Below are 113988 nucleotides of genomic sequence, written 5' to 3' on the forward strand. Positions count from 1 at the left end.
ATCCGGCGCGCCTTCTTTGCCTACTTTCTTGGCAAGACAAGAAAGTAGGTCGCCGCGCCGCAGGCGTGGTGAAACTGCCTTTGACTTTAAGCTCTTGACGTTGAAGTTAAGCAGCTGCAGCTGGGACCATCAACCCACCCCCAACCTCAAATCACCAACTCAATAACAAACGGCCCCCGCCGAGCATTAGCCATACCAAACAACTCAGCAAACCGCTCCATATCCTCAGCCCGCGCAGCCTCCACCCCCATCCCATTGGCCAACTGCACCCAGTTGAGATCCGGATTGCCGATATCCAGCATATCAAGCGCAGTCTTGCCCGGATTGGCCCCAACGCCAGCCAGCTCACCCAGCAAAATCGCGTACTTGCGATTGGCCAGAATCACCACGGTAACGTCGAGCTTCTCGCGCGCCATCGTCCACAGCGATTGCAGCGTGTACATCCCCGAGCCATCAGCCTGCAACGCGACCACCCGGCGCCCCGGCGCGGCGACCGCGGCGCCAGTCGCCAGCGGCAACCCATCGCCGATAGCGCCACCAGTCAGTTGCAGCCAGTCATGCGGCGCGGCATGCACGGTCCCCGGATAAAACGCACGCCCAAAGCTCACGCTCTCTTCCACCACGATGGCCTGCTCCGGCAGCAGTGCGGTCAGCGTTTGCGCGACCGCCTCGGAGGTTACCGCGCCCTTGGCGATCCCACGCGGCGCGACCGAAGCCGGCACCGACACCGAGGGGGCGCCAAGCTCGTCGGCAAGACGCGCCAGGGCTTCGGCTAGATCTTGTTCCGGACGGGCCAGCACATGGATCTCAGCGTCTTCCGGATATGGGCGCGGCGACTTGCCCGGATAGGCGAAGAACGTCACCGGCGGCGGCGCGCCCACCAGGATGACGTTGCGGATGCCCGCCAGCTTGTCACGCGCCACGTCGCCGGAATAGGGCACCCGATCCACGTTGAAACGGCCACGGCCGCGCGACACGCGGGCGTTGGACATCGGCGTGATCAGGCGCGCATCGGTGGCAGCGGCGATGCGGTGCGCATCGGCCAGCGGCGCCTCGCGCAGCGCGGTGCCGGCCAGCACGATCAGCGTGGGCAGGCCCGAGCGCAGCAGGCGTGCAGCTTGCTGGACGGCGTCGGGCGAGACCTTGGGCACCGGCAGCGGCGCCAGCGGCACGCCTACCTTGCCGCCGGCATCCCAGCAGACATCCGAGGGCAGGATCAGGCTGGCGACCCCACCGGGGGCGGCGCACGCGGCCTGCACGGCCGTGGCGGCATCGGCGCCGACCGATGCGGCATCCGTGGCGGTGCGGGTCCAGACCGAGACGGGGCGCGCCCAGCCTTCGGTATCGGCCGTCAGCGGTGCGTCGAACGGACGGTGATAGGTAGCCTGGTCGCCCACGATATTGATCACCGGCGTCTGCGCGCGGCGCGCGTTATGCAGGTTGGCCAGGCCATTGGCCAGGCCCGGGCCGCAGTGCAGCAGCGTGGCTGCCGGCTTGTCAGCCATGCGCGCGTAGCCATCGGCCGCGCCGGTCACCACGCCCTCAAACAGGCCGAGCACGCAACGCATGCCGGGAATGCGGTCGAGCGCGGCCACGAAGTGCATCTCGCTGGTGCCGGGGTTGGCAAAGCAGGTGTCCACGCCGCAAGCCAGCAGCGTCTTGACCAGGCTCTCGGCGCCGTTCATCTCGCCCCGCCCGTTGTCTCCATGGCTGGCGGGGGTTCCTGGGTTGCGATCGGTATTCGGCATCTTGTTCTTTTCCATTTGGCGCGTTGGGGGATGAGTTCGGGGATGGGTTCGGGGATGGGTTCGGGGATGGGTTCGGGGATAGGCTAGTCAGGACTGCGTGAGCGGCGTGCCGGCGTGGCGCCCGCGCCGTGCGCGAGCAGGTCGAAATCCAGGCAGACGAACTCGCTCGGGAATTCGATGCGCGCGTAATAGACGATCACGCCGTCTACGCACGCATAGCGCCGCAACTCGGCCACCGGCGCGCCAACGGGCAAGGCCAGCCGGGCGGCCGATTCCGCGCCCGCCGCAATGATCGACAGGCGCTGCCTGGCAGCGGTGACCTTCAGCTGGGGGAAACGGTCGAGCACCGGCACCGAAGCCCCGTGGCGGAACGCTTCCGGCTCCCGGGCAAACACGCTGGCCTCGATAAAGACCTCGCCCAGCGCGAACGGGCGCAGCTCGATCGTGTGCAGACGGCGCAGGAAGTGATAGCCCGGCGCGCGCGCGGCGGCGCAAGGCATGCCCAGTTCGTCCGGCAAGGTGACGGTGCCGTCGGACTCGGACAGCGCCTCGGTGTCGAGCTGCTCGCCGACGGCCACCACCTGGTCCCAGCTCACCGGCAGCCTCATGGCGCGGCGCTCGCGGCAGCTTGCCTTGACGAACGTGCCGCGCCCGCGCTCGCGGATCAGCAGGCCTTCTTCGTCAAGCAGGGAGAGCGCGTGATGCATGGTCATGCGCGCCACGCCGAACTCGCGGCAAAGCTGCTCGAGCGACGGAATGCGCTCGCCTTGGCGCCACTCGCCACTCTCGATATGGCGGCGGAAGATCGTGGCGAGCTGGAGGTAGACCGGCTGGCGGCTGCGGGACAAGAGGTCGCTGGAAGCGGGCAAGGCGGTGAAAGCTGGATTCGACATCGATGGCGGAAGCAACGCAGCAACTGCGAAAGCCGGGGGCGCCAGCGTGTTATCGCCGGCTGGAAGTGGCTTACGGAAGTGGCTTACAGAAGTGGCCTACTTTAATAAGGTCTATAAACCTAGACTACCAGGGTTTACTGCAGCCCCGTCACTGGCGCAAAAAAAAAAGCGCAGGCCGAAGCCCGCGCTTTTCTTTGTGTGTCCGTCGCGGCTTGTCGCCGCCCTGCCTCACGCTGCAAGCGGCTCCGCGCTGCCCGGCGCAATGACCTGCGTCAGGGTGGGCGCCGGGGTGGTTGCCTGCGGCACGGCGGGCGCCGCGAACCAGCCGTGCACGGCCGCGTGGATGGCCTCTACCTGGGCCAGCTTGCGCCGGTACGCGGAGCGCTTCTTGGACGGCAGCGCCATCACATCGCGGCGCGGCTGGTTGACCGGCACCTCGACATTGCCGCAAGGCATTGGCTGGCCCGCGGACTCCATCCAGAAGCCCTCGTAGTCGCAGCGGATCTCGCGCGGGGTATGGCGTTGGCGGCCCACGTGATTTTTCTTGCTGACGCCTACGATGCGTTGCACCCCAAGTAAGGCGGCAAAGCCGAGCAGCGCTTCCATGACCGCGTCCTTGGGACGCAGGCCTTCGCATGCCTTGGTGGCTTCGCGGATCAGGTCGCGGCTGCTCTCGCCCATGGGGCCTTGCAGGCCCCCGACGAAGATCTCCGTGCCGCCCTTGCGTTGCGCCAAGTAGAAGCTGAGCTGGCTCAGGCACACGCCGCTGGCCGTGTCCAGCCAATAAAAGGCCAGTTCGCCTTCCTTGGGATTCGGCCCCGAATCCGCCAGGCGCAGCCTATAGCGGCCATCGCCCGTCGCCCATTCGAGCCCGCCGCCCACGTAGACGCGTTCGCTCAGCGCCAGCGGCACCAGCGTGCTCATCGCACGGTAGTGATCCAGCACCGTACGCATGCGCTCGCGAAAGCTCAGCCCAAATGCGCCAAGCGGGCGATACGGGCGTTCGAGCAGCGAAGGCTTGGCCATGGCCACGCACCGCATCAGCGCGCAGGAGTCGACCGCCTGCAACCAGCTGCGCACCGCGGCAAAGCGGAATGCGGACCGGCAGATCAGCTTGAAACGCTTGAAAACCCACTTCTTGCCGCCCGGCGGGTGGCAAAACGCCGACAACGCAGTGAGCGCCGCCAGATAGCGAAAATAGAAAAAAGGCCCGAGATCGTGAAAAAATCCCCTGGCATTCAGCCCCGACAGCCATTGAAGGCTCGAGATTGGTCCTTGCACCACTTGACGCTCCCCTGTTCCCAATGCAGCAAAGCCGGTATCCGGTCTTGTGGTGCTGCGCTTACGATTCAAAATCGCCGCGCCCGCCACGACGGCGACGGGGCAGGCGGCCAGGCGTAGCCTGGATCACGGGGCAAGGCTGGCAGCGTGGGGGGCCACCGGGCCAAGTGTTTCAGCCCCGTAATATTTCGTAACGAATAGTAATACGTCCGGTTGACAGGAAATGCAGTCATTTCCCTTGGACCGAAAAAAAATTTCGGCGGGGCGCCCGGGAACATCGATAGATCAGGTCGCTGCCTGGATCAAGCGCGCAGGACGCGCGCCTTGGCCCCGGCGATCCGGGATCAGCGCGGCGGCGCGCCTGCGAGTCGTGGCTCCGTCGCGAAGTACAGGCCCGCCATGGCCGGCAGGCCGAAGCCGATCCAGCTGGTGAGCGTCCAGCCGCCTTGGGCAAAGGCCCATGCCCCGACGGCCGATGCTACGGCGCCGCCGGTGAAGAAAATCGCCATGAAGAGCCCGTTCAGGCGGCTGCGATAGGCAGCGCCCAGCGCAAAGATGGCGCGCTGGCCGACGACCAGGCTGGCCGCCACGCCAAAATCCAGCACGATAGCGGCAATCGTCAGCGCCACCAGGGCCAAGGGCGAGCCGGGCGTGCCGGCCTGGCCCAGCACAAAGGCGCCGGCCGCGAGCAGCATGGCGAGCAGGGTCATGCCCCGGCCACGGCCGCGATCGGCCTGGCGCCCTGCGATGGGCGCGGCCACCGCTCCCGCCACGCCAGCCAGCGCGAACAGGGCGATGCCCTTCTGGCTCAGGCCGAACTCGGGGCCGGCGAGCCACAGGGGCACGGTAGTCCAGAACAGGCTGAACGCCCCAAACATGCATGCCTGGTAGGCCGCACGCCGGCGCAGTACGGGCTGCGAGCGCAGCAACTGCCACATGGACACCAGCAACACGCCATATCGCACCGCGGGCGCCGGGCGGCGATCCGGGAGCAGCCGCATGAGCACAGCGGCGAGCAAGGCCATGCCCACGGCCGAGCCCGCGAAGATGGCATGCCAGCCCCACAGGTCGGTGACCAGGCTGGCGGCCGGGCGGGCCAGCATGATGCCCAGCATCAGGCCACTCATGACATTGCCGACGACACGGCCGCGCGCGTGCTCAGGCGCCAGGTGCGCGGCAAACGGCACCAGGACCTGCGCCGCCACGGAGCTCAGCCCGATGCAGACGGCCGCCAGCAGAAACACCCCGGCATGGCCGGCCAGCGCCGCGCCGGCCAGTGCCAGGGCGCTCGCGGCCAGCAGGCTGCAGATCAGCCGGCGGTTCTCGATGATGTCGCCCAGCGGCACGATCAGCAGCAGGCCCGCGCCGTAACCGGCCTGGATCAGGGTCACGATCAGGCCCGCCGCCTGCGGCGACAGCCCCAGCGCGTGGCCAATCGGGCCGATCAACGGCTGCGCGTAATACAGGTTGGCCACGATCAGGCCGCAGGCGGTGGCCAGCAGCAGGGTCATCCAGCTTGCGCCGCCCACGGGGCTGGCTTGCGCTTGCGGCGCGCAGTGCGCTCTTGTCGTCATGGTTGCCTTCTACAGTGGAGCTCGGCTTACCCGCATGCCAGCCTACCCGGGGCTGGGGTTAACCAGAGGTCGAAGGCCGAGATCATGCCTCACTTAGCGCAAGCTTGCTGGCGGCGCGCTCAGGGCAGGTAGCCCAGCAAGCGCCACCAGAAGTAATCCAGCGGCAGCAGCACCAACAAGGTCAGCGCGGCCAGCGCCAGGCACATGCGGGTTCCGTCGCGCAGCCCCACGCCACCGAGCTGCATGGCGATCACGATGGGTGGCGACTGGTAAGGGAAGAACACCGTGGAGAACACGGGAACCTGCAGCATCAGCACGGCTTCCAGCGACAAACCCGTGGCCTGCGCCAGCTGTTTGGCCAGCGGTGTCAGCACGGCCGGCAATCCGGGCAGCGTCGTCATGAGCCCCAGGCTCGCCCCGACCGCGCCAAGCGCGGCCACATTGGCGGCGGTGTGCCCCGGCGAAAGGGGCAGCCAGCGCAGCAGTGCCGTGGTGATGGCGGTCCCCAGCCCGGTGGATTCCACCACGGCGCCCAGGCCGAGAAAGCCGGCCACATAGATCAGGGGCGTGAGATGCACCTGCTCAGCCAGCATGCGCGAGGAAACCAGGCCCACGCCCGGCAGCAGGCAGACGATGCATGCCGCCAGCGAGATCCAGGCCGGCGAGATGCCGTGCAGCGCGTCGGTGGCAAAACCGGCCACGGCCAGCACCAGGATCACCGCCAGCAACTTCTCCTGCCGGCTCGGCGCGCTCGCTTGCTCGCGCGGGAGTGCCGCGATCGGCCCGTGCTCGGGAAACAGCCGGCATACCAGCCAGACCAGCATCACGGTCTTGAGCAGGCCGAGGATGGGGAAATGCAGCAGGAGATAGCTGCCATAGCTCAGGTTGACGCCGTACAGGGAGCTAGCCGCGCCGAGCAACACGCTGTTGGGGATATTGGCTGGCAGGATGGTGGTGGGCGGCATGTAGCTGGCGGCGGCCACCGTCAGCACCATGCCGATGCGGCCGTTGGAGCCCGGCGCGAAACCTAGCCGGTCGGCCAGCGCCAGCACGATCGGCATCAGCAGCAGCACGCGCCCGGTGGTCGACGGCATCAGGAACGCCAGCCCCACGGCGCTCACCGCCACGGTGCCGATCACCTGGCGGTAGCTGCCCACCCGGCCACGGAAGATGATGGCCGCCAGGCGCTGCGCCAGCCCGGTCTGGCGCAAGGCCACGCCGGTTACCGCGCCGCCGAACATGAGCCACCACGCGGTAGAGGCAAAGCCCGAGAACACCACGGGGGCCGGCGCCACGTGCAGCACGACGGCGCACAGGAAGAACAGCAACGTCGTAGCCGGCTCGGGCAGCACGCCCAGCGCCCAGCAGCACACGGTGGACGCCACCAGCGCCCCCGCCAGCACCAGGCCGCCGGGTGCGCCGGTGGCGCGCCCCACCAGCCATACCGCCGCCACGCACAGGGCGATGACGATGGCGGCACGCGCGCTGTCCGACAGCTTGCCCGCGGGCGCGGGGCCTGCGGCGGGTGGCGCCTTGGAAGCGGCGGGATTGCCGGGAAGGCTGGCCGGGGGCGGCAAGCCGGGCTGACTGGTATTGCTCATGCGAGGGAACTCCGTGGTGCCATGCGATGAGCGCCATCGTAGGACGCGCCAATCTGGCCGGGTTACACTTCTCGGGCAATTTCTTACGAATGCCAGCCACACCCAAAAACCTGCGCCAAAGCCGCGCCGAGCCAGATGCCACGCACCACCTACCAGCCCGTCCCGCTGACCCAGCCCACCGCCGAGCAACCGGTCATCGTGCATCTGCGCCTGCCGCCGCCCAACGCCATCATTCGCCGCCACCGGCATGCTTGGGGGCAGATCTCGTGCCCCCTGCGCGGCAGCATGCGGGTGACCGCGGCAGGCACCACCTGGGTGGTGCCGACCATGCGCGCGGTGTGGATTCCGCCGGATGTGGAACACGAGGTGGTCACGCTGGGCGACGCGGCGCTGCACGCCTGCTATGTGCTGCCGCAAGCGGCACCGCTGTCGCTCACCGCCTGCGCGGTCGTGGAAGTGTCGGCGTTGATGCGCAACCTGATGGTGGCGCTGACCGACGCCGCCAGCCTGTCCGCGCCACGGCGCCAGCTAAGCGCGGCCCTGCTGCTCGAGGAGTTGCGCACCGCGCCCACGCTTTGGCCTGGGCTGGCCCTGCCCACCGACCGCCGCCTTAAAGCGTTGTGCGACGCCTTGATGGAGCAGCCAGGGTCGGCGCTGAGCCTGGCGCAATGGGCCGAGCTGACGGGCGCCAGTGAGCGCACCCTGGCGCGGCTGTTCCGCACCGAGCTGCGCACCAGCTTTGCCGCCTGGCGCCAGCAATTGCGGCTGGCGCACGCCGTGGACCTGATGAGCCGCGGCAAGCCGCTCGCGCACGTGGCGGCCGAAACCGGCTATGCCAATGCCGGCGCCTTCTCCACCATGTTCCGGCGCGCGCTGGGACAGGCGCCGCGCGATTTTCTGGCGGCGGAGTCCCGCAATCACGGGAGGGGACATTGAGCGCAAAGACCCATCTTGCCAAAGCCATCCACTGGCCCGCCGGCGCGCAGGTGCATCCTCGCGAGATGCTCGCGGCAGCCCTGGGCATGGGCATGCCGCTGCTGCTTGCCGGCGCCACGGGGCAGATCGCACTTGGCCAGGCCGCCGCGCTAGGCAGCCTGGCGATCGGCGCCGGGGCGGTCGCCGGTTCGGGCATCGACGCGCGCGACCAATCCCGCATCGGGCCGCTGGCGGCCCTGCTTGCACCGGTTGCGGCTGCCGCGGCCATCGCGGCCGCCCTGGCGGGCCACGGCGTCCTGACCGATGTCATCGTCCTCTTGCTGGCCGGTGCGGCGGCCTGCATCGGCGGCTACAGCCGCCCGCTCGCGATCGCGGCCACGCGCTTCATCCTGTTCCTGATCATTGCCACAGGTGCGGCAAGCGCTGCGCCGCATCGGGCAGGCTTTCTCCTGCTCACGCTGGCCGGCGCGCTCTGGACCTGTCTGCTGTGCCAGCTCCTCGCGCCAAGGGCCAAAGCGCTGCCGCAAGCGGGCACGCCCTTGCCGTTGCCCACCACCGCGCAGCGCCTGCGGCGATGGCGGCGCACGCTGTCGCAGCGGGCCGGGTGGCAGTACACGCTGCGGCTGGTGCTCGGCCTGGGCTGCGCCGGCATCCTGCGCTGGCTGTTCCCGAACCATCACTTCGAATGGATCACGCTGACCGTGGCAATCCTGCTCCAGCGGCAGCCAGAGGGCTTCGCCGTCAAGGCCACGCAGCGGGTGGCCGGCACCCTCGTCGGCGTGCTTGGCGCGAGCTTGCTGCTGGGCCACCAGCTCCCGTACTGGCTGGTGGCATTCAACGCAGGATGGCTGGCCGGCACCCGGCCACTGCTGCGCCTGCGCAACTACCTGGCCTACTCGGCGGTCATGACCCCGCTGATGGTGATGATCATGGGCGCCAGCCGGCCGGCCGACGGCGGCATGCTGATGGACCGCGCGGCGGCGACGGTGATCGGGGCCGTCATCGTGTTGCTGGTCGACGGGATTGCCTTGAAGGCAGCTGGCGGCGCGCTTGCCAACTAGTTAGGCGGCATATAATATGGCGCCACTATGCAAGCACTCGAACAGAAGTACCTCGCCCTGCTCAACGAAGCCGAACGACGCCAGCTGCCCGACCTGGACAGCATCCAGCTGTGCTTCCGGGCACTGTCGCTGGCGTCCGCGATCGACCGCGACTGCGGTGCGCTGCTGGCTCCGCATGGCCTGTCCGAAGGACGTTTCGTGCTGTTGTTCCTGCTGAACGCGGCCAAGGACGGGCTGGCGCCCAATACGCTCGCGGAGCAAGCCGGCGTCACGCGCGCCACCATCACCGGCCTGCTGGACGGGCTGGAGCGCGAGGCGCTGATCGAGCGCCATGCCGACACCACAGACCGGCGTGCCCTGACCATCCGGCTCACCCGCAAGGGCAAGCAGGTCGCCAAAGAGGTGTTTGACGAGCATGGCCGCTGGATCGCAAGCCTGTTCCGTGACTTATCCGCACAGGAGCGCGCCTTGCTCGACGGCCTGCTAAGCAAGGTTTCCGCGGGCATGGCCAAGCGCAATGGCGTGCCGGGGGATCCGGCATGAACCAGTCAGCGGCCCAGCCGGCAACACGCAAAGGCGCGAGCCGGGCGGCGGACATTCCCGCCGACATCCTCGCCGCGCTGGAGCGTGGCGAGCTGCAAAGCGCCACGCTCACCGAATGCCTGGCGTTGAACCAAGTCACGCTGCTGCGCGCCGTGTTTCCCAAACTCCCGCCAGCCGCCATGCAGCAAGCCGAAGCCGCCAGCCAGCTTGGCATCCTCAAGCGCATGGCCAGCATCGGCGCCATCCTCATCGAGCATCTTGGCGCCGCGGGCATCGCACGTTGCCAGGCGCATCCATCGGATACCGTGCGCGGCTGGGCCTGCTTCACGGCCGGCATGCGGCCGGGCCTGGACCTGAGCCAGCGCCTCGCGGCCATCCGGGCGCTGGCCGACGACCCGCATTTCGGCGTGCGCGAATGGGCCTGGATGGCAGTGCGGCCGCATCTCGCGGCGGACCTGGACACCTGCATCGCGCTGCTTGCCGCCTGGACGGCGTCGCCATCCGAGCGGCTGCGCCGCTTTGCCACCGAGGCACTGCGCCCGCGTGGAGTATGGTGCGCGCATATCGCCGCGCTGAAGAAGCAGCCCGCGCAAGCCCTGCCGCTGCTGGACGCGCTGAAGGCCGACCCCTCGCCCTATGTGCAGGACTCGGTGGCCAACTGGCTCAACGATGCGGCCAAGGACAGTCCCGACTGGGTGCGCAGCCTGTGCGAACGCTGGCAGCGAGGCGACCCGCCCGCCGCCACCCGCCGCATCTGCGCCCGTGCGCTGCGCAACCTCCGATGAAAAAAAGCCCGCCACCAAGGTGACGGGCTTTCGAGGCAGGCGACTACGGGAAGATCAGGCCGGCAGCGAATCCGACAAGCGGTTCTCCTTGCCATTGCCATTGCCGTTGCCGTTGCCGTTGCCGTTCTCTTCGTCCGGCCAGTTGCGGCCGACCATCCACTCATACAGCGTGGGCAGCACGATCAGCGTGAGCATGGTGGCGGTGATCAGGCCGCCGATGATAACGATGGCCAGCGGGCGCTGCGTCTCCGAGCCGATGGCGCGCGAGATGGCCATCGGGAACAGGCCCAGCATGGCCAGCAGCGCGGTCATCAGCACCGTGCGCAGGCGGTCCATCGAGCCGGTCAGCACGGCCTGGCGCACCGGCATGCCTTCGTCGCGCAGCTGGTTGAAGTAGGTCACCATCACCACGCCGTTGAGCACGGCCTGGCCGAACAGCGCGATAAAGCCGATCGCAGCCGACACCGACAGCGGAATGCCGGTGATGAACAGCGCGAACACGCCGCCGATCAGCGCGAACGGAATGTTCGAGATGATCAGGGTCGCGCTCTTGAACGACTTGAAGGCATTGAACAGCAGCAGGAAGATCACCAGCACCGACAGCGGCACCACGATCGACAGCCGCGCCATGGCGCGCTCCTGGTTCTCGAACTCGCCCGACCAGCTGATCTTGACGTCATCGGCCTTGACGTTCTTGGCGACCAGTTCCTGCATGTCCTTCACCACGCTGCCCATGTCGCGGTCATGGATGAAGATGCCGATGGACGTGGTGCGCTGGCCGTTCTCGCGGCTGATGTTCATCGCGCCGGAAGCCGCGCGGAAGTGCACCAGTTGCGACAGCGGCACCTGCGCGCCGTCCGCCGTTTGCAGGAAGATATTCGGCAGGTTTGGCAGCTGGCGCTCGTTAGGCTTGAGGCGCACCGCCACGCTGAAGTGCTTCTCGCCCTCCCACAGCTCGGTGGCTGCCTTGCCGGCAAGCGCGGTCTCCATCAGGTCCTGCACGTCTCCCACGTTGATGCCGTAGCGGGCGGCCTGGGCGCGGTCGAAGTCCAGCACGTACTGCGGCAGCTCGCCGTCGCGGTCGATAAAGGCGCGCATCACGCCCTGTACCGATTGCACGTTGGCGAGGATCTGGTCGGCCACGCGCTTGTTCTGCTGCAAGCTGTCGCTCTGCACCTTGATCACGATCTGGCCCTTGATCTGGGAGATGCTCTCAAGAATGTTGTCGCGCACCGGCTGCGAGAAATTCGGCTCGATGCCGGGTAGCTGGCGCAGGTTGGCGTTGATCTCGTTGATGATCTTGCGCTTGTCGTAGCCCGCGCGCCATTGCTTGTCGTTCTTCAGGTCGACCAGGATTTCGACGGTGTTGATCAGCTTTGGATCGGTGCCGTCGTCCGGGCGGCCCACCTTGGAGATGGTGGTATTGACCTCGGGCGTCTTGCGAATCACGCCACGCAGGCGGCGGGCCTGGTCGCGCGCTTCGTCGATGGACACCGACGCCGGCAGGTCGAAGCTGACCCACATCGAGCCTTCATCCAGCTCCGGCAGGAACTCGCTGCCGAGGAACTTGCCCACGCCAACCGTTGCCACCAGCAGGCCAACGGCGATGCCCACCACGGTACGCTTGTGGTCCAGCGCCCAGGCCAGCATCGGCTCGTAGAGGCGCTTGCTATGGCGCACCATGAAGTTGTCTTCATGCGCGATGTTCTTGGTCAGCAGCAGGTGGCACAGCAGCGGCACCAGCGTCAGCGAGATGATCAGCGAGCCGACCAGCGCACCCGTCACGGTGTAGGCCATGGGCGCGAAGATCTTGCCCTCGTGGCGCTGCAGCGTAAAGATCGGGATGTGCGCGGCGATGATGATGATCATCGAGAACACGGTCGGGCGGCCCACTTCGGTGGTGGCCTGCAGGATGGCGTGCATGCGCGCGCGGCTGTCCTTGATCTGGGCTTCCTTCAGCTCGCCCAGCCGCTTGAAGATGTTCTCCACCACGATCACCGCGCCGTCCACGATGATGCCGAAGTCCATCGCGCCCAGCGACAGCAGGTTGGCGGGAATGCCCACCCAGGTCAGGCCGATGAACGTGGACAGCAGCGCCAGCGGAATCACGATTGCCACGATGGCCGCGGCCCGCACATTGGCCAGGAACAGGTACAGTACGGCCATCACCAGCAGCGCGCCCTCGACCAGGTTGCCGAACACCGTGTGCAGGGTCTTGTCGATCAGCGTGGAGCGGTCGTAGTAGGGCACGATCTTCACGCCCTTGGGCAGGATCGAGTTGTCCAGCAGGTCGATCCTCTTCTTGAGCGCTTCGAGCACCAGCGAGGGGTTCTCGCCCTTGCGCATCACCACGATGCCCGAGACGATATCGTCCTCGTCGTCCTGGCCCATCAGGCCCTGGGGCGGCGCGGAACCGGTCCTGATCTCGGCGATGTCCTTGACCAGGATTGGCGTGCCATTGACTTCCGACACCACCACATCGGCGATATCGGCCGAGGTACGGAAGCTGCCCAGCGAGCGCAGCAGGAATTGCTGGCGCCCGTTGGCCACGGCGCCGCCGCCGGCGTTGGAGTTGGCGCGTTGCAGGGCGGTAAAGAGTTGCGAGAGCGAGATCTTGGCGTCGCGCATCTTCGCCAGGTTGGGGTTCACCTCGTACTGCTTGATGGTGCCGCCAATGGTGACAAGGTCGGCCACGCCCGGGACCTGGCGCAGGTTCTTCTCCACCACCCAGTCCTGCAGCGTGCGCAGTTCCTGCGCGCTGTAGCCCTTGCCGGTCAGGCGAAAGCGGAAGATCTCGCCGATGGCGGTGGACAGCGGCGCCAGCTCCGGCTGCACGCCGTCGGGCAGGTCCACCCCGCGCAGGCGCTCGATCACCTGCTGGCGGGCCACCACGTCGGTGGCCTTGTCATTGAAGGTGACCATCAGGAAGGACAGGCCGAACTGGGTGTGCGAGAACACCCGCACGGAGTTCGGCGTGCCGGCCAGCGCGGTTTCGATCGGGATCGTGACCTGGCGCTCGACTTCCTCGGCGGCGCGGCCCGGGTACAGCGTAATGACGTTGACCTGGATGTCGGAGACATCCGGGAAGGCTTCGATCGGCAGGTTCTTGAAGGCCGCAAGGCCACCCCCGATGAAGATGGCAAGGCCGAGCCAGACGAACAGCTTCTGGTGCAGGGCAAAATGGACGATGCGCGAAATCATGTGGCGGTCTTCCTCACTGCTTCGCGCTGGCGCTGCTGGCTTCGCTGGCGCGCGCCGCATTGACCGCGGTGGCGTCTCGCAGGATGTCCTGCAGGTACAGGTTGCCGTCGGTCACCACGACGTCGCCATCCTTGAGCCCTTCGACCGCCTCGGTCATGCCGGGCAACGACACGCCCAGCTTGATCTGCTTGCGCTCAAAGCGGTTCTGGGCCGTGCGCACAAACACAAAGTGGTGGTTCTCGGCCAGGAACACCGCCTTGGACGGCACCGCGATCCCCTGGAAGGAGGCGGCCTGCAGCTTGGCGGTGACGAACATCTCGGCCTTCAGGCGACGGTCCGGGTTGGGCACCGACAAGCGCACCTTGATGCTGCGCGCCGCAGGATCCACGTAATCGGCCACCTTGACCACCTTGCCGGCGAAGGTCTCGCCGGGATAGGCGGCCGACACCAGTTGCACGGTCACGCCGGGCTTGAACAGGGCGATATCGGCCTCGGCCGCGTCGACCTGCGCCCACAGTTCGCCGGGATCGGTCACCAGGAACAGCGGCGCGGTGGGCGGCTGGTCGGGGCGCAGTTCCATGCCGTTATTGATATTGCGCTCCACCACCAGGCCATCGATCGGCGTACGCAAGGCAAAGCGGTTGCTCGCGCCCTCGCCCTGCGCGCCGGCGCCGTACTGGCGCAAGGCAGCCTGGGTGCGCTGCAGGTCGGCATTGGCCCGGGCGGCATCGGCCTGGGTCTGCTCCAGGTCCTTTTGCGCCACGACGCCAGCACCGTACAACTCGCGCTGGCGGGCCAGCGCCTTGCCGGCATAGGCGGCGTCGGCCGCGGCCTTGCGGGCGTCGGCCTGGGCCACGCCGAAATCGGTCGAGGTCAGCATGGCCAGCGCCTGCCCCGCCTTGACGTTGGTCCCCGGCTGCACCAACACCTCGGTCACGCGCCCGGCAAACGGCGTCGTCACGCGCACGGTACGGTCTTCATTCCAGACCAGGCGGCCTGGCAGGCTCAGCATGCGCTCGCCGCCGCTCTTGACGGTCTCGCCCACGATGCCAGGCAGCGTCCTGACCGTGGCCGGAAACTCAACGGTGTTACCGCTGACCTTGGGTTCGTCGCTGGGGGGCGGGGCTTCCTTCTTGCCGCAGGCGGCGAGCGCCAGCGCGACCAGCGAAAACGCGACCAGCCGGGCGGCGACGCCATGGCGGGCCGCGGCACGTACGGGGGACATCGAAGCAGGCTTAGCAGTCATCGGGACGGACATCGGAGCAGACACGGAATTAAGGACGCGGTACATCGGGGCGAGCCTGGGAATTGGGTGAGGACTGCAGGGCGGCGCGGTAAGCCGACAGGGATTTGGCGAAATCGCCTTGCGCGTTGACAGCGTCCAGGCGCGTCTGGCGCAAGGCCCGGCGCGCATCGAGCAGGTCCAGCACGCTGCTGGCGCCCTTGGCATAGGCAAACTCGGCGCTGCCGGCGACGCTCTCGGCGGTCGGCACCACGCCTTCGACCATCTGCTTGAGCGACAGGCGCGCGGCTTCAAGCTGGTTGCGCGAGCGCTCCAGCTCGTTCTGCGCCTCGAGCAGCACGCGGTTGCGATCATCCAGCGCGGCGTAGTAATCCACCTCGGCGCGGCGGGCTTCGCCGCCAAAGCTGTGGCGCACGTAGAGCGGGATCGACACGAACACGCCGAAGCTGTTGCCGCTGCCGGTCTGGTTGGCGGCCGAGACAGGGTAGTGCTCCGCCTGCGCGCCCACGGTGACATCCGGAACGCGCCCCGCGCGGGCCAGGTCGCGCGCGCTGGCGGCCGCAGCCAGGCGGGCTTGCGCCGCCGCCACGTCCGCGCGGCGCTGCACGGTGTCGGCGTCGGGCTGGGGTACCGGCACGTCCAGGGCGGGCCAGTCGGGCGTCAGGCGATTGTCGGCCAGCGTGCCGGGCACGCCGATGGCTTGCGCCAGCGCGGCCTTGTCGCTGGCATGGTCGGCCATGGCGCTGCGCAGGTCGGCTTGCGCGCGCAGCACATCGAGCTGCAGCTTGGCCACATCGGCGCGCGACACATCGCCAGCCTTCAGGCGAGCCTCGTTGGCCTGCTGGGTGCGACCGTAGAGCGCCAGCGTCTCGTTGAGCACGGCAACCCGCTCCTGACTCACGAGTGCCTCATAGAACGCCTGGTCCACCAGGCTCGCCTGCTGGGTGATCACCGCCTGCAGCACTTCGCCGGCGGCGCGGCTGGAGGCTTGCGCGGTATCCACCCGCAAGCCTGCCTTGTTGGCGGTCTCGATCACCTGGTCCACACGCAGGGTGGAATCCACCGTCTTGCTGCGCGGGCCGCCCGAGTTGAAGCCGGCATGCGGGTTGATATTGGCCACGCCCAGGCTGAGCACGGGGTTGGGCCGTTGCGACGCAATCTGGATATCGGCCTGGCTGGCCTCCACATTGCGCCGCGCCGCGATGATGTCACGGTTGCAGCGCACGGCATCGACGCGCACCTGGGCGAGGGTCAGGGTAGCCTTGGACGGCGGCGCCACACAGGGGCCATCCATCGGCAAGGGTGCGCTTTGCGGCACATTCGAGCCGGCCGCGGCAGCGCCCGCAACGGCGCCGAGAAGGCTTAGCAGCAGGAAACGAGGAATGGAAAAAGACACGATCAATCTGGCTCGGTTCGACTTAAGTGTGCGGTAAACGACCATACCCGCCCATCGGTGCACCGAGTTAGCGAATATTCACGCATCTCCGTGGAACCCGACGTGTTCTTGCCGGTATCCGGCAACGGCGAACGATCTCCCGAGCGCATTCAAACCGAACTGCATTACAAACGCCTTTCACACTGCCAACAAATGTGGGAAATACCCCTCGAACACCCCAGTTTCGAGGGAAAACCCTGACAAATACGCTGCTTTCATGACAAAACGAAGTGGCCAGCAGGCGGGTCGCCAAAGCCGCGTATCATTACGCGCTTCGCGCCTTTTGCCCCCTCCGGAACGCCGGCCCGGGGCGTTATCACTCACCTCGCAGTGCACGTTGTTGCCACGCCATCGCCACGCTGTTGCCGTTAGAGCCGCCTCCCGTATTCCATGCTTGACCATTCCCTGCTGCCGTCCTTGCTGTCCGCCCTGTTGATCTTTGGCCTGGGCAGCGCGCTGGGCGCCGTGGGCGGGCTGTTCGGCATCGGCGGCGGGCTGATTGCCATTCCCGCGCTGGGCCTGCTCTATGGCATGGACCAGCAACTGGCGCAGGGCACCGCGCTGGTGATGATTGCGCCCAATGTGCTGATCGGCTTCTGGCAATACCGCCGGCGCGCCGACATCGCGCTGCGCACGGCGGTCGTGCTCGGGCTGTCAGCGGTGCTGGCGACTTATGCCTCGGCACGCCTCGCCACCGCCATCGACGCCGTGTTGCTGCGCCGCATCTTTGCCTGCTTCATGATCGGCCTGGCGCTCTATTTCCTCTGGCGGCTGCTGCCAGGGCGCGCCGCCACGGCGCAGCAGGCGCGCCTGTCATCGCGCTGGATTCCGGCGCTGGGCGTGGTCGGCGGCGCGTTCTCGGGCTTTTTCAGCGTAGGCGGCGGCGTGGTGGCGGCGCCGGCCTTGGTCGGGCTGTTCGGGTTCCGGCAGGCGGCTGCGCAAGGCCTGGCGCTGGCGCTGGTCACGCCCGGCGCGGTGGTGGCGCTGGCCACCTATGCCCATGCCGGCCATGTCGACTGGGCCAGCGGCATCCCGCTGTCACTCGGCGGCATGCTGACCATCTCGTGGGGCGTGGCGCTCGCCCACCGCATGCCGGAGCGGCGGCTGCGCGCCGCGTTTGCCCTGTGCCTGATCGCCACCGCGGGGATCATGCTGGCGCGCGGCTAACCTTGCAGGCCGCGGCGCCTGTGCCACTCGGCAAGTGACTCGGAGGGCCAGGTGCCGCAGTGCACATGGCCCCGCCCCTTGGGCACATCGACCCAGGGCGCGGCAAAATCCAGCGCGGCCTCCACCACCTCCGGCGGCTTGGGCAGCGGCGTATCGATCGCGGACGCCTGCGGATGCACCAACTCCGGCCAGCGCGGATCCCAGAGCCATAACGCGCTGCCGCATTTCAGGCAGAAATGCCGCTCCGCCGGCGAGCGGCCCGCGCGCTTGCCCGGCTCCCGCATCACCGCGTGATAGATGCCGACATGCCTTTTGCCGCGAACCTTCAGCGTGGCGGCGTCACCGCCGAGGTTGATGGCATAGCCACCGCCGCCTGCCGTCTTGCGGCAGATCGAGCAGTAGCAATGCATGAACGGATAAGGCGAGCCGGACTCCAGGCTGAAGCTGACCGCGCCGCAATGGCAGGAACCTTCGAGATGCATGGGATCTCCCTTGAGGACGGGACTCTAGTGTCCCGTTCCGCTGATTCGTTCGCAAAGTCTGTTGTGCTTGGAGAAGGAATTGTAGGTCGGCGTAAAGTGCATATGCCAGCGCGGACGGGCCGTGCGGGGTTGGGTATGTATGCACGTGTGCGATTTGTGTTGCTTGTAGCCCGCTGACGCGGGGGGCTCTCGTGGGCGGGATTTTCATGCTTCTAGCTGCTGGCGCGGCTGTGCGGTGTTGGCCGTTTTGGAACGTGTGAGATGTCACTTCTCTTTACTCGTAAAGAAAAGTAACACCTCCATGTGCGTAAACGGCCAACCCCGTACAGCCGCGCCAGCAGCTAGCAGCATAAAAACCCCACATCAAAACGCACCCCCCGCGTCAGCGCAGCCATCGTTGGCGCCTGTTATGCGCTAGCCGCTGGCTCCTCCCAATCAAAACGCCAGATCGCCAGCAGCGCGAACAGCGCGGCAAAGGCGAGCAACACACCGATCGGCGCCAGCGCGGCCTGCAGCGGCAGCCCGCGCCAGGTCATCGCGTCCAGCCCGTCCACGGCCCAGCGCGTGGGCAACGCCAGCGACACCGATTGCAGCCAGGACGGGAACAGGAAGGCCGGCACCCAGGCGCCGCCCAGCATCACCATCAGCAAGGTGGCGAAGATCGCCAGCCCGCGCGTGGCCGCCGGCGTGCGCCCGAGCGCTGCCACCAGCAGGCCGAAGCTGGCCGTGGTCAGGGCAAATGCCATCACCACCCCGGCAAAGCCGGCCACGCTGCCGTCGATGCGCACACCAAAGAACGCAATGGCGGCGCTGAAGATCAACGCCATCAGGATCACGGCCGTGAGCGCGCCGCTGACGATGCGGCTGCCCAGCAGCGCAGCACGCGACACCGGCGCGGCACGCAGGCGCTGCCACAGGCCAAGGCGGCGCATCAGCAGCAGCCCCACGCCAAACTCGATGCCCATGAAGAGGATGAACTGCACGCCCATGCCGGCGAAGGCATGCGCGTAGCTGTTGTAGGGACGGCCGCCCTGCGCGCTGGCCGGCTGCTCGCGCGCCTCGAACGGCAGCCCCATCCGCATGCTGGGCATGGCTGCCGCATCCGGCCCGCTCGCGGCGCGCGCCGCCTGCGCCCGCTGCACGCGCTCGATGCTATCGGCCATCGCCAGCACATCCTGGCGGTACGCGGCCGGGAGATCCGGATTCGCTGCCATTGCGCCACGCAGCGCGCCGAGCGGCCGGGCCGCATCCGGCCCGCCGCCCATGGCTGCCTGCGATACGCTTTCCATCACGTGCTGGGTCAGCACGCCACGCACCACTGCCAGCGCAAGCGCCTGCGAGGGGTCGTAGCGCAACGTCAGCACCGGCTTTGGCCGCGCGCCGAACAGCGCGCGCGGCGCCGCCTCGCCGAAGCCTCCCGGCAAGGTCACAGCCACCTGCACCTTGCCTTGCCGCACCGCATCGTCGGCGGCCTGGGCCGGCAGCTCGCGCAACTGCAATGCGGGATCCTGCCGCAGCGCCGCGATGATCTTCTGCGACAAGGGACTGTCATCGAGGTCGCTGAGCGCCACCGGGATGCGCGATGGCTTCTGCGTGGCGGGGTTGAACAGGTAGCCGAAGAACGCCGCGATGGCAATCGGCGCGGCCACGCCCATGACGAGCGCCCTGCGATCCGAGAAATACAGCCGCAAGTCCGCGCGAACCAGTGCGAACAAGGCACGCAGTGCATTCAACGCGCTCATGCTCCGTCCCTCAGTTGCCGCCCGGTCAGGGCCAGGAACACATCCTCCAGCGTGGCCCGGCCCGACGCCAGGTGATGCACCGCGTGGCCATGGGCAGCCAGCCAGGCCATCACCGCGGGCACGGCGCGCGCGAGATCGTCTACGCCAATGGTCAGCACGTCTGCGCTTTGCTGCGCGTGACGAACGTGGTGCGCGGCGCAGTCATGCGCCAGTTGCGCGGCATCGACCACGCCGTCGACCGTGACCTGCAGCGTCTCGGCCACCGGCAACCGGCCGTAGAGCCCGGCCAGCGTACCGCTGGCCACCACCTGCCCGTGGTCCATGATCACGATGCGGTCGCACAGGCGCTCGGCCTCTTCCATGTAGTGCGTGGTGTAGAGCAGCGCCTTGCCGCGCTCGCGCAGCGCTTCGAGGCTGTCGAAGATGGCGTTGCGGCTTTGCGGGTCGACCCCGGTGGTGGGTTCGTCGAAGATCAGGATGTCGGGATCGTGGACCAGCGCGCAGGCAATGTTCAGGCGGCGCTTCATGCCGCCGCTGAAATGCGCAGGCTTGTCCCGCGCGCGCTCGGACAAACCCACCAGCGCAAGTGCCTGGGCCGTGCGCTCACGCAGCAAGGCACCCGACAAGCCATAGAGCGCGCCGAACAATTCCAGGTTGGCGCGCGCCGGCAGTTCCTCGTAGAGCGACAGCTCCTGGGGCACCAGCCCGATGCGGCGCTTGAGCAGGCCCACCGCGCGCGCGCCGGCATCCTGCAGCGCGCTGCCACCGATAAGGACGCGCCCGGCATCGGGGGCCACCAGGCCGCACAGCATCGCTACCGTGGTGCTCTTGCCGGCCCCGTTGGGCCCCAGCAGGCCCGTGATCTCGCCGCCAGCGACGGTGAAGGCAACGTCCTTCACCACCGCCCGCGTGCCATACGATTTGCCCAGGCCGATGGCTTCGAGCATGTGGCGCCCCCTCTCGTGAAGACACACGATTCTAGCCGAGGTGCCCGGCCAGGATGCCCCCCCTCGCGTCCTCCCGCGAGGGGGCTGGCTGGACAATCCCTGCCCGATATGGCATAAGGGTATGTGCTGCCTTAAAAAACGGCAGCACGCTTGCCAGGATTTTCCACCTTTCATTCGAGACCCCATGCTCCTCGCCTCGCACCGCAACGCAGTCCGCCGCCATGCCATGCATGCGGTGGCAACGCGTGCGTGCGCGGCCAAGGGCGGCGTGCGCTCGCTCCGCGCCACAACGGCCGCGGTCAACACCTATGGTTTCGCCGCCGTGCTTTTCCAGGCCGTGCGGGGAAACCAGGACACACCAGCCAGGTCCTGACTTTCCCCGCACGGCACTTTGCCTGAGGGCGCGCATCGCGCCCCTTGTCCAATGTGCAACCTGGGAGAAAAGCCATGTCTTCGTCTTCGATCTATCACAAGACCCTCTGTGCGATCGGCACCGTCGCCGTCGTCTACTTTCTCATCAATCTCTGATTGAGCACGGGGCCACGGCTTAGCCGTCGCCCCGTCATGGCCCTGCACGCCTTTTTCCTGCCGCGGCGCGTTCGCGGCATTCACTTCGCACGCCTTCATCGCCATGGAGCTCACCAAGAATTTTGTCAAAGCCAAGCGCCCCTGCGCCGATGGCTACCGCTGGTTCGTCCGCAATCGCCAGGGCGGCAGCGACTACCAGCACCTGCTCGACGCCCTCGTCGATGACGGCCGCGTTGACGACGCCTGCTGGCTGCTCACACAGTTCGGCCCCACCGATGCCGTACTCGCCGTGGACAGCATCGACGCCGATGCCGTGGTCTTTGCCGGCTCGCTGGTGGTGCGCGGCTGCATCGACGTCGGGACCACGCTGCGCGCCGGGGGCAGCATCCAGGCCGGCGGCGGCATACGCGCGGGCCGGGCCATCGTGGCCGGTGACAGTCTCGCGGCGGCCGGCGGCATCCATAGTGGCGGCGTGCTCGAAGCGGGCGGCGATATCAAGGCCGCATGGGGCATCGACGTGCAGGACGCGATCACCGGCGGCGGCAACCTCAAGGCCGGCTGGGATGTGCTGTGCGGCGGCAAGATCGCGCTCGCCGGCAGCGCGGTGGCCGGGCAGGACCTGATCGGGCAAGCGGCCATTCACTGCGGCAAGAGCATCCGCGCCGGCGGTGTCATCGATGCGCGCCACACCGTGCGCGCCGGCCACGGCATCGAGTGCGGCGCTTCCATTCGCTGCGGCATGCATCTGGAGGCCGGCTGGGGCATCAAGGCGCTCGAGGCCATCGTTGCCGAATGCGCCATCAAGGCGGGCGAAGGCTTGCAGGCGGGCGACGAGATCCGCGCGGGCATTGGCTATGGCGTGTACGCCGGCCTGGATGTCAGGGTCGATGCGTGGCCGGCTTGCGCGAAGGTGCTGGCGGTGCGCAAGCCCGAAGGCCTGGTGAGCGGGTGGTGGGAGGAACCTGCCATGTGCTGATATGCCACCGCACGCCTTGCCCTTGTTCCTTCACCGTTCTCGCGTTCTCATCATTCTCACCCTTCACTTGGGAGATAAGCAATGTTCTACAAAGTCTTGCTGGTCCTGGCCTTCTTCATGGTCGTGGTGTTTGCCCTGGCACGGGGCTTCCAGCACATGCCGGTCTAACCGCCGCGCCTCCAGGAGAAAGAACGACATGTCCATCATGGCGCCGGCCATGGCGCTTCCGTGGTTTGCGCGCAGGCTAGAGCTGCGCATCGATGTCAGCCACCGCCCCGCCGAGCTCGACCAGGAGTTCGGTTCCATCTACGGCCGCCTGCACCGGCCGGGCGACCGCCTCCACGGCATCCCGGCAATCGCCACCGACGCGCCGGAGCTGGTGATCCGCTACCGCGAGGCGGATGGCGAGTACTACGTCTATGTGGAGGACGTGGCGCGCAAGCGCCTGGCGGGCTACACGGTCTTCAACCGCTTGATCGAGGTGGGGCGGCGCGCCGACCTCTACCTGCGCGCGCCGCACTCCAAGTACGAGACGACCTACCAGCGCCGCGGGCTGGCCACTGCGATCTACCGCTGGGGCCTGGACGCCGGCCTGTGCCTGATAACGGGCGCGCGGCAGTCCGCCGGCGCCAATGCCTTGTGGCACTCGCTGTCGAAGGACCATGTGCTGGGTTATGTGGACCTGCGCTACAAGACGCTGACCTATCTCGGGCAGGAAGTCAGCCGCGAAGTGCATGACGACCTGCACACGCGCATGATCCTGCTGGGCAAAGGCTGGAGCATCGAGCGGCTGGCAGCCGTCACCGGCATGCTGTAGAGCCGCGCTGGCGCCGCTTGTCGGGTTGATGAAAACCGGAATCGCCCGGGCTAATTGTTTCGCGCCGAAACAACTAGCCCGGGCGAATCGCTGATTTTTACGAAGTCGCATCTCAAGTTACAAATATGTTGCAACTTAAGCACTTCTCGCCTCTCCAGATTTCCCCGGATGCGTCGTAATCTTCAAACGTGCCAACCGGCGCTGCAACCCAATAGGAAATCATGTCCGAACGCCTCATCATGCTTGACGTCCCCGGTGTCCTCTATTCGAGCCGCTCCGAGGCTCGGCTGGGCGGAATCCCCGATACCGGCACCTTGCGCGACGTCCGCTTCTTCGATCCCGTCGCGCTCGGATTCGTGCGGCGCCTGTTCGGCCTGGCCGGTGCGCGCGTGGTGGTATCCGAGGCATGGCGCCGCGGCGTGCCCGCCGCCATCCTGCAGCAGCTCGACCTGCAGGTGGAAGGCATGACCCCCGACATACCCGGCGGCCACGCAGCCCGTATCGCGGCCTATTTTGCGCACCGCCCGGCACCGCAGGCCTTTGCCATCCTGACCTGCGACACGGCATCGATGCAAGACCCGCAATACGCGCACCTGCTGCCGCACGTGGTCAGTGTGAATCCGGCCGAGGGCCTGACGCCCGCCAACTTCAAGCAAGCGCTGGATATGCTTGGCGTGGCGTGCCCGTCTACCCTGTGCCTCGACACGCAGCCCGACGCGCGCGTGGAAGCCCGGCTGGAGCGGCTGCGCCGCCTGGCCAAGGAAGCGCCCGCGCGTTTCGAGGTGGGCACCGTTGCCGCGCCCTTGCTGCAAGCCGTGCCAACGCTTGCGCTGCCGGCGCGGCGCACGGAAAAGCTGCTCGCACACGCCTGATACGCTGCACGCCGATGCAAGCCGGCCCCGGCCGCGGCGCGCCTCTTCGGCGCGTAGCGACCGGGGCCGGCTTGGCTATCAGGCGACCGGGCTACCCCGGGCTGTCCGCCTTCTGGCTGAACACCAGCACCAACCCAAGCACGATCGCCACCATGCCTGCCAAGCTCAGCGCGGCAAGGCGATTGCCCAGGAAGAGGTAATCCATCAGCGCGGTCACGGCCGGCACCAGGTAGAACAGGCTGGTGACGTTGACCAGGTTGCCCGCCTGGATCAGCCGGTAGAGCAGCAACGTGGCGCCCACCGAAATCACCAGCGCGAGCCAACCAAGCGACAGCGCGAAGCCCGCCGAGGGCACCACCGCCATCGGCTGGAACGGCACGAACAACAGGCACAGCGCCAGGCCCGCGCCGTATTGCAAGGGCATCACGTCGAGCGGTGCTTGCCGGATGCGCTTTTGCAGGATGGCGCCGATCGTCATGCACGCCAGCGCGCAGAGCGCAAAGCCCATGCCCGGCAGCGAGATCCGCGCCACCGCTATCCCCTGGTAGACCACCAGCACCAGCCCACCCAACGCCACCGCCAGGCCTGCCAGCCGGCGCGAGGAAAAGCGCCGCTCCACCAGCAGCAAGGTCAGGATCGGCTGCACGCCCAGCAGCGTGGCCAGCACGCCCGGCGTCATGCCGCGCGCCAGCGCCAGCAGGTAAAAGATCGAATACGCGCCGGTCAGCAGCAGCCCGGAGCAGACCACCTGCACGCGCGTGCCTGGCTGCGGCAACCAGCGCCGCCGCCAGGCCGCGAGCACCAGCAGCACGGCCAGCGCCAGCGCAAAGCGCGCGGCCAGCAAGGCAAAGGCAGAAGCGTATTCAAGCCCGAGGCGCGCAAAGATGGCGCCGCTGCTCCATAGCAGCACGAAGAGCGTTGTCGAGCCATGCGCGCTCAGTGCGTGTTTGTTCGAATCCATGGGTTTCACCTGTCACGGTAATCCGTAAAACTCCGGCGCGCCCCGGCACACTGACGCCGCGCGGACGCGAACGCGCCCTGGCGTCAGGCGGGAACCAGCCGAAGAAGGAAGAAGCCGAAAAAAGACGGGCTGACGATCAGCCCAGCACGGCTGGGGGCGGCGGCGCAAGGCCGGCCCGCGTGCGCGGCGCAGAAGTGACAGGTGGTGCGAGCGGTACGAACGGTACAAAGGCGGCGCACGGCCGCGCCGCGCCCGGACGGGTCGCGATGGCGGCAAAAGCGTTGTGCACAGCGTGATGCATGGGAATCCGCAAGTAGGCTGGGGCGGAGAAACAAACAAGCGCCCGGGTCCCGGAGGACCGCATAACGTTACACCACGTCAATTCGCATGGCAATGCTGTCCGGTCCGCGGGCGGTCTTGCAGGCCTAGGTGAGCGGCTCGCGATCCACCGCTAGCCGGCTAGCCACGGCAAACAGCCACATCGCCAGCAAGGCCAGCCCCCACAGCACCAGCACCCGGCCCGCCGCCAGTTGCTCGTCGACCAGGTAGGTGCTGCACAGTTGCGACTCCGCCTCCTGGTACAGCAACCCGGCGCTCAGCATCATCCAGGCGCCGTTGATGACAAAAAAGCCCTGCACCACGGGGCCGGCGGCCTGCCACGAGGCGCGCGCCAGCAGCCCCGCCAGCACCATGCTCGCCACCTTGGCCATGCCCATGGGGCTCGCCAGCGTGGCTGCGTCCAGCGCCACCGGCAGCATCCAGTAGCTGACGATGCACCACGCTGCCAGCAGGCCCGGCAGCCCCGCCGCGTTCCATGGCGCCAGCCAGGCCGCCAGCCGCGGCCCGGCACAGCGCGCCGCCCACCAGCCGGCAAGTGCCAGCAGCGGCAGTTCCAGGCCCATATGCCTGGCCATGGTCGCCTCCAGCCATGGGCGCAACAACGCGGCCACGGCCAGCATCAAGCCGGGCAAGCAGGCTTGCCAGCCAGGTGCAAGCAGCACCTTCACAGCCGGCTGCGCAGCACGTCGGCCAGCGCCAGGTCCGGCCGCTCCACGTCATAGGCGGCAGCCAGCCGGCCTTGCGCGTTGACCAGGAACAGCGCGGCATTATGCGAGTAGCCGCCCAGCCCATCGGGCAGCACGACGATGCCGAAGGCGTCGAGCAGGCCGCGCAAGCGCGCGGGCTCGGCCACCGTGGCGAAGGTCCAGATGGCAGGATCGGCGCGCAGCGTGCGTGCATAGGCCCGCAGCACGGCAGGCGTATCGCGTGCCGGGTCGAAGGAGAGCGTCAGCAGGCGCACGCGGTCCTGCAGGCCGCGCTCGCGCAATTGCTGCTGCAGCCAGGCCTGCCCCGACGCGCTGGTGCGGCAGATTGCCAGGCATCGGGTATAGACGAAAGTCACCAGCGTGACGGGCCTGTCGCGCTTGCCAGCGCCCTCGCCCTGCGGCATGGGGCCGCCAAAAGCGAGCTGCCGGCCCGCCTGGTCGAACAAGGCCAGCGCCGGCAGCACGCGCGGGGCGCGCGCCAGGTCCAGGCGCCGGGCGCCATCGGCGCTGACCGTGCGCAAGCCGCGCGTCGTGGCGAACACCGCCGCACCGGCCAACACCAGCACGAGCGCAACCATCGCCAGCGTCTTGCTCCACGCACGCGTCATGGCTTGGGGACACCTCCCGTGGCCATGAATGCCTGCAGCGCGTCGCCGCCGTGCCAGGGCGTCTTTTGCGCGACGGAAGCCGCGCGCGCCGCCGCGATCTGCGCGGCCTCGACCGGCGCAGCGCCATTGCCCCACTGGCTGCGGATATGCGTGGCCAGCGCCGCGATCTCCTGGTCGGAAAACTGCTCGCCAAAGGCCGGCATGGCGCCGTTGTAGGTGGTGCCGAGCACCTCCAGCGGGCCAGTCATGCCGTGCAGCAGGATCTGCGCGAGGCGGTCCGGGTCGTCGTTGACCCAGGGGGAGCCTGCCAGCGGCGGGAACACGGCGGGAATGCCTTGCCCGCTGGCCTGGTGGCAAGCCTGGCAATTGGCGGCGAACAATAGCTTGCCGTCGGCGACGCGGCCCTGCCCGGCCGGCGCTGCCAGCGCGGCCAGGTCGCGCCGGTCGCCCAGCGCGGCGCTGCCGTCGGCGCGCTCGATCAGGATGTAGCTGATGGCCCAGACCAGCAGGCCGCACACCAGCGCCAGCACGATCTTGGGCACCGGGTTGTGCTGCTCAACGGGATCGGCGTTCTCTGTCTTATGGGCTTGCGAGGGCTTCATCGTGGCTGGCTTGCGCGCCGGGCGCGCGTGGCGCCGGCGGGCTGGAGGTGGATTGAGAAGAAGCGACCGCACCGAACGGGTTGGACGGCGCGCTCGAAACGGATGCCAGCGTGGCGCGCTGCGGCGGCTGGCTGGTTGCGCCCGCCGCTGCGGCCTGCTCCACCACCGGGTAGGTGTGGCGCAGGCCAATCAGGTAGGCGACCAGGTCCAGCGCCTGGGGCGTGGCCACCACCACCTTGCCCGGCGGCACCGTGCCGCCGGGCAGCGCGACCACCTTGTCGCTCTTGCCAACGGCGCCTTCCGGCTTGAGCTCGAACAGGAACGGATAGCCCGGCATGATGCTGTCCGCCACGTAGGCGCGCGGCTGGTAGAGATGGCCCAGGTGCCAGTCGGCGCTCGGCTGGCGCACGCCGATATTGAACAGGTCGGGGCCGGTGCGCATGGTGCCAAGCAAAGGCGGGCTGTCATAGTGATAGTCCGCCGCCACGGACGGGCGCCCCCAGCCACGCGCGCCGTCGGCGCGGCCCGCGCCGGTGGAGCTGGGCTGCTGCGTATGGCAGGCGATGCAGCCGTTGGCGAGATACACCTCGCGCCCGCGCAGCTGCTCGCTGGTGTAGGGAGCGAGCGCCGCCGGCGCGGGCACATCCTTGAGCTGCAGGAAGGGCACCACGATCATGGCCGAGGTGGCGAGCGAGAGCGTGACCATGGCCCCGCCCACAAGTTTGAGTTCGTTTTCCATGTTCAGGCAGCCGCTTGGGAAACCATGCGATCGGTCTGCGCCAGCGCCGAAGGACGCAAGACCATCAAGGCAAAGTGAAAGGCAAAGACCAGATGGCCGAGCGTCATCAGCGCGCCGCCCAGCGAGCGCCCCTGCAGCCAAGGCAGCGTGACCGTCACCGATTCCATGAAGGGACGTGCCGGGTCCAGCAGCGCCAGGCCCTGCAGCACGCCGCCGATGCTCAGCGTGATGAGGTAGGTGGAGAAGCCCGCCACCACCAGCCAGAAATGCAGCGAGATCAGCGCGGGCCGGGGCCACGGCGCGTCGACGATGCGCGGCAGCGCGAAGTAGATGCCGCCGAAGATCACCATCGACACGAAGCCGTACATGCCCAGGTGCGCGTGCGCCACCGTGAAATGCGTGAAGTGCGTCACCGCGTTGAGCGAGCGCAGCGCCTCGAACGAGCCCTGCACCGACGCCAGCGTGTACATGATGGCGCCGAACACGATGAAGCGCAGCGTGGCCGAGTGGCGCAGCGCGCCAAAATTGCCCTTGAGCGTCAGGTGCTGGTTCACCGAGAACGCGGTCACCGGGATGATCATCATCACGCTCTGCACGATCGACAGCGTGATCAGCCACGGCGGAATCGGGCCGCCGATCAGGTGGTGCGCGCCGACCTGGCCATAGAAGAACGCCAGCGTCCAGAAGCCCAGCAGCGACAGGTTATACGAGCGCACCGGCCGCCCGATCACCTTGGGCAGGAAGTAATAGACCGAGGCGAGCGACAGCGGCGTATAGAACAGGCCCAGCACGTTGTGCCCGAACCACCAGTTCATGGTGGCCTGCTCCACGCCGAAATGCACGCCCGGGATCTTGGCCACCACGTACAGCACCGGGAACCAGAACAGGGCCGCGCCGATGTACCAGACCGACACGTACAGATGATGCACACGGCGCTTTTGCAGCATGAACGCCAGCGGCAGGCCGATCATCATCCCGCCCAGCGCGAACAGCAGGCCCACCTGCCAGGGAATCTCCAGCCACTCCAGGCCGGCGTTGATGCCCACGGCAATGCTGCCGAGCCCCGCCACCAGCCCCGCATTCCAGACCAGCGCGCCGATCATGGCAAAGCGCCCGCCCAGCAGCGGCGTGCGCAGCAGGCGGGGCAGCATCCACAGCGTCAGCCCGAGCAGCCCCATCGGCGCCCAGCCGTACGCCACCGCGTTCAGGTGCAGCGTGCGCAAGCGGCCGAAGGAAAGCCACGCCTGCCCGGTCAGCAGGTCGGGCATATGCAGCTTGAGCGAACTAAGCAGGCCGGCGGCGGACGCCACCACCAGCCAGACCACGGCACAACTCAGCATCAGCAGGGCCGGCAGGGCGCTGGAGCGATCGGCCTCATGCCGCGCCGCCAGCTCCGCCTCGAGATCGGCGCGCGCGGCGGCGGTCGCGGCAGGCGCCTCCCGGCTGGACGCGGCGCCCACCCAGAGCGCCTGGCGCTGCGCCGCATCGCTCGACGGCTCCTCGGGCTGGCCGACCTCGCCGGGCGCAAAGATGGTGCGCGCACCGGCGGCTTCGAGATCGAACAAACCCTTGCGCAACGACCAGATGAAAGCAAACAGGCCACCAACCGACAGCAGGAAGGTAGCTAACAACAGACTCGTGGGATCCATGGATTTCCTTGCACTTCCCATGACGGCGCCGTGGCGGCCGCGGCTTAGAGGCCATTTCAAAACGATTCTGGCGTCGTTGCGCGGCCTTGCCGTACCGCTTGTACTGCCTGCGGCCGCGCGCCTAGCCAGAACCGCTTCGCTTCATTTTGAAACAGCCTCTTAAGGACAGCACTGAATGCTAAGGAGACAAGGCCGGCCCGAACAGGATCAGATCGGATCGATACAACCGGATCAGAGGGATTCCGGCGTGACATGTTGCCGCAGCAAATCTGCCACATTGGAATATCCCCATGCGCTGTGTCGTGCATCGCGCCGATACGATACAGTTGCCGGAAATCGGACATACGCCAAACAGTGGATCGCCAATGCCGCCCAGCAAGCCAGACACCCCCCAGCTAAAAGACGGGGAAGCCACGCCCGGCACGCTCTACGAAACGCTGGCCGACGATATCGCGCACTCGATCCAGGCCGGCACGCTGCGGCCCGGCGACCGCCTGCCCTCCGTGCGCCAGGCCAGCGCCAGCCGCGGGCTCAGCCCCTCCACGGTGTTCCAGGCTTACTACCTGCTGGAAGCGCGCGGGCTGATCATCGCGCGCCAGCGCTCGGGCTACTTCGTGGCCAGCACCAGCCGCGTGCTGCCGCCCGAGCCCGAGGCCGCGTCGCAACCGGCGGACGAATCCACCACGCTGAATGTCAGCGAACTGGTCTTCGACGTGCTGGCGTCGGCCAAGCAGCGGGAGCTGGTGCCACTCGGCTCCGCGTTTCCCAGTCCGCTGCTGTTTCCGCTACCGCGCCTCGCCAAGTCCATGGCGGCAGTCGTCCAGCAACTGGACCCTTGGAGCTCGGTGGACGACATGACGCCGGGCAACGCCGGCCTGCGCCGCCAGATTGCCCTGCGCTACCTGATCGACGGGCTTACCGTGCACACCGACGAGATCGTCATCACCAACGGCGCGCTGGAGGCGCTGAACCTGTGCCTGGCGGCCGTCACGCGCCCGGGTGACGCGGTCATCATCGAGTCGCCCACCTTCTACGGCGCGCTGCAGGCGCTGGAGCGCCACGGGCTGCGCGCCATCGAGGTGCCCACGCATCCGCGCGAAGGCATCGAGCTCGACGCCCTCGCCCGCGCGCTGGAACGCCACCGCCCGAGCGCGTGCTGGCTGATGACCAATTTCCAGAACCCGCTGGGCAGCCTGATGCCCGACGACAAGAAGCGCGAACTGGTGCGGTTGCTGGCGCGCTTCGAAGTGCCGCTGATCGAGGACGACGTCTACGGCGAGCTGTACTTCGGCAACAAGCGCCCCACCCCGGCCAAGGCGTTCGACACGCAGGGGCTGGTGATGCACTGCGGGTCCTTCTCCAAATGCCTGGCGCCGGGCTACCGGATCGGCTGGGCCGCGCCCGGACGCTTCGCGCGCGAAGTGGCGCGCGCCAAGCTCACCAGCACGCTGACAGTGGCGGCGCCAACGCAAGCCGCTATCCTTCACTACCTGGAGAAGGGCGGCTACGACCGGCACCTGCGGCAGTTGCGCCAGGCGCTGATGCAGCGGCAGGATGCCTTCGCGCAGGCCATCGCGCGGCACTTCCCGCCGGGCACGCGGGCCACGCGGCCGGCCGGCGGTTACTTCCTGTGGATCGAGATGCCGGCCGGCACCGACAGCCTTGCACTGCACCGCTATGCGCTCTCGCATGGCATCAGCATCGCGCCCGGCCCGATTTTTTCCGCGCATGGCGGCTTCCGGCATTGCTTGCGCATCAACTGCGGCCACGACTTCGACGACCGGACCGACGCCGCGCTCGCCACGCTAGGCCGGCTGGCCAGGCTGACTATGCAGTAAAGGCCGCGCCGCACCTGCCTTACAATGCGCGGCCCAATGGAGAACACAAAATGGAATCCCGCCTGACCGAACTAGAAATCAAGGTCGCCTTCCAGGACGACCTGCTCGACACGCTCAATCTCGCCGTGGCACGCCAGCAGCGGCAGATCGACCTGCTGCAGGAACAGCTCCAGGCGCTTTACCAGCAAATGCGCTCCAGCGGCACGGGCGGCGGCGAAAACGGCCCCCAGCACGAACTCCCGCCGCACTATTGATAGTGCGCATGGCCGGCGGCCAGACTGGACAATTGAACAAAGCCGGCGCAGGCGCGGTCAGAAGGGATAACGCGCAAGACGCCAACCTGGAGGCACCGCAGCATGCCGACGACGCAACGCCGCACCCGGCCCCGCAAATCCCTGACAACACGCAAAGCCGCCGCCGGCGCGCTTGCCATGCTGGTCGCCGCCAGCGCCTGGGCCGGCTATAACGTCTGGACCGGCGACTACACATTCTCCCGCCAGGAATTGCAGGACGCCGTCGACAAACGTTTCCCGGCAAGGCTGCGCTACGCCCAGGTGCTCGACGTCCAGCTGACGCATCCGCGCCTGCTGCTCGACGAAGCCAACAACCGCGTGACCACGCAGATGGATGCACAGGTCAGCAACACCTTGCTGCCCGCGCCACCGATCAACGGCACGCTTTCGCTGAGCAGCGGGCTCAGGTACGACCCGGCCAAACGCGCCGTGCTGCTCGACAATCCTTCCGTCGAACGCGTCCAGGTTGCCGGCATGCCGGCGCAATATGGCGAGCAACTGAACGCCATCGGCGCCGTCGTGGCGCAGCAACTGCTGCGCGATTACCCGCTCTACACGTTCAAGCCGGAAGAATTGCACGTTGCCGGCAAAGACGTCGAGCCGGGCGCCATTACCGTGCTGGCCGACGGCATCAAAGTCCAGGTCAATACGCGTTAAACGCAATACGTACCCCCTATTCGCATCCAATGGCGATGCCGTCGCCGTGCAAAACATGTTGTATCCGCGCACGCATTCATACCAGAAATTTGCGCAGTTAATTCACGCCGCGCGAGCAATGTCGCGCGACCGGTTATACTCCGCGCTCCACAACTAACGGGTAAATACAAATGGCCGTAGCAAAGAAAGTCGCAACCAGCGCAGCAGCAAAGACCAAGCCGGCAGCCGCCAAGAAGGCAGCAGTTCCCGCGAAGAAGGCCAGCGTGCTGGCTCGCGAACTGGCCGCTGCAAAGAAGGGCCTGCTGAAGCTGCGCGCTGATGCAAAGAAGGCGATCGAAACTGCTAAGCGCGAAATCAAGGTCGCAGCTGAAGCCGCCAAGAAGGCCGTGCTGGCTGAGAAGCAAGCCGCCAAGGAAAAGCTGGCTGCACAAAAGGCCAAGGCCAAGCCGGCTGCGAAGAAGCCGGTGGTGAAGGCTGCCGTGGCAAAGAAGGCTGCAAAGCCGGCCGCCGCCAAGAAGGCAGCAGCTCCCAAGGCAGCAGCACCGAAGGCAGCTGCTCCGAAGGCAGCAGCACCGAAGAAGGCCGTCGTGAAGGCAGCCCGCAAGCCGGCAGCGCCGAAGAAGGCCGTGGCCGTCAAGGTCGAGGCAGAAGCGCCTGTCGCCGCGAAGTAAATCGCGCAAGGGCCAGCGCGGCAGGTGGCCCGGACATGCGCGCGGTAATCCGCGCCGTGCTCCGGTCCCCGCCGCGCACCACTTTTGTGCGAACTGGCTGGCGCCCTGCAGGGCCAGCCGGACAGATCCAGACAATATCCCCGGTTATTCAAGACGCCCTGGCCGATCGGCATTTCCCGATTAGCGCCGCCCGGCTTCGCCTGTCATTTCCCACATTTTCCGCATTTCCACATTCCACGCATTGCCCGCCAGGACGTTCGCCGCGTCTTAAGCCAACGCTTAACGCTGCATGCGCAAAGACAATGCGGCGAAGACTTAGCCCCACTCCGCGCCAGCCCTCAATCGCGCTTTGTCGAATTTCGGCCACGCATTGCACGCGGCCCAATCCGCTTGCGTTCGGCGATGAAGTTCCTATTTTCGGAATACCAGGCTGAAATTATTGGCCGGCATCGGGATTGGCTCGTCCATGCGAAAGCCCTCGGCCTCGCCCAGCGCCGCCACATCTTCCATATTGCGCACGCCCCAATCGGCGTTCGCGCTGCGCAACTGCGCATCAAAGGCGGCATTGCTCGGCGCGGTATGTTCGCCGTTGCGCCGATACGGGCCATACAGGTAGAGCACGCCGCCGGCTGGCAGCAAACGCCCGGCCCCGGCGAACAGCGCCTCGGCCGCAGACCATGGCGCGATGTGGATCATGTTGATGCAGACCACCGCCTGCGCCGCCTCGATGCCCCAGGGCTGCTGGCGCACGTCCAGCACCAGCGGCGCGAGCACATTGGCCAGCCCGGCATGCTCGGCCCAGCCCGCGATCGACTCGCGCGCCGCAGCGTCGGGGTCGCTCGGCTGCCAGGTCAGCCCCGCCAGCGCGGCGGAGAAATATGCGGCGTGCTGACCGGTGCCACTGGCGATTTCCAGCACCAGGCCGCTCTGCGGCAAGACCCGCCGCAGCACGGCCAGGATGGCGTCGCGGTTGCGGTCGGTGGCCGGCGCCATGCGGCGCGCGTCGTGTTGGCCGTCTTGGTTCGGCATCTTTTTGCTCCTGTTGGGCTGTGGGTCTGGGCATGGGTCTGGGCCGCGGTGGCGCGTTGGCCCGGCGACCGCTCAATACCGCAAGCGTAGCAGGCATGACCGGTCCCGCGCCCATGTTGCCTCAGCCAATCCGCGCCGGTGGCCCGAAACGTTCCCGGTATTCGCCTGGGGTGACGCCGATGCGCTTGAGAAAGGCACGATGCAAAGCGTCCACACTACCAAAGCCCGCGCGCTCGGCGATACGCTCCAGCCGCCAATCCGAGCCCTCCAGCAGGGCTTTGGCACGCTCCACGCGCGCGCACTCGACGAAGCGGGCAGGCGGCTCGCCGGTCTCCCTGGCGAATGCACGCGCGAAGGTGCGCTCGCTCATGCCTGCGCGGGCGGCCAGCACCGGCCCTCTCAGGTCGCCCCTTGGGTCGTCGATAATGGCGGCCAGCAATGCGCGCAACCTGGGCGTGGCACTGCACTGCAGGCGCAGGCCGGTACTGAACTGCGACTGCCCGCCGGGGCGCCGCAGGAACAGCACCAGCTCGCGCGCGACCGCCAGCGCCACCTCGGGACCGCAATCGGCCTCGACCAGCGAGAGGCACAGGTCAATGCCGGTGGAAACGCCGGCCGATGTATAGAAGGGGGGATCGGCGACGAAGATCGCGTCCGGCTCCACCTGAATCGCGGGGCGCAATGTCTTCAGCAAGCCACAAGCGTTCCAGTGCGTGGTGGCACGGCGCCCGTCGAGCAAGCCGGCCGCGGCTAGAACAAACGCCCCCGTGCAAACGCTGGCGATTCGACGCGTACGCCGGGCGCGCGCCTGCAACCAGGCTAGCAGGTCCGGGTCTGAGGCGGCGCGGCGCAGGCTCTCCTCGCTGCCGCCACCGACCACCAGCGTGTCGATGCGCTCCGGCAAGTCGGCAAGCGCAACCGCGCCGGCCAGGCGCAGGCCGGCATGTGTCCCAAGCTCGCCACCGGCTTGCGTGGCGAGCCTGACCTCATAGGGCTTGCGGCGGCCCGCGGGGCTATGCAAGTTCGCCACCGCGAAGACCTCCATCGGCCCCACGACGTCGAGCGACTGCACGCCCTCGAAGCCGAGCACTACCACCTTTCGTGTTGTTTGCTGTAGATAAGCCATGGCAAAGAATGCGGCAATTCTGTCCTTTTTGCCAGTCCCGGCGGAGGGTAAATTCGATCCATGTGCATCTGGTACGAAACGCACCAACCGAGGACACCATGCAGTACGCCATCATGACCCGCCTTGCCGCGCTCGCGCTGTGCACTTGCTCGCTGTGCGGCTGCCTCAAGCCCGCCGCGCAAAACCCCGCTTCGACTGAACCCGAAGAAGCACGCCACGCCGCATCCGCGGCGTCTACCGGTGTGCCGGCGACGCTCACGCTGCCCGCGCCGAAGGCCGGCCACGCGCGACCGCTGGTAGCCATACTGGCCGACAACGCCGGCACCGAAGTCACCGATTTCGTGATTCCGGTTGGCGTGCTGCGAGAGGCAGGCGTGGCTGACGTGCATGCAGTATCGACCGGCCCCGGCACCGTCACCTTGATGCCGGCCCTGCGCGTGCGGGCCGACCTGACAGTGGCGGCCTTCGACGCCGCCTTTCCTGAAGGCGCCGATATCGTGATCGTGCCGGCGATGCATCATGAGGACACGCCGGCCACGCTAGCGTGGCTGCGCGCGCAGGCAGGACGGGGAGCGATCATCGTGGCGGTCTGCGAGGGCGCGCGCGTGGTCGCGAGCGCCGGACTGCTCGATGGCCGCTCGGCCACGACACATTGGTATGCGATGAGCCGTGTCGCCGCAAAATTTCCAGCCACCCACTGGGTGGGCAACAGGCGCTATCTGGCCGATGGCAACGTTGTCACCTCGAGCGGCGTGACTGCCTCGCTGCCGCTGTCGCTAGCGTTGGTCGAAGCGATTGCCGGCCAACAAGTGGCGGCGGCAACCGCAGCGCGCCTCGGCGTGACGGAGTGGAGCCCACGTCACGATTCGGCCCCCTTCAAGCTAGGCGCCGCGAGCATCGGCATCGCACTCTCGAACCGCCTCGCCTGGTGGCGGCACGAGGCCATCGGTATCACCGTGGCAGCGGGCTTTGACGAGATCGCGCTGGCGCTGCAGGCAGATGCCTGGTCACGGACCTATCGCTCCGCGGCGCTGACACTTGGCACGGCGGCAACGCTGCGCTCGCGCCACGGACTCTGGCTTGAGGCTGACACCATCACCACGCGCGCGGACGACAAGCCAACAACCAGCCGCCATGACTTGCCGCCATACGCTGGTTTGCCGGCGGCGGCGCTGGATGCTGCCTTGGCCGGAATCCAGGACCGCTACGGCCACGCCACCGCGCAATTCGTCGCCCTGCAACTGGAGTATCCCCGCCCGCGCTAGCCAGCTCCCGCGCGAATGAAAAAAAAGGGCCCCCGATGACAAAGTCATCGGGGGCCCAACAAAGCGCCGGGGTAACAGCTGTCCCGCGCTTACGCCTTAGTGGTCTTGACGCTCGTGGTATCGGCCGTCAGGTACCCGACGGCGGCGCCAAAGCGGTCCTTGTAGTTGGCGCGCACCAGCGGATCCAGCGTAGCCTGGACCTTGGCGTGCAGGCCGCTCCAGTCGCCCGCGTGCTGGAAGTTGTTCATGATGTACGTCCAGCCGTTGAGCTCGTCCACCGCATGCAGGCCGGTGGATTCCGCGCCAGCCGGGGTCGAGAGCACGCGCGACAGCCTCTTGGTGTCTACGTTGTAGGCCCACAGGAAGTTGTTGACGTGCTGGCCGCTGTCCTCGCCGATGAACAGGGTGCGCAGCTTTTCCGAGAATTTGAGGTTGTCCGGGTTGGCGATCTGGTCCGGATCGGCGGTGTTGCCGAGTGCGTCCGCGCTGATGTCCTTGCCCACGATCAGCGCCTTGGTATGCACCGGCACCCATTCGCTATTGATGGCGGCGCCGCCCAGATCCTTCTGGCCGCCGGCAAGATTGTGCTGCATCACGCCGCCGGCGTTGAGCGGCGCGGGGATCGTGATGTTGCTCTGTGCGTTCCAGCCCTTGGCGTTGTTGACGACCATCGAGTCGATCATGTTCTGCAGCGCGGAGTAGGCCACCTTGTCCTTGATATTGACGGTGGTGCCTTCCATCTTGGTGAAGCCCATGCTGCCGCCCTTGAGGTAGGCGTAGCGATGGGTTTCCAGGAAGGCCGCGGCCTTCTCCTTGCCCGGGTTGACCTTGATCCAGTTGGCGGTGCCGCCAACGAAGATCTTGGTGAAAGTGGGGTCCGAGGGGTCGACCGTGCGCACGTCCATGATGTCGGTGGGCAGGTTGGACTTGGCCATGGCCTCGACTTCGGCGCTGGTGGCGTGTCCCAGGTTGACCCACGTCAGGTCGGCACCGGGGGCGGCCGGGTCGATGGAGAAGCCCGCGCCCACCTTGGCCACGTACAGCGTGCCGGCGGACAGGTCCTTCTCCTTGTCGGCCACGAACATGAACAGGCCGCTGTTGGTGGCGTCGTCGCCCATCAGCACCGTGCGGTTGTCCGGCATCACATGCACCAGCTCGTGCGAGATGCGGCCCATGCAGAAGTGCTTCTTGATGCTGGCGGTGCCGTCGGCATTGACCGTGACTTCAGGCATGTGGCCATAGAAGTACGGGTTGGCCACGACGCTTGCGGTGCCGAGCAGGTTCTTGCTGAACGCCAGGAACTGCGCGTTGGTGCTGGCCGTGAAGGCGTCCGGCTCGTACTCCTCGCTCGACAGGTGGGTGTTCCACGGCGACAGGCTGGCGCCGCAGGTAATCCACAGGCCATTGACCGACGAAGTATCGACGTTGTGGTACTTGACCAGCGTCAGCTTGCCGGTGGCGGGGTCCTGGTCCAGCGTCAGCACGCCGATCGGGGACGGCAGGCGGCCGTAGGCGCTCGCGCCGGCCTGGTCACGCGTGGTGTACTCGAACTGGACCACGGCGAAGACCGTGTTGCCCTTCACGCCGGCCACCTTGGCGCCGTCGATCTTGAGCAGCGAGGTGCCGTCGGGCGAATCGGAGTAGAACTGGCGTTCCTTGCCGGCCACCGATTTGTCGATGATCGGCTGGTTGTTGATGTCGAAGTAGCCGCCGGCGAGGATGCTGCCGCCCTTGCCATCCGGGACCATGTCGCCGGTGATGAAGAAGGGCTGGTAGGCCAGCTTGTAGGTTTGGCTGCTGCCGTCGCTGAACGATACCTTCAGGCTGGAACCCACCGTGGTGGTAGCCATCGCGGCCGCGTTCGTCAGCGCGGGCGCGGCCATGCCGGTGAATTCGGCGGTCGTAAACGTAGCGCCGGCAGGCGTGACGGGCGTCGGCGCCGGAGCCGTTGCGGCTACTGCGTCGCCATCGCCACCGCAACCGACCAGAAAGGCGGTAGCGCCAAGGCCCAGCGGCAGCATGGGGGCGCCAGCCAGGAATTTAAGCGCCTTGCGGCGGGATGCGTCCGGTTTGTCGAGCATTCTTCTTTCCCGTTTCGTTATGTGAAGGATTAGGCGGCGCGCCATGCGCGCTGCCATGCAGCGCGCTCGTGGGGACAACCGCGCGGCGTTCAGGCCGATGCGTATCCTATGAATGATTTGTTACAGCTTGTTTAAACTGACTGAACTTGCAGACATCCAGGAGGCCTCTCGCACAATCCGGGCGGCCGGGCCGGCTGCGGTACACTGGCGCAGGCCCCAATCCGGTGCCCCGATTCCTTTAGCTTTCAGCCCGCCGGCGCCGCGCATCGCGCGCCGTGACGCGGCCCAACCCGTGCCGACCTACACCCTCGCTTCTCCCGTCCAGTCAGACCTGGAAATCCGCAAGAGCCGCTTCATCGGTTTTGCACTGCCCGTGCCCGACCGCGCCGCGGCCATGGCCGAAGTGGCGCGCCTGCGCGCCGACCACGCCACCGCCACCCATGTCTGCTGGGCGCTGCTCGCGGGGGGCCAGTCGGGCATGTCTGACGACGGCGAGCCATCCGGCACCGCCGGCCGGCCCATGCTGGAAGTGCTGCGCCACCATGAGCTGGAAGGCGTGCTGGCGGCCGTGGTGCGTTATTACGGCGGCGTCAAGCTGGGGGCGGGCGGGCTGGTACGCGCCTATACGGACGCGATTGCGGTGGCGCTCAAGGATGCGCAGCGCATCGAGCGCATCGCCTATGCGGAGCTGGTTGTGGAGGTGGACTACGCCGACGAAGCCCGCGTGCGCCGCTGGATCGAGCAGGAGAGCCACGAGCTGGCGCATGCCGAACACAGTGCTGCCGCCCGGCTGACCATTCGGCTGCCGGCCAGCCTGCTGGCACCGGCCCGGGCCGCGCTGCGCGACGCCACCCATGGCCGTGCGCGCTTTCCCGAAGCGGACGAGGGGCAAGCGCAGTCATGAGCCGCGACATCACCGCAGCCCCGGTGGTCCCGGCAGCGTTTGTCGCCCGCCTGGAGCCGCAGGGCAGCACCTTTCCCGCCCTGCCCACGCAGACGCTGCTCGAAGCCGCGTTGCAGGCCGGCCTGAAATTCCCCAGTTCCTGCCGCAACGGCACCTGCCGCACCTGCCTGTGCCGGCTGGCCGCCGGGCGGATCGGCTACCGCATCGAGTGGCCGGGCGTGAGCTACGACGAGCGCGACGAGGGGTTCATCCTGCCGTGCGTGGCGTACCCCGAGAGCGACGTGGTGATAGAAGCGCCGCAATTGCCCTAGCCAGGCACAGGCGTCAGGCGGCCACCTTGCGCACCCGCCTTGGCGCGGCACGCTGGCGCGCCGCCAGGCACTGCATGAAGAACTGCCACGCGATCCGCAGTGCATCCGGGCCGGACGGATCGGCAAAGGCCTGGCTGGACGGGCCGCCGCTCCACGCGTGCCCCAGCCCTTCGATGCGCACCAGCCGGATGTAGGGCTCGCCCTCGCTCGACCAGGGAAAGATGCTGTAGGCACGGCGCTGCCCACGCTGGACCCGGCGCGGCTTGGCCAGCACGGGCGGCTGCGGCAGCAGTTGCTGCCAGAGGGCAGCGCTGGCCAGCGCGTTATCGAAGTGCACCACATGATCGGCATCGCCGTGCAGCAGCAACAACGGCGGCGGGCGGCGCCCCGCTAGTTGAAACCGCGCCGCGTCCACATCCGGCTGGCCCTTGCCGTGCATCACGCGCGCCGCCTGCGCGGCGTTGGACGCGCTGAGCGGCACCGCCCCGGAATGCGAGCCGACCGCGACAAAACGGTCCGGGTAGCGCAGCCCCAGTATCACCGCCATGGCCCCGCCCGCCGACAAGCCGAGCGCGAAGACGCGTTCGCGCCGAACCGGCTGCTGCTGGCAGACATGCTCGACGATTGACATCAACAGGCTGGCCTCTGCCACCACGCGCGCCGCGGAGCGGAACCAGTTCCAGCAGCGCTGGGCGTTGGCCTGCGACGATTGCTCCGGCATCAGCACCACGCAGCCCGCGCTGCGCGCCAGCGTAGCCGCGCGGGTGCAAGCGGCAAAGCTGGCCGTGTCCTGGCCACAGCCGTGCAGCAACACCAGCAAGGGCGCGGGACGCGACGCGCTCACGCCCGGTGGGATAAACAGCCGGTAACGGCGCTGCACGAGCGGCCCCAGCCCCCAGCTGCCTTCCTCCCAGCGTCCGCCGCCACGGCTGACCGGCGTTGGCACCGGCGAGGCAACGCCGGTCAGCACGCGCTGCGCCGCCTTGCTCATCGCCTCGCCCTGCCTGACCGCTGAACGGATCGCGGACTTCGTGACCGTGCGCTGCGCACGCCGGACATTGCGGGTGGCGATCTTGCTCAGGGTATTCCAGAGCTTGGTGCCGCTGCGATTGCGTCGTGTCATCGGCGATATGCCATTGGCGGCATCTCCAGCGCGGGGTTGCGGGAATGCGCGGCCTGCGGTGCGCATCCGGCTTGGATGCGCGGTGTTTCGCCGCGGCGCAGCAGCCAGTATGCCGCGCGCAAGGACGTGCTGTCAGCCCGATTGCGTGCAAACCGCGCCACGTGGGCGCATTCCTACAGCACGACGCGGCACGCATCCGGCAGCGGCACCGGCGCGTCGCGCGCAACCCCGAGAGAATGCGCCTTCGCCTCCATCCCGATCAGAACAACCCGCGCAGCGCCAGCTCGGCCCCGAGCAGCAGCAGCCCGCAAAAAAACAGCTTGCGAAAACGCGCCGCGCTGATGCGATGGCGCAGCCACTGGCCGATGAACATGCCGGCCAGCGCCGGCACCAGCGCCAGCAGCGACGCCCCCAGCACCGGCGTGTGCAACAGCGCGCCATGCATCGCCAGGCTCACCGCGAGCGCGATGGTGGACACCGTGAACGACAAGCCAAGCGCCTGCACCAGCGTCTCGCGTTCCAGGCCCAGCCCCTGGATATACGGCACCGCCGGAATCACGAACACGCCCGTGACCGCCGTGATCGCACCGGTGACCACACCGATCAGCGGCGCCAGCCAGCCCTCGGCGGCCGGCGGCACCTTGGGGTGGAAAGCCACCAGCCCCAGCACCGCGTACAGCACCAGCGCCGCGCCCAGCCATGCGGTGGCATGCACCATCAGGCTGGGCGGCAGCAGCGCGGCGGCCAGCCACGTGCCCACGCAGATCGCGGCCAGCAAGGGCCACATCCGCCGCGCCAGCTCTCCAAGCCGCGGCCCGGTGTAGAGCTGAACGACGTTGGTTACCATGGAAGGCGCGACCAGCAGCGCGGCGGCCTGCGCAGGCGGCATCGCCAGGCCCAACAGCCCTACCGCCACGGTAGGCAGCCCAAGCCCCACCACGCCCTTGACCAGGCCGGCAAGCAAGAAGGTAAAGCCGATCAGCGTGGCCTGCCCATTCAGGAAAGTCGACTCCATGCCGCCCTCACCGGGCCGGCGACGCGGGCGCCGCAATGGGTGCGTGCACGGCGCGGCTGTCCGCCGGCGCCTCGTCGCGTTCTTTCAGGCCGTAGTCGCGCAGCACATGCGCCACGCGCAGCCGATAGCCCGCGAACACGCCGCCCCGCCCGGCCGACTGCGCCAGCCGGTGCTCCTCGGTATTGCGCCACGCCATGACCGCGGCCTCGTCGCGGAAGAAAGACAGCGACAGCAGCTTGCCCGGATTGGTCAGGCTCTGGAAGCGCTCCACCGAGATAAAGCCGTCGATGGCCTCCAGCGTGGGCCGCAGTTGCGCGGCGATCTGCATGTACGTGTCCTTGCGGCCCTCGGCCGGTTCGACTTCGAAGATGACTGCGATCATGGTGGGGTCCTATTGATTTGACTTGCTTCACAGAAAATGCGGAATGCGCGCGTTGACCGAGGGCCGATAGCGGAATGCGCGCGCCAGCGGCGCCGGATCCGCACCGCGCGCCAGCAGCGCGGCCACCACGGCCTGCGCCACCGTGGACGCCAGCGCGTCGCCGGGGCAGGCGTGGTGGCCGCGCCCGAAGGTCCAGGGCGCAGGCGTCGTCGCCTCACTCTGTTCGAGCGAGGCGGCCGCCAGCACGACCAGCACCGTATCGCCCGCCATCAGTTGCGCACCGCACAGGCGGACATCGGCGGCCAGGAAGCGCCGGGTGTTCTGCACCGGCGGATCCTCCCGCAGCACGCGTGCGGCCACGCAGTCCAACGCGGGCAGCTCTCGCCCATGGGACGTATCCCGGCCCAGGCGCAGCAGCATGTTGCCGACCAGGCCGGCGGTGGCCTCGCATGCCTGGATCAGCAGGCCGATCGCATTGGTTGCGATGATCTCCCGCGCCACGCCGGCGGCAAGCGCTTCCTGCACCAGTGCGTCCAGCGGCGGCGCGGATGACAGGCTCGTGCGCATCCAGGCCTGGAGCCATGTGGCGGCCTCGCTCCCCGCGGCAATCTCCTGCGCTGTCGCCAGCGGCGACATGGCCCGCGCGAAGGCTGCCACCTGGCCCGCTACGCCGGGCTTGCCGGCCACCGGCAGTCCAAGTGCATCAGCCACCGTCAGCACCGGCAAGGTGAACATCCAGTGGTTCACGGCGGCACCGGGCCGGACGGCGTCGAACGGCAGATCCCGCGCCAGCGCCAATACCCGCGCGCCCATGCCGGCAAACGCCAGGCACGCCATGCGTTTGCGCAGCACGCCCTTGAGTGGCGCATGCCAGTCCCCATCGTTCATGCGGATCAGCCCGCCGAACAGTGCGCCGGCCGGGCTGCCCGCGAGCGCCGGCGGCACGGCTTGCGCGGGCGGCCGCACGCGGCAAGCGGGATGGGTCAGCACGGCCTGCACCTCGGCGGCGCCGGCGGCAACCCATAGCCCGAGCGTTTCATCGCGATAGAACGGCCGCTGCGCGGCAAGGGTGCGGTAATACGGCGCCGGATCGGGGTGCGTCACGGCGCAAAGCGGGTCGGACGGCATCGGCATGGCGGTCGGCAAGGGCATGGGGAGGCGGATCGAGAGCACATAAGCAGTATGCCGTCGCGCGCCGCGCGACGTTTCATGACGATGTGAAATGTGGAATGCGGACAGGGGCAGCAAAGGCGGGGGATGTCACGTCCACCATGCCCGCCATGCGCCCGCGCCAAGCGGTACGGGCGTTTGACAATTCACCCCGTCATCGTAAACTGGTTGTCAATTACGAGGACCTTCATGCGAATTCAGAAGAGCGAACAATTGACCAGCATCGTCCTGTCGGTGTTTCAGCTCAACGGCAGGCTCCTGGCCTGGGGCGACAGCTTCGTGGCCCCACTGGGATTGACTAGCGCGCGCTGGCAAATGCTCGGCGCGCTTGCGCTTGCCGGCAAATCACTGACCGCGCCGCAGATCGCGGCCAAGATGGGCGTGACCCGGCAAGGCGCCCTGAAGCAGCTCAATCTGCTTGCCGATGAGGGCTTCATCGAAGCGCGTCCCAACCCCCTGCACAAGCGCTCGCCACTATACGTGCTCACCGAGCGCGGCCAACGCACCTACCGCACGGTGGACCAGCAGTGGCGGGAGCACGCGGCCAAGCTTGCCACCGCGTTCAGCGCGGCCGATCTGGAGGCCGCCGCCAGGGTGGTCGAGGGGCTTGCTGCGATGCATGCCGAGGTCGACGCCGAAGTGGACGCCGGCGCATAGCGCACACGCGCCTGGGAAAGCACGATCATAGGGGGGCGACAGCAGCAGGCGCCTGGCATGCTGGTGGCGTCGCGCCTCCTTGCATTCTTCTGCCGAACCCTGTATTGACAACTAGTTTCCACTTATGGAAACTAGTTGTCAATATTTGAAAGCAGAAGGAGGAGATCCATGAAACCGATCGTGCATGGCATCGCCGGCAGCGTGGCAATGCTGACCGTAGCCACCTTCTGGATGTCGACGGTCATCTCCGAGGCGTTCTTCGACCACGCTGCCGTGGCGCTGGTCAAGCAATGTGTGGTGTACGGGCTGGTGCTGCTGATTACGGCCATGGCCGCCACCGGCGCGTCCGGCTTTGCCCTCTCCCGGCACAGGCGGGGCCGCATCGTGCACGGCAAGAAGAAACGCATGCCCCTGATCGCCGCGAACGGCCTGCTGATCCTGTTGCCCTGCGCGCTCTTCCTGAGCGCCAAGGCGCAGGCCGGCGAGTTCGACACGTTGTTCTACGTCGTCCAGGCCATCGAACTGGCAATGGGTGCCTTGCAACTGACCCTGCTTGGCATGAGCTTTCGTGACGGTATGCGGCTGGCGGGCAAGATGAAGCTGAAGGCGCAATGAACCTGCGTTAGCCGCGCCATCTCTCTTGCGTCCTTGCATGAAGACAGGCTAAGGCCTGAGGCCGCCGTTTAGCGAGGAATACCGGAGATCACCTTTCTTTCCACGCACGCGGCTGTGCGATGGCCATTGCGATTCAAAACCCTGGCACGGCCAAAGGCGTCGTCTTTCTGACCCTGGAAGATGAGACCGAACCCATTGATGTCATCGCTTGGCCATCGGTCCTTGAGAGGCAACGCCGTGAAGTACTGACCGCCACGCTCGTCGGCGCATATGGCAAATGGCAAATGGCAGTGTGACGGAGAGGTTCGACATCTCATTGCGCAGCACCTCGTCGACCTATCACCCATGCTGGGCAGTCTGGCTACATGAAGCCGGAATTTCTGCTGAGTTCCTAAGTCAAGGGCACAACGGAGCTATTGCGACCTATGCTCCCATAACTGGCGACACGCGCAGGCCGATGCCGTTCTATCGAATGCCGAGGATGAATGGCTAGAGTTTCGGTTGCAACGAAGGCGTCAAATTCCGTGTTAGTCGTGTCCATGGTATCCGTGGTGCCCGTGGCCCCAATACCCGTATCCACCATAGTACCCGCCATCGTATGGCACCACGACGCAACCACCGAGCAGTGTGGATGCGACAATTAGTAATGCGAGAAAGGCTTTCATGACGCTTCCCTCATCTTGAACAAGCGCGGAGAGGCCAGGCTGGGCCTTCCAGCAAACTGGCGCTCTCCAAAAAGCTCCTGCACTCGAGCTTCGTCGCGCTGGCCTTTGCCTTGGCGACGTACCCCCGTCCGCTCGATGGGAGCAGCTTACTGCTTCTTCGTCTTGTCTACGTTGGCGCTGGTTGCAGCCTTCGCTGCGTCGGCCTGCGCCTCCGGCTTCGGAATATCTACCTTGGCCTTCGCCTTGTCGACATCATTCTTTACTTCAACCTTCGCCTTGCCACCCTCGGTATTGGCGGCCCCCATCTTGCTCGCCTTGTGGTGGCTGCCCTTGGCGGCGGACTTATTGGCGTCAGCTTTTACATCAGCCTTCTCCTTGCCGGCGCTGGCCTGGGCCTTTGCTACATCGCCCTGCGCGCTGACACCCTTCTTGTCCTTGTCGGCATTTGCCTGCGTGGCGCTCTTTTCCTTGACGACCTTTACCTGGTCTTTCATCGCCCTTGCTTGCGGCTGAGTCGCGGAAGCTGGCACACCAGCCTGAGCGAAAACGGTACCGACGAGGGCTGCAGAGGCGAGAGCAGCGAACAGCTTCTTCATGACGTGAACTCCTGAGGATTCTTGAGCGGCTCGGCAATGCGCCGTGCTTACCGGTAGAAACGGTACTGTCCCGACCCGAGTTGACTCAAAACTCGTGACAATCCGTAAGTTCTGAAACAGGTAAGCCGAAGTCGCGAGCGTGGACGGAAGCGCCTCCACAGCCCAATGGGCACTACAGCCTGTTCGAGAATCACGTTGACCGGAAGCCAGTGCTGAGAGGTAGCCGCTACGCTCCGGCACCTGTCTGCGCCCCATCGTTGGGCGTCATAGTCCCCCCGTTCCTGCGTTGGTTGCATACCCCGGCGAACGGTGGGGTGAGTTCGGCGAGAACACGATTGTCATCAGCAGGTAGCCGGAGCTTGCGTGGAAAAAACCGCACCGCGAGTAGCCTCACAATCGCTTACAAGTCGATTGCATGTTCGATGCTAGGTTTAGCACCATGACTGTCGACGGTGGCGCATGACCATCGCGCTGTTAGCGCCGTTAGCGCTGTTAGGTGACAAAGAAAACAAACATATGCCTTTAGTAATACGCGAGCGTACCGCAGGCTTCTCCTAGCCTAAGGAAACGCAAATTGGAGTCACTTCATCATGTTGACCGACGTTCACCTACGCTCGGCCTCTCACTCGGACTTGCAGCAAATCGTTGCATTGCTTGAGCGCTGCAGGCTACCTGCCGCAGATGTTGTCGAAATTATCGAGAACTTCCACGTCGCCCTGTGTGATGGCCGCGTCGTTGGCTGCGCAGCGACAGAGCCCCATGGACAGGCCATCCTCTTCCGCTCCGTAGCAGTTGAACCCGCATATCGCGAAAGAGGCATCGCCAGCCGATTGGTTGAGGCGCTCTTGATACGTGCACGCGGCAATGAAGTACGAGACGCCTATCTCCTCTCCACTGCGGCCCCAGCCTATTTCGCGCGTTGGGGATTCTCCCTTATCCCTGCCGAAGAAGCGCCACCGGAAGTCACGGCCTCAAGAGCATTTCGACGTGCTATTCAAACGTCCGCACTCTGCATGCGGTGCGAATTGCGCTAGCGCGGAGACGGCCAGATTGGCGGCCCCGTTACCTCATCCTGCACGATGGCGGCGTGTGTAGCTGCGGCCTCATCGACTTCCGGCACCCCCGCCTTGTTACAGGTCGTAACCCCTGTATTAGTTCACAAGTACCCTCGCGCCCAGTGGCGGTATAGAGTGCCGGTAGAAACGTAAGGAGCATTATCATGCAAAAGGCCTTGGCGATCTGCTTGCTGGCTGCAGGTGCCGCCCTTACCTCCGGCGTCGCTGAGGCGCGTGTGGATGTGGGCATTGGGATTGGCCTTCCCGGGCCAGCGTACGTGGTTCCACCGCCTCCCGTTTATTACCCGCCGCCTCCCGTCTACTATGAGCCGGCCCCCGTTTATGTCGAACCGCAGCCGATTATTGTTGCACCCGGCTATTACGGCGATTGGCGCGCTCGTGCGTGGCAAGAGCGGCAGTGGCGAGAAAGGCGTTGGCGCGAGCGTGAGTGGCGCATTCACCATCGGGAGTGGCGTCGCTGGCATGATGGGGAGGAGGATTGAGCCACGCCCAAATGCTCGCCTCGAAAGAGCGAGTTAGCAATCGTCATCCAAGGGACGAGGTTGCATCCGTAGAATGGCGACCGCGAAAAGCCAGGAGAAATCGGGAATGAAGCGCCGTGCAATCGGTAGGGCCATTGTCGGTACGCTGTTCGTCGTCGTCTCGTCGGCCTTTGCCGCAGCGAATGTCGACATTGGCGTTGACGTTCCTGGTGTTGCACATGCGGAACCCACCCCAGTTTATGTTGCGCCCCGGCCTGTCTATGTTGTTGTTCCAAGCTCGCGATACTCACCCTATAGGGGTGAAAGCGAACAACGGGAGGAATACTGGAGTGAACGGAGGTGGCGCGAACAGGAAGAGCATAGCGACCAAGGCCATCGCAGCCGTGAGGAACGCAGCCAACACGAAAACGAAAGCTGACACTGCTCACCAGACCGAAAAAAGCCCGCGGGGTATTAGCCAGGCAGGCATAAGAGGTAGTCTATTTATTTCTTGAAGGACGAACTTGTGCCCGAGATGAACTTGTTGCACTTCTTGTGAATCGAGTTGATTTCCGCCTTTGTGCTCTGGTTCAGCACGACGGCCTTCAAATCCGCTTCCGTTCTGCCGCCGCTAATTTCGTGTTGCGGTCTGGTTCTCGCCCTTCTTGGCTAGCGTCGCACTGTCCACTACCGCCTTCGCCCCCTCGGACTGACACGCTCAAACACAACGGGCTCCATTCCCGTCAAATCTTGGTACAGCTTGAGGCTGACCGAAAGCCGCGTTACATTGCGACTACGCGGTTGCGGCCTCCAGCCTTCGCGCGATAGAGACGCTCGTCAGCGGCGCGCAGAATCGCGTCGATTGTGCTACCGTCGCGCCCGAACTGGGAAACACCGATGCTGACAGTGAGCGTGACCCCGACCTTGCGCCCAATCGCGCTTTCGAACACGGCGCATTCTATGGCTGACCTAATGCGCTCGCCAATCGAACAAGCGAACCCCAGGGCAACTTGAGGTAGCAACACCATGAATTCCTCTCCGCCCACACGGGCTACGCCGTCATACGGCTGGATTGCATCGAGGCATTGCTGCACGAACCCCTGCAGGACTTTGTCGCCGACCTGATGTCCATAGTAGTCGTTTATCTGCTTGAAATTATCCAGGTCGAGCGCGAGGAGAGAAAACGGTGCCCCCTCTCGCTTGGCACGCGCAATTTCGGCGTCGACACGCTCGATGAACGAGCGGCGGTTCGCCGCTCCGGTGAGTGGCAATAAGGTAAGCTGGGAGCAGTGCAAAGCCGACAACCAAAAAATGTGAATACGCTTTGGTCACGAGATGGATTGCTGGCGCCGGCTCTTCAATGATTGTGCTTGCGCTCATGTGCTTTCTCCCGGTTGCCTCTCTGGAATCACGTACTTTTGCTGGTACCGCTTCCTCCCAGGGGCCCTCGGTGTCTCTTCTACGTCCAGCCTGGTCTCCTTTTGCTCCGCATCCAAGAATTCTGCAATTCGCTACCTTCTATCCGGCTTCGTCTCAACCGGGGGCTCTAGTATGCAGGCTGGCAATGCTGGTGAGGCAGGCACGATGTAGGTGCGAGAAAGAACCCCATCGGCCGGGAGTGAGGGGAGGTCCCCAATCGCAAAGATAGTCCAGCGATTGGCTCTCACGGCTTCCTTGTTTGCAGTGCTGATTGAAACTCCATCGAACTCTATGGCAGAGTGCGCCGCCGGGTCGGCCCTCGTCGTTGCCGTAACATTTCTGCCATCTTTTGAATTTCGAGTGGGTGGCGTGAGACATCAAGGGCGCGCGCGAGCTCGGCGGAGCTAACCCTATATAGCGACCCTAGGCGAGCGGTCGTGGAGTCGTCGTGACCGTCACAAAATGGAACGAATAAAGCACTTTGTCTTCGATGGAACCTGTACAAAAGACATTCCGGAAGTTCTTTGATGTTTCTGCAAGCGCTTTAATGTCGCTGGAAGGGTTTTAATGTCTTGCAAGCACATTGAAGTCCAAGGTCCACCCGTCGCCCACCGACAGTCTATACTGCATTCGTTGCTTCACTGCGGAATGAACTATGGAATACGCTCCCAGCATCAGCCAGATGGCCGGCCTGCTTGCCGACCCGGGACGCGCCGCCATGTTGTGGGCGCTGATGGACGGCAGCGCCCGCCCGGCCGGCGAGCTTGCGGTCATCGCCGGCTTGTCGGCATCGTCCACCAGCGGCCACCTGGCGCGGCTCAGTGAAGGCGGCCTGCTCGCCGTGCAGACGCGCGGGCGCAATCGGTACTACCGGCTCGCCACGCCGGAGATCGGCGTCGCCATCGAGGCGCTCGCCAGTGCGTCGCTGGCCAGCCAGCCGCCGCGCGTGCGCGCGGTGCCCGCGTCGCGTACCGCGCCGGCAGCCTTGCGCCAGGCGCGCACCTGCTATGACCACCTGGCGGGCGAGCTTGCGGTTTCCCTGTTCGAACGCATGTCGCATGCCAACTGGATCGTGGTGGACGGCACGTCAGTGGACCTCACCGACAGCGGCAGTGCGGGCATGATGCAGCTTGGCGTGGATCTGGATCTGGCGCGCCGCAAGCGGCGGCAGTTTGCCTGCACCTGCCCCGACTGGAGCGAGCGCAAGCCGCACCTTGGCGGCGCGCTTGGCGCGGCGCTGCTCGATAACATGATGGCCAACAGCTGGATCGAGCCCACGACCACATCGCGCGCGCTGCGTGTGACGCCGCGCGGGCAACGCGAGATCGTGCGCATTGCCGGCTGAGCACAGGCTCATCCGTGGACAACACCATTTCCATTTTCAATGCGCCAAGCCGGCGCCGCACCGATGGAGGGCTGATGCAATGAGCGACGAACTGAGTAACGAGGCGCGCGAGGCGCTCTGGCGCCTGATTGAGCTGATCGACTTCGACGACGCAGCCATGGTGGAGAAGCACCAGATGCTGTTCGACGAAGCCCTCGCCAACTCGGACGACGCGGATGTGGTCGAAGGCCAGGAGCTGCTCTGGATCCTGAAGGACGTGATCGACTGGGAAGCGGGCTTCTATGTGGACTGGAAAGACACCACGTCCTTCATCAGCTGCATGGACGAGCTGTGCGCCAGGGTCGATATCGAGCTGGACTGGGGCGTGGAGGATCCGCAGGACGAGGAGTTCCTGGAGAAAGCCAGCGTGCCGGATCTGATGGAACTGGCTCATGAGCAGTTGCGGCTGGCGGGCATCACGCTCTGGAACTGGAACACCGATGGCGATGCCTATGCGGGCTGGATCGCCCGCGGCGAGGATGATGAAGAAATGACCACCCTGGCCGAAACGCTGGGGCTGGAGATCAGGACCGGCGACCAGGCGTATTGAGGCTGCCGAGCTGGCCCGGGTCGCGCCGCGGCCTCAGCCAGTGATCCCCACGCCAACCGCGCCCTGCCGATCCGTGGCACCCAAGGTGCGCTCCAGCACATCGAGAAATGCCCTGACGCTGGCCGGCATCAGCTTGCGCGCGGGCATCAGCACAAACACCTTCAGCGGCGACGACGTATACGCCGGCAGCACCCGCACAAGGCGCCCCTGATCCAGCTCATCCTGCGCGTAGCGTGGCGAGAGCCGGGCCACGCCAAGGCCATCGGTGGCGGCTTTCAGGCGGATCTCCGCGCTCTGCGTGCGCATGCGCGGCTCCACCGCCATGCTGGCCACCTCCACGCCATCGCGCTGGAACTCCCAGCGCCGGTCCTCGGCGTCGCCCAGCATGGGCCAGCCGGCCAGCTCCTGTGGCGTGCGCGGCAAGCCTCGCACGCGGATCAGCGATGGCGCGGCAAAAAAGGCACGCTCGATGCGCACCACCCGCTTGCTGGCAAAAGAACTGTCGTGCAGGCCGGTAGTCGTCATCACAAAGGCCAGGTCGTATCCTTGCTCGACCAGGTCGGGCTGCTCCCAGCTCACGTCGACCTGCACGCGCAGCTCGGGATGCAGCCGCAGCAACTGCGTGAGGATGGGCGAGATGTGCAGGGAGCCGACCTCGTAGGGTGTGGAAATGCGCAGCGTTCCACTGACTTGCTCACTGACCGACACCGCCTCGGCGCTGATTTCGCGCAGCTCGTTAAAGAGGGGCGCGACCCGGTCGTAGAGTTGCTGGCCCCGCTCGGTCACCCGCACGCGGCGCGTGGTGCGCTCGAACAGGCGCACGCCCAGCTGCACTTCCAGCCGCGACACCGCCGCGCTGGCGGATGACTTCGGCACGTCGGCCAGATCCGCCCCCTTGGTGAAACTGGCGCCCTCCACCACCCGGCAGAAAATCTCCCAGTCCTTCCATTCGATCGTCTTCATTCGCCATCCCCGTGCCACGTGGCGCGCCTCGTGAGTCGTGCGCGTCAATGTTGCGGATTGTCCCATGCGGCGAACAATGACGCGCGGGCGACTAGCGGGCAGAGTTGCCTTCAATTCTTTCCTTGGCTATTTACATCGTAAATCTACACTGTAAATTATCGTTGCCGAAGCAGCATCGCAGCAGAAGGCGACATGCTTCAATCAGCACACACACTGATCGCCTCACCCCACCAGACATGGCAAGAAACCTCACCCAGGAAGAGATCGACGCGTTCAAGGCCCGCCTGTGCGCGGTAGCGGAGCGGCGCTTCGCCGAAGGCGGCGTAGCCAGCGTGAGCATGCGCCAGCTCGCCGAGGAACTGGGCTGCAGCCCGATGACGCCCTACCGTTACTTCAAGGACAAGGACGACATCCTGGCCACGGTGCGCACCGCCGCGTTCGACCGTTTCGCCGCCACCCTCGAAGCCGCCGGCGCCAGCGTTGCCGAGCCGCGCGAACGCGCGCGCGCGGTGGGCGAGGCCTATCTCGCCTTTGCCTTTGCCGAGCCCAATGCTTACCGGCTGATGTTCGACATGACCCAGCCGGACGACGACCGCTACCCCGACCTGGAGCGCGCCGGCTCGCGTGCGCGCCGCACCATGAGCGCGCATCTGGAGACCATGGCGCAGCGCGGCCTGATCCATGGCGACCCGCAGGTGCTGAGCTATGTGATCTGGGCCTCGATCCACGGGCTGGTGATGCTGCGCCTGGCCGGCAAGCTGCCCGGCGACCCCGATTTCCGCGTCATCCACGCCGAGATGTTGCGGCTGCTGGCTGCGGGCATGCGCGCGCCCATGCCCGAGGCCAGGTTCGATGCGGATCACGAAGCAGGTCACGAAGCCGATAACGAACCTGTTAACGAACCTGTTAACGAACCCGCCCCCCCAGCTACGCCAAAGCCAATCCGGCAGCAGCGCAAAAGGAGCTCCCAATGAGCCAGCCGTTCCCGTCCACGCCCTATCTCAGCGGCAACTTCGCCCCCATCCTGATGGAGTGCGATGCGCCCGACCTGCCGGTGCTTGGCGAGCTGCCGCGCGCGCTGCGCGGCACGCTCTACCGCAACGGGCCAAACCCGCAGTACGCCCCGCGCGATGCGCATTACCACTGGTTCATCGGCGACGGCATGGTGCACGCCTTCCACATTGAAGACGGCCGCGTGCGCTAGCGCAACCGCTGGGTACGCACCAACAAGTTCCAGCGCGAGCAGGCCGCGGGGCAGGCGCTGTTCGGCAGCTGGGGCAACCCGGCCACCACCGATCCGTCAGTGCTCGGGCAGAACGACGGCGTGGCCAACACTAATATCCTCAGCCACGCCGGCCGCCTGCTGGCGCTGGAAGAAGCCGACCTGCCGGTGGAGCTGGACGCCCAGACCCTGGCCACGCGCGGCGATGTCGACTACGGCGGCAAGCTCACCGGCGCGATGACTGCGCACCCCAAGGTGGACCCGGTGACCGGCGAGATGGTGTTCTTCGCGTACTCGGCCGATGGCCCCTTCACCCCCGGCATGCGCTACGGCGTAGTGGATCGCAACGGGCAGCTGCAGCGCCTCGAACACTTCGAAGCGCCGTTTCCCAGCATGGTCCACGATTTCATGGTCACGCAGAAGCATGTGCTGTTTCCCATCCTGCCGCTGGCCGGCAGCATGGAGCGCGCCATGCGCGGCGAGCCGGCCTACGCGTGGGAGCCGCAAAAGGGCTCGCACATCGGCATCATGCCGCGCAATGGCGGCACCGTGCAGATGCGCTGGTTCCGCGGCGAGGCCTGCTACGTGTTTCACGTGATGAATGCCTGGGACGCCGGCAACAAGGTCATCGCTGACGTGATGCAGTATGAATCCTCCCCCATCTTCAATCCCGACGGCAGCGGCAGCGGCGCTCGGCTGTGCCGCTGGACCTTCGACATGGCCGGCAAGTCAGACACGTTCACGCGCGAATACCTGGATGACACGGCGGGCGAGTTCCCGCGCTTCGACGAGCGCTTCTCCACGCTGCCTTATCACCATGGCTACTACGCGTTCCGCCAGTACGAGAGCAGCGAGCGTGGCAGCTACGACAGCCTGGCCCACCTGGACCTGCGCAGCGGCAAGCGCGCCACCTGCCAGTTGCCCGAGGGCGATGCCTTCTCCGAGCCGGTGTTTGTGCCGCGCGCAGCCGACAGCGCCGAAGGCGATGGCTGGCTGCTGGCCACCGTCTACCGGGGCGCGCAAGCGCGCAGCGACCTGGTCGTGCTGGATGCCGGCGCGGTTGCCGATGGGCCGGTTGCCACGGTACAGCTTTCGCACCGCGTGCCGTTCGGCTTTCATGGCAACTGGTGCGGCGCGGACTGATCCCGCAACAAGACACGCATCGACATCCACTGCCTGGCGGCCGGGCTTGGTCCGGGCCGCAACCAACCCAAGGAGAGCAGCATGGGAATACTGATTGGCTTTGCCCCGTTCGTCGCCTTTTTTATCGCCATGCGGTGCATCTCGCCGCTGGCCGGCCTGGCCGCGGCCTTCGTGGTCTCGCTGTTGCTGTGCCTGCGCATGTGGCGGCGCGGCGAATCGCTCAAGGTGCTGGAGCTGGGCAGCCTGGCCCTGTTCGCGCTGCTGTTGCTCTATACGGTCAGCGCCGCGCCGCAATGGACGGTGGCCACGGTGCGGCTCGCGGTGGATGCAGGCCTGCTGGCGATCGTGCTGGTCTCGCTGGCGATCGGACGCCCGTTCACGCTGCAATATGCCCGCGAACAGGTGCCCAAGGAATACTGGGAATCGCCGCGCTTCCTGGCGGTGAACCGACATATCACGCTGGCGTGGGCCGCCGCGCTGGCGGTGATGGTAGCCGCCGACGCGGCGGCGGAATATGTCAGCACCATCCCGTTGTGGGTCGACGTGGCGGCGACGGTGGCTGCGTTCGCCGGCGCCGTCATCTTCACGGTGCGCTACCCGGAAGCTGTGCGGCGGGCGGCCGAGGCAGCGGCGTCGGCCACGCCGGGCCGGCCGCTGGCATAGCCGGATAGCCACCCGGCCCCACAGGCTTCTGGTGCGTTTGTCCCCGATCTGTGGCGAATTTCCCGCACGGAGAGCGGGAGGAGCTTTTGCCATGAAGCCAAGCACCAGTGCCGGCCTGTTGCGAGCGCGCGCTGGCGTGGCGGGGAAAACGGCGGCCCAGGCCGCCGCCGGGCTTCAGTGCTCGAACAGGATCACGGAGCGCGCCAGTTCACCACGGCGCAGTTCGTCAAAAGCCTCGTTGATGTTCTCCAGCGGCATGCGGCGCGAGATCAGCTCGTCCAGCTTGAGCTTGCCCGACAGGTAGAAATCGACCAGCCGCGGCATGTCCACCGGGAAGCGGTTGGAGCCCATCATCGAGCCCTGGATGCGCTTCTCGGCCAGGAAGTCCGTGCCCTTGATCTCGATCTTCACGCCTGGCGCGATCATGCCGATCACCGTGGCGGTGCCGCCGCGACGCAGCATGGAGAAGGCTTGCTCGGCGGTCTGCTTCAGGCCGATGGCTTCGAACGCATGGTGCACGCCGCCACGGGTCAGCTCCCGCACGGCTTCCACCGCATCCACGTCAGCCGCGTTGATCACATCGGTCGCGCCGAATTGCCTGGCAAGCTCCAGCTTGCCAGGCACCCGGTCGATCGCGATGATGCGGCCCGCGCCGGCAATGGCCGCGCTGTTGATGGTGGCCAGCCCGATGCCGCCGCAGCCGATCACCGCCACGGTCTCGCCCGGGCTCACGCGCGCGGTGTGGATGACCGCGCCCATGCCGGTGGTCACCGCGCAGCCGATCAGCGCGGCGCGGTCCAGCGGCATATCGCGGCGGATGGCCACCAGCGCGTGCTCGTGGATCAGCATCTGCTCGGCAAAGGCCGACAGGTTCAGGAACTGGTTCATCGGCCCGCCCTTGCCCGCCAGCAGGCGCGGCTCCTCGCCCTCGCGGCGCTTGGTGTCCGGCTCCACGCACAGCGACAGGTGGCCGGTCAGGCAGTGCTCGCAATGGCCGCAATAGGCCGACAGGCAAGTGATCACGTGATCGCCGGGCTTGACCGTGCGCACTTCGGAACCCACCTGCTCGACCACGCCGGCCGCCTCGTGCCCAAGCACCACCGGCATCGGGAAGGGATAGGCGCCATCTAGAAAATGCAGGTCCGAGTGGCAAACGCCCACCGCCGCCGTGCGCAGCAGCACCTCGTGCGGGCCCGGCTTGCCAATGGCGACGTCTTCGATCACCAGCGGGGTCTTGGGTTGATGCAGGACAGCGGCTTTCATGGGTCTCCTCGTTGTTCGATCTTGTTCGGCACAATTCGCTAAGATTCCCGTCCCCGGCAACGGCGGCGGCACGGCTACCATACAACCGAAACGCCGTTCAGTGAAGCCATAAAACAGCGCCCGCCCCCGGCCTGCCGCCCGGCCACGCGCCCGAGGATCAGGAATGCGACGCCGCCTTGTCCTGTTGCGCGGGCGCCGGCTCCGCAGCAGCAGCAGCGGCCGGTTCCGCATTGCGCCGCTGGTGGTACTTGCGCAGGATCTGCTGCGCGATCGACAGGCGCGAGCCCACCGGCACCGGGAACCGCACCAGCGCATCGAGCCGGTCCGCCGCCATGGCTTCGAACATCACGCGCGGCTCGAACTGCGAGAGATCGAGAAAGCGCGAGCCGCCGTATTCCTCCAGGCTGTGCCGGGCCTCGGCCAGGAAGCCGGCGCACACCTCTTCCGTGATCGCGATCAGGTCGGCCTCGACGCGGTCCGGGTCGCTCTTCTCCGGCAACGGAATGCGCAGCGTGTCCAGGGTGTACTTGCCCGCCTGGGAGTGGTTGCGCACGGCGACTGTCAGCAACATGCTGTTGGGAATCTGCACCGTGGAACCAGTGAACTGGCGCGCCCCGGCAATTTCCACCAGCGTGGTGGTGAGCGCGTCCATGTCCACCACCTCGCCGGAATGCGGGCCAATCTCGACGATATCGCCAAGCTGGAAGGGGCGCGCCATCATGCGCAGGAAGGCGCCAAGGAAACACATCACCAGTTCCTTGCCGCCGATCACCAGGGCCACCGCGAAGGCGGTCAGCGAGATCGCCACGCTCTTGAGCTCGGACACCCAGATGCCCAGCAGCAGCAGGAACACCACCGCGGCAACCGCATTGCGCGAGGCCACGGTCCAGGTGCGATAGCTGCCGCGGTTGTCCTTGTCCCCCTGCTGGCGGGCCTGGAAAAAGCGGTTGATGAACTTCACTGCCAGCATGCCGGCCAGCACGATGCCGACGCTAAGCGCGATGTGTAGAAGATAGCTGTCGTTGAAGGGCAGGTTCATGAGGATCGGTCCGGATACCGCGAGGATGCAAACCCCAGATTCTAGCCATGCCGCACCGCAACCAGGGCAAAACCCGCCGCAGCCCCGCCCCGCGCCTTTCCCCAGGCGGCTTTTTCTCTTATGATGCCGCCCAATGTACCAGCCGGTAAATGTACTGCCGTGCATCCTGCCTTGTGCTGGCCGGGCCCGGTCGGATGCCGGCAGCGCCAGTCAATGCGGGCCACGCCGGCACATCCTGCTTCCGCGCTCCAATTCCTCTTATCCATGACCAGCCAGCAACCCGCACCCCACCCTCCACCACCCGCCCTGCGCCGCACCTTGCGCGCGCGCCATCTCACCATGATCGCCATCGGCGGCTCGATCGGCACCGGGCTGTTCGTGGCCTCCGGCGCCACCATCGCGCAGGCCGGCCCGGGCGGCGCGCTGGCGGCCTACATCCTGATCGGCGCCATGGTGTACTTCCTGATGACCAGCCTGGGCGAGCTGGCGGCGTACATGCCGGTGTCGGGATCGTTCGCCACCTACGGCGCGCTCTACGTGGAGGAAGGCTTCGGCTTCGCGCTGGGCTGGAACTACTGGTACAACTGGGCGGTGACCATCGCCGTGGAACTGGCTGCGGCGCAGCTGGTGATGCAGTACTGGTTTCCGGATACGCCCGGGCTGCTGTGGAGCGCCTTGTTCCTCACGCTGATGTTCCTGCTCAATGCCATCTCCGTGCGCGGCTTTGGCGAGGCCGAATACTGGTTCGCGCTGGTCAAGGTGGTGACGGTGATCGCGTTTATCGTCATCGGCGTGCTGATGATCTTCGGCATCCTGCGCGGCGATACGGGCGGCGTGCCGGCCGGGTTGGTGAACCTGACGGCAGGCGACGCGCCCTTCGTCGGCGGCCTGCCGGCGATGATCGGCGTGGCCATGATCGCGGGCTTTTCCTTCCAGGGCACCGAGCTGATCGGCGTGGCCGCCGGTGAATCGGCCGATCCCGCCAAGAACATCCCGCGCGCCGTGCGCCAGGTGTTCTGGCGCATCCTGCTGTTCTACGTGCTGGCGATCCTGATCATCGGCATCCTGATTCCCTACACCGATTCCAGCCTGCTCAAGAGCGATGTGGAAACGGTGGGCGTGAGCCCGTTCACGCTGGTGTTCCGCCATGCGGGACTGGCATTTGCCGCCGGAGTGATGAACGCGGTGATCCTGACCGCCGTGCTGTCGGCCGGCAACTCCGGCATGTACGCCTCCACCCGCATGCTCTACAACCTGGCGACCGAAGGCCGCGCCCCGCGCATCTTCGCACGCCTCACGCGCAACGGCGTGCCGCTGGCGGCACTGCTGGCCACCACCGCGGTGGGCGCGCTGTGCTTCCTGACCTCCATGTTCGAGAGCAAGTCCGTCTACCTGTGGCTGCTGAACCTGTCGGGCATGACCGGCTTCATCGCCTGGCTCGGCATCGCCATCAGCCATTACCGCTTCCGCCGCGGCTTTGTCGCGCAAGGGCTGGACCTTTCCCGCCTGCCATATCGCTCGCCTTTCTTCCCGTACGGCCCGATCTTTGCCTTTGCGCTGTGCCTGATCGTCACGCTGGGCCAGAACTACCAGGCCTTCATGGACGGCAAGATCGACTGGGTGGCAGTGACCGCCACCTATATCGGCATCCCGATCTTCCTCGCCATCTGGCTAGGCTACCGCCTCGTACGCAAGACGCGCTTCGTGCGCTACGCGGACATGCAATTTCCGCCGCTGCCGCCGGCCCGCGGCACGCAGGCAACCGGTTCCGTCTTTCCCGCCACGGCGACCGGCGAATAAAGAGCAGTAAGCAGTAAGCATCCTGAGAACACATAAGAAAACCAAAGCGCTGTACTACAGCCGCAGTACGACAACAACAAGGAGAGTTGACTTGAAACACGCGATCCACAAGAGCCTGCTGGCAGTGGCCGTCGGCTTCACGATGTCGGCCCACGCCGCGCCTACGCTGATCGAATCCGTGCAGGGCTACACCTTGAAGAACGACCAGGTCGCCAGCTTTTCCGGCCTGGTGTTCGACCAGGGCAAGGTGCTGGCCACCGGCGACGCCACCGCGCTGCGCGCGCAGTACCCCGATGCCAGGCGCATCGACGGCCAGGGCAAGACCCTGCTTCCGGGCCTGATCGACGCCCACGGCCACGTGTTCCGCCTGGGCTTCAAGACCACCGAGATCTCGCTGTCGGGCACCAAGGACCTGGCCGAAGCGCAGGGCATGATCCGCGCCTACGGCGACAAGAACCCGCAGCGCAAATGGCTGCTGGGCTACGGCTGGAACCAGGTCAACTGGAAGCTGGGCCGCTTCCCCACCGCCGCCGAGCTGGACGCCGCCGTATCGGACCGCCCGGTGCGCCTGGTGCGCGTGGACGGCCACGCCGCCTGGCTGAACACCAAGGCCATGCAAGCCGCCGGCATCACGCGCGACACCAAGGACCCGGCGGGCGGGCGCATCGAGCGCGACGCCAACGGCAACCCCACCGGCGTGCTGGTCGACAAGGCCATGGCGCTGGTCAACAACGTGATCCCGCCGTACTCGGACGACGACCGCCGCGCCGCGCTGGCCGCCGCGCTGGCGCACATGAACGCGCTCGGCCTGACCGCCGCGGGCGACGCCGGCGTGACCGCGCAGGAAGACCGCATCTACCGCGAGTTCGCCGACCAGGGCAAGCTGACCACGCGCATCTACGGCATGATCCGCGACACCGGCGACGACTTCAAGGCGCTCTGCGCCAAGGGCCCGCTCTCCGGCTACGGCAACGACCGCTACTACCTGCGCGCGGTCAAGCTGTACGGCGACGGCGCACTCGGCAGCCGTGGCGCGGCGCTGATGGCGCCGTACTCGGATGACCACGTGCACAGCGGCCTGCTGTTCATGAGCGACGCGGCCATGCAGGCGAGCGTCAAGATGGCGATCAAGGCCGGCTACCAGGTCAACGTGCACGCCATCGGCGACGCCACCAACCACCAGGTGCTGGACGCGATTGAGGTCGCCTACAAGGAAGTCGGCGGCCGCGAACTGCGCAACCGCATCGAGCACGCCCAGGTGGTTGCGCTGCCGGACATCCCGCGCTTCAAGCAGCTCGACCTGATCGCTTCGATGCAACCCACCCATGCCACCAGCGACATGAACATGGCTGAGGACCGCATCGGCAAGGAACGCATCAAGGGCGCCTACGCCTGGCAGACCATGCTCAAGCAAGGCACCGTGATTGCCGGCGGCTCGGACTTCCCGGTGGAATCCGCCAACCCCTTCTACGGCCTGCATGCGGCGGTCACGCGTACCGACCACGAAGGCCGCCCGATCAAGGGCTGGCATCCGGAGGAAGCCATGACCCTGACCCAGGCCTTCCGCGCCTTCACGCTGGACGCTGCTTACGCGGAGCACCAGGAGAAGACGCTGGGCTCGCTGGAGCCGGGCAAGTGGGCCGACTTCATCCTGATCGACCAGGACCTGTTCAAGGTGGCGCCGGCCGAGATCTGGAAGACCCGTGTGACGCAGACGTGGGTGGCAGGTGAGCGCGTGTACGCGGACGCAAGCGCACGTTGATGTTGATGTGCTGAATTGCCGAGTGCCATGGCGTGTATTCATCGCCGTGGCATGATCGAGAGGCCGGCCCTGCGCCGGCCTTTTTTCATGCGCGCTGCTTCTTCACAGTGCGTGTTGCAAACAGAAGACAGAAAACACCCATTGCCCGCCCCGCCGGGCGGCAAGCGATCAAGTGGCGATCAAGTGGCGAGCATGGCGCACAGGCCATCGCGCGATGAGAAGAAACAATGTCTGCAGAGGCCGCGGGGAATGCCTCACCCTCCGAAAATGTGCCCATGCGCATGTGAAAGCCAGGTCTCTGCCCGCGTGGGAAATGGGGGTATCGGATGCCATTGATTTCAACGGTGTGACATCCTGCTCTTACACATTCTTACAGCACTAGCGCCGCTTCTTGGCTAGCCTTCATTTACTCGCCACCGTGCAGCGAACCCGAGTCCTGCACATCCGCGAGTATCGTCGATGGCCCTCGGGCCATACGCATTCGCCCCGCTCCTGTGCTCAGCCGGAGCGCGGGCAGATCAACGGACCCGGCATGTCCTGGTCCACACACAGATGCGCAAGCGGCCCGGCTGGGCCGTGAAACAACGCATCGCGGAAGAAAAATTGGGGGACTTGCTTTACAGGGAACGTGCGTCTTGCCGACACGCCCGGTGCCAACGGCTTGCCGCTCGTTTTGCGAACCCGATCGCGCAAACTTGCCAGTGAGGATGCCATGAGCGACAAAATCGAACAAAGCCGTCCCCCGGCCACGCACCTGCCGGACTTGCGCACAGACCATCTGGCGCCTGCGAGAGGCAGCCGCGAGCTGAGCAAACGCCCCCTCTGGCATGTGGTGCCTCGCCTGACCAGTTACGGCGTAGCCGCCTTTATCGTCTGGGTGATCTTGGCCGTGATGTTCCCCCCCGTGTTTACGCGCTCGTCGGAACGCGCCGTGGTCGATGGACCGGTCAACCTGGTCACCACGCCGGTCGAAGGCGTGGTGGCAGGCCAGCGGATTTCGGTGGGCGCCTCATTTGCACCGGGAGACACGCTGATGAGCGTGCAGAACCAGAATATCGACCGCGCCTTGCTGGTGGAACTGACGGGCAAGAAGCTGGACAACCAGCAGCGCTACGATGCGGCCAAAGCCAAGCTCGAAGGCGATCAGGCCCGCCTCGATGCAACCGACCAGGAGACCAAGAAATACCAGGCAGCCGCACAAGCCGAGCACGCCGCCAAGATCCGCGGCATCCAGGCCCGCATGGCAATGGCCAAGGAACAGGTGGACCAGCAGGAAGACGTGGTGAACCGCAACCAGGCCATGCAATGGGCGGGCGCGGTCAGCGAGGCCTACACAAACGCCTCCCGATACCAGTTGTCGATCCTGTCGAACTCCAAGGAAGCGATCCGCGCCGAGCTCGACAACGCGCTTAGCAACAGCCAGGCAGCCAAGGGCAAGGTGTACCTCTCCAGCACCGATGGCGCGGTCTCCACGCTGGCGCAGCGGCACGACGAACTGAGCGCGGAGATCACCCAGCTCAAAGCGGAGCTGACCCAGCTTGAGCAGTATGGCAAGTCGGTTGACTCCCTGATCGCGCAGGAAGAGCAGCGCGTCCAACGCATGTCCAACCTGGATATCAAAGCCTACGATTCCGGCATGGTCCAGGACGTGCTGGCACCACCCGGCACGCGCGTCGCGGCCGGCGCGACTTTGCTGCGCAGTACCAATTGCGCGCAACCCCGGGTGGTGGCCGTGTTCCCCCGCAGCCTCAGCAACGACCTGTTGCCCGGCACCAAGGTGACGGTGCGCGTGGATGGCGTGGCCGCGCCGTTGGCCGGCAAGGTTGCTGAAATCCTGCCGCGCGCTCCAGATGGCGAGCAGGCGCGCTACTTCGTGCCGTTCCCGCCCATCGAGAAAAACGAGATCTACCTGATCGCCAAACTGGACAAGCGCTTGCCGGCGTTGCCCCAGCAGAGCGCCGGCGCGGCGGCGGATCGCTGTGCGCTGGGCCGCTGGGCCAAGGTCAGCCTCGACCAGCCCTGGTGGGGCCATATGCGCGCGCTGATCTGACGGCAGCGAATCCGACGCAAGGCAGGAGATCGCCATGAACCGGACCTTACCCACCTTATCCACTTTACTCACCTTACGCCGCCGAATGCTGCCGCCGCTGCTGGCCGGCATGACCGGCCTGGCCACGATCCTGGCGCCGCCCGCTGCCGCCCAGGCGCCCCCAGCGCAAGCGCGCGAGCAGTTGCTGGCAGGCGCCTGCCAGGCCATTGCCGCGCGGGTCGCGGCGGTGCCAGGCCAGGGCCCGGTGATGCTCGGCAGCTACGAGCCTGCGCCGGGGCAGGGTCCGCTCGCACCCGCCTTGCAGCAAGCGGCGTTCGTCTACGACAACGCGCTCGCCGGCATCGCGCTGGTGGCCTGCCGCCGCGTTGGCGATGCGCGCCGCATAGCGGACGCCATGGTTGCTGCCAGCGCGCGCGATCGTCACTACCACGATAACCGGCTGCGCAATGCCTACCGCGCCGGCGCCCTGCCGGCGGGCCCCGCGCCCCTGCCCGGCTGGTGGGACGCGCCGAGCCAGCGCTGGTTCGAGGACGCGTACCAGGCCGGCACAGCCACGGGCAATGTGGCGTGGGCCGCGCTGATGCTGCTGGCCGTCTACGACAGCACCCACGAACGCCGCTATCTCGACAGTGCCGCGGCGCTGATGGGCTGGGTCGACGCCACGCTCTTCGATGCCGGTCCCCCGGGCGGCTTCATCGGCGGCTACTTCGGCGAGGAACCCAGCCCCACCCGCCAGTCCTGGAAATCCACCGAGCACAACGTCGATGCCTATGCCGCGTTCAGCTGGCTGGCCCGCCTCAGCAACGATCCGCGCTGGCCGGTGGCGGCGCGGCGCGCGCGCGGCTTCGTCGAGGCGATGTGGCAGCCGCGCGAAGGCCGCTTCGTGATCGGCACGCGCGACGATGGCCGCTCGCTCAATAGCGGCCCCTCCGCTCTCGATGCGGTGTTATGGCCGCTGATCGCCGTGCCAGACGCGCCCGCGGACTGGCGCAGGGGCCTGGACTGGACCCGCGAGCGTCATGGCGTCAAGGGCGGCTACGGCTTCAACGGCAACCCCGACGGCGTCTGGACCGAAGGCACGGGGCAGGCCGCGCTGGTGCTGCGCGCCAGCAGCCGCGTGCAGGATGCCTCATCGCTCTGGCCACTGCTGCTGTCACAGCGCGCGCCCTCCGGCCTGCTTTACGCCACGCCGGAACAACGCATCCGCACCGGCCTCTCGATCGGGCCGACCTCCACCACGGAGGACTTCTACTACTACCACCTGCCCCACCTCGGCGCGACCGCATGGGCGGTGCTGGCCGCCGCAGGCTGGAACCCCTTCCGTCCTTCCGGATGTGTCGATGCCGCTTGCACCAGCGCCATTTCCGCCTCTCCGTCCAAGGAGTAACGATGTTTGCATTCTTCCTCGATGGCAGGGCGCTGCTCGTCATCAACGCCGCCACACTGCTGCTCGCCTGGCTTTGCATGCGGGCAGACCGCGCCCGGGACTCTGACCGTTGCGTGTTCGGTGCCATCACCGCGACCCTGCTGCTCGTCTACCTCGCCTGGCGCTGGACCCAGACGCTGCCCGAATGGCAAATGACCTTCCCGAGCCTGTGGGCACATGCCTTCTTCGGGTTCGAGATCATGACGATCGCGTACACCGTGATCTCCATCGTCACGCTGACGCGCGGCAGCAACCACGCGCCAGCGGCCGATGCAGGCGAGGCAGCGCTGCGGCGCAGCCGCTCGGTGCCCCGCGTCGATATCTTCATCGCAACCTACAACGAAGGACTGGAAATTCTGGAGAAGACCATTGTTGCCGCGCTGGCGATCGACTATCCGGATTTTCGCGTGTGGGTACTCGACGACACCCGGCGCGACTGGCTGAAGGCGTTCTGCGCGCAGGTCGGCGCCAACTACGTCACGCGTCCCGACAACACGCATGCCAAGGCGGGCAACCTCAACAATGGCCTGCAGCATAGCGCCCGTGCGGAGCATGGCGGCGGCGCACCCTACATCATGGTGCTCGACGCCGACTTCGCCCCGAACAAGAACATCCTCATGCGTACCATCGGCCTGTTCGCCGACCCCAAGGTCGGCGTAGTGCAGACGCCGCAGTTCTACTACAACGCGGACCCGATCCAGTACAACCTGCGCTCGACCGAATGCTGGGTCGACGAGCAGCGGGCCTTCTTCGATGTGATGCAGCCCGCCAAGGACGCCTGGGGCACCGCCTTTTGCATCGGTACGTCGTTCGTGGTCCGGCGCGAGGCACTAGGCTTGATCGGCGGCTTCCCGACCGGCACGGTCACGGAGGATATCCACCTGACGTATCGCCTGATGCCCCACGGCTATGTCACGCGCTGGCTCAACGAACGCTTGAGCGTGGGCCTGTCCGCCGAAGGCCTGCCCGAGTACATCAGCCAGCGCAGCCGGTGGGGACTGGGCACGATCCAGGTGGCGCTCACGGCCGACGGGCCGCTGCGCGGACGCGGCTACACGCTGGGCCAGCGCGTGCATTACGTGCACGGCCTGCTGCACTGGCTGAGCCGCCCTTTCACGCTCATGCTGCTGGCCGGGCCACTGTTGTATTGGTACTTCGACGTGCCGACGCTGTACGGCGAACCGATGCAGTTCCTTGCCTATGGCGTGCCGGCGCTGCTGCTTTACTGGGCCTACAGCATCTGGGTAACCGGCTCGCGCGCACTGCCCATCTTTACTGAAGTCACGCAGATCGTATCCGCGCTGGCGGTCAGCGCGACGCTGGTCAGCGCGTTCTTCAAGCCGTTCGGGCGTCCTTTCAAGGTCACCAACAAGGGGCTGGATCGCAGCAAGCTGGTGATCCACGGGAAGTTCGCCACGCTCTACGGCTGCCTGATCTTGCTCTCGGGCATGGGCCTGGCGCGCGCGGTGGCCGCCGACGCGGCAGCCTCGGGACTCGTCTTCAACATCGCGTGGACCGCCGTGTCGATTGTGCTCTACCTTACCTCGCTGCTGGTCTGCGTGGAACTGCCACGGCCGCGCAAGGAGGAACGCTTCCCCTACCGGGAGCGAGCCCTGCTGCGGATCAACGGCAAGGCAGCTTGCGGCGGGCACGAGTACACCGCCACTACCGTGAACCTGTCCTGCAATGGCGTCGCCATTACCAGCGCGATGGCGGCGGCGATTCCGGTCGGCGCCGAGGGCGCGGTCTGGATGGAGGCGACCGGCTGGGTGCCATGCCGGATCGCGCGCCGCCAGGGCAAGCTGCTTGGGCTCGCCCTGCATCTGGACATGGCGACGCGCCACCGTTTGATACGGTTGCTCTTCAGCGAGCCCACCCACAACGTCGCCAGCCAGGGCAATCCCCGGCTGGCCATTTCGCGGCTCGTGTGGCGCGCCTTTTCCGGATGAATCCCATGCACAAGACTCTCGCCCCTATGCTGCGCATTCTCGGCATGGCCCTGCCGCTTGCGCTGGCCGCATGCACCCTCGAGCCAACATACCAGCGCCCCGCGCAGCCAGTGCCAGAGGCCTGGCCCACCGGCCCGGCCTACGCTGCCGGCACGCCGGCAGCGGCCGAAACCAGCACAGCGGCGGCCGACCTGGGCTGGCAGGACTTTTTCGTCGATGCGCGCCTGCGGCGCCTGATCGAACTGGCGCTGGCCAACAACCGCGATCTGCGCGTGGCCACGCTCGCCATTGAACAGGCACGCGCCCAGTACCGTATCCAGCGCGCCGCGCAGTTCCCCGCGATCGGTGCCAGCGCGGGCGTGCTCAGCCAGCGCGTGCCCAGCGAACTGCGCGCGCCCGGGCAGCCGGCGGTCATCACGCAGTACAGCGCGGGCGTGGGATTCAACGCGTTCGAGCTGGACTTCTTCGGACGCGTGCGCAGCCTCAAGCACGAGGCACTCGAACAATATCTCGCCACGGAGGAAGCGCGCCGCAGCGCCCATATCAGCCTGGTCGCCGAAGTCGCCAGCGCCTACCTGACCTGGCGCGCCGACCAGGTGCTGCTGCAAATCTCGGAGGACACGCTGAAGAGCCAGCAAGCTGCCGCCGAGATGATCGGGCGCGGCAAGCGCGCGGGCGCCATGGCACAGCTGGACCTGCACCGCGCCGAGACCCAGGTGCAGACCGCGCGCGTGGGCGTGGAGCAATACACGCGGCAGGTCGCGCAGGACGAGAATGCCATCAGCCTGCTGATCGGCGGCCCGCTGCCGCAAGACCTGCCACCGCCCGAGCCCTTCGAGTCGACAAGCCTCGTTGCCGAGCTGCCTGCCGGCCTACCTTCGGCGTTGCTGCAGCAAAGGCCCGACATCATGGCCGCCGAGCACCGCCTGAAAGCCTCCAACGCCGACATCGGCGCCGCGCGGGCGGCCTTCTTCCCGACCATCTCGCTGACCGGCGCGGTTGGCTCGGCCAGCACCAATCTGGCAGGGCTGTTCTCCGCAGGCATGGGCGCGTGGACCTTCGCGCCGCAGATCACCCTGCCGATCTTCAATGCCGGCAACAACCAGGCCAGGCTCGATGCCTCCAAGGTGCAGAAGGACATCAATATTGCCGCCTACGAAAAGACTATCCAGACGGCCTTTCGCGAAGTGGCAGACGGCCTGGCCGCGCGCGGGACCTATGACCGGGAGGCCGCCGCGCAGGAAACCCTGGTCAAGGAAGCCAGCGAAACCCAGCGCCTGTCGGAGATGCGGTTCAAGAATGGCGTGGACGACTATTTTGCCGTCTTCGATGCCCAGCGCCAGCTCTATACCGCGCAGCAAACCCTGGCCACCATCCGGCTGGCCCGCCTGACCAGCCGTGTCGCACTGTACAAGGCGCTTGGCGGAGGATGGTCGGAGCACACGGCCGCCGTGGCGCAAAGCGCGGACGTAACACCGGCACGATGAAGCGCACCGCCGCTAGCGGGGCCCGATCGCTACATGCCGGCCCCGGGCCTTGGCCGGACAGGTGGAAGCGCATGCGCCTCGGGCAGGCCTCGCCGCGCGGAGACGGCGGCCTGCCGCTGCGTCATACGGCAGGCCAGCGCCGCCACGCTCTCGATCGCCAGGCAAATCAGGAAGTAGAGCAACGCGACGGCAAGGAACACCTGCGCCGCATAGCCCACGCTGCGCCCGTTGACCTGCGTTGCCGCGGTCGACAACTCCACCACGCCCACGATATAGGCCAGCGACGTATCCTTGGCCAGCGACACCCACACATTGCCCAGCGACGGCAGCATGGCGCGCAGCGTCTGCGGCAACACCACCTGCCAGAGTGCCTGCAACGGCGTCATGCCGAGCGCCAGCGCCGCATTGCGCTGGCCGCGCCCAATCGCGTCGAAGCCCGCCGCCATGACCTGCGCGATGTAGGCTGCGCCGATCAGCGCGAGCGCCAGCACCACGGTCTGCACCTCACCCACGTGAACGCCCGCCAGCATCGGCAACAGGAAGTAAGCCCAGAAGATCAGCATCAACACGGGAATCGCGCGCAGGCAGGCCAGCAACGCACGCACGGCACGCGCCAGCGGTGCCGGCGCCAGGTCAAGCAGCACGGCAACGCCAATGCCCAGCACGGTGGCACCCGCGCAGGCCAGCAGCGCCATCCACAAGGTCAGCGCGGCGCCCGCCAGGGGACCGTTGGGGAACGTGCCAGCCAACAGATAGGGCAACTGCTTGAGCACGACGGCCCAGCCGGAGAGATCGGCATCAGGCACGCGCTGCCTCCGTCCATCCCAGGCGGCGCAGCAGCACCGGCGCCGCCACCTGCAACAACAGGATCAGCGCGACGTAAAGCAGCGTGGCCAGGCCGAAGGCCTGGAAGGTCATCAGGCTGTCGGTTTCCACTTGCCGGGCGGTGTAGGACATCTCCGCAAAGCCGATCGCCATCGCCAGCGATGTGTTCTTGATGGTCTGGCAGAACTGCCCCACCATCGGCCGCGCGGCAACGCGCAGCGCCTGCGGCAGCACCACGCGCCAGAATGCGGCGGCGGGCGTAAAGCCCAGCGCCAGCGCCGCCGCGCCCTGGCCCGCCGGCACGTTGGCGAGGCCCGCCTCGAACTCGCGCGCATAAAATGCGCTGGCGTAAAGGCCGATGCCGGCCAGGCTCGCAAGCGCCTCCAGCGAAGGCGCGGGCACGTGCAAGCCGCCGATGCGCCATCCCTGCCAGTCATACAGCGCGCCGATGGCGCCCTCGCCCAGCAGCTGCGCCGCGCCGAAATACCAGAAGAACAACTGCACCAGCAACGGCGTGCGGCGCAGGAAACCAACGGCGCCGCGCGCCGCCAGGCGCAGCGGCATGATCGGGCTACGCGCGAGCACCAGCCAGCCGGCGGCAATCGCGCAGCCAAGCACAAACACCGTCACCGACAATGCCACGGTCAGGCCAAAGCCGGCGGCGATCCAGCCGACGTACTTTGCCGGCAGCGACTGCAGCAGGATCGCTGGTCCCTGCATGGCTAGCCCTTGCCGGGAAAGAAGAAAGCCATCCTCACTTCAGCGCGCTGCCAATCGTGAAATCCCGCGCCAGCGGCGCCGTGCTCTTCGGCCCGAACCACTTGTCGTAGATGCGCGCCGCCGTGCCGTTCTTCTCCAGCTCCGCCAGGATGCGATCGATCTCCGCGGTCAGCCGGTCCTCGCCCTTGGGAACACCCACGCCCATGTACTCACGCGTCAGCGTGAACGACGAAATCTCGAACTGATCCTTGTTGGGCAACGTCGCCAGCAACGCACCCAGCTTGGCGCCATCCTGCGCAAACGCCTGGATCGCGCCGCTGCGCAGCGCGGTCAGCGCCAGCGGGGAATCGTCATACGCAATCACGCGCGCGTCCGGATACTTCTGCCGCAGCGTGGTCTCCTGCGTGGTGCCCTTGTCCACGCCGAGGCGCCAGGCCTTCAGGTCGTCCGGCTGCTTAAGCGCGCCCTTCCTGGCGATGAACTGCAAGCCGCTGGCGAAGTACGGCGTGGAGAAGCCGATCTGCTGGCGGCGCTCATCGGTGATGGTGAAATTGGCGGCAACGATGTCTACCTTCTGCGATGCCAGCAGGGCGATGCGGTTAGCCGGGTTGGTCGCGCGGAACTCAGGCTTGACGCCCAGCCGCCTGGCAATCTCGGCCGCGTAGTCCACGTCGAGGCCAACAGGGGTGGTACTGCCGGCCTCGACAAAGCCGAACGGCGGGTTCGCGTCGAACACGCCCACGCGCAGCACGCCGGCCTTCTTGATGTCATCCAGGCGGTCCGCCATGGCGGGGCTCGAAGCGAGGACTGTTAGGCCGGTGAGCAGCGTCAGGGCAGCCTTGAACAGCGGCGAAGGGATACGCATGGGGAGTCTCGCTAAGGGTTGGATGGCGAGACGATAGCGGTGGGAACCCAGGCCGGGAACGAATGGTTTTGCAGATGGTTATGCCATCCCGGGGAGCCCCATCGGCAGGCCCCGACGGCCCACTTTCCACGCCCCTTCGAATTCCATGCAAAAATACCCCGATAACGCACCGCAACAAAGCCCCCTGCAATCGCCCCTACCAGCGACCACTACAGGAGAATGAACAACATGTACCGTGGAGAACGTTTCAACGGCTACAGCCATCTGGCGGGCGCCGTCCTGGCCGCGGCCGGCACAGCAGTCCTTATCACCAGCTCTGCCCTTTACCACGACGCCTGGAAGGTCGTCAGCTCCATCGTCTACGGCGCCACGCTGGTCTTCCTCTACACCATCTCCACGCTCTATCACAGCCTGCGCGGCCGCCCCAAGGACATCCTGCGGCGGCTCGATTACTGCGCCATCTACCTGCTGATCGCCGGCAGCTACACGCCCTTCGCGCTGGTCACGCTGCGCGGGCCCTGGGGCTGGACGCTGTTCGGGGTGAACTGGGGACTGGCGGTGATCGGCATCGCGCAGGAGCTGTTGATTGGCCACCGCACCCGCGTGTTCTCGCTGCTGATCTATGTACTGATGGGCTGGCTGGTGCTGTTTGCCTTTGGCCCGCTGGTGGCGGCGCTACCGGCTGCCGGCCTGTACTGGCTGGTGGCGGGCGGTGCGCTCTATACGGCCGGCATCGGGTTCTTCCTGTTCGACGAGAAGGTGCGGCACTTCCACGGCATCTGGCACCTGTTCGTGCTGGCCGGCAGCGCCTGCCAGTTTGTCAGCATTCTCTGGTACGTGGGCTAGCCCCTGGCGTCCTCGAGCGCCAGGCGCATCGGCACATAGGCGATGCCTTTCGTCTGTGCGCGAGGGCCGATGGCCTGGAAGCCGAAGCGCTCGTACACCACGGTTGCGAACGGGCTCGAATTGACGGTGAATTCACGCACCTCGCCGCTGGCGATCGCGGCCTGGCTGGCGGCTTGCCAGAGGGATCCGGCAACGCCGCTCCGATGCATCTGTGGAGCGACGAACAGGTGAAAGAGGTGGCTGACGTCCCGCATCGCAAGGATGCCGGCCAGCTGCTCGCCGCGGTAGGCAACCAGATAGTGGAAGCGCGGACTGGTGACATAACCGGCAATCGCATCCGGCGAGAGGCTGGCGAGAAAGTCCTCCGCGCCGGCCCCGGACGCCTCGATCGTGAAATAGTGCGCGACGCTCATGGCAAGCGCGCTGATGGCGGCAGCGTCTTCGGTGCCGGCTCGGCGAATGACCAACGTTTCCATGGTGGCTCGGGCTGATGATAGCCATCCAGTTTGTCATAGCGCGGGCCGGCGCGCCACATGCCTGCAGCCAGGCCCGAGCTGAACGAGCCCGTCGCGGGCTTACTGCGGCACCAGTTCCACCTTCTCCCGCGTCTCCTTCTCCACCGCCTTGCGCGTGTAGAGCAGCGGGAAGTAATCGCCCCTGGCCCACATCTGCGCCAGATCGCGATAGTGCGGGCTGGTGGGATTGCCGGATTGCCCGGGTGCGTTGACCACGCGCGAGGCATCCCAGTTGCCCACGTCCAGCACCATGCGGAACGACGCGCCCGCGGTGAGCTGGTAGTCGCTGTTGCGGTAGCTCGTGTTCATCGGCGTGAAGGAAGACCCGCCGATCGGCCCGGCGTTGACGTCGTAGCGCTGGCGCGCCGCGTTGTCCAGCAGCGGGTCGAGCGGATGATTGAACACCGCGGTGTGCAGCCTGCCCCATTGCCAGGCTTTGGGGTCCGGGCCGAGCTTGCGCTCCACCTCCGCCATGGCGCTCTTGAGCGAGGCCACGATGACTTCGTTGCGGCGCTCCACCGGCATCCACGGCTCGGGCTTTTCCAGCACCGCCAGCACGCGGCTGGCGTCGCCGTAGCCCGCAAGCTTGGCGCCTTCCGGCGACAGCGCCGCGCGCACCACCGCCGGGCGCAGGTACTTGCTGAACCAGACTTCGAACAACGCCGCCGGCGCGCTGTCGGCGCGCTCGTTGCCGTCCCAGCCGCGCAGCAGGTCGAGTCCCCGCCGCGCCTGGGCGTCCTCGGTGCGTACGTTGGCCAGCAACGCTACCGCGCGCAGCGCCGGCAGCGAGGTGGTGTCGTTCTGCCACGCCATGCTGTCCGCCACCGAGGAATGCGGGTTCGCCGCCACCAGGCTCTTGAGCCGCCGCGCGCGCGCCGTGTCGCTCCATTCGTAGCCCACGCCCATCTTGGCTGCAGGGTGGTTGGGCGGGATGTTGTTCTCGTTGGCGGTCACCACATAGCCGGCGGCCGGGTTGTAGGCCCACGGCAGCTCGTCCATGTTGCGGTAGCCCGCCCACTCGTAGCGGCCGTCGCCCGGCACTGGCGTGAGGCCATCCCAGTTGGGGCGGATGACGGTCAGGCCGCCGGGGATCCAGCCAATGTTGCCTTCGCGGTCGGCGTAGACCTGGTTCTCGCCCGGGGCGCCCCAGCGGTTCATCGCGGCGCGGAACTGGTCCCAGTTCTGGGAGCGCATGTAGTCCATGGAGCCGAAGTACGGCGCCATGCCCAGATCCAGCCAGGCCGCGCGCAGCGCGTAGGCGCGATTGCCCTTGGCATCGGTGACCAGCACCGGGCCGTGGCGGGTGAATTCCAGGCTGATCTTGCGCGGCGCGGCTTCGCCCTTGACAGCGATCTCCTCAGTCACGGTTTCCATCGGTTCCCAACGGCCGCGGTACTTGTATTCATGCGGCTGCGCCGGGTTGGTCTCGTAGACGTAGAGATCCTCCTGGTCCATATAGAAGCGGGTCAGTCCAAAACCAATGTTGTCGTTGTGCCCGATCGAGATCCCCGGCAGGAACGGCTCCCCGGCTCCGATCACCGACATCCCCGGCGCGTTCAGGTGGCTGATGTAGCGCAGGCTGGGCGCGCCGTGCGCGCGGTGCGGGTCATTGGCAAGGATGGGCCGGCCGGTGCTGGTGCGCGAGCCCGAGATCACCCAGTTGTTGGAGCCGAGGCTGCGCGCGGTGTCGCTGTTGGTGTCAAGCACCGCATACAACGCTTCGTGCGGGATGCCCTCCGCCTTGGCCGAAGCCCACCACTCTTTCGGAAAGCGCGGCGCGGCGGTGGCGAGTTCATAGGCGCGGCGCAGCTCCACGGTCGGCAGCGCGCAGGGGTCGAGGCCGTCCGGCAGCTTGGGCTGGATCGGCGGATCCAGCTCGCGCTGCACCCAGTCGGTGCGGGCGGCGTCGGGCTTGACCTGGCAGTAGACCTGCGCGCGATTGACCTCGCCCATGAAATTGAGCGTGAGCCCGTGATGGCGGATGCGCACGATATCTTCCGCACGCCAGCGCGCGGGCTTGTAGTTCAGCACGCGAAACTCCGGCGGCAGCAAGTCCGGCCTGCTCTCCGTCTGCGCCACATAGGCGTTCACGCCGGCCACGAACGCCTCCGCCACGCGCTTGGCATCCGAGCCATAGGCCAGCCACTCGCGGTACATGTCGCCGCGGAACAGCACGGCGCGCGCCATGCGGTCCCCTTCTACATAGGCCGGCCCAAAGTCCTTGGCCATCTCGCCCAGGCCACGCTTGCGCCACAAGTCGATCTGCCACAGGCGGTCGCGCGCGGCCATGAAGCCTTGTACATAGAAGGCGTCGTAGAGCGTGTTGGCGTAGATATGCGGCACGCCCCAGCGGTCGATCAGGATGCTGGCGGGCTTCTCCAGGCCCGCCACCTGGAAGCGTTCGTTGGCGGGGGCCGCGGCGGTTGCTGCGGTTGTGGCGGCCGGTGGCACGGCCTGGGCGGCGGCAGTGCTCAGGATGAGCAGCGCGGCAAGGCGGCGGGCTCGGCAAACCATGGTGTTTCCTTGGGGACGTGGGGATCGCATCAGGTAAAAATCGGGTGTCGCGAGCCGTGCTGGCGCGGCGAATCGCCGCCAAGGATAGCGGAAGTCGCGCGGGCGAGCCTAATCGGGCTGCCCATTTTTGCCGGATTGCAACCCGGCTCACGCTCCGGGAACCGCCGCGAACACCCAACTGGCGCGGCTTTCCATGAATTTCATCGGGCAAAACTTTGATGCAGTGCAGAATGACGGGGCACACGTGGAAGCCTATAACCCCAAAACCGGTTTCACTCTTCGAAACCGGCCGACTCCGGAGTGCGCTCGCGTGACGGTACCGACTACCTCCCTCCAGAAGGCCTGCAGGCTGCTGCGCGTGCTGTCGGACGCGCGCAATACGCGCCTGACCGACCTGGCCGTGGCGGCCGGCGTCGACAAGGCCTCGGCGCTGCGCCTGCTGGACACGCTGGCGGCCGAAGGCTTTATCGAGCGTGACCCCGACACCAAGGCGTTCACGCTGGGCCCCGAATGGCTGGCGCTGCGCGCGGCCAGCGTGCGCCGCATCGACCCGCGCGCCAGCGTGCGGCCGGCGCTGATCCGGCTTGCCCAAGCCTTCGAGGACACCACCATCCTGTCAGTGCCAAGCGGCTGGGAATCCGTCTGCCTGGAACTGCGCCCCGGCACTTTCCCGATCCGCGCCAACTACCTTGACGTGGGCAGCCGGCGCCCGCTTGGGGTCGGCGCGGGCAGCCTGGCGCTGCTGGCGGCACTGCCCGATGCGGAGGTGGAAGCCACCTTGCACGCCATCGCACCCGCGCTCAAGCGCTATCCGCGCATCAGCGCGGCGATGCTGCTGCGCGAGGTGGAGGCCACCCGCGCGCGCGGCTACGCGGTGCTGCTGGATGTGGTGGTGGAACGCATGGGCGGCATCGCCATCGCGCTGCCGGACCCGGATGGCTACCCGCTTGGCGCCATCAGCATTGCCGCGCTCAATGAGCGCATCAGTGAGCGCGAGCCGGCGCTCGCGCGCGCGCTGCGCCGCGAAGCCGAAACCGTTTGCGCTGCCTGGACACCGCCGGCGCCCAACTCGGCGGCGGCACGCCGGCGCAACGCCACCATGGCCAGCGCCACGCCAACGACCAAGACCCCGACTGCGCGCAAGACGCGGCGAACCATCACGACCGACCTGTAACCGGAGACAGACAGCATGCGCTGGAAGCAACGACCGCAAGGTTCCAACTGGGGCGACTTCGGCCCCGACGACCAGCTTGGCCGCGTCAACCTGATCGGCGCAGAGCAGGTGCGCAAGGGCGCGCGCGAGATACAGGCCGGGCTGTCGTTCTGCCTGTCGCTGCCGCTGGATTATCCCGGCGGCAACAAGCTCAACCCGCGCCGCCATCCGCCAGTGCTGCGCCCCACCTTCCGCGACGACATACCCTATGTGAACTTCCCGCTGGCCAAGGTCGACCCAAGCGCCACCGACGTGATCAGCGACGACCAGGTGCTGCTGTCGCTGCAGTACTCCACGCAGTGGGACTCGCTCGCCCACGTGGGCGCGCTGTTCGATGCGGATGGCGATGGCCGCCCGGAGCGGGTCTACTACAACGGCTACCGGGCCAACGAGCACATCGTGGGCCCGGTGGACTACGCGGAGGACGATCATTTTGCCGCGCACGCCTGCGGCCACGACCACAGCGAGGCGCGCGCGCTCGGCATCGAGAACTTCGCCGTCAAGGGCATGCAGGGGCGCGGCGTGCTGGTGGACCTGGCCAATGCGTTTGGCCAGGATTTGCGCAACGTGGGCTACGACGACCTGATGCACGTGCTGGAGGCCGACCGGGTGGAGGTGGAACCCGGCGACATGCTGTTGCTGCGCACGGGCTTTGCCGAAGTGGTGCTGTCGATGCAGCGCGAGCCGGATGAAGCCGTGCTGCATCACAGCTGTTGCGCGCTGGACGGCCGCGACGACCGCCTGCTGAACTGGATCACCGATGCGGGCATCGCCGCGCTGATCGCCGACAACTACGCGGTGGAGCGCTATCCGGCGCGGCCCGCGCCGGCCGACCAGCCGAATCATCCGCTGCTGCCGCTGCACCATCACTGCCTGTTCAAGCTCGGCCTGCCGCTGGGCGAACTCTGGTACCTGAAGGAGCTCGCGCAGTGGCTGCGCGCCAACCAGCGCTCGCGCTTCATGCTGACCGCGCCGCCGCTGCGGCTGCCGGGCGCGGTGGGCTCGCCCACCACGCCGATCGCTACCGTCTAGGCACCCACAAGAAAGCAAGTCAACAAGACCAAAGCTGGAGGAGACCACCATGAACCGAAACCAATCGCTGCTGCGCCGCCCGCTGGGCGCGCTCGCCATCGCCGCCGCGTTGCTGTGCGGCGCAGGACAGGCCAATGCGCAGCCGGCCAAGGCCGGCATTTCCGATGACGAGGTCAAGATCGGCCTGATCCTCGACATGAGCGGCCTGTACGCCGACGTGACCGGGCGCGGCAGCGCCACCGCCGCGCAGATGGCCATCGACGATTTTGGCGGCAAGGTGCTGGGCAAGAAGATCGAGCTGGTGGTGGCCGATCACCAGAACAAGGCCGACATCGCCGCCAGCAAGGCGCGCGAGTGGTTCGATACGGGCCACGTCGACGCCATCCTGGACGTGGCCGCCTCGGCACCGGCGCTGGCGGTGCTGGAGGTCGCCAAGCAGAAGAACAAGATCGTGGTGTTCTCCGGCCCCGGCACCGAGCGCATCACCAACGACCTGTGCACGCCGGTTTCGGTGCATTACGCCTATGACACCTACGCGCTGGCCAATTCCACAGCGCGCGCGGTAGTGCAGCGCGGCGGCAAGACATGGTTCTTCCTGACCGCCGACTACGCCTTCGGCCACACGCTGCAGGAGTCCGCCACCGCCGTGATCAACGAGACCGGCGGCAAGGTGCTCGGCGCGGCGCGCCATCCCATTGGCGCCAGCGATTTTGCTTCCTACCTGCTGCAGGCGCAGGCCAGCAAGGCGCAGGTGGTGGGCCTGGCCAATGCCGGCGGCGATGCCGTCAACGCCATCAAGGCGGCCAGCGAATTCGGCCTGACCAAAGGTGGCAACCAGCGCATGGCGGGGCTGCTGCTGTACATCAACGACATCCACGCCATCGGCCTGAAGACCGCATCCGGGCTGCTGCTGACCGAGGGCTTCTACTGGGACATGAACGACGCCACGCGCGCGTGGTCGCGCCGGTACTTCGAGAAGCTCAAGAAGATGCCGAACATGAGCCAGGCCGGCACCTATTCGTCGGTGATGCATTACCTCAAGGCGATCCAGGCCGCGGGCACCGACGAAACCGCTGCCGTCATGAAGCAGATGAAGGCGATGCCGATCAACGACTTCTTCGCCAAGAACGGCCGTATCCGCGAAGACGGCCGCATGATCCACGACATGTACCTGTTCGAGGTCAAGACGCCGGCGGAATCGAAGTACCCATGGGACTACTACAAGCTGCTGGCCACGGTGCCAGGCGACCAGGCCTTCATGCCGGTGGCCAAGTCGCAGTGCCCGCTGCTGAAACGGTGAAGCGGTGACGGTGAAGCGAGACGACATGCCACACGCAGCTTACCTGCGCGGCGCGGGCAATACGCGCTTTGGCCGCGTCGAGGGCAGCACGCCGCTGACGCTGATGGCGCAGGCCACCGACGCCGCGCTGGCCGACGCGGGCCTGGCCCGCGCCGACATCGACGGCGTGCTGTGCGGCTACGCCACCACGCTGCCGCACCTGATGCTGGCCACGCGCTTTTGCGAGTACGCCTCGCTCGATCCGGCCTACGCGCACGGCGTGGCCTCCGGCGGCGCCACCGGCGGCGTGATGGCCATGCTGGCGCGCGAGCTGGTGGGCGCAGGGCGCTGCCGCAACGTGCTGGTGGTAGCCGGCGAGAACCGCCTCTCCGGCCAGAGCCGTGACCAGTCCATCCAGACGCTGGCCCAGGTTGGCGAGCCGGACATGGAAGTGCCCAACGGCGCTTCCGTGCCGGCTTACTACGCGCTGCTGGCCTCGCGCTATCTGGCCGAGACCGGCATGCACGCCGACGCTCTCAGCGGCTTCGCGGTGCTGATGCGCGAGCACGCGGCGGGGCACCCCGATGCGCACCTGCGTGAGCCGCTCACGCTGGATGCGGCACGCGCCGCCAAGCCCATCGCCACGCCGCTGCGGCTGTCGGACTGCTGCCCGATCTCCGATGGCGCGGTGGCGCTGGTGGTGTCCGCCGAGCCGGGTGGCGGCACACCCGTGCGCATCACGGGCGCGGGGCAGGCACATCGCCACCAGCATCTGTGCGCGCTCGACAGCGTGCTGGCTACCGGCGCTGCAGACGCCGCGCGGCGCGCGCTCGCGCAAGCGGGCAACACGATCGGGCAGATCGACTACCTGGCGATCTACGACTCGTTCACGATCACGCTGGCCATGCTGCTGGAAGAGCTTGGCATAGCCCCGCGCGGCGGCTCGCCGCAGCGGCTTGCGGCAGGCGACTTTGCGCGCGACGGCGCGCTGCCGCTCAACACGCACGGCGGCCTGCTTGCCTTCGGGCACTCGGGCGTGGCCGGCGGGCTGATGCATCTGGCGGAAGCCACGCGGCAGCTTGCGGGCAAGGCTGGCGCGCGCCAGTTGCCGCCGCGCAAGCGCGCGCTGTTTCACGCGGATGGCGGGGTGCTGTCTTCGCATGTCAGCCTGGTGCTGGAGGCGGCATGAGAACGCTTGCAATACCCACCGCTTCGCCAAGGACATCGCCATGAGCAATGACCATCCCTATCAAGCCGGCCTCGACGCGGGCGTGGTGCGCTATCAGGCGTGCGAGGACTGCGCCGCGTGGCAACCGCTGCAGCGCCATGCATGCCGCGCTTGCGGCAGCACGCGGCTGGCGTGGCGCGACGCCACGGGCCGCGCTACCGTGCACAGCGTCACCGAAGTCGCGCGCGCGCCCACCGAGGATTTCCGCGCGCTGGCGCCTTACACGCTGGTGCTGGCCACGCTTGACGAAGGCCCGCGCGTGATGGGGCATGCCGAGCCCGGCGTGACGATCGGCGAGCGCGTGCGCGCGGGGTTCATGCGCCATGGCGAGCGCACGCTGCTGCGTTTCCAGCGCGAGTAAGCCGCATGGCCCGGCGTAGCACGACGCAGCACGACACAGCAACATACATCGACACCCTGGAGACCGACATGGTCCGAACCTTGCCGCTTCGGCGGCCCGCGCGCGCCTTGCTGGTGGGCGCGATGGCAATGACCGCCGTGCTGCTGGCCGCGCCCGGCGCACGCGCGCAGGACTGGCCAACGCGTCCGGTGCGGCTGGTTGTGCCTTACCCGCCCGGCGGCCCCACCGACATCGTGGCGCGCGTGGTCGGGCAGAAATTGTCGGAGCAGCTCAAGCAGCCCGTGGTGATCGAGAACCGGCCCGGCGCGGGCGGAAATATCGGTGCCGAGGCCACCGCGAAGGCCGCGCCGGATGGCTACACGCTGCTGGTGGCGACCACGGCGCACGCCATCAACATCGCGCTGTTCACCAAGCCCGGCTACAACACGCAGAAGGACTTCGCCCCGGTCTCGCTGCTGACGCGCGGCCCGCTGGTGCTGGTCACGGCGCCCGCCACACCGGCGGCCAATGTCGCGGAGCTGATCGCGCTGGCCAAGGCCAAGCCGGGACAAGTCAGCTTTGCCAGCTCCGGCAACGGCCAGTCCACGCACCTCGCCGCCGAACTGTTCAACAGCATGGCGGGCACGCACATGACCCACGTGCCGTACAAAGGCAGCGCGCCCGCGCTCACCGATGTGATGGGCGGGCAGGCCACAGTGATGTTCGACACCATGCTCTCCGCCATGCCCTTCGTGCGCGAGGGCCGGCTGCGCGCGCTGGCGATCACCGGCGCGGCCCGCTCGCCCGCCGCGCCCGATGTGCCCACCATGGCGCAGGCTGGCCTGCCCGGCTACGAAGCCACCGCGTGGAACGCTCTGCTCGCGCCGGCGGCGACACCACAGGCCGTGATCGCCACCTTGAGCAGCGCGCTGAAGACCGTGCTTGAACAGGAGGATGTACGCGCCAAGTTCGCTACGCAGGGCTTCGCCGCGGAATGGACGGCACCTGGCGCCACGGCGCAGTTCCTGACCCGGGAGATCGACAAATGGGGCAAGGTGGTCAAGGCCTCCGGCGCCACCATCGATTGAGCCATTCACGCTGTTCCCTGAAGCCGGACATGCCGGCCTTTGATTCCGGATCGCACTCATCATGAACCAGACCTTGCAAGCCTTGCTGGCGCCTCGCTCGATCGCGGTGATCGGCGCCTCCGACCATATCCACAAGATCGGTGGCCGGCCCATCTACTACATGCGCGAGCATGGCTACGCCGGCAAGCTCTTCCCGGTGAACCCGCAGCGCGACACCATCCAGGGCCTGCCCGCCTTTGCCTCGCTCGATGCGCTGCCCGAGGTGCCGGAGCTGGCCATCATCGTGGTGGGCGGCGACGCAGCCGTGTCGGCGGTGCGCGATTGCGCGCGGCTGGGTGTGGCGGCCGCGATCGTGATCGCCTCGGGCTTCGGTGAAGCCGGCGAGGAAGGCCGCAGCCAGCAGGACGAGATGGTGCGGATTGCCGCCGGCGCGGGGCTGCGCCTGGTTGGCCCGAACAGCCAGGGCCTGGCCAACTTCGGCACCGGCACCATTGCCAGCTTCTCCACCATGTTTATCGAAGTGCCGCCGCAGGATGGCCCGGTGGCGGTGGTGAGCCAGAGCGGCGGCGTCAGCGCCATGGTCTACGGCCTGCTGCGCGGCCAGGGCATCGGCGTGCGCCATATGCACGCCACCGGCAACGAAGCCGACATCACAGTGAGCGAGCTGGCGCTGGCCGTGGCGCACGATCCCGATGTGCAACTGATCCTGCTGTACCTGGAGAGCCTGACCGATCCGGCCATGCTTGCGCGAGCCGCCGCAGTGGCGCGCCGCCGTGGCGTGCCCATCGTTGCCGTCAAGGCGGGCCGCTCCAGCGCGGGCCAGCGCGCGGCAGCGTCGCACACCGGCGCCATTGCCAATGAAGACCGCGCGGTGGGTGCCTTCCTGGCGCGGCACGGCATCTGCCGCGTGGATGATGCGCACGCGCTGGCGCGCTGTGCACCGCTTTACCTGCGCGGCTGGCAGGCCAGCGGGCGGCAACTGGTGGTGGTGAGCAATTCCGGCGCGAGCTGCGTGATGGCGGCCGACGCGGCGGAGCCGCTCGGGCTTGCGCTGGCGCCGCTGTCGCAGGCCACGCAAGCGGCGCTGGCGCAGCGCCTGCCCGGATTCGCCTCAACCGCAAACCCGGTCGATGTCACCGCCGCGCTGCTGACCAACAGCGGGCTGTTTGGCGACGTGCTGCCGGTGGTGGCCGCCGACCCGGCCGCCGACCTGCTGCTGCTCGATATCCCGGTGGCGGGCATGGGCTACGACCTGCCGCGCTTTGCACGCGACGCCGCCAGCTTTGCAGACAGCGCCGGCAAGCCGATTGCCGTGGCGGCCTGGCAGGCGCCGGTGGCAGCTGCGTTCCGCGCGGCCAACGTGCCCACCTATGCCAGCGGCGCCGAGGCGCTGGCTGCGTTCGCGCAACTGGTCACGCACCAGCAGCAACTGCGCGATGTGGCCGCGCAAGACACGGCCGTCGCCGCGCATCGGCCCGCGGCAAGCGATGCAGCAGGCGCTGCGTCGAGCGCTACCGGCCACACGCTGAGCGAGGCGGCGAGCCTCGCCCGCCTGGCGTTGGCCGGCATCCCGGTGGTAGCGCACAAGCTGTGCCAGAGCGTGGATGAAGCGGTCGCGGCATGGCGCGAGTTGAAAGGGCCCGTCGCAGTCAAGGCCAGCTCGCCGCAAGTGCCGCACAAGAGCGAGCACGGCCTTGTCGCGTTGAACTGCAACGATGAACACGCCGTGGCGCAGGCCTTCCTCACGCAGACCGACATCCTGGACAAGCTCGGCGCGGCCTGCGAGGGCGTGGTGGTGGCGCGCATGGAACGCGGCCAGCGCGAATGCATGGTGGGCGCGCACTGGGACCCGGTGTTCGGGCCGGTGGTGCTGGTGGGAGACGGCGGCAAATATGTGGAGGTGCTGCGCGACACGGCCGTGCTGCTGGCGCCGTGCAGCGAGGCCGCGGTGGCGCGCGCCGTGGCCGGCCTGCGCATTGCGCCACTGCTGGCGGGCGTGCGCGGCGAGCCGGCTGTCGATGTGGCGGCGCTATGCCGGATCGCCGTGCGCGTGGGCCAGCTGATGCTTGACGCCAACGGTGCAATCCGCTCGATTGACCTCAACCCGGTGATGGTGAGTGCGGGCGGGGCGGTGGTGGTGGATGCGCTGATGGAGGTGGCAGGGGACGCTACGCCAGCCTGATCGCTTTCCAGCCAGGCTCAGTAGACATCGCGCCGATACCGGCCCTGCTCACCAAGGCGCAGCAGGGCTTCTTCGCCCAGCACCTCCGACAGCGCCGCGTTGACGCCACCGGCCATGCCTTTGAGGCTGCCGCAAACGTAGATGGCCGCGCCAGCTTCGATCCATTCTCGCAATGCGTCGGCCGATGCGCGCACGGCGTCCTGCACGTAATGGAGCGAGCCGCCATCGCGCGAGTAGACCAGGTCCAGCCGCTGCAGCACGCCATTGGCCTGCCATGCGGTGAGCTCAGAGTGGTGGAACGCGTCGTGCTCCGCGGTGCGCTCACCAAACAGCAGCCAGTTGCGATGATGCCCGGCCGCGGCGCGGGCTTTCAGGTGCGCGCGCAGGCCGGCCAGGCCGGTGCCGTTGCCGATCAGGATCAGCGGGCGATCATCCGCAGGCGGATGAAAGCCGCGATTGGTGCGGATGCGCAGGGCGATGCCCGCGCCTGGCTCCGCATGCGCGGTGAGCCAGCCGGATGCCAGGCCGAGCCGGCCATCGTCATGGCGCGTCTGGCGCACCAGCAAATCCAGTTGCCCGTCGCCCGGCAGCGAGGCAATCGAATACTCGCGGTGCGGCAACAGCGGCAGCGTATCCACCAGCCGTTGCGGCGTGACGCCGGCCAGTGCTGCCAGATGCGGATCGGGCAGGACGATGCGCGTGGCGAGCGCCTGCGCCAGCGTGGTGGATGCGCCATCGCAGCGCACAGCGGTGTCGCCGTCCAGCGAGAGCTTTGCCAGCACACGCGCCACCTCGGACGGCGCAAGACACGGGCCGATCTCGGCGATGTCGCCGGCCTGCCACGACAGCGAGCCTTCGGCAACGGCAGGCACCAGCGCAAGGTGGAAGGCCGGTGCGCCCGGGCTGCCGGGATTGAGCAGCCTGCGCTCGTGCAGGCGCCAGTCGGCGTAGCGGGGCTTTTCCCAATCAGCGATTTCGGCGCCGCCAGCGAGCGCGCTGAGATGGTTCTGCCAGTGGCGCAGGGCCCCGGCATCGCCGTTGTCCACTTCCACCATGTCGAAGAGCGCCTGCGCATGCTGGCGCTGCATCCATGCCGACAGCGCGTGGCCGAAGGCGCAGTAGTTCGCGTAGCTGCGGTCGCCAAGCGCGAGGATGCCGTAGCGCAGCGCGCGCAGGCCACCTGCGCCGGCGGCGGCCGTCAGGCGGCGTGCAAAGCCCGAGGCGCTGTCTGGCGCATCGCCCTCGCCCGTGGTACTGACCACGAACAGCGCCTGACGGCAATGGGCAAGACGCCCGGCCACCAGCTGGTCGAACGATAGCAACTGCGCGGGCACGCCGGCATCCTGCAGCGCCTGCGCGGTCTGCAGCGCAAGCTGCTCGGCAAAGCCGCTCTGGCTCGCGTAGGCCACGACCGTGGCGCCGTCCTTGGCTTCCGATAGCTGGCCGGCGCGCGGACGCCGCCGGCGATGCCGGCCGATCACGGCGGCACAGAACCCGGCATAGGCTATTACCACGCCGGCGGCCATGCCCGCGCGGCTGGGTGCGAGAAAGCCCAGAGCGGTGCCGGCCACGCCAGCCAGCGCGCCCAGCAGGATCACGGCGTCGATGACGCGGAAGCGCTTGCGGGAATTGCCGGCATGGCCTTCGTGGCCCTGCCGGCGCGAGCTAGCCGCGGCCGGCGGGTCCATAGGCAGGGAGGAGGCGGTATCAGGCGTGGTCATGACAGCATGGCCTCGAAGGCCGGCGACAAGCGTTCGTCGAAGCCGTCGCTGCGGCGGATCAGGAAGCGCGCGGCCAGCGCATGACGGCAGGCGAATACCATGCCCGCCTCGGGGCCCAGCACGGTCAGCGCGGTGGACAGCGCATCGGCCATCATGCATTGCGGGTGCAGCACCGTGACGGAGGCCAGCGCGTGGCTGGCCGGGTAGCCCGTGCGCGGGTCCAGCGTGTGCGCATAGCGGCGACCGCCACTATCGAAGTAACGCCGGTAGTCGCCCGAGGTGGCCACCGACAAGCCATGCAGCGCGACCAGCGTCTCGTGCCCCGCCGCGCCACCGCCCGGCGGCGTTTCCAGCGCGACCCACCACGGCATGCCGTCGGGCTTGACGCCATGGCCGCGCAGCTCGCCGCCGATTTCCACCAGGTGGTTGTCGATGCCCTGCCCGCTCAGGTAGCGCGACACCGCATCCACGCCAAAGCCCTTGGCGATGGCACAGAAATCCAGCCGGATGCCGCCGGGCTGCTGCACGCGGCTACCGGCCTCGTCGATGGCGATGCGCTGCCATGCGCATTGCGCGCGCGCCTGCTCCAGCGCCGCCAGCGCGGGCGCTTGGGCACGCTGCGGCGCCGGGCCGAAGCCCCACAGGTCGACCAGCGGCCCCGCGCTGGGGTCAAAGGCGCCGCCACTGTCGCGCGCCACTTGCAGCGCCGCCTTCAGCACGGTGAAGCAGTCGGCTGGCAGCACCTGCCAGCTGCCGGCCGCGGCGCGGTTGAAGCGGCTCACGTCCGAGGCTTCGTCCCAGTTGCTCATCTGCGCGACGACCTCGGCCAGCACGGCGCGGATGCCGGCGTCGAGCGTGTCTTGATCGACTGCCACGGGCGATGCGGCCCACGCCACCGACCATGTGGTGCCCATGGTCTCGCCTTGCCGCCAGCACAGGCGTGACGCCGCGGCAGGCACGGGCGGAACGGCACCAAGCGAAAGGGGAACCAGGACACGCTGCATATGAGACGGACGGGAGACGGACAGGAGACGGAAATGACGAAAACGCAAAAAGCCCGCTGGGGGCTTAGGGCTTGCGCAGGCGACGGGACTCACGCCCCCCGCCGCCTGCCGGCGTGGCATTGCGCTTACTGCGGCAGCACTTCCACCGTGGCCGCATAGCTGGCGCGGCGCGTCTTGGCTTCCTTGACGGCAACCTTGTCGTCGCGCACCTCGGCTTCCAGCCAGTACATGCCCGGGGCCGGCCACTTGACGCTGAACTTGCCGTCGACGTCGGTGGTGAACGCCATTTCCTGCAACTGGTCGCGATAGCGGATACCGCCCGGCACCACGGCTACCTTGACGTTGGCGGCGGGCTTGCCGTCCAGCAACAGGCGGAAGCTGGCGGCGTCGCCGGCGACCAGGTCGTTCGGGTGGGTCACGGGCGCCAGCTCCAGGCCCCGGCCAGTGGTCTGCAGCACCTTGGCGGTGGGCTTGCCCGCCGTCACGAAGGCTTCCAGGCGGCTGTCGGCCTGCGTCACCTGCAGGTCCTGCGCGCCGGCCGGCACCTCCTTGGCGAAGGCCTCGGGCGAACCGCGCCAGCGCTTGGCCTGGCCGTCCACCTTGTAGCTGGCAAACAGGCCGTGGTTGACCATGGCCACCTTGTAGGTGCCGGGCTGGGTCAGGTGAACGTCGAAGGTGCTGCGATAGCGGCCGGTGCTGGCGTTCTCGACCTTGGCCGCGGCGCCGTCCGGCGCGGTCACGGCGAGGTTATCGAGGCGCAGCGGCACGTGCTCGAAGTAGAACAGGTCGTTCGACACGGCGGCGTCGACGGTCACCCACGGGTCGCTGCCCGACAGCACGGTCGCCGACGGCAGCAGCCACTGGCGGTGTGCGTGGGCGGCCAGCGGCATCAGCGCGGCCAAGGCCAGCGCGGCGGCCTGGACGGACAGTTTGGTGGCGAAGGTCTTCATCGTCATGCTCCTATTCCTCTTGCTATTGAATGCAGGGCTGGTTGATCGGTTCGGGGCTCAGGGCTTCAGGGCTTCAGGTCGACCGAGACGCCGCCAAGCTCATGCTCACCCTTGGCCTTGGCCGAAGCGGCTGCCTTCGGCGGCCAGGCAAAGGGCACGCGCAGCAGTTCGCGGCCGCCGACCTCGCGGGCGGCCTCCACGACGAGCTGATACTCGCCGGCGGGCAGCTTGCCCAGCGGCGCCTTGGCATCCGTGAAAGTGAGCGTGTGCTCTCCGGCTGCGCGCGTGGCGCCGGAGATGCCGTCGGCGGGCATCTGCATGTCGCGCCCGGCCTTGCGCCACCACTGGCGCATGTCCTTGAGCCACTTGGTGCCTTCGCCGTCCTTGTGCTTGACGTCATACCAGACGGCCAGCGTGGCGGCCGGGCTCTGGTCGGCGCGCTCGATCCACATCGAGACATAGGGCCGGTGGTATTCCGCGACGTTCAGGCGCGGGATCTCTACCTTGACGTTCATTTCGGCCGCCACGGCCGGGCTGGCGAATGGAGCCGCGGCCAGGCCGGTAAGGGTGACGGTAAGCAATCGGCGCATAACGGGACCTCGTCTTTGAACGGTAAATGGGATCAGGTGATCGTTAGTAATCGCTAGTGATCGTTAGTGGATGAACAGCAGCGCCAGCAGCAGCGGCACCACCACGCCCAGCCCGACCAGCGGCCAGGTCGCCATGCGGCCTCCGGCGTGCAGCTTGAGCAGGAACAAGCCGGTCACGCTGAAGATCAGGCAGGCTGCGGCGAACACATCCAGGAACAGGCTCCATGCGCGGCCGGTGTTGCGGCCCTTGTGCAGGTCGTTCAGGTAGGAGATCCAGCCCCGCGTGGTCTTCTCGTACTGCACATCGCCGCTGTCCAGTGCCACGCTGACCCAGGCATCGCCACCCGGGCGCGGCAATGCGACATAGATCTCATCGGCCTGCCACTCGGCTTCACGGCCATGGGCGTTGATATCGAGTTCCTGCGACAGCCAGTTGGCCAGCGCCGCTGGCACCGGGCCCTTGTCTGCGTGCGTGGCCCGGCGCAAGGCCGCCGTGAGGCTGGCCGGCGCGCTCGCCGTGCGTGTGACCACTTGCGGGCGAGCCTCGATCTGGCCAGCGTGGTTGAGCGTGAAGCCGGTGACGGCAAATAGCAGCATGCCGATCAGGCACATTGCCGAACTGATCCAGTGCCACTGATGCAGGTGTTTGAGCCAGAATGCCCGGCGCTGCTGGCCTGCCGCTAGCGATGTTTCAGTCATATTTGTTGATCTTCCGGCGCCCGGCAACCTGCTTCTCCGGTGCCTCACTGGTCAGCTTGCCGCGTCCGCGCGAAGGTGCCGCGCCCCGTGCCAGGTGACGGCCCAGGCAAGTAAAGCGAAAGGATAATGGTTCTCATTTGAAATCGCAATGCTTGCGCTGGCGATCAGGCATTACGTTCCATTACACGCTCCACACTCGGAACGCCCCTTAAAGTGCAGCGTCATCCGCAGCCAAAAGATCATTTGTGCGGTTGCGTGCATGCCACTGCCAAATTCCCCTGCGAGCCTTGCTGCACCTGAGGAAATCCCCTAGCGAGCGGTCGTCAAGTTTGTCCTCCGGGCCGCCGTTATCGCCTCAGCAGTGCCGTAAATCCATAGCTAGAAAAAGGGGAGAGAGAATGCTGGAGCGCCTGAGCCTGAGGAAAAAATTGCTGTTGCCATTGCTGCTGAGCTGGGTCTGCCTGCTCGGGCTGACGCTATGGGACGCCTGGCAGATGCGCGAACTGCGCCTGGCGGAGAGAAAGCTCGACCTGGCGCACGTCACCGAAACCGCGCTGTCCATGGTCCAGTCGTACGAGGCACTGGGGCGCAGCGGCAAGATGCCGATGGAAGAGGCCAAGCAGCAGGCCCTGGAGCGCGTGCGCGCCATCCGCTTTGGCGAGGACGGCTACTTCACCCTGATGCATTCCAACGCGGTTGTGGTGATGCATCCGTTCAAACCGGAGATGAACGGCAAGAACATGGAAGACACCAAGGACCCGAAGGGCACTTATCTGTTCCGCGATATTGCCGCGATCGGCAAAGGCGCGGGACAGGGTTACGTGCAGTACCTGTGGGCCAAGCCTGGCGCCGAGGCGCCGCAGCCCAAGCTGAGCTACGTGGCGAACTTCAAGCCGTGGGACTGGAACTTCATCGCCGGGGTCTACCTGGACGATATCGACGCGGCGTTCCGCCAGGCGCTGCTCAAGTCGCTGGCCTTGCTGCTGGGCATCGGCACGGTGATGACTGTGGTGGTGCTGCGCATCGCCAACGGCCTGCATAAACAGCTGGGCGGAGAGCCGGCGCTGACTTCGCGCATCGCCGCGCGCATCGCCGAAGGCGACCTGGCCAGCGAAGTGCACACCGCGCCCGGTGACAACCACAGCGTGCTGTTCGCCATGCAGCAGATGCAAACCCGCCTGACCGGCGCCATCGGCAGCATCCGCGGCTCGGCGGATTCGATCGCCGGAGCGGCCAGGGAGATCGCCACCGGCAACGCCGACCTGTCGCGCCGCAGCGAAGAGCAAGCGGCGTCGCTGGAGCAAACGGCGGCCAGCATGGAGCAGCTCACCGGCACCGTGCGCCAGAGCGCCGACAACGCGCGCCAGGCCAGCCGCCTGGCCGAGGGCGCATCGGAGATCGCGGTGCGCGGCGGCGTCATCGTGGGCAAGGTGGTCAACACCATGGGCGAGATCAAGGCCGCCTCGGGCAAGGTGGTCGACATCATCGGCGTAATCGAAGGCATCGCCTTCCAGACCAATATCCTGGCGCTCAACGCGGCGGTGGAAGCCGCCCGCGCGGGCGACCAGGGCCGCGGCTTCGCGGTGGTGGCCGGCGAGGTACGCAGCCTGGCGCAGCGCAGCGCTACCGCCGCCAAGGAGATCAAGGCCTTGATCGGCAACTCCGCGCAGCGGGTGGATGATGGCTCGGCGCTGGTGGAAACCGCCGGGCAAGCGATGGACGAGATCGTGGAAGCGGTCAAGCGCGTGACCGACCTGATGGGCGAGATGCGCGCCGCCACCGAAGAGCAGACCGGCGGCATCGAGCAGGTCAACCAGGCCGTGACGCAGATGGACCAGATGGCGCAGCAGAACGCCGCGCTGGTGGAGCAGGCAGCCGCCGCGGCCGCCTCCCTCGAAGACCAGGCCGATGCGCTGCACCGCGCCGTTGGCACGTTCCGGCTGGCGGGCGCGTGAGATCCGCATAGGGCGGTAACCAGCGGCGCCCCGGGCTCGGCATGCCGGGCGCCGCCATCGCGCGCTTGACTGCGCGCTTCGCGTGCGCCGGGGACTTTCCCCGCTTGCCCGGCGCACGTTTTCTTTTTCCGCGCTCCTCCCTGCGTTTCCTCCCGCGCTTGCGCGCAACTGGTGGCCGCGCCATCCGCAAAGCCCTTCCGAAATAAGTTGAAAATTTTCCTTGTAATGAGATTAATTCCCATTTACTATTGCCTCACTGACTGACGCAGGCGAGCAAGGAAGCAAGACAAGCTTGGCCTGGCGCCAGGCACCAGAACACAGCAAGGCCAGCGGCAAGTCCGCGGCAACAAGAATTTTGAGATGTCGCAACGCGGCATCCATCACCGTCTTTTGTGGGGACCGCTCCGTACCGCGGAGCGTTTGGCAGTAGCCAGTCACCGGAGGATCGGGAAAGCAACCAGACCCCGCTTTCCCGATCGCCTCTTCGGCCGACAAGCCAAGCCATTTTTTTATTCCGCGAGCCGTGCGCCACGGCTCGCAGCAGCGGGCGGCCTTCCTTGCAGGACGCCGCCCGCTGCACGCCTACGGTTGGAATCGCGAACGTCCGCCCAATGCGCGTGATGGCGCAGCCGGCCCAGACACCTTCATTTCCGATTGATGCGCCCCGTGCGGGCGCTAAGCCGCAGCATGCTGATGCCTCCCAACAGTACCGAACCCATTGACCTCAAGCGTGCCGGACTCAAGGCAACGTCACCGCGCGTTCGCGTGCTGGAAGTTTTCCGTGCCAGCCCACGGCGCCACCTCAGCGCCGAAGACGTCTACCGCATCCTGCTGGCACAGGAAGTCGATGCCGGCTTGTCGACGATCTACCGCGTGCTCAGCCAGCTGGTGCAGGCCAACATCCTGCTGCGCCACAGCTTCGAAGCCGATCACGCAGTGTTCGAACTCAACGAAGGTGGCCACCACGACCACCTGATCTGCGTGGCCTGCGGCCGCGTGGAAGAATTCCGCGACGAAGCCATCGAAATCCGCCAGCGCGAAGTGGCAAGCGCCAATGCCTTCGTGCTGCGCGAGCACATGCTGGTGCTATACGGCCTTTGCCCTGGATGCCGAGCCGACAAATCCATCAACTGATACGGCCCTCGTTCCACCGCCCCCCATTGTCGGAACCACGGCCTCGCCCGTCCCCGCCCGTCGCGGGCACGGGTGCGCAACCGGAGTCCATCATGGATCGCCAGACCAAGCCCCTGACCGAACTCAAGCGCCTGCTGAACGATTGCCTGCATGCGCAACCCGGCTGCCAGGGCTGCCAGCTGCACGCCGTGTGCGTGCACCGGCCGGACCACACCGGGTGCAACTGGAGCGCGGAGGTCGATTTCCCCGGGACGAGCGACGAAGAAGCGATGCGGAGCTTGCCACTGGCACGCCGGGTAGTCGTGATGGTCAGGGAGCGCTTCAATGTGGAGCGGATGAACATGGGCGAACCGGGCTTGAGCCTGGCTTGAGCCCCCGGCACAGTTCACACAAGCAGGTGGCACTTGAGTGCAGGCACATGGGTGAGCGTTTTCCACCCTGCCAAATCCCCCCACCCCCTCCCCCTCCAGTTAAAATCCCCCGCTAGCCCCCGCGCGCAGCGCGGCCCCACTCAAACCCGCTCCGCGTCCAAATGCCCATCCCCTTCGCGCCCCGCCGCGCACTTCTGGCTCTAGCCCTCACCCTGGGCGCCACAGCCGCCTGGGCAGCGCCTGACGCGCCGGCCACCACCGCGCCCGCCAGTAACTGGAAGATCTCGGCCGGCCCGGGCGTGTACGCCGCGCCGGATTTCCCCGGCTCCCGCAGCACGCTTGTTTATCCGATCATCTACCAGGACATCGACTACGGCGGCCGCTTCTTCTCGCGCGGCTTCGACCTGCTAGGGGTCTACGCGGTCAACAACGATATCTGGCAGATCGGCGCCGACTTCCAGTTCGACCCGACCTGGCGCAAAAGCAAGAATGACAGCCGGCTCAGGGGCCTGGGCGACGTCAACATGACCATGCGGGCGCGCGCATTCGCGCAGGCGCAGGTGTCGTTCGTAACGTTCTCGGCGGATGTGGCGCAGGATATCGCTGGCCAGGGCCAGGGCTTGATTGCGAATGGCGATGTGCTGTTCAGCCTGCCAGCCGGTAAGTGGCTATTCACATTGGGGCCAGGGGTGACCTGGACCAACAGCAAGTACATGCAGACGTTCTTCGGCGTCACGGCGGAGCAAAGCGCGCGTTCCGGCCTGCAGACGCATGCCGTGGGTGCTGGCCTGCGCGAGTGGCATGCGAATGGCATCGTCACCTACGAGATCTCGCGCAACTGGTCCGCGCTGGCCTCCGTGACCTTTGCCCGGCTGCAGGGCGATGCGGCCAGCAGCCCGATCACCGAGCGGCGCCAGCAATGGACCACCATGGGGGCCGTGACCTACCGGTTCCGCTAAGCGCGGGGAGCACAGGTAGCGCGAGATGGGCTAGATGAGCGGGATGGCCGAGCCTTTCGCCGTCAGGGCCGGCCCGGCCCCGGCGCCACCACATTCGCGCTGGCAGCCGGGGCCGCGGGCCGCAGCACCAGCCAGACGGCCATCCCGATCAGCGCCCCGCCGGCGGCGTGTGCCCACGACAATTGCTCGCCAAGGAAGATGGCGCCCCAGACGATGCCGAACGGCGGGATCAGGAAGGTCACGGTCAGCGAGCGAACCGGGCCCAGGTCGGCAATCAGCCGGTAGTACAGGATGTACGCAATCGCCGTGCAAAGCATCCCCACCCCCAGCATCGCCATCCAAACGCCTGGGCCGGCGGCCGGCAGCGTGTTTTCGCGCATCAGTGCAACCGCGCTGAACGGCAGCAGGAACAGGGTGGCGCCAACCATGCTGCCCGTTGCCACCAGGCGCGCGTCCAGACCGCCCTGCGCGGTGATCCAGCGCCGCGCGAGGAAGCCCGCCAGACCGTAGCATGCGGTCGCCACCAGGCAGGCGGCGGCGCCGAGCAGCACCTGGGGCGAGAACGCTACCGGCCCGGTGCGGGTCAGCACCGCGACACCGGCAACGCCGAGGACGACGCCGCCGGCCTTGGCCAGCGTCAGGCGCTCGCTAAAGCACAGCGCGCCGATCAACACGCCCATCAGCGGCGTCATGGCGTTGAACACGGCGGAGTAGCCGGCCGGTAGCCACAGCGCGGCGAACGAGTACATGGCGAATGGGATGCCGGAGTTGATCACGCCCAGCACCATGACCTGCCGCCACTTGCCGCGCATGTTCCAGCGCACGCGCATCATCGCCAGGCAGGCCACGAGCGTCAGCGCCCCGATCAGTACCCGCAGAAAGGCGGCGGTCAGGGGACCAAGCACCGGCGCGCTGATCCGCAGGAACAGGAAACTGGCGCCCCAGATGGCGGCAAGGCTGAGCAGGCGGATCAGGTCGGTGGGTTTCATGGTGGGGAGAGAAAACGAGGATGGCGTGCCCGGATTAAACCCCGGTGCCAGTGTGGCCGCAAGCTGGTTTCGGACATCTCCCTGTCCCAGATTACCGCTTAAAAGTGCACTTTAATGCGCTTTTTGGAGGAATCGCCACACTGACACCCTACTGACGAGGGGGCAGTCACATGAGTTGCGTGACAAGTCGTGTTTAGTTATTTTAAAATCTGATCTGCGCCAGAGTTAATTGACCCCTCCGACGCATTCCCGACAAGCCGCCACTTACGTGGCGGCTTCTTTTTTTTGCGGCGCACGGTTCACAACTATAAATCAACGTCAACCGCAATGGGAGATGACGCGTTTGCAGCGTCATGAAACGACAGTTCCTTGGCTTGCTAGCCCGCATTTACGTCCTCCAATTTGCCGTCGAGGTGCCGGCCACCGTGGCCATGCTCGCCGAGATGCTGATGGAGTACGGGTTCCAGGTGGATATTGGCACCGTCCGTCCCTTGCTGCGCGCCTTGCAGATGGAAGGCTACATGGAAAGCGTCCTGCGTGACGGCATCGGGCGTGTCTACCTGATCACGGAACGTGGCCGGGAAGAGCTGCGCAGCAGCCGCAGCCATGTTGACGACTTGTATCGCCGGCTGCACTCGCGCAACGATCCCTCGGAAGCGTCCCACGGTTGATTGCCAGCACGGGCGGCCAGGCTTGGCCGCTTTTGCGCAGCGCCCCGGCGGCGCTCGCGCCGGGGCAGCGTGAGTCCACACTCACGCCCTCGCCTCTCCTCACAATCCCCCCGCACGCTGCCCACCAAAAACGTCCAAACGGGGTCGTTTTGCCGCAACTCGTCATGCGACGAATAACGTACCCGTTTCTGCGTGGACCACCATGCTTTGCATCAATGAAAGCGCCCGGGCAAGCCGTACGCGCTGGATTGCGCACCGCTTGCCCGGGCTTACCGGCTGACGCTGATCGCCAGGTTTTACTTCTTTGCTTCTTTACTGATTTACTTCTTCTCGGCCTTGCCTTCGTAGCGCTTGCTCCACTCGGCGAGAATGCGGTCCCGGTTGGCGCTGGCCCACGTGAAGTCATTCTTGATCAGGCGCTTCTCGTAGTCGGCCGGCAGCAGCGGATCCGGCTTGGCGATGCCCGGGATGGCCAGCACCGCGAAGTTCTTCTCGTACAGCGCCATGGCGTCGGACGAAGCGGAGAAGTCGGCCAGCTTGCGCGCCGCATCCAGGTTCTTGGTGCCCTTGATGATCGCGGTGGCCTCGATGTCCCAGCCCAGCCCTTCGGACGGCAGCACGATGTCGATCGGCGCGCCTTCCTTCTTGGACTTCATCGCACGGTATTCAAACGCGATGCCGATCGGGAACTCGCCTTGCGCCGCCATCTTGCAGGGCTTGGAGCCGGAGTGCGTATACAGGCCGATGTTCTTGTGCAGGGCGTCCATGTAGGACCAGCCCTTTTGCTCGCCCATCATCTGCAGCCAGGCGCTCACGTCCAGGTAGCCGGTGCCCGACGACGCAGGATGCGGCATGACGATCTTGCCCGCGTATACCGGCTTGGCCAGGTCGGCCCACGACGTGGGCTTGGGCAAGCCCTGCTTTTGCGCCTCGATGGTGTTAAAGCAGATTGCCGCGCCCCATACGTCCATGCCAACCCATGCCGGCGGATTGGCGGCGCTGCGGTATTGCGCGTCCACCGCCGCCAGGTTCTTCGGCGCGTACGGCTGCAGCATGCCTTCCTTGTCGAGGATGGCGAGGCTGGAACCGGCCAGGCCCCACACCGCGTCGGCGCGCGGCGCGGCCTTCTCGGCCAGCAGCTTGGCGGTCACGATGCCGGTGGAATCGCGCACCCACTTGATCTCGATGTCCGGGTTGGCCTTCTCGAACGCGGCCTTGTAGGCGGCGATCTGGTCAGCCTCCAGCGCGGTGTAAACCGTGAGCACGGTATTGGCATGGGCGGCGCCGGCCAGCAGCGCGAAGGCGGCCACGGCGGTGGCGGTGCGGAACAGGTGAGTCATGGTTTCTCCTTGGAAGGCATGTCGTGAAGTTCGGGTCGTGAAATGCGTATCGCGGCGCCGGCGCTGGTTAGCGACGGCAAATCAAGGCGCCGGCGCGCGCCAGGCTTGCGTGCGGCGCAGCCAGCCGCGCGCGGCGCCCATCAGCAGCAGGCAGGCCAGCGCCGAGGTCAGCAGGATCAGCGTGGACATGGCCGCGGCTGGCGCGGTGTCGCCGGCATCATCCATGTTCAGCACCGAGATCGCGGCCAGCACGGTATCGGGGCTATAGAGGAAGATCACCGCGGATACCGTGGTCATGGCCGAGACAAACAGGTAGCGGAAGATATCGATCAGCGCGGGCAGGCAGATCGGCACCGTCACCCGCCAGCAGGTGACCAGCGGCGCCACGCCCAGCGACAGCGCGGCGGCCTCGAACTCGGCATCGAGCTGGCGCAGCGCGGCGGCGGCGGTAAGGTGGCCGGTGGTGTAGAAGTGGGCCACGTTGCAGATCACCAGCAGCGTCATGGTGCCGTAGAGCCCGTGCAGCGGATTGGAGGGCGCGTTGAAGAAGAACACATAGCCCAGCCCGAGTACCAGCCCGGGCACCGCCATCGGCAACACAAAGCCGGCGCGCAGCACGCCATGCAACCACGCCGGCCCGCGCGTGCGCTCGGTCAGCCACGCGCCGAAGAAGATCGCCAGCGTGCCGGCCAGTGCGCTCAGCGCGGCCAGGCGCAAGCTGTTGCGGTAGGCCAGCCAGCCGCCGCCATCCATATTGTCGAAGTCGTAATGCGCCAGCGTGAGCTGCAGGTTGTACGGCCACAGCTTGACCAGCGAAGCGCCCACCGCCGCCGCCAGCATGATCAGCAAGGCGGCGCCGATCACCGTCACCACCAGCGTGCAACACGTGTCGCGCAGCCCGTCGCGGCCCGGCACATAGACCTGGGCACGGCTCGACATCTGCGCGCGTTGCCGGCGCTGCATGGCGATGTCCACGCCGAACGTCAGCAGCGCCGGCAACAGCAGCAGCATGCCGATCAGCGCGCCGCGCGCGAACTGCTGTTGCCCCACCACGGCCTTGTAGGCTTCCAGCGCCAGCACCGGATAGCCGCCGCCCACCACCTTGGGCACGCCGAAATCCGTCACCACCAGCGTAAACACCAGGCACGCCGCGCCAAACAGGCCGTGCCGCGCACCCGGAAGCGTCACCGTGAGGAAGGTGCGCCAGGCGGAGGCCCCCATGGCGCGCGCGGCCTCGTACAGGCGCGCGTCGGCCAGCGAGAGCGCGGCCATCAGCACCATCAGCGCATGGGGAAACGTATAGAAGGCCTCGCCCAGCACGATGCCCCAGAAACCATAGATGCCGCCTGCGCCGAATGCCCCCTTGAAGACGCCCTGGTTGCCGAACAGGTAAACCAGCGCGATGCCCGGCAGCAGCGAAGGGGCGAACAGCGGCAGCAGCGCAATGCCCCGCCAGAGCGGCTTGAACGCGATACGGGAGCGTTGCAGCGCGTAGGCAAAGCCAAAGGCCAGCGGCACCACCAGCGCGGCCACGGTCAGCGAGACGGCCACGCTGCGGCCCAGCAGCGGCAGGAAATTCGGGTTGGCGACCATCTCGGCCACGCGCGCAGGCAAGGCCCAGCGCCCGGCTTCATCGAACCATGCCTGGCCAAACAGCGCCAGCAGCGGCAGTACCAGCGCCACGGCCAGCCCGGCAAGCCAGAGCCACTTCATCGCAGCGGGCGCGGCATGCGCGATGCGGTCCGCCGCGCTGCCGGCGCCACGCCCGCGCCTGACAGTGGCATCGCGATCGGCCTTCGCCCCGGCCACGGGCAATGCGCGCGTCATGCGAACACCTGCAGCGCCTGGCTGGGCAGCGACACCCAGAACTTGTGGCTGCCCGGCGCCGGCAGCAGGTGGCGCTCCTCGCGCAGTACGTCGGCAAACAGCGTGTGGCCCGGCAGGCGGTCGGCCTCCAGCATCAGGCGATAGCGGCTGCCCAGATAGGTCTGGTCGACAATGCGCGCCAGCAGGCGGTTGGGCTCGCCTTCCACGGGGTGCAGCCGGATGGCTTCCGGGCGGCAGCACAGCCGGGCTGCGCCTTCGGCCACCTCGCCGGCGCGGGCCGGGGACACGGCCAGGTCGAGCTCGCCCACGCTGAAGGTATCGCGCCCGCTGAGCCGGCCATCCAGCCAGTTGGCCTGACCGATGAATTCGGCCACGAAGGCCGAGGCCGGGCGCTCGTAGATCTCGCCGGGCGTGCCGACCTGCGCGATGCGCCCGCCCTCCATCACGGCGATGCGGTCCGCCATCGCCATGGCTTCATCCTGGTCGTGCGTGACCATGACGGTAGTGACGTTCAAGCGCCGCTGCAACTGGCGCAACTCCAGCCTCAGATGCTCGCGCACCCTCGCATCGAGTGCCGACATCGGCTCATCGAGCAGCAGCAGCGACGGTGCCGGCGCCAGCGCGCGCGCCAGTGCCACGCGCTGCTGCTGGCCGCCCGAGAGCTGCCCGGGGAACTTGCGCTCGCTGCCCGCCAGGCCTACCAGCGACAGCATTTCCGCGACGCGGGCTTCGCGATGCGCACGTCCCATGCCCCGGCCCTGCAAGCCGTAGGCCACGTTCTGGGCCACCGGCAGATTGGGAAACAGCGCATAGGACTGGAACAGGATGCCGTAGTCGCGCGCCTGCGGTGGCAAGCCTGTCAGCTCGCGCCCGCCGGCGTGGATACGGCCCGTGTCCTCGCGCTCCAGCCCCGCGATGATGCGCAGCAAAGTGGTCTTGCCGCAACCCGAAGGGCCCAGCAGGCACAGCAGTTCCCCCTGCGCCACCGACAGCGAAACGCCGTCCAGCGCCTGGAACCCTCCCGCCCCTCCGAAACGCTTGCCTACCTGCTCGACCGCCAGGAACGCGCGGCCCGGCGCGGACTCACCTGCTTGCATGGACAACCCTCTGCGCTTTGATAACAGCGGGCAGCATAGGAGCGGCGCATGCCAGCCGTGTGGCAGTTGGGCAAAGAATCCCGATGCAGGTATCGGCGGATTTTGGGGATGCGGCTCAATCCGCGGCCGGCACCCGTTGCGCCCAGGCCTGCATGGTCGCTTCACCGCCTGCCGCGCAGATCTCCATCAGGCCGGCCAGCGGCACCGCCTGGCAGAACAGGTAGCCCTGCACGGCATCGCAGCCGTGTTCGCGCAGGAAGGCGAACTGCGCGGGCGACTCCACGCCTTCGGCCACCACCTGCAGGTGGAGCTGGTGGCCAAGGGTGATGATGGCGGCCGCCACGGCCTGGTGATGTTCATCGTGCGCGACGTCGTCGACGAAGGCTTTGTCGATCTTCAGCTTGTCGATCGGCAGCCGCGTCAGGTAGCTCAAGCCCGAATAGCCCGTGCCGAAATCGTCGATCGACAATCCCACGCCGAGCGCGCGCACGCGCTCGAAGGTGTCGATGGTCTTGCTCCCGCCCTCGATCAGGATGCCCTCCGTCACCTCGATGGTGAGGCTCGAAGCCGGCAGCCCGGCGGCCGCCAGGCATTGCGTGACCATAGCGGGAAACCCTTCCTGGCGCAGTTGCAGCGGCGAGATATTCACCGCCACATCCAGCTCCACGCCAAGCTCGCTGCGCAGGTGCTGGATCTCGCGGCAGGCCGTGGCCAGGATCCACTCGCCCAGCGGCATGATCAGGCCGCTTTGCTCGGCAATCGGGATGAACTCGGTTGGCGGGATCACGCCGCGCTCGGGCGTTTCCCATTGAATGAGCGCTTCCACGCCGGCAATGCGCAAGGTGGCCGTGTCGACGATGGGCTGGTAGCGCAGCTTGAACGCCTGCGTGGCCAGCGCGCGCCGCAGCAGCCCCTCGATGGTGAAACGCGCCATGGATGCCTCGGCCATCTCGCTGGAGAAGCGGCTGAGCTGCGCACCGCCGCGGCGCTTGGCCGCGTACATGGCGGCATCGGCGTTCCTGAGCAGGTCGGCCAGGTTGTCGCCGTCGTCGGGGCACAGCACCATGCCGATCGAGGGCGTCACGCGCAGGCGCTGGTTGCCTAGCTGCAGGTCTTCCGACAGGCGGGCCAGGATCTTGGCGGCGACCAGCTCGGCCTCGCTGTCCTGGCTCAACGGGTCGAGCACCACCACGAACTCGTCGCCGCCCATGCGGGCAACCAGGTCGGCGTGGCGCACCGCGGCCTTGAGGCGATCGGCCACGATACGCAGCACCTCATCGCCGATGTGGTGGCCGAGCGATTCGTTGATGCGCTTGAACTGGTCGAGATCGAGCAACAGCAGCGCGATGCGCTCGCCCTTGCGCAGCGCGCGCTGCAGCACCAGTTCCGTGCGCGCATGCAGTTGGGCGCGGTTGGGCAGGCCCGTAAGCGCGTCGTGATGCGCCAGGTGCCGGATGTATTCGTCCGCACGCTTGCGCTCCGTCAGGTCATGCGCGATGGCGAGATAGCCGCCGGCATCCAGGCCACCGTTGCCGGCCTCGCCAGCAAAGGCCGGGGCCGGCGGGTTCCCCGTGCCGCCGGGCAGGTGCGCCTCGGGCAGCGCGGTCAGCGTCAGTTGCACCGGCAGGCGCGAGCCGCCCTTGCGGACATAGGTCCACTCCTGTTCGTCGGTCAGCCCGTGCCGGGCCTTGCCGACCACGGCGGCCAGGCCCGGCGCCACCGGCTCGCCCAGCTCGTTGGTGAGCACGGCAGCGCGCGCCGCAACCTCCTTGGGATCGAGGAAGTCCAGATAGCGCATGCCTGCGGCCACCTCGCTGGCCTGGTACCACAGCATGCGCTGGCCGGCGCGGTTGATGCCGGTCACCGTGCCGTTGCGGTCGAAAGTGATGACGCACAGCGCGGTGTGATCGAGCACGCGCGCGCTGCGCTCTGCCGCATCGGCGGCCGCCAGTTCGGCGCGGCGGATGGCGCTCAGGTCGGTCACTACCCACAGCACCCGGCCGGGCCCGGCAGCAGGCACCGGCGCCACCGCCACGCGCACGGGGATGATGGTGCCGTCGGACCTGCGGGCGTGGCTCTCCAGCCGCCCCTCCAGCGCCGTCGCGGCCAGCGTGGCGGCATCGGGCAGCAAGGTAGCGATGATGGTGCCGGGGAACTGGTCCGGCGCCTTGCCGAACAGCCCTGTGGCCGCCGCGCTGGCGATCTGGACACGGCCGCCGGCATCGCATACCAGGAAGGCATCGCTGGCGCTGGCCAGGCCCGCGCGCTGCAGGGCGCCATCCGCCTGCCGGCCCTGGCGCGCCCGCGCCGCGAGCTGCCACGCCCTGCGCCGCTGGCGTGCCAGGCCAAACACAATCCAGGCTAGCAGCAGCGTGCCTGCCGTGCCGAGCGCCAGTACCAGCATGGAGCGTCGCGGGCGATGCGCCGATTCGAAGGCCGGCGTGGTGGTGGCGCGCAAGGTCCAGACCCTGCCGCCATAGGTCAGCTCGCGTTCGGCCTGCAGCAATGGCGCGAGGACCGGCGCGCCAGCCGGCAAGGGCTCGGCGTCACCGGCCAGGAGCGCGCCGGGCTTGGTGTCGCGTCCTTCATAAAGCAGCAGCGACAAGGTGCCGGCCGCGGGCAGGCTGACCCCGCGCAGCAGGTCTTCCAGGCGCAGCGAGGTATAGACATAGCCGGTCACGGCCAGCTGCCGCTGGGTAGGGGTGTTCAGCGGCAGGCCACTGCCGTACACCGGCAGGTACAGCACCGCGCCACGCTGCGGCGCCTGCGTTTCGCTCTCCCGCGTGAGTTCCACGCCGCCGCTCAGGCGCGCCTCGCCGCTATCGCGGGCAGCCTCGGCGGCAGCGCGGCGCACGGGATCGGACATGATGTCAAAGCCAAGCGCCCGCGTGATGCGCCCGGCGAAGGGCTCGACATACACAACCGGCGCGTACACGTCGCGCGGGCCCAGCGGGTAGACCTCGAATCCGGGCTGGCCCTCGCGGCGCATCGTCTCCACCAGCCAGTCGAGCTCCCGTGGCGGGGTCAGGCGCGCATAACCGATCGAATGCGTGCCGGGCGGCAGGTCATCCAGCTGGGTGGTGTACAGGTAGTTGCGCCACTGCTCGCGGGTGAGGGCGGGATCGGCGGCGAACAGCCCGGTGGTGCCGCGCAGCAGCTGCTCGTTGTCCAGCAGGCGCCGTTGCAAGGCGGAGAAGACCGGCGAGAACACCGCCTCGAAATCGCCCCGCGCCACCTCGCGCTCGAGCGTATGCATGCCACGCCAGGCGCCGCCAGTCGCCAGGGCGCCGGCCGCGGCGACCAGCAGGGACAGCAGGACTGGCGAAATTGAGGGCAGTTTCATGACTTGGGAGTGCGGATGGGATCCCTCGGTGGCCTCGCCCAGCCGCCGCAGGGCGACGGTCCACTATACCGTGGCGGCAATGGCTCGCCCACCCCCGGCGCGCCACTGTAACGTGCGGCGCCACACGCTGGCGGGCGCGGCCCGCGTGCGCCCATGCCAGACTCGCGCGGGGCTGGCGCTTGTGGTAGGGTTGGCGGGCCTGCAAGCCTGCCGAAGCCCGACTCCCGGCAACCATGCGGGCCGGCCGTCCAGAAGGCGCGCGCCGTCCCCCGACTCCGCCGGCTCGCATGCCCCAAGTTTCGCTTTCCCTGAAGGCGCGTCTCGCGCTGATTACCACAGCGCTTGCCGCCGTGCTTGGTACCGGCATCGTGCTGGCATCGCTTTATTACGCACACGACGACCTGCGCGCCGCGCTGCAAGACCAGCAGGACTCCATCGTCAAGCTAGCCTCGGACCAGCTCGACACTGCCATGGAAGACCGCATCACCCTGCTGTCCCATGTAGCGCCGCAACTGGCCGGCGAGCTCTCCCGCCCGGGCGCCGAGCTGCGCCTGCTGCTGGAGCGGCGGATTCCCGTGCCCGGCACCTTCAATGCGTTCATGCTGGCCGATGCCCAGGGCCGCGTGCTGGCCCGGGATGGCGTGCAGGTCAGCATTGCCGACCGCGACTACTTCCGCGAAGCCGCGCGCACCCTTGAGCCTGTGATCACCCCGCCTATCCGCGCCCGTATCAATGGCGCGACCGGCGTGCTGGTGGCGGTGCCCATCGTCTCGAAGCAGGGCGAATTCCTTGGCCTGCTGGGGGGCTGGCTCGACCTGTCGAGCGCCAACTTCCTGGTGGAGATCACCCACAACCGGCTCGGCACCACCGGCTTCTATTGCCTGGTATCGGGAGGGCGGATGCCGGTCTATGTGCGGCACCCCGATCCGGCCAAGGCCACGCAGCCGGCCCGCGCGCTGGGAGACACCTGCGGCGTCGACGACCGCAGCGGGCGCGTCGAGTTTCTCTCGCCCGCCAGGCCGCTGATCTCGCGCTACCTGATGGAGAGCACCGGATGGGAGCTGGTGGCGGTGCTGCCAGCGCAGGAGGCGTTCGCGCCGCTGCACGCCATGCAGGTGCGCTTCCTCGCGCTGGCGCTGCTGTCGCTGGCGGTGGTGGCCCTGCTGATCTGGCTGACAGTGCGGCATCTGCTGACGCCGCTCACCCGCCTGCACCAGGTGGTAAGCGATAGCGCGCACGACCTCGCGGCCTACGAGAAACTGCCAGCGCAGCAGCGTGACGAGATCGGCGATCTGGCGCGCGCCTTCGGGCAGTTGATGCATGACGTGCGCGAGCGGCGCGAGCAGCTCGACCTGAGCGAGCGCCAGTTGCGCGCGGTCACCGATACGCTGCCTGCGCTGCTGGCGTTTATCGGGCCCGACGAGCGCTATGTCTTCAACAATCTCGCCTACGAGCGGACTTTCGGCATCACGGTGCAGGCGCTGCGCGGCATGACCGTGCGCGAGGTGATCGGCGACACCCGCTATGCCCGCGCCCGGCCGTTCCTGCAAAAAGCGCTGGCAGGCAACGCGGTGACGTTCGAGACGGAAGAAAGCGATCCGGATTACCGCTGCATGGAGACCAGCCTGCGCCCCGAATGGAGCGCGGATGGCGGCCATGTGGTGGGCGTGCATGTGCATGTGCAGGACGTGACCCAGCGCAAGCTGGAGACCCTGCGGCTATCGCGCATCTCCCGGCTCGACCACCTGACCCAGTTGCTCAACCGCAACGCCTTCGAGGCGCTGCTGCAGGCCGCCATGGCGCGCAGCCGCGAAGACGGCCGGCTCATGGCGCTGCTCTACCTGGACATGGATCGCTTCAAGGCGGTCAACGACTTCCACGGCCACATCACCGGCGACCTGCTGCTGCAGGCCTTCGGGCGGCGCCTGCAGCGCTGCGTGCGCGAGCGCGACACGGTGGCGCGCCTGGGCGGCGACGAGTTCGCGGTAGTGCTGGAGGATATCGGCGGCGCGGCCAATGCCCAGCGCATTGCGCAGGCCATCGTGCACTCGGTGAGCCGGCGCTTTTTCATCGACGGGGTGTTTGCCGATGTGGATGTGAGCATCGGCGTGGCGCTCTACAAGGGCGCACCTATGCCGGACCAGGAGCTGATGCGCCAGGCCGATGCCCTGCTCTACCGCGCCAAGGCGGCAGGCCGGGGCCGCTTCGAGATGGGACCGCCGGAACTACTGGACAGCTGACTTAGCTCGCCTGGCTGACTTACTTGCCTTCTTCGAACGGCACATGCTTACCGTCGCGCGACTGATAGCCCAGCTTGGTGTCCGCGCCCATCATCCGCTCCCATGCCACCATGGCATCCGCCACGGCTTGAGGCTCGCCCTTGAACACCAGCACGTCATTGCCGCAGTTCGGGCACTGCCCGCCAAACACGGCATCGATGCCGCGCAGGTTGGGGGCGTCGATGGCATCGAAGGTACTGAACGCCGTCTTGCACGCGCCGCACACCAGTTGCGCGGGCCGCATGCCTTCGAGCCGCGCGCGGGCCTGGCCGGCACGCTCTGCCTGGCTGCCCCGTTGTTTTGCTTCACCCATGATGGACTTCCTTTGCGCAGCCGCCTGGCTGCGCTTCACTTGATTGATTCATCCGTTGCGCGCCCCTCAGAACGGCGCGGGGCCCACGGCCGACTGCGGCGCCACCGGCGGGAACGCGATCAGCCCGGTCTGGCGCTGCAACGCGTAGCGCACATAGACGCCGGCATACCACTGGCGATAGTCGCGCGCGTTGTCGATGCCAAGCATGCCGCCGACAAACAGCTGCTGGGCCGCCTGGTACTCCATCGAGCCAACCAGATTGTAGGCCAGGCCGGTCTTGGACTGGCCAGGATAGACGGTGTTGCCGGCCGCCGACTGGGCCGCTCGATCGGTCGGGAAATAGTCCGACGCATCCTCGCGGAACGCCTGCATGCCTAACGCGCCGCGCACATTGTAGGCCAGCCGGCCGCTGCGCCCTGCCAGCGAGAGCGGCACGGTCACGGCGAAGTAGGTCTGCGGGCTGAAGTAACCGCCTTGGCCGAAGGTGAAGTAGCGCAGGTTATCCGCGTACCCCATCGAGGTGAAGTTCACCCCGCTCATCAGGCGCTGCTCGGTGCTGTCGATCAGGCGCAGGTAGAACCCGCCACCGCCTTCCCAACGCGTGTTGCGCTTCACATCGTGGCCGGTCAGCAAGCCATAGCCGCCGTAGCCGTAGATGCCGAAGAAGCCATCGTCCCAACCCAGGTCGACGCGCCCGCTGCTGTTCATCACGCCCCCCCACTGCAGGCCGGTGCGGTCATCGCGCGCGCCCGCGTACGACAGCAAGCTGTCGGTGACAGGGCGGCGCGATGCGCCAAGCGACAGCGTGGTACGTTGCGTCAGCGGCAGGTTGAAGCGCACGCCGGTATTGACGTCGGTGTAGCGGAAGCCCAGCGGCGTGCTGCCAATGTCAGCCTTGATGCGGTCCGATTCATAGGCCACGCCCAGCGCCACACCAAAGGCATTCTGCTGGCCGGCGGAAGTGGACCGCAGCGGCGTGCCGGCCGAGTTGACGGGCGCGCCGCCCACCGGGACCGCCAGCGGGCCGCCGCCAAAGCGCGAGGCGCTGTTGAAGTCGCTGCCGACGGAGCCCGCGTCCAGCGCGACCGGTGTCACGCGCGCCACCAGCTTGCCGTTGCCGACGGCTATCTTGGCTTCGGCCACCACCTGCATCTCGGTGAGCTGGCTCATGCCGGAGTCGCCATTGCGCCCGCGTAGCACAGGGCCACCGGCGAGCGTGCTGGTGCGCTGCGATTCGATCTCGTTGAGTTCCTGCTGCGCAGTCTTGGGGCCGGTCGGGTTGGCCTGCGAATCGGCTTCGGCCAGCCAGGGCGCGCGCGACTGCGCGCCAATCGGCTGGCGCGCGGTCGCGGCGGGCACGGGTGCCGCCGCGTAGCCGCCGGCCGCCGGCGCGGTGTACTGCGCAGCGGGATACTGAGGTGCCATGGCCTGCTGCGGCACGGGATAGGGCACACCCGGTTGCTGGGCGACCTGCGCGTTGGCTGGATAGGCGGGGTAGGCCTGGCCAGCCTGACCAGTCTGATAAGCCTGATTGGCTGGATAAGCCTGCGCCGGCGCCTTGGCCGCGCGCGTATTCTTGCCGCGCGTGCTGGCGGGCGCCTGCATCGGCATCGGCGCTTGCACCTGCTGCGCATAGTAGGCCTGCGGCTGCTGGATCTCCGGTGCCATGCCCTGCCCGGCGGCGGACACCGGCGCCGGGATGTAGGGTTGCGAGGCCTGTGCGCCGGCGTTCATCATCACCGGCGCGGGCGCCATTGCCGGCTGGGGCGCGGCCGCGGCACGCGTGGGACCGGGCACGATCAGGTACGGCGCCTGCGACCCGGGCGGCGGCAACTGCGAACTGCCGCGCTGGCCGGGCAGGCCGACAAACGGGTTGGACGGCACGCGGTCGAAGCCCGCGCCATCCGGGCGCGCGCCGGCCGAGGCTATGCCCGCGGCATTCTCTGCCGCCACTGCTGCGCGGAAGTACTCGGCGGCGCGCGAGGTCTTGCCTTGGGCGCGGTAGAGCCGCCCGGCGGCGGTCAGCACCTTGGGCGATCTGGGCGCCTGCGCCAGCGCCATCTGCAGCGTGCCTTCGGCCCAGCTGTACTCCTTGGCGGCGGTGGCGGTGCCGATCGCCGCCAGCATCAGGTCAAGGTTGCGCGGATCCTTCTCCAGCACGCTCTCGTACAGCGTCAGAGCCTTCTTGTTCTCGCCCGCCTGCGCGTACATGCGCGCCAGGCTGGCGCGCACGGCGCTGTTGCCGGGGCGCTCGGAGAGCGCCGGCGCCAGCATGTCGTAGGCAGCCACGAGGTCGCCGCTCTCGGTCAGCGCATCGGCCTGGCGCACGATGTAGGCGACCCGCAGATCGTCATAGTCACGGCGCTGCGAACTACTCAGGCTGGCGTTGGCGAGCTGGCGCAGCACACCGGCCAGTTCCACGTCCTGCCTGGTCTTGAGCAGAATGGCGGCGTACTGCAGTTGCATGCCGACGTCCGGGCGCACCGTGCGGCCCATGACGTTGCGCATCAGCGAGAGCGCACGCGCCTCGTCGCCCGCATCGGCGTAAGCCAGCGCCAGCGCGCCGAGCTGGTCGGGGTCCTGCTGGGCGTAACGTTCCGCTTGCTGCAGCACGCCCAGCGCCGCGGCCTGCTGGCCGGCGGCGGCGAGCCCGCTGGCTCGCTCGGCTTCGGCGTGCACCCACAGGCGGCGTTGCAGGGTGCCCATGTCGCGGGTGCGGTTCTGCGGGGGAATGCGCTCCAGCGCTTCAAGCCCGCTTTGCCAGTCGCCGGTTTCGGCGGACAGCAACGCGCTGGCATACAGCGCGTCCGGCATATTGGGGTTGGACAGCAACAGGCCGTCCATGACGCTGCGCGCCTGCTCCTTCAAGCCCATCGATGCATAGGCGCGCGCTACATCCAGGCGCACCCAAGGGTTGGTCGGGTCGGCCGCCATCGCGTCTTCCAGCGCGCGGCGCGCGCCGGCGGCATCGCCGCGCTGCAAGGCGGCGCGGGCCTGGCCACGCGCCTCCTCGGCGCGCAGCTTGCCCAGCGAGCCGACCTTGTCCTGCTGGGCGGGCGTGAGATTCTGCACGATGGCGAGCGCTTCCGCGCTCTTGTTCTGCGCCGCCAGCACGCCAACCAGGCCGCGCGTAGCGTCGGGGTTGTCGGGCTGCTGCTTGAGCACGCGACGATACGCGGCTTCGGCCGGGGCGTACTGGCCTTCCTCGGCCATCACGTCGGCCAGCGCCACCTGGGCGGAAGGCTCGCGCGGGTCGAGCTTGACCGCTCGCTCCAGCAGGCTGCGCGCCTCGGCGCGGTTGCCCGCGCCGCGCGCGGTGCTGGCCTGCTCGGACAGCAGCCAGTACGTGGCGCTGTTCTGCGCGCTGCGGTAGCGGCCGCCGGCACCACGCTTGGCGGCCTGGTCGAGGAAATCCAGGGCCTCGGCAAACTTCTCCTGCTTGAGGCGCAGCACGCCCATGCCGCCGAGCGCGTCTGCGTCGCCGGGGCGCTCCTGCAGCGCGGCCTGGAACCGGTCGCCGGCGCGTTCGAGGTCGCCGGCATCCATGGCATCGAAGCCTTGTTGCACGATCTGGCGCACGGGGTTGCCAGCGGCGCCTGCCGCTTGCGTGGCTTGCTGCTGTTGCTGCTGGGCCTTGACCGCATCAAGCTTGGCGCGGATGGTGGCGTCGTCGGGATGGCTTGCCAGCCAGGCCTGGTACAGCGGCGCATCCGCCGGGCGGCCGCCCAGCCAGGTCAGCGCCCGCCGCCAGCTCTCGCTGGCCTGAGCAGCTACGTCACTGCTTTTAGACAGCGCCTCCAGCTGGCGAATGCCGTCGCGGCGCGTGGACTCGCGATAGGTCAGGTGCTGCGCCAGCGCGAGCTGCGCGCGGTTGTCCGACGGATTGGCACGGGCCAGTTGCTCCAGGCCCTTGCGGGCTTCATCCCAGCCCTGCGCCGTGCCGCCCAGCGTCTGGTAGTACTCCAGCGCCAGGTTGCCTTGCGGCACCGCGCCGCCCGCGGCTTGCTGATAGCGCTTGACCGCTTCCTCGCTCTGGCCGCTGCGCGCCAGCTGGCGCGCCTGCTCGACCTGCCGGGTCGCGCCGCCGCTGCTGATCACCTGCGTGAGGCGCGCCACCAGCGGGGAGTTGGGCTGGGCCTTCTTCAGGCGCTCCAGGTAGGTGCGCGCGCCATCGGGGCGGCCCGCCTCGGCTTCGGCCACGCCCATGCCATACAGGGCTTCCGGCTGGGCCGGATTCAGGCGCAGGATCTTCTGCCACGCTTCGGCAGCGCGGTCGCTGCGGCCGCGTTCCTGCCAGTACTTGCCCTGGTCCACCAACAGCTTGACCGGGTCTTCCTGCGCCGTGGCGGCCGCGGCGAACGCCGTCAGCAGGCTCAGCACCAGCGTCTTGGCACGCAGGCCCTTGCCGCGCGCGGTGTCCGCAACAATGTGCTGCCCGCTCGCCGAGCGGGGGGTGTTCGCGCGTCCGTTCATGGCCGGGCGCTTGCGGTTCGACATGTCTTCTCCCACTCCAGCTCCAGTTGCCCCGAAGGCGCGAACCGGTAGCGGCCTTCGGCAAAGCCGAGGCCGAATAATCCCAATACGGTGTCGTAGTACGTGGCGGCGGATTTGCCCGTGGCTGAGTCGATCATCGTCTCCGCCCGGGTGCGCTGCACCGCGGCCGCCGGCGATCCAGCCGCCTGCAGGAACGGCACCAGTGCGGCGGAGAAGCCCGCCGGGCCGTCGCCGTCCACTGCGCCGCTGTCGGCGTGCATGCGCTCGGGCGGCGCGGCGCGTCCCGCCATGCGCTGCGCCTGCGGCGCCAGTGCCTTCATCAGCATGCGGCCAGCGGCGTCACCGCGCGGTGTCACGCCGGCCCACAGGTAGACGCGGATGGCGTCATAGCTGCTGACGTCGCCCTTGTCCGGGTCGGTGAGAAAACCGGTGCCGGCCGCGTCGCTGCGGTAGGCCGACCAGTCGGGCACGATGCCCTGTTTGGCCACTGCGTCGACCAGCTTGCCGGCCTGCGTGGCGAGCGTGCCCCACGGGCCGGACGGCTCGACAGCGGCCAGGCGGCGCAGCAACGGCACCGGCAGGTAGCTGGCGTTGAGGCGCCACTGGCGCGGGCCATCGGCATTGCCTTGGACAAAGCCCTGCGGCGCCGGCAACAGCATGGTGCCAAAGCCGGGCAGCGACACCACCTCTTGCTTGGCCACCAGCTTGAGCAGCGCGCGCGCCTGCTCGCCATAACGCGGCTGCTTCCACAACCGTGCAGCTTCAAGCAGCGCGAAGGCGAACCACAGGTCGGCATCCGATGCGGGGTTGGCATCGATCACGCCCCACGAGCCGTCGGCCCGGTGGCCCCACTGCCAGGCGGGCAGCTTGTCCTGCAGGTTGCCCGCGCCGAGGTTGGCAACGCTCCATTGCCACAGGCGGTCGAAGGTAGCGCGGTCGTTGGCCATCAGGGCGAACACCATGCCGTAGGACTGGCCCTCGGAGGTGCTTTGCTGCTCCTTGGTGGACGGGTCGAGCACGCGGCCGTCGGCCTGCACGAAGCGGGACAGGAACTGCTGGTACAGCGGCCACGCACAGGCAGCCTGCGGCGATGCCTTCGGCGCTGCGGCATGCGCCAGCGCGGGCCAGCCACCCAGCACCCCGAGCGCGCCCAGGCCGGGCAAGCCCGCGATCCATCGGCGGCGTGTGCGGTTCACGCTCACTTGTGTTCCCCCAGCTTGCGGCGCGCGGCGCGCGCCCGCAGCGACAGATACATCAACACCGCCAGCAGCAGCGCAGCGCCGCCGATCATCAGCACCATGACAAGGGGGCGCTGCGATAGCCACCACTGCACATAGGTCCAGGGCGGCAGCTTGCCCACGTGGTAGTTCTGCTGTGCCGCCAGGCTGTCGATCTCTTTGCCGCGCACCAGCGCCAGGCTGCCTTGCACCTTCGTGACCCGGTCGGGATCGAGCAGCACCTCGGTCACGGTCTGCAGGCCCTGCGGCGCGTTGCTGGTGACGGCCACCACACTGCGCCCGGACGCCAGTGGCGACTCGAAGGCGCTTAGCGCGGCATCGGTGCTGGCGCTGCTGATCGACATGCGCGTCTCGACCGGGTGGTTGCGCGTGCCATCCGCGCCGTTCCACCAGCCCGTCACGGCGGAGACCAGATCGGTCAGCGCAAAGCGCTTTTCATTGCCGGCCAGCGTGACCGGCATGCGCTCGGCCCATTGCGTGAAGAGCGGCTGGCTCTGCGTGGTGCCGATCACCAGCAGGTCGCGCGCGGCCTGCTTGTCGACCTGCGCGGCGCCGCTCACGGCCACTCCGGTGGCGGGATAGCCGGTGGACTCGCCCATGCGCCCCATCAGCGTGAGGTAAGTCGAGTAGTCCTCGGCAGCGGGCTTGTCCGGCAGGATGACCGCGGTCTCGGAGAGGTCGGCCATGCGCGTGAAGGGGAAGCCACTGTTGCCAAACACCGCCAGGTCAGGCAGCGCGATAAAGTGCGGCAGGCCGGTGATGTTGATGGTCGAGTCCGGGTCGATCGCGCCCTTGACGTTGTCCAGCATCACGTCCTTGCACGCGCCCTGCTTGAGGTAGTCGTAGTAGAAATGGAACTGCAGCTGCGACTGCGCGGGCAGCATGAACAGCGGCAGCGCGATGCGCTCGTCGACCGGCACCGAGCCATCCGGCAGCACCTTGGCCAGCAACTGGCTGGCACGGCCCTCCTGGTTCTTGACCGAGCGCAGCGCGTAGGCGCGCAGGAACTGGTTGCTCACGCTGATGTTGAGGGTGGACTTGTCCACCACCGGGCGCGGCGTATAGCGGTACTTCAGGTCGATCGGGATGCCCTTGCTGCGCCAGCCGAACAGGTCGGGCGGCAGCCGGAAATTCACCCGCACCAGGTCCGGGTTGTAGCCCGAGACATTGAGGTCGCGCACTTCGGCTAGCTCGCCGAAGCGCACCGGGCGGTCGCTGCGGATCCAGTTGGGCGCGTCGTAGGGCACGCGCGGCGCCACGTCGTCGAGCTTGTTGATGGTGGCGCTCTGCCCGGACAACGCGCGCGCCCCGAGCGTGAGCGCCTGCGCCGCGGTCTTGAGCTCGGCGCTGTCGCGGCCCATCACCAGCAGCAGCTTGCCGTTCGCATCGCCCGGATTCGGCACCACCGCGATCGACGGCCCGCCGATGGCGGGCACCTGCACGCCGGCGGGCTTTTCCTCGTTGGTGACGAACACCACCGCATTGCCGGTAGCCGGTACCTGGTTGAGCGTGGCGGCAAACGACGCACCGCGATAGCCGGCCAGCGCGCCGAACCATGACGAGACCGTGCCCGCGGCTTCCAGCGTAGCCGTCGACGGCGCACCAGCGAACACAAAGGGCAGCCTGAGGCGGCTAACGTCACGGCGATCGAAGAACGGCAGCGGCAGCAGCGCCAGGTCGTTGGCCAGCGCCACCGGCGTAAGCGTGAGCTCCAGCACGCTGCTGTTGCCAACGGTGGCCCACAGGCTGGAGTGGAAGGGATCTTCGCAATCGGTGGTGTAGTGGCCGATCAGCTGCAGGTTGAGGCGGTTGAACTCGGTGATCAGCCGCGGCTCGATCGGCACATCGCGCTCCAGGCTGGTGCCCGCGGTGTCCTTGGGCACCGGCACGGCGCCGGCAACCTCGCCGTTGACCATCACGTTGATATGCGACAGCGCCGGTATCAGCGCGGGCGAATACGTGTAACGCAATTTCAGGCGCGCGCCAGTCACGACCTCGTCGGCGCGGATCGAGAACGGCACGCCGTTGATGGCGTCCACGCCACGCAACTGGAACGGCGCGGTGGCACCCAGCTGCTTGAGCGTGAGCTGCACGGTGCGCGCGCCGCTGCGGGGCGCTGCGGCGGCGGCCTGCGCCGCCACCCCGGCGGGCGACTGCGCGGCGACCGCGTCGCGCGTGGTGTCGGGCACGCCGGCGCGCTGGGCGCCGGCCGGGGTCACCGTCAGCATGGCGAGCGCGAGCAATGCGCTAAGGCGGGTCGCGGCGGGCAGGCGCGCGGTGCGGTGCGCGGTTGAGCGCGCAGGCGTGCGATCGGTCAGGCGTGGTGTCTTGGTCAAACGCATTCTCTGTCTTTTTGCCAGTGGTCCGGTGCGTGTTCAAGCCGCGACCCGAACCGTTGCGGGACGCGGCGCTGGGCCGACGAGGCCGATCAACGGGTGGAAGCGCCAGGTTCTGGACGGCGCAACAATTGGCGCATCTCGCGCCCAAGGTGGAACATCACGTTATGGAAGCCAAGCAGGCCAATGCGCAGGATCTGGCCGGCGGCCAGCCCCGGGGCATCCGGCCGCTTGCGGCCCCACGAATCGATCCACGCGTCGGCTCGCGCAAAGGTGCACTGCACGAAAGCCATCTCCTCGCGCGGGCTCATTTCCGCCAGCTCCAGGCCGGTGTGCGTGTCGCCCTGGAACACCACCTTGGCGGGGAACATGTGCTCGTCGTTCTGCAGGTAGAGCGAGATCTGCACCTGCTCGCCGACGGCGGCCTTCATGCCCGGCGGCAGCCGCATGCCGATGCCGCCCTCGGCGAAGTCGATGGTCTCGCACACCAGCGTGCGGCCATCGGGAAAGTGCAGCGTGGCGGGCAGCTTCATCGCCACGCGGTGCGCCACGCGGATCTGGCGCGTCTCGCTGGCGACCGCAATCGAGGCGCCGAGGATGATCAGGTTGTAGAACGTCCAGATCAGGTTGAGCACCACCGTGGTGGCCTCGAACTGGTTCCACAGGAACAGCCGCAGGAAGCCCACCACCACGCCCAGCAAGTTGAACAGCAGCAGCACCAGGTAAGGCCGCGAAATCACCCAGTCGAAGTAGGCTTCCTCGATCACGCCGCCCTTGGGCGTCACGTTGAACTTGCCGGCCGCGGGGTTGACGAACGCCACCAGCACAGGCCGCATGATGTACCACGCCAGCACGGATTCGTAGACTTCGTTCCAGAACGAATGGCGGAACTTGCCCTGGATGCGTGAGTTGGTCATGTTCGCGTGCAACAGGTGCGGCAGCGCGAAGGTGGCAATGGTCAGCGCCGGGGCCTGGATCACGTGGGCGCCGAACAGCAGGTACGCCAGCGGCGCCGTCAGGAACACCAGCCGCGGCAAGCCGTAGAAGAAGTGCAGCATGGCATTGAGGTAGCACAGCCGCTGCGGGATCGACAGGCCCGGCCCGAACAGCGGGTTGTCCACCCGGCAGATCTGCGCCATGCCCCGGGCCCAGCGAATGCGCTGCCCGACGTGGCCGGAGAGGCTTTCCGTGGCCAGCCCCGCGGCCTGGGGGATCGCCAGGTAGGCGGTGCCGTAGCCCTTGCGGTGCAGCTTGAGCGCGGTGTGCGCGTCCTCGGTCACGGTTTCCACCGCGATGCCGCCCACTTCCAGCAGCGGCGCGCGGCGGATCACGGCGCACGAGCCGCAGAAGAAGGTAGCGTCCCACAGGTCGTTGCCGTCTTGCACCAGGCCGTAGAACAACTCGCCCTCGTTGGGGACTTCCTGGAAGGTGCGCAGGTTCTTCTCGAACGGATCGGGTGAGAAGAAATAGTGCGGCGTCTGCAGCATGGCCAGCTTGGGGTCCTTGAGGAACCAGCCCATGCTGATCTGCAGGAAGGAGCGCGTGGGAATGTGGTCGCAATCGAAGATCGCCACGTACTCGCCGTGCGTGCCCTTGAGCGCTTCGTTGATGTTGCCTGCCTTGGCGTGGCGATTGTGGTTACGCGTCACGTGGGTGACGCCGACCTTCTCGCAGAACTCGCGGAATTCCTCGCGCCGGCCGTCGTCCAGCACGTAGACGTTGATCTTGTCGCGCGGCCAGTCCAGCGCCATCGCCGCGAATACCGTCGGCTTGACCACCGACAGCGGCTCGTTGTAGGTCGGGATGAAGATATCCACGGTCGGCCAGCTCGCGGTGTCCGCGGGCATGGCCACCGGACGGCGCTTGAGCGGCCACGCGGTCTGGAAGTAGCCCAGCATCAGCACCACGAACGCGTAGATCTCTGCCAGCACCAGGCCAATGCCAAAAGCGGAGTCGAACCAGCCGCCCAGCCCCACCGTTTCCGTCAGGCGCCAGTACATGTAACGGCTGGAGGCCGCGATCGACAGGATCACCATCATCAGCGTGGCAAGGTGGCCCTTGACCCGGTTCAGCCAGACCGCCAGCCCGAAGCACACCGCGGCAAACCCGACCTGCTGCCAGAAATCCAGCGGCACCGTGATGACCAGCGCAAACATGAACAGCCCGGCCAGCAACGCCAGCCCCCGCGCCACAGCGCTATCCCAAAAGGGAAGCTCGACGAAGGTGTTGCCGAAACGCTGCAACGCGGCCGACAGCGCATTGGGCTTGTCGTTGCCCTTGCTTTTGACCTTGTCCTTGTTCTTGCCCTTGGCCCGCGCGCCCTTGGGCGCCGCGGCGGCTTTTGCCTTGGCTGGCTTCACGCGGCTTCTCCGTGAGCGGCCAGCGCCTGGCGCACCCATGCAGCGCAGCGCTGCAGGTCGTGCGTGGCCTGGCTGTGAGGGTTGTACTCGAGCACGCTGCGGTCGTAGGCCAGCGCCTCTGCCACCGCCTGGTCCTGGTGGATCACGCCCAGCACGCGCTCGCCCAGCTGGGCGCGCAG

General features: G+C 67.3%; 93 protein-coding genes and 4 pseudogenes (1 of these 97 only partly in view). 47 read left to right on the top strand and 50 right to left on the bottom strand.

Annotated elements, in window-relative coordinates; translation table 11 throughout:
* Nucleotides 1-146: 146 nt before the first annotated feature.
* The 5 genes from AC1Q7Q_RS27080 to AC1Q7Q_RS27100 form a co-directional block, all read right to left on the bottom strand.
* Nucleotides 147-1685, bottom strand: a complete 1539-nt coding sequence (locus tag AC1Q7Q_RS27080) for an acetolactate synthase large subunit (protein ID WP_492376843.1) — start codon at nucleotides 1683-1685, stop codon at nucleotides 147-149.
* A gap of 146 nt (nucleotides 1686-1831) precedes the next feature.
* Nucleotides 1832-2641, bottom strand: a complete 810-nt coding sequence (locus AC1Q7Q_RS27085; protein ID WP_492374509.1) for a GntR family transcriptional regulator — start codon at nucleotides 2639-2641, stop codon at nucleotides 1832-1834.
* A 228-nt stretch (nucleotides 2642-2869) separates the two neighbouring features.
* Nucleotides 2870-3922, bottom strand: a complete 1053-nt coding sequence (locus AC1Q7Q_RS27090; RefSeq protein ID WP_492374508.1) for a DUF535 family protein — start codon at nucleotides 3920-3922, stop codon at nucleotides 2870-2872.
* Between the two features lie 344 nt (nucleotides 3923-4266).
* Nucleotides 4267-5496: an MFS transporter gene (locus AC1Q7Q_RS27095; RefSeq protein WP_492374507.1), complete on the bottom strand. Its 1230-nt coding sequence runs from the start codon at nucleotides 5494-5496 to the stop codon at nucleotides 4267-4269.
* A 119-nt stretch (nucleotides 5497-5615) separates the two neighbouring features.
* Complete coding sequence (locus AC1Q7Q_RS27100; protein ID WP_492374506.1) at nucleotides 5616-7097, bottom strand: SLC13 family permease; 1482 nt, start codon at nucleotides 7095-7097, stop codon at nucleotides 5616-5618.
* Between the two features lie 135 nt (nucleotides 7098-7232).
* On the opposite strand from AC1Q7Q_RS27100, the gene AC1Q7Q_RS27105 reads away from it, so the two are divergent.
* Genes AC1Q7Q_RS27105 through AC1Q7Q_RS27120 form a run of 4 tightly spaced genes read left to right on the top strand, consistent with a single transcriptional unit; the run spans nucleotide 7233 to nucleotide 10422 of the window.
* On the top strand, nucleotides 7233-8033 hold the full coding sequence (locus AC1Q7Q_RS27105; RefSeq protein WP_416051405.1) for an AraC family transcriptional regulator: 801 nt from the start codon (nucleotides 7233-7235) through the stop codon (nucleotides 8031-8033).
* Nucleotides 8030-9094, top strand: coding sequence for an FUSC family protein (locus tag AC1Q7Q_RS27110; RefSeq protein WP_492374505.1), 1065 nt, complete (start codon nucleotides 8030-8032; stop codon nucleotides 9092-9094). The genes AC1Q7Q_RS27105 and AC1Q7Q_RS27110 overlap by 4 nt, the downstream gene beginning before the upstream one ends.
* Before the next feature lie 27 nt (nucleotides 9095-9121).
* Complete coding sequence (locus AC1Q7Q_RS27115; protein WP_492374504.1) at nucleotides 9122-9637, top strand: MarR family winged helix-turn-helix transcriptional regulator; 516 nt, start codon at nucleotides 9122-9124, stop codon at nucleotides 9635-9637.
* Complete coding sequence (locus AC1Q7Q_RS27120) at nucleotides 9634-10422, top strand: DNA alkylation repair protein (RefSeq protein ID WP_492374503.1); 789 nt, start codon at nucleotides 9634-9636, stop codon at nucleotides 10420-10422. Before AC1Q7Q_RS27115 ends, AC1Q7Q_RS27120 begins: the two co-directional genes overlap by 4 nt.
* A 54-nt stretch (nucleotides 10423-10476) precedes the next feature.
* Here the strand turns inward: AC1Q7Q_RS27120 and AC1Q7Q_RS27125 are convergent, their stop codons facing one another.
* From AC1Q7Q_RS27125 to AC1Q7Q_RS27135, 3 genes are read right to left on the bottom strand one after another with little or no spacing between them, the layout of a single operon-like run.
* Nucleotides 10477-13623, bottom strand: a complete 3147-nt coding sequence (locus AC1Q7Q_RS27125; RefSeq protein ID WP_492374502.1) for an efflux RND transporter permease subunit — start codon at nucleotides 13621-13623, stop codon at nucleotides 10477-10479.
* Nucleotides 13624-13636: 13 nt separating this feature from the next.
* Nucleotides 13637-14848, bottom strand: a complete 1212-nt coding sequence (locus AC1Q7Q_RS27130) for an efflux RND transporter periplasmic adaptor subunit (RefSeq protein WP_492374501.1) — start codon at nucleotides 14846-14848, stop codon at nucleotides 13637-13639.
* A gap of 49 nt (nucleotides 14849-14897) precedes the next feature.
* On the bottom strand, nucleotides 14898-16160 hold the full coding sequence (locus tag AC1Q7Q_RS27135; protein ID WP_492374510.1) for a TolC family protein: 1263 nt from the start codon (nucleotides 16158-16160) through the stop codon (nucleotides 14898-14900).
* Nucleotides 16161-16691: 531 nt separating this feature from the next.
* Here AC1Q7Q_RS27135 and AC1Q7Q_RS27140 point away from each other — a divergent pair.
* On the top strand, nucleotides 16692-17468 hold the full coding sequence (locus tag AC1Q7Q_RS27140) for a sulfite exporter TauE/SafE family protein (protein WP_492374500.1): 777 nt from the start codon (nucleotides 16692-16694) through the stop codon (nucleotides 17466-17468).
* On the opposite strand, the gene AC1Q7Q_RS27145 is transcribed toward AC1Q7Q_RS27140, so the two are convergent.
* The 3 genes from AC1Q7Q_RS27145 to AC1Q7Q_RS27155 form a co-directional block, all read right to left on the bottom strand.
* Nucleotides 17465-17950, bottom strand: a complete 486-nt coding sequence (locus tag AC1Q7Q_RS27145; protein WP_492374499.1) for a GFA family protein — start codon at nucleotides 17948-17950, stop codon at nucleotides 17465-17467. The two genes, AC1Q7Q_RS27140 and AC1Q7Q_RS27145, sit on opposite strands and share 4 nt — an antisense overlap.
* A gap of 407 nt (nucleotides 17951-18357) precedes the next feature.
* The gene (locus AC1Q7Q_RS27150) at nucleotides 18358-19692 is read right to left on the bottom strand and encodes an ABC transporter permease (RefSeq protein WP_492374498.1); all 1335 of its coding nucleotides are present in this window, start codon (nucleotides 19690-19692) and stop codon (nucleotides 18358-18360) included.
* A complete protein-coding gene (locus AC1Q7Q_RS27155; RefSeq protein WP_492374497.1) occupies nucleotides 19689-20639 on the bottom strand; it encodes an ABC transporter ATP-binding protein in 951 nt (316 codons plus the stop codon). The genes AC1Q7Q_RS27150 and AC1Q7Q_RS27155 overlap by 4 nt, the downstream gene beginning before the upstream one ends.
* A 184-nt stretch (nucleotides 20640-20823) precedes the next feature.
* Here AC1Q7Q_RS27155 and AC1Q7Q_RS27160 point away from each other — a divergent pair, with 184 nt between their 5' ends.
* The 4 genes from AC1Q7Q_RS27160 (at nucleotide 20824) to AC1Q7Q_RS27175 (ending at nucleotide 23832) form a co-directional block, all read left to right on the top strand.
* Complete coding sequence (locus AC1Q7Q_RS27160) at nucleotides 20824-21012, top strand: hypothetical protein (protein WP_492374496.1); 189 nt, start codon at nucleotides 20824-20826, stop codon at nucleotides 21010-21012.
* A gap of 258 nt (nucleotides 21013-21270) precedes the next feature.
* Nucleotides 21271-22143 (top strand): hypothetical protein, encoded by an 873-nt coding sequence (locus tag AC1Q7Q_RS27165; RefSeq protein ID WP_492374495.1) that lies wholly within the window; start codon nucleotides 21271-21273, stop codon nucleotides 22141-22143.
* A gap of 196 nt (nucleotides 22144-22339) precedes the next feature.
* Nucleotides 22340-22960 (top strand): N-acetyltransferase, encoded by a 621-nt coding sequence (locus AC1Q7Q_RS27170; protein ID WP_492374494.1) that lies wholly within the window; start codon nucleotides 22340-22342, stop codon nucleotides 22958-22960.
* A 221-nt stretch (nucleotides 22961-23181) separates the two neighbouring features.
* Nucleotides 23182-23832 (top strand): HAD domain-containing protein, encoded by a 651-nt coding sequence (locus tag AC1Q7Q_RS27175; RefSeq protein ID WP_492374493.1) that lies wholly within the window; start codon nucleotides 23182-23184, stop codon nucleotides 23830-23832.
* 91 nt (nucleotides 23833-23923) lie between these two features.
* On the opposite strand, the gene AC1Q7Q_RS27180 is transcribed toward AC1Q7Q_RS27175, so the two are convergent.
* The 6 genes and pseudogenes from AC1Q7Q_RS27180 to AC1Q7Q_RS27205 all read right to left on the bottom strand — a co-directional run bounded on the left by AC1Q7Q_RS27180 (nucleotide 23924) and on the right by AC1Q7Q_RS27205 (nucleotide 29437).
* Entirely contained in the window at nucleotides 23924-24793 is an 870-nt protein-coding gene (locus AC1Q7Q_RS27180; RefSeq protein WP_492374492.1) for a DMT family transporter, read from the bottom strand.
* Nucleotides 24794-25218: 425 nt separating this feature from the next.
* The gene (locus AC1Q7Q_RS27185; RefSeq protein WP_492374491.1) at nucleotides 25219-25800 is read right to left on the bottom strand and encodes a hypothetical protein; all 582 of its coding nucleotides are present in this window, start codon (nucleotides 25798-25800) and stop codon (nucleotides 25219-25221) included.
* Nucleotides 25797-26447, bottom strand: coding sequence for an SCO family protein (locus AC1Q7Q_RS27190; RefSeq protein ID WP_492374490.1), 651 nt, complete (start codon nucleotides 26445-26447; stop codon nucleotides 25797-25799). The genes AC1Q7Q_RS27185 and AC1Q7Q_RS27190 overlap by 4 nt, the downstream gene beginning before the upstream one ends.
* Nucleotides 26444-27049, bottom strand: coding sequence for a c-type cytochrome (locus AC1Q7Q_RS27195; protein ID WP_492374489.1), 606 nt, complete (start codon nucleotides 27047-27049; stop codon nucleotides 26444-26446). The genes AC1Q7Q_RS27190 and AC1Q7Q_RS27195 overlap by 4 nt, the downstream gene beginning before the upstream one ends.
* Before the next feature lie 136 nt (nucleotides 27050-27185).
* Nucleotides 27186-27788 (bottom strand): annotated as a pseudogene (locus AC1Q7Q_RS27200) (cbb3-type cytochrome c oxidase subunit II); the annotation flags it as partial.
* A 2-nt stretch (nucleotides 27789-27790) separates the two neighbouring features.
* Nucleotides 27791-29437, bottom strand: coding sequence for a cbb3-type cytochrome c oxidase subunit I (locus AC1Q7Q_RS27205; RefSeq protein WP_150985172.1), 1647 nt, complete (start codon nucleotides 29435-29437; stop codon nucleotides 27791-27793).
* Between the two features lie 365 nt (nucleotides 29438-29802).
* On the opposite strand from AC1Q7Q_RS27205, the gene AC1Q7Q_RS27210 reads away from it, so the two are divergent.
* The 4 genes from AC1Q7Q_RS27210 to AC1Q7Q_RS27225 all read left to right on the top strand — a co-directional run bounded on the left by AC1Q7Q_RS27210 (nucleotide 29803) and on the right by AC1Q7Q_RS27225 (nucleotide 32896).
* Nucleotides 29803-31275 carry an aminotransferase-like domain-containing protein gene (locus tag AC1Q7Q_RS27210; protein ID WP_193692215.1) on the top strand — a complete coding sequence of 491 codons (1473 nt, stop codon included), beginning with the start codon at nucleotides 29803-29805 and terminating at the stop codon, nucleotides 31273-31275.
* Nucleotides 31276-31325: 50 nt separating this feature from the next.
* Nucleotides 31326-31529, top strand: a complete 204-nt coding sequence (locus AC1Q7Q_RS27215; RefSeq protein ID WP_043357297.1) for a SlyX family protein — start codon at nucleotides 31326-31328, stop codon at nucleotides 31527-31529.
* A gap of 177 nt (nucleotides 31530-31706) precedes the next feature.
* Nucleotides 31707-32225, top strand: a complete 519-nt coding sequence (locus AC1Q7Q_RS27220) for a DUF1439 domain-containing protein (RefSeq protein WP_254615466.1) — start codon at nucleotides 31707-31709, stop codon at nucleotides 32223-32225.
* Nucleotides 32226-32395: 170 nt separating this feature from the next.
* Nucleotides 32396-32896, top strand: a complete 501-nt coding sequence (locus AC1Q7Q_RS27225; RefSeq protein WP_492374488.1) for a fumarate hydratase — start codon at nucleotides 32396-32398, stop codon at nucleotides 32894-32896.
* A gap of 411 nt (nucleotides 32897-33307) precedes the next feature.
* On the opposite strand, the gene AC1Q7Q_RS27230 is transcribed toward AC1Q7Q_RS27225, so the two are convergent.
* Together AC1Q7Q_RS27230 and AC1Q7Q_RS27235 are read right to left on the bottom strand one after the other, a co-directional pair.
* Nucleotides 33308-33925, bottom strand: coding sequence for a DUF938 domain-containing protein (locus AC1Q7Q_RS27230; RefSeq protein ID WP_309407482.1), 618 nt, complete (start codon nucleotides 33923-33925; stop codon nucleotides 33308-33310).
* Nucleotides 33926-34046: 121 nt separating this feature from the next.
* Nucleotides 34047-35051, bottom strand: coding sequence for a GlxA family transcriptional regulator (locus AC1Q7Q_RS27235; protein ID WP_492374487.1), 1005 nt, complete (start codon nucleotides 35049-35051; stop codon nucleotides 34047-34049).
* Between the two features lie 98 nt (nucleotides 35052-35149).
* On the opposite strand from AC1Q7Q_RS27235, the gene AC1Q7Q_RS27240 reads away from it, so the two are divergent.
* Entirely contained in the window at nucleotides 35150-36316 is a 1167-nt protein-coding gene (locus AC1Q7Q_RS27240; RefSeq protein WP_492374486.1) for a DJ-1/PfpI family protein, read from the top strand.
* Nucleotides 36317-36405: 89 nt separating this feature from the next.
* Here AC1Q7Q_RS27240 and AC1Q7Q_RS27245 read toward each other — a convergent pair whose 3' ends face one another.
* The gene (locus AC1Q7Q_RS27245; RefSeq protein ID WP_492374485.1) at nucleotides 36406-38397 is read right to left on the bottom strand and encodes a PhoX family protein; all 1992 of its coding nucleotides are present in this window, start codon (nucleotides 38395-38397) and stop codon (nucleotides 36406-36408) included.
* 292 nt (nucleotides 38398-38689) lie between these two features.
* Here AC1Q7Q_RS27245 and AC1Q7Q_RS27250 point away from each other — a divergent pair, with 292 nt between their 5' ends.
* Together AC1Q7Q_RS27250 and AC1Q7Q_RS27255 are read left to right on the top strand one after the other, a co-directional pair.
* Nucleotides 38690-39301 carry an IMPACT family protein gene (locus AC1Q7Q_RS27250; RefSeq protein ID WP_492374484.1) on the top strand — a complete coding sequence of 204 codons (612 nt, stop codon included), beginning with the start codon at nucleotides 38690-38692 and terminating at the stop codon, nucleotides 39299-39301.
* A complete protein-coding gene (locus AC1Q7Q_RS27255; protein WP_492374483.1) occupies nucleotides 39298-39612 on the top strand; it encodes a 2Fe-2S iron-sulfur cluster-binding protein in 315 nt (104 codons plus the stop codon). Before AC1Q7Q_RS27250 ends, AC1Q7Q_RS27255 begins: the two co-directional genes overlap by 4 nt.
* 13 nt (nucleotides 39613-39625) lie before the next feature.
* On the opposite strand, the gene AC1Q7Q_RS27260 is transcribed toward AC1Q7Q_RS27255, so the two are convergent.
* The 4 genes from AC1Q7Q_RS27260 to AC1Q7Q_RS27275 form a co-directional block, all read right to left on the bottom strand.
* Nucleotides 39626-40735 carry an extracellular catalytic domain type 1 short-chain-length polyhydroxyalkanoate depolymerase gene (locus AC1Q7Q_RS27260; RefSeq protein WP_492374482.1) on the bottom strand — a complete coding sequence of 370 codons (1110 nt, stop codon included), beginning with the start codon at nucleotides 40733-40735 and terminating at the stop codon, nucleotides 39626-39628.
* Between the two features lie 259 nt (nucleotides 40736-40994).
* Nucleotides 40995-41750 (bottom strand): sulfite exporter TauE/SafE family protein, encoded by a 756-nt coding sequence (locus tag AC1Q7Q_RS27265; protein ID WP_492374481.1) that lies wholly within the window; start codon nucleotides 41748-41750, stop codon nucleotides 40995-40997.
* Nucleotides 41751-41757: 7 nt separating this feature from the next.
* Nucleotides 41758-42132 (bottom strand): antibiotic biosynthesis monooxygenase family protein, encoded by a 375-nt coding sequence (locus AC1Q7Q_RS27270; RefSeq protein ID WP_492374480.1) that lies wholly within the window; start codon nucleotides 42130-42132, stop codon nucleotides 41758-41760.
* A gap of 27 nt (nucleotides 42133-42159) precedes the next feature.
* Nucleotides 42160-43284 carry a cytochrome P450 gene (locus tag AC1Q7Q_RS27275; protein WP_492374479.1) on the bottom strand — a complete coding sequence of 375 codons (1125 nt, stop codon included), beginning with the start codon at nucleotides 43282-43284 and terminating at the stop codon, nucleotides 42160-42162.
* A 231-nt stretch (nucleotides 43285-43515) separates the two neighbouring features.
* On the opposite strand from AC1Q7Q_RS27275, the gene AC1Q7Q_RS27280 reads away from it, so the two are divergent.
* From AC1Q7Q_RS27280 to AC1Q7Q_RS27290, 3 genes and pseudogenes are all read left to right on the top strand, one after another.
* Nucleotides 43516-43959, top strand: coding sequence for a MarR family winged helix-turn-helix transcriptional regulator (locus AC1Q7Q_RS27280; protein WP_492387235.1), 444 nt, complete (start codon nucleotides 43516-43518; stop codon nucleotides 43957-43959).
* Between the two features lie 168 nt (nucleotides 43960-44127).
* A complete protein-coding gene (locus tag AC1Q7Q_RS27285) occupies nucleotides 44128-44574 on the top strand; it encodes a hypothetical protein (protein WP_492374477.1) in 447 nt (148 codons plus the stop codon).
* Nucleotides 44575-44678: 104 nt separating this feature from the next.
* Nucleotides 44679-44943 (top strand): annotated as a pseudogene (locus tag AC1Q7Q_RS27290) (OB-fold nucleic acid binding domain-containing protein); the annotation flags it as partial.
* Between the two features lie 442 nt (nucleotides 44944-45385).
* Here the strand turns inward: AC1Q7Q_RS27290 and AC1Q7Q_RS27295 are convergent.
* A complete protein-coding gene (locus AC1Q7Q_RS27295; protein ID WP_492374476.1) occupies nucleotides 45386-45835 on the bottom strand; it encodes a hypothetical protein in 450 nt (149 codons plus the stop codon).
* 590 nt (nucleotides 45836-46425) lie between these two features.
* Here AC1Q7Q_RS27295 and AC1Q7Q_RS27300 point away from each other — a divergent pair.
* From AC1Q7Q_RS27300 to AC1Q7Q_RS27310, 3 genes are all read left to right on the top strand, one after another.
* Nucleotides 46426-46869, top strand: coding sequence for a GNAT family N-acetyltransferase (locus AC1Q7Q_RS27300; RefSeq protein ID WP_492374475.1), 444 nt, complete (start codon nucleotides 46426-46428; stop codon nucleotides 46867-46869).
* 185 nt (nucleotides 46870-47054) lie between these two features.
* Nucleotides 47055-47393: a hypothetical protein gene (locus AC1Q7Q_RS27305; protein WP_492374474.1), complete on the top strand. Its 339-nt coding sequence runs from the start codon at nucleotides 47055-47057 to the stop codon at nucleotides 47391-47393.
* A gap of 106 nt (nucleotides 47394-47499) precedes the next feature.
* Nucleotides 47500-47811 (top strand): PXPV repeat protein, encoded by a 312-nt coding sequence (locus AC1Q7Q_RS27310; protein WP_492374473.1) that lies wholly within the window; start codon nucleotides 47500-47502, stop codon nucleotides 47809-47811.
* A gap of 343 nt (nucleotides 47812-48154) precedes the next feature.
* On the opposite strand, the pseudogene AC1Q7Q_RS27315 reads toward AC1Q7Q_RS27310, so the two are convergent.
* Nucleotides 48155-48640 (bottom strand): annotated as a pseudogene (locus tag AC1Q7Q_RS27315) (GGDEF domain-containing protein); the annotation flags it as partial.
* An 806-nt stretch (nucleotides 48641-49446) separates the two neighbouring features.
* Between AC1Q7Q_RS27315 and AC1Q7Q_RS27320 the strand changes: the two are divergent.
* Together AC1Q7Q_RS27320 and AC1Q7Q_RS27325 are read left to right on the top strand one after the other, a co-directional pair.
* Nucleotides 49447-50136, top strand: a complete 690-nt coding sequence (locus AC1Q7Q_RS27320; RefSeq protein ID WP_492374472.1) for an ArsR/SmtB family transcription factor — start codon at nucleotides 49447-49449, stop codon at nucleotides 50134-50136.
* A gap of 79 nt (nucleotides 50137-50215) precedes the next feature.
* Nucleotides 50216-50725, top strand: a complete 510-nt coding sequence (locus AC1Q7Q_RS27325; protein ID WP_492374471.1) for a DUF6630 family protein — start codon at nucleotides 50216-50218, stop codon at nucleotides 50723-50725.
* 33 nt (nucleotides 50726-50758) lie between these two features.
* On the opposite strand, the gene AC1Q7Q_RS27330 is transcribed toward AC1Q7Q_RS27325, so the two are convergent.
* Nucleotides 50759-51688: a LysR family transcriptional regulator gene (locus AC1Q7Q_RS27330; RefSeq protein ID WP_492374470.1), complete on the bottom strand. Its 930-nt coding sequence runs from the start codon at nucleotides 51686-51688 to the stop codon at nucleotides 50759-50761.
* 236 nt (nucleotides 51689-51924) lie between these two features.
* On the opposite strand from AC1Q7Q_RS27330, the gene AC1Q7Q_RS27335 reads away from it, so the two are divergent.
* The 3 genes and pseudogenes from AC1Q7Q_RS27335 to AC1Q7Q_RS27345 all read left to right on the top strand — a co-directional run bounded on the left by AC1Q7Q_RS27335 (nucleotide 51925) and on the right by AC1Q7Q_RS27345 (nucleotide 54716).
* Nucleotides 51925-52662, top strand: coding sequence for a TetR/AcrR family transcriptional regulator (locus AC1Q7Q_RS27335; RefSeq protein WP_492374469.1), 738 nt, complete (start codon nucleotides 51925-51927; stop codon nucleotides 52660-52662).
* Nucleotides 52659-54053, top strand: a pseudogene (locus tag AC1Q7Q_RS27340) (carotenoid oxygenase family protein). Before AC1Q7Q_RS27335 ends, AC1Q7Q_RS27340 begins: the two are co-directional and overlap by 4 nt.
* A gap of 81 nt (nucleotides 54054-54134) precedes the next feature.
* Nucleotides 54135-54716: a hypothetical protein gene (locus AC1Q7Q_RS27345; RefSeq protein WP_492374468.1), complete on the top strand. Its 582-nt coding sequence runs from the start codon at nucleotides 54135-54137 to the stop codon at nucleotides 54714-54716.
* A gap of 174 nt (nucleotides 54717-54890) precedes the next feature.
* Here AC1Q7Q_RS27345 and AC1Q7Q_RS27350 read toward each other — a convergent pair whose 3' ends face one another.
* Entirely contained in the window at nucleotides 54891-55979 is a 1089-nt protein-coding gene (locus AC1Q7Q_RS27350; protein ID WP_492374467.1) for a Zn-dependent alcohol dehydrogenase, read from the bottom strand.
* Nucleotides 55980-56136: 157 nt separating this feature from the next.
* Nucleotides 56137-57018 (bottom strand): mechanosensitive ion channel family protein, encoded by an 882-nt coding sequence (locus AC1Q7Q_RS27355; protein WP_492374466.1) that lies wholly within the window; start codon nucleotides 57016-57018, stop codon nucleotides 56137-56139.
* A gap of 264 nt (nucleotides 57019-57282) precedes the next feature.
* Between AC1Q7Q_RS27355 and AC1Q7Q_RS27360 the strand changes: the two genes are divergently transcribed.
* From AC1Q7Q_RS27360 to AC1Q7Q_RS27385, 6 genes are all read left to right on the top strand, one after another.
* Nucleotides 57283-58818, top strand: coding sequence for an amino acid permease (locus AC1Q7Q_RS27360; RefSeq protein ID WP_492387236.1), 1536 nt, complete (start codon nucleotides 57283-57285; stop codon nucleotides 58816-58818).
* A 91-nt stretch (nucleotides 58819-58909) separates the two neighbouring features.
* Complete coding sequence (locus AC1Q7Q_RS27365) at nucleotides 58910-60580, top strand: amidohydrolase (RefSeq protein WP_492375619.1); 1671 nt, start codon at nucleotides 58910-58912, stop codon at nucleotides 60578-60580.
* Between the two features lie 712 nt (nucleotides 60581-61292).
* Nucleotides 61293-62630 (top strand): HlyD family secretion protein, encoded by a 1338-nt coding sequence (locus tag AC1Q7Q_RS27370; protein WP_492375620.1) that lies wholly within the window; start codon nucleotides 61293-61295, stop codon nucleotides 62628-62630.
* Between the two features lie 34 nt (nucleotides 62631-62664).
* On the top strand, nucleotides 62665-64017 hold the full coding sequence (locus AC1Q7Q_RS27375) for a hypothetical protein (protein ID WP_492375621.1): 1353 nt from the start codon (nucleotides 62665-62667) through the stop codon (nucleotides 64015-64017).
* A 2-nt stretch (nucleotides 64018-64019) separates the two neighbouring features.
* Nucleotides 64020-66005: a glycosyltransferase family 2 protein gene (locus tag AC1Q7Q_RS27380; protein ID WP_492375622.1), complete on the top strand. Its 1986-nt coding sequence runs from the start codon at nucleotides 64020-64022 to the stop codon at nucleotides 66003-66005.
* Between the two features lie 5 nt (nucleotides 66006-66010).
* Nucleotides 66011-67492 carry an efflux transporter outer membrane subunit gene (locus AC1Q7Q_RS27385; RefSeq protein WP_492375623.1) on the top strand — a complete coding sequence of 494 codons (1482 nt, stop codon included), beginning with the start codon at nucleotides 66011-66013 and terminating at the stop codon, nucleotides 67490-67492.
* Between the two features lie 29 nt (nucleotides 67493-67521).
* Here AC1Q7Q_RS27385 and AC1Q7Q_RS27390 read toward each other — a convergent pair whose 3' ends face one another.
* The 3 genes from AC1Q7Q_RS27390 to AC1Q7Q_RS27400 are packed head-to-tail and all read right to left on the bottom strand — an operon-like array spanning nucleotide 67522 to nucleotide 69902.
* The gene (locus tag AC1Q7Q_RS27390) at nucleotides 67522-68298 is read right to left on the bottom strand and encodes an amino acid ABC transporter permease (RefSeq protein ID WP_492375624.1); all 777 of its coding nucleotides are present in this window, start codon (nucleotides 68296-68298) and stop codon (nucleotides 67522-67524) included.
* Complete coding sequence (locus AC1Q7Q_RS27395) at nucleotides 68291-69037, bottom strand: ABC transporter permease subunit (protein ID WP_492375625.1); 747 nt, start codon at nucleotides 69035-69037, stop codon at nucleotides 68291-68293. The genes AC1Q7Q_RS27390 and AC1Q7Q_RS27395 overlap by 8 nt, the downstream gene beginning before the upstream one ends.
* 34 nt (nucleotides 69038-69071) lie before the next feature.
* On the bottom strand, nucleotides 69072-69902 hold the full coding sequence (locus AC1Q7Q_RS27400) for an ABC transporter substrate-binding protein (RefSeq protein ID WP_492375626.1): 831 nt from the start codon (nucleotides 69900-69902) through the stop codon (nucleotides 69072-69074).
* 228 nt (nucleotides 69903-70130) lie between these two features.
* Between AC1Q7Q_RS27400 and trhA the strand changes: the two genes are divergently transcribed.
* Entirely contained in the window at nucleotides 70131-70748 is a 618-nt protein-coding gene (gene trhA, locus AC1Q7Q_RS27405; protein ID WP_253929680.1) for a PAQR family membrane homeostasis protein TrhA, read from the top strand.
* Here the strand turns inward: trhA and AC1Q7Q_RS27410 are convergent.
* Complete coding sequence (locus AC1Q7Q_RS27410; RefSeq protein WP_492375627.1) at nucleotides 70745-71224, bottom strand: GNAT family N-acetyltransferase; 480 nt, start codon at nucleotides 71222-71224, stop codon at nucleotides 70745-70747. The two genes, trhA and AC1Q7Q_RS27410, sit on opposite strands and share 4 nt — an antisense overlap.
* 99 nt (nucleotides 71225-71323) lie before the next feature.
* A complete protein-coding gene (locus AC1Q7Q_RS27415) occupies nucleotides 71324-73777 on the bottom strand; it encodes a penicillin acylase family protein (RefSeq protein WP_492375628.1) in 2454 nt (817 codons plus the stop codon).
* A gap of 310 nt (nucleotides 73778-74087) precedes the next feature.
* Here AC1Q7Q_RS27415 and AC1Q7Q_RS27420 point away from each other — a divergent pair, with 310 nt between their 5' ends.
* The 7 genes from AC1Q7Q_RS27420 to AC1Q7Q_RS27450 all read left to right on the top strand — a co-directional run bounded on the left by AC1Q7Q_RS27420 (nucleotide 74088) and on the right by AC1Q7Q_RS27450 (nucleotide 82139).
* On the top strand, nucleotides 74088-74951 hold the full coding sequence (locus AC1Q7Q_RS27420; RefSeq protein WP_492375629.1) for an IclR family transcriptional regulator: 864 nt from the start codon (nucleotides 74088-74090) through the stop codon (nucleotides 74949-74951).
* Between the two features lie 15 nt (nucleotides 74952-74966).
* Nucleotides 74967-76022 (top strand): cyclase family protein, encoded by a 1056-nt coding sequence (locus AC1Q7Q_RS27425; RefSeq protein ID WP_492375630.1) that lies wholly within the window; start codon nucleotides 74967-74969, stop codon nucleotides 76020-76022.
* A gap of 49 nt (nucleotides 76023-76071) precedes the next feature.
* Nucleotides 76072-77322, top strand: a complete 1251-nt coding sequence (locus tag AC1Q7Q_RS27430; protein ID WP_492375631.1) for an ABC transporter substrate-binding protein — start codon at nucleotides 76072-76074, stop codon at nucleotides 77320-77322.
* 25 nt (nucleotides 77323-77347) lie between these two features.
* Nucleotides 77348-78490 (top strand): thiolase family protein, encoded by a 1143-nt coding sequence (locus AC1Q7Q_RS27435; RefSeq protein ID WP_492375632.1) that lies wholly within the window; start codon nucleotides 77348-77350, stop codon nucleotides 78488-78490.
* A 40-nt stretch (nucleotides 78491-78530) separates the two neighbouring features.
* Nucleotides 78531-78890, top strand: coding sequence for a Zn-ribbon domain-containing OB-fold protein (locus AC1Q7Q_RS27440; RefSeq protein ID WP_492375633.1), 360 nt, complete (start codon nucleotides 78531-78533; stop codon nucleotides 78888-78890).
* 68 nt (nucleotides 78891-78958) lie between these two features.
* The gene (locus AC1Q7Q_RS27445; protein ID WP_492375634.1) at nucleotides 78959-79957 is read left to right on the top strand and encodes a tripartite tricarboxylate transporter substrate binding protein; all 999 of its coding nucleotides are present in this window, start codon (nucleotides 78959-78961) and stop codon (nucleotides 79955-79957) included.
* A gap of 61 nt (nucleotides 79958-80018) precedes the next feature.
* Nucleotides 80019-82139, top strand: coding sequence for an acetate--CoA ligase family protein (locus AC1Q7Q_RS27450; protein ID WP_492375635.1), 2121 nt, complete (start codon nucleotides 80019-80021; stop codon nucleotides 82137-82139).
* A 17-nt stretch (nucleotides 82140-82156) separates the two neighbouring features.
* Here AC1Q7Q_RS27450 and AC1Q7Q_RS27455 read toward each other — a convergent pair whose 3' ends face one another.
* From AC1Q7Q_RS27455 to AC1Q7Q_RS27475, 5 genes are all read right to left on the bottom strand, one after another.
* Nucleotides 82157-83665 (bottom strand): sulfite reductase subunit alpha, encoded by a 1509-nt coding sequence (locus tag AC1Q7Q_RS27455; protein ID WP_492375642.1) that lies wholly within the window; start codon nucleotides 83663-83665, stop codon nucleotides 82157-82159.
* Between the two features lie 191 nt (nucleotides 83666-83856).
* On the bottom strand, nucleotides 83857-84864 hold the full coding sequence (locus tag AC1Q7Q_RS27460; protein WP_492375636.1) for an FAD:protein FMN transferase: 1008 nt from the start codon (nucleotides 84862-84864) through the stop codon (nucleotides 83857-83859).
* A 125-nt stretch (nucleotides 84865-84989) separates the two neighbouring features.
* A complete protein-coding gene (locus AC1Q7Q_RS27465; RefSeq protein WP_492375643.1) occupies nucleotides 84990-85814 on the bottom strand; it encodes a DUF4198 domain-containing protein in 825 nt (274 codons plus the stop codon).
* A gap of 65 nt (nucleotides 85815-85879) precedes the next feature.
* Complete coding sequence (locus AC1Q7Q_RS27470) at nucleotides 85880-86404, bottom strand: DUF2271 domain-containing protein (RefSeq protein ID WP_150985118.1); 525 nt, start codon at nucleotides 86402-86404, stop codon at nucleotides 85880-85882.
* Nucleotides 86405-86467: 63 nt separating this feature from the next.
* A complete protein-coding gene (locus AC1Q7Q_RS27475; protein ID WP_492375637.1) occupies nucleotides 86468-87103 on the bottom strand; it encodes a PepSY-associated TM helix domain-containing protein in 636 nt (211 codons plus the stop codon).
* 398 nt (nucleotides 87104-87501) lie between these two features.
* Here AC1Q7Q_RS27475 and AC1Q7Q_RS27480 point away from each other — a divergent pair, with 398 nt between their 5' ends.
* The 4 genes from AC1Q7Q_RS27480 (at nucleotide 87502) to AC1Q7Q_RS27495 (ending at nucleotide 91522) form a co-directional block, all read left to right on the top strand.
* A complete protein-coding gene (locus AC1Q7Q_RS27480; RefSeq protein WP_492375638.1) occupies nucleotides 87502-89058 on the top strand; it encodes a methyl-accepting chemotaxis protein in 1557 nt (518 codons plus the stop codon).
* A gap of 687 nt (nucleotides 89059-89745) precedes the next feature.
* On the top strand, nucleotides 89746-90192 hold the full coding sequence (fur, locus tag AC1Q7Q_RS27485) for a ferric iron uptake transcriptional regulator (RefSeq protein WP_492375639.1): 447 nt from the start codon (nucleotides 89746-89748) through the stop codon (nucleotides 90190-90192).
* Nucleotides 90193-90284: 92 nt separating this feature from the next.
* Complete coding sequence (locus AC1Q7Q_RS27490) at nucleotides 90285-90563, top strand: hypothetical protein (RefSeq protein ID WP_492375640.1); 279 nt, start codon at nucleotides 90285-90287, stop codon at nucleotides 90561-90563.
* Between the two features lie 161 nt (nucleotides 90564-90724).
* The gene (locus AC1Q7Q_RS27495) at nucleotides 90725-91522 is read left to right on the top strand and encodes a MipA/OmpV family protein (RefSeq protein WP_492371951.1); all 798 of its coding nucleotides are present in this window, start codon (nucleotides 90725-90727) and stop codon (nucleotides 91520-91522) included.
* A gap of 62 nt (nucleotides 91523-91584) precedes the next feature.
* Here AC1Q7Q_RS27495 and AC1Q7Q_RS27500 read toward each other — a convergent pair whose 3' ends face one another.
* Nucleotides 91585-92511, bottom strand: a complete 927-nt coding sequence (locus AC1Q7Q_RS27500; protein WP_492371950.1) for a DMT family transporter — start codon at nucleotides 92509-92511, stop codon at nucleotides 91585-91587.
* A 353-nt stretch (nucleotides 92512-92864) separates the two neighbouring features.
* Here AC1Q7Q_RS27500 and AC1Q7Q_RS27505 point away from each other — a divergent pair, with 353 nt between their 5' ends.
* Entirely contained in the window at nucleotides 92865-93182 is a 318-nt protein-coding gene (locus AC1Q7Q_RS27505) for a PadR family transcriptional regulator (protein ID WP_150985106.1), read from the top strand.
* A 320-nt stretch (nucleotides 93183-93502) separates the two neighbouring features.
* Here AC1Q7Q_RS27505 and AC1Q7Q_RS27510 read toward each other — a convergent pair whose 3' ends face one another.
* From AC1Q7Q_RS27510 to AC1Q7Q_RS27525, 4 genes are all read right to left on the bottom strand, one after another.
* Nucleotides 93503-94522: a putative 2-aminoethylphosphonate ABC transporter substrate-binding protein gene (locus AC1Q7Q_RS27510; protein ID WP_492371949.1), complete on the bottom strand. Its 1020-nt coding sequence runs from the start codon at nucleotides 94520-94522 to the stop codon at nucleotides 93503-93505.
* Between the two features lie 81 nt (nucleotides 94523-94603).
* Nucleotides 94604-96349: a putative 2-aminoethylphosphonate ABC transporter permease subunit gene (locus tag AC1Q7Q_RS27515; protein WP_492371948.1), complete on the bottom strand. Its 1746-nt coding sequence runs from the start codon at nucleotides 96347-96349 to the stop codon at nucleotides 94604-94606.
* A complete protein-coding gene (locus AC1Q7Q_RS27520; protein WP_492371947.1) occupies nucleotides 96346-97446 on the bottom strand; it encodes a putative 2-aminoethylphosphonate ABC transporter ATP-binding protein in 1101 nt (366 codons plus the stop codon). The genes AC1Q7Q_RS27515 and AC1Q7Q_RS27520 overlap by 4 nt, the downstream gene beginning before the upstream one ends.
* A gap of 115 nt (nucleotides 97447-97561) precedes the next feature.
* On the bottom strand, nucleotides 97562-100789 hold the full coding sequence (locus AC1Q7Q_RS27525; RefSeq protein ID WP_492371946.1) for a bifunctional diguanylate cyclase/phosphodiesterase: 3228 nt from the start codon (nucleotides 100787-100789) through the stop codon (nucleotides 97562-97564).
* Between the two features lie 287 nt (nucleotides 100790-101076).
* Between AC1Q7Q_RS27525 and AC1Q7Q_RS27530 the strand changes: the two genes are divergently transcribed.
* Nucleotides 101077-103029 carry a sensor domain-containing diguanylate cyclase gene (locus AC1Q7Q_RS27530; protein ID WP_492371945.1) on the top strand — a complete coding sequence of 651 codons (1953 nt, stop codon included), beginning with the start codon at nucleotides 101077-101079 and terminating at the stop codon, nucleotides 103027-103029.
* A 19-nt stretch (nucleotides 103030-103048) separates the two neighbouring features.
* Here AC1Q7Q_RS27530 and AC1Q7Q_RS27535 read toward each other — a convergent pair whose 3' ends face one another.
* The 6 genes from AC1Q7Q_RS27535 to bcsQ all read right to left on the bottom strand — a co-directional run.
* Entirely contained in the window at nucleotides 103049-103381 is a 333-nt protein-coding gene (locus AC1Q7Q_RS27535; protein WP_441632494.1) for a hypothetical protein, read from the bottom strand.
* Between the two features lie 66 nt (nucleotides 103382-103447).
* Nucleotides 103448-107878, bottom strand: coding sequence for a cellulose synthase subunit BcsC-related outer membrane protein (locus AC1Q7Q_RS27540; RefSeq protein WP_492387237.1), 4431 nt, complete (start codon nucleotides 107876-107878; stop codon nucleotides 103448-103450).
* A complete protein-coding gene (bcsZ, locus tag AC1Q7Q_RS27545) occupies nucleotides 107851-109077 on the bottom strand; it encodes a cellulose synthase complex periplasmic endoglucanase BcsZ (RefSeq protein WP_492371943.1) in 1227 nt (408 codons plus the stop codon). Before bcsZ ends, AC1Q7Q_RS27540 begins: the two co-directional genes overlap by 28 nt.
* On the bottom strand, nucleotides 109074-111341 hold the full coding sequence (gene bcsB, locus AC1Q7Q_RS27550; protein ID WP_492371958.1) for a cellulose biosynthesis cyclic di-GMP-binding regulatory protein BcsB: 2268 nt from the start codon (nucleotides 111339-111341) through the stop codon (nucleotides 109074-109076). The genes bcsZ and bcsB overlap by 4 nt, the downstream gene beginning before the upstream one ends.
* A gap of 200 nt (nucleotides 111342-111541) precedes the next feature.
* Complete coding sequence (gene bcsA / locus AC1Q7Q_RS27555; RefSeq protein ID WP_492371942.1) at nucleotides 111542-113809, bottom strand: UDP-forming cellulose synthase catalytic subunit; 2268 nt, start codon at nucleotides 113807-113809, stop codon at nucleotides 111542-111544.
* Nucleotides 113806-113988, bottom strand: partial view of a cellulose biosynthesis protein BcsQ gene (bcsQ, locus tag AC1Q7Q_RS27560; protein WP_492371941.1) — the end only. The gene runs 591 nt beyond the window's last position; the window shows 183 of its 774 coding nt (coding positions 592-774); its start codon lies off the right edge, out of view; the stop codon is at nucleotides 113806-113808. The genes bcsA and bcsQ overlap by 4 nt, the downstream gene beginning before the upstream one ends.

The sequence above is a fragment of the Cupriavidus sp. GW823-FHT07A04 genome (assembly GCF_058794615.1).

Coding starts and splice junctions, on each gene's coding strand:
- AC1Q7Q_RS27080 (WP_492376843.1), bottom strand. CDS start 1,685: ATGAACGGCGCCGAGAGCCTGGTCAAGACGCTGCTGGCTTGCGGCGTG.
- AC1Q7Q_RS27085 (WP_492374509.1), bottom strand. CDS start 2,641: ATGTCGAATCCAGCTTTCACCGCCTTGCCCGCTTCCAGCGACCTCTTG.
- AC1Q7Q_RS27095 (WP_492374507.1), bottom strand. CDS start 5,496: ATGACGACAAGAGCGCACTGCGCGCCGCAAGCGCAAGCCAGCCCCGTG.
- AC1Q7Q_RS27100 (WP_492374506.1), bottom strand. CDS start 7,097: ATGAGCAATACCAGTCAGCCCGGCTTGCCGCCCCCGGCCAGCCTTCCC.
- AC1Q7Q_RS27105 (WP_416051405.1), top strand. CDS start 7,233: ATGCCACGCACCACCTACCAGCCCGTCCCGCTGACCCAGCCCACCGCC.
- AC1Q7Q_RS27115 (WP_492374504.1), top strand. CDS start 9,122: ATGCAAGCACTCGAACAGAAGTACCTCGCCCTGCTCAACGAAGCCGAA.
- AC1Q7Q_RS27120 (WP_492374503.1), top strand. CDS start 9,634: ATGAACCAGTCAGCGGCCCAGCCGGCAACACGCAAAGGCGCGAGCCGG.
- AC1Q7Q_RS27125 (WP_492374502.1), bottom strand. CDS start 13,623: ATGATTTCGCGCATCGTCCATTTTGCCCTGCACCAGAAGCTGTTCGTC.
- AC1Q7Q_RS27130 (WP_492374501.1), bottom strand. CDS start 14,848: ATGTCCCCCGTACGTGCCGCGGCCCGCCATGGCGTCGCCGCCCGGCTG.
- AC1Q7Q_RS27135 (WP_492374510.1), bottom strand. CDS start 16,160: ATGGATGGCCCCTGTGTGGCGCCGCCGTCCAAGGCTACCCTGACCCTC.
- AC1Q7Q_RS27140 (WP_492374500.1), top strand. CDS start 16,692: ATGCTTGACCATTCCCTGCTGCCGTCCTTGCTGTCCGCCCTGTTGATC.
- AC1Q7Q_RS27145 (WP_492374499.1), bottom strand. CDS start 17,950: ATGCATCTCGAAGGTTCCTGCCATTGCGGCGCGGTCAGCTTCAGCCTG.
- AC1Q7Q_RS27150 (WP_492374498.1), bottom strand. CDS start 19,692: ATGAGCGCGTTGAATGCACTGCGTGCCTTGTTCGCACTGGTTCGCGCG.
- AC1Q7Q_RS27155 (WP_492374497.1), bottom strand. CDS start 20,639: ATGCTCGAAGCCATCGGCCTGGGCAAATCGTATGGCACGCGGGCGGTG.
- AC1Q7Q_RS27160 (WP_492374496.1), top strand. CDS start 20,824: ATGCTCCTCGCCTCGCACCGCAACGCAGTCCGCCGCCATGCCATGCAT.
- AC1Q7Q_RS27165 (WP_492374495.1), top strand. CDS start 21,271: ATGGAGCTCACCAAGAATTTTGTCAAAGCCAAGCGCCCCTGCGCCGAT.
- AC1Q7Q_RS27170 (WP_492374494.1), top strand. CDS start 22,340: ATGTCCATCATGGCGCCGGCCATGGCGCTTCCGTGGTTTGCGCGCAGG.
- AC1Q7Q_RS27175 (WP_492374493.1), top strand. CDS start 23,182: ATGTCCGAACGCCTCATCATGCTTGACGTCCCCGGTGTCCTCTATTCG.
- AC1Q7Q_RS27180 (WP_492374492.1), bottom strand. CDS start 24,793: ATGGATTCGAACAAACACGCACTGAGCGCGCATGGCTCGACAACGCTC.
- AC1Q7Q_RS27190 (WP_492374490.1), bottom strand. CDS start 26,447: ATGACGCGTGCGTGGAGCAAGACGCTGGCGATGGTTGCGCTCGTGCTG.
- AC1Q7Q_RS27195 (WP_492374489.1), bottom strand. CDS start 27,049: ATGAAGCCCTCGCAAGCCCATAAGACAGAGAACGCCGATCCCGTTGAG.
- AC1Q7Q_RS27205 (WP_150985172.1), bottom strand. CDS start 29,437: ATGGATCCCACGAGTCTGTTGTTAGCTACCTTCCTGCTGTCGGTTGGT.
- AC1Q7Q_RS27210 (WP_193692215.1), top strand. CDS start 29,803: ATGCCGCCCAGCAAGCCAGACACCCCCCAGCTAAAAGACGGGGAAGCC.
- AC1Q7Q_RS27215 (WP_043357297.1), top strand. CDS start 31,326: ATGGAATCCCGCCTGACCGAACTAGAAATCAAGGTCGCCTTCCAGGAC.
- AC1Q7Q_RS27220 (WP_254615466.1), top strand. CDS start 31,707: ATGCTGGTCGCCGCCAGCGCCTGGGCCGGCTATAACGTCTGGACCGGC.
- AC1Q7Q_RS27225 (WP_492374488.1), top strand. CDS start 32,396: ATGGCCGTAGCAAAGAAAGTCGCAACCAGCGCAGCAGCAAAGACCAAG.
- AC1Q7Q_RS27230 (WP_309407482.1), bottom strand. CDS start 33,925: ATGCCGAACCAAGACGGCCAACACGACGCGCGCCGCATGGCGCCGGCC.
- AC1Q7Q_RS27235 (WP_492374487.1), bottom strand. CDS start 35,051: ATGGCTTATCTACAGCAAACAACACGAAAGGTGGTAGTGCTCGGCTTC.
- AC1Q7Q_RS27240 (WP_492374486.1), top strand. CDS start 35,150: ATGCAGTACGCCATCATGACCCGCCTTGCCGCGCTCGCGCTGTGCACT.
- AC1Q7Q_RS27245 (WP_492374485.1), bottom strand. CDS start 38,397: ATGCTCGACAAACCGGACGCATCCCGCCGCAAGGCGCTTAAATTCCTG.
- AC1Q7Q_RS27255 (WP_492374483.1), top strand. CDS start 39,298: ATGAGCCGCGACATCACCGCAGCCCCGGTGGTCCCGGCAGCGTTTGTC.
- AC1Q7Q_RS27260 (WP_492374482.1), bottom strand. CDS start 40,735: ATGACACGACGCAATCGCAGCGGCACCAAGCTCTGGAATACCCTGAGC.
- AC1Q7Q_RS27265 (WP_492374481.1), bottom strand. CDS start 41,750: ATGGAGTCGACTTTCCTGAATGGGCAGGCCACGCTGATCGGCTTTACC.
- AC1Q7Q_RS27270 (WP_492374480.1), bottom strand. CDS start 42,132: ATGATCGCAGTCATCTTCGAAGTCGAACCGGCCGAGGGCCGCAAGGAC.
- AC1Q7Q_RS27275 (WP_492374479.1), bottom strand. CDS start 43,284: ATGCCCTTGCCGACCGCCATGCCGATGCCGTCCGACCCGCTTTGCGCC.
- AC1Q7Q_RS27285 (WP_492374477.1), top strand. CDS start 44,128: ATGAAACCGATCGTGCATGGCATCGCCGGCAGCGTGGCAATGCTGACC.
- AC1Q7Q_RS27295 (WP_492374476.1), bottom strand. CDS start 45,835: ATGAAGAAGCTGTTCGCTGCTCTCGCCTCTGCAGCCCTCGTCGGTACC.
- AC1Q7Q_RS27300 (WP_492374475.1), top strand. CDS start 46,426: ATGTTGACCGACGTTCACCTACGCTCGGCCTCTCACTCGGACTTGCAG.
- AC1Q7Q_RS27305 (WP_492374474.1), top strand. CDS start 47,055: ATGCAAAAGGCCTTGGCGATCTGCTTGCTGGCTGCAGGTGCCGCCCTT.
- AC1Q7Q_RS27310 (WP_492374473.1), top strand. CDS start 47,500: ATGAAGCGCCGTGCAATCGGTAGGGCCATTGTCGGTACGCTGTTCGTC.
- AC1Q7Q_RS27320 (WP_492374472.1), top strand. CDS start 49,447: ATGGAATACGCTCCCAGCATCAGCCAGATGGCCGGCCTGCTTGCCGAC.
- AC1Q7Q_RS27325 (WP_492374471.1), top strand. CDS start 50,216: ATGAGCGACGAACTGAGTAACGAGGCGCGCGAGGCGCTCTGGCGCCTG.
- AC1Q7Q_RS27330 (WP_492374470.1), bottom strand. CDS start 51,688: ATGAAGACGATCGAATGGAAGGACTGGGAGATTTTCTGCCGGGTGGTG.
- AC1Q7Q_RS27335 (WP_492374469.1), top strand. CDS start 51,925: ATGGCAAGAAACCTCACCCAGGAAGAGATCGACGCGTTCAAGGCCCGC.
- AC1Q7Q_RS27345 (WP_492374468.1), top strand. CDS start 54,135: ATGGGAATACTGATTGGCTTTGCCCCGTTCGTCGCCTTTTTTATCGCC.
- AC1Q7Q_RS27350 (WP_492374467.1), bottom strand. CDS start 55,979: ATGAAAGCCGCTGTCCTGCATCAACCCAAGACCCCGCTGGTGATCGAA.
- AC1Q7Q_RS27355 (WP_492374466.1), bottom strand. CDS start 57,018: ATGAACCTGCCCTTCAACGACAGCTATCTTCTACACATCGCGCTTAGC.
- AC1Q7Q_RS27360 (WP_492387236.1), top strand. CDS start 57,283: ATGACCAGCCAGCAACCCGCACCCCACCCTCCACCACCCGCCCTGCGC.
- AC1Q7Q_RS27370 (WP_492375620.1), top strand. CDS start 61,293: ATGAGCGACAAAATCGAACAAAGCCGTCCCCCGGCCACGCACCTGCCG.
- AC1Q7Q_RS27375 (WP_492375621.1), top strand. CDS start 62,665: ATGAACCGGACCTTACCCACCTTATCCACTTTACTCACCTTACGCCGC.
- AC1Q7Q_RS27380 (WP_492375622.1), top strand. CDS start 64,020: ATGTTTGCATTCTTCCTCGATGGCAGGGCGCTGCTCGTCATCAACGCC.
- AC1Q7Q_RS27385 (WP_492375623.1), top strand. CDS start 66,011: ATGCACAAGACTCTCGCCCCTATGCTGCGCATTCTCGGCATGGCCCTG.
- AC1Q7Q_RS27395 (WP_492375625.1), bottom strand. CDS start 69,037: ATGCAGGGACCAGCGATCCTGCTGCAGTCGCTGCCGGCAAAGTACGTC.
- AC1Q7Q_RS27400 (WP_492375626.1), bottom strand. CDS start 69,902: ATGCGTATCCCTTCGCCGCTGTTCAAGGCTGCCCTGACGCTGCTCACC.
- trhA (WP_253929680.1), top strand. CDS start 70,131: ATGTACCGTGGAGAACGTTTCAACGGCTACAGCCATCTGGCGGGCGCC.
- AC1Q7Q_RS27410 (WP_492375627.1), bottom strand. CDS start 71,224: ATGGAAACGTTGGTCATTCGCCGAGCCGGCACCGAAGACGCTGCCGCC.
- AC1Q7Q_RS27415 (WP_492375628.1), bottom strand. CDS start 73,777: ATGGTTTGCCGAGCCCGCCGCCTTGCCGCGCTGCTCATCCTGAGCACT.
- AC1Q7Q_RS27425 (WP_492375630.1), top strand. CDS start 74,967: ATGCGCTGGAAGCAACGACCGCAAGGTTCCAACTGGGGCGACTTCGGC.
- AC1Q7Q_RS27430 (WP_492375631.1), top strand. CDS start 76,072: ATGAACCGAAACCAATCGCTGCTGCGCCGCCCGCTGGGCGCGCTCGCC.
- AC1Q7Q_RS27435 (WP_492375632.1), top strand. CDS start 77,348: ATGCCACACGCAGCTTACCTGCGCGGCGCGGGCAATACGCGCTTTGGC.
- AC1Q7Q_RS27440 (WP_492375633.1), top strand. CDS start 78,531: ATGAGCAATGACCATCCCTATCAAGCCGGCCTCGACGCGGGCGTGGTG.
- AC1Q7Q_RS27445 (WP_492375634.1), top strand. CDS start 78,959: ATGGTCCGAACCTTGCCGCTTCGGCGGCCCGCGCGCGCCTTGCTGGTG.
- AC1Q7Q_RS27450 (WP_492375635.1), top strand. CDS start 80,019: ATGAACCAGACCTTGCAAGCCTTGCTGGCGCCTCGCTCGATCGCGGTG.
- AC1Q7Q_RS27455 (WP_492375642.1), bottom strand. CDS start 83,665: ATGGCCGCCGGCGTGGTAATAGCCTATGCCGGGTTCTGTGCCGCCGTG.
- AC1Q7Q_RS27460 (WP_492375636.1), bottom strand. CDS start 84,864: ATGCAGCGTGTCCTGGTTCCCCTTTCGCTTGGTGCCGTTCCGCCCGTG.
- AC1Q7Q_RS27465 (WP_492375643.1), bottom strand. CDS start 85,814: ATGAAGACCTTCGCCACCAAACTGTCCGTCCAGGCCGCCGCGCTGGCC.
- AC1Q7Q_RS27470 (WP_150985118.1), bottom strand. CDS start 86,404: ATGCGCCGATTGCTTACCGTCACCCTTACCGGCCTGGCCGCGGCTCCA.
- AC1Q7Q_RS27475 (WP_492375637.1), bottom strand. CDS start 87,103: ATGACTGAAACATCGCTAGCGGCAGGCCAGCAGCGCCGGGCATTCTGG.
- AC1Q7Q_RS27480 (WP_492375638.1), top strand. CDS start 87,502: ATGCTGGAGCGCCTGAGCCTGAGGAAAAAATTGCTGTTGCCATTGCTG.
- fur (WP_492375639.1), top strand. CDS start 89,746: ATGCTGATGCCTCCCAACAGTACCGAACCCATTGACCTCAAGCGTGCC.
- AC1Q7Q_RS27490 (WP_492375640.1), top strand. CDS start 90,285: ATGGATCGCCAGACCAAGCCCCTGACCGAACTCAAGCGCCTGCTGAAC.
- AC1Q7Q_RS27495 (WP_492371951.1), top strand. CDS start 90,725: ATGCCCATCCCCTTCGCGCCCCGCCGCGCACTTCTGGCTCTAGCCCTC.
- AC1Q7Q_RS27500 (WP_492371950.1), bottom strand. CDS start 92,511: ATGAAACCCACCGACCTGATCCGCCTGCTCAGCCTTGCCGCCATCTGG.
- AC1Q7Q_RS27505 (WP_150985106.1), top strand. CDS start 92,865: ATGAAACGACAGTTCCTTGGCTTGCTAGCCCGCATTTACGTCCTCCAA.
- AC1Q7Q_RS27510 (WP_492371949.1), bottom strand. CDS start 94,522: ATGACTCACCTGTTCCGCACCGCCACCGCCGTGGCCGCCTTCGCGCTG.
- AC1Q7Q_RS27515 (WP_492371948.1), bottom strand. CDS start 96,349: ATGACGCGCGCATTGCCCGTGGCCGGGGCGAAGGCCGATCGCGATGCC.
- AC1Q7Q_RS27520 (WP_492371947.1), bottom strand. CDS start 97,446: ATGCAAGCAGGTGAGTCCGCGCCGGGCCGCGCGTTCCTGGCGGTCGAG.
- AC1Q7Q_RS27525 (WP_492371946.1), bottom strand. CDS start 100,789: ATGAAACTGCCCTCAATTTCGCCAGTCCTGCTGTCCCTGCTGGTCGCC.
- AC1Q7Q_RS27530 (WP_492371945.1), top strand. CDS start 101,077: ATGCCCCAAGTTTCGCTTTCCCTGAAGGCGCGTCTCGCGCTGATTACC.
- AC1Q7Q_RS27535 (WP_441632494.1), bottom strand. CDS start 103,381: ATGGGTGAAGCAAAACAACGGGGCAGCCAGGCAGAGCGTGCCGGCCAG.
- AC1Q7Q_RS27540 (WP_492387237.1), bottom strand. CDS start 107,878: ATGTCGAACCGCAAGCGCCCGGCCATGAACGGACGCGCGAACACCCCC.
- bcsB (WP_492371958.1), bottom strand. CDS start 111,341: ATGCTGACGGTGACCCCGGCCGGCGCCCAGCGCGCCGGCGTGCCCGAC.